Source organism: Streptomyces sp. NPDC021096, from assembly GCF_040641275.1.
GTDB lineage: Bacteria > Actinomycetota > Actinomycetes > Streptomycetales > Streptomycetaceae > Streptomyces.
The window spans coordinates 1-112,051 of record NZ_JBFADG010000013.1 but is presented as its reverse complement, the minus strand read 5'-3'; the positions used below and the strand labels follow the sequence as shown (position 1 = coordinate 112,051).

Here is a 112,051-nt window from a genome sequence, read left to right as displayed (position 1 = left end):
GGAGTTCTCGGGCACCGAGACCACGACGTAGCCGAGGGCCTTCTCGCCCGCCTTGAGCTTGACCGCGGCGGGCATGTTGGGGCCCGAGGTGGTCTCGCCGATGGACGTGGTGAACGCCTGGCCCTGCTCGTCGAGGACCTTCACCCCGTTGCGCGGGCTGTCGTCATAGACGGTCTGGCCCTTGTTGACGATCTCGAACTGGGCGGCGACCCAGCGCTTGCCCGCCTTCGGCATCATGTACTTGTTGTTGCTCTTGGCCGGGTCGACGAAGTCCTTGAGCGTGACCGCGATCTGGGCGCCGTTCTTGGCCTTGAGCTCGGCGGTGCCGCCGACGGCCAGGTCGACGCCCTTGGCGCCGCCCTTGTCGGCGCCGCCCTTGTCGGCACCGCCCTTGTCCGGCGCGGGAGCCGGGTCCTTGGGCGCCTGGCTCTGGGCGGCGCCCGCGCTGTTCTCCGGCTTGGCGTCGACACCATCGCTGTTGCAGGCGGTGGCGGTGGCCGCGATCGCGATGACGATGGCGGCGGTGCTGAGCTGACGACGCATGTGGTGGATCCCCCGTGGTGGTTTCTTGCTTGACGTGCACATTCTTACCTGCACATCTGAGCGGGATCCCGCCGATGAGCGCCCTGTGGGGCTCCTGTGACAGTTGGGTGATCAAACCGTGGCAGCGTCACACAGGACGTATCAGGCCTTACCGGATCGGCATCCCCGACAGGGCCCGTGCGATCACCAGCCGCTGGATCTCGCTGGTGCCCTCGAAAACGGTGTAGATCGCGGCATCCCGGTGCATGCGCTCCACCGGGTACTCCCTGGTGTAGCCGTTGCCACCGAGGATCTGCATGGCCTGGGCCGTGACCTTCTTGGCCGTCTCCCCCGCGAAGAGCTTGGACATCGAACCCTCGGCGGCGGTGAAGGGCCTGCCCGCGGTGGCCATCCAGGAAGCCCGCCAGACCAGCAGGCGGGCGGCGTCGATGCGGGTGCGCATGTCGGCGAGCTGGAAGGCCACGCCCTGGTTGTCGATGATCGGGCGGCCGAACTGGACGCGGGTCTTGGCGTAGTCCAGGGCGACCTCGTACGCCGCGCGCGCGATGCCGACGGCCTGGGCGCCGACGGCCGGGCGGGAGGCCTCGAAGGTGGCCATCGCGGCGTTGCCCGCCCGTTCGCCGCCGGCGGCGCCGGCCCGTTCGCGGGCGCGGGCCAGGCGCTCGTCGAGCTTCTCCTTGCCGCCCAGCAGGCAGTGGCCGGGCACGCGGACGTCCCTGAGGACGACCTCGGCGGTGTGGGAGGCGCGGATGCCGTGCTTCTTGAACTTCTGCCCCTGGGAGAGGCCGGGGGTGCCGGGCGGGACGACGAAGGAGGCGTGGCCGCGGGAGCCGAGCAGGGGGTCGACCACGGCGACGACGACGTGGACGTCGGCGATGCCGCCGTTGGTGGCCCAGGTCTTGGTGCCATTGAGGACCCACTCGTCCTTGGCCCGGTCGTACACGGCACGGGTGCGCATCGCGGAGACGTCCGAGCCCGCGTCGGGCTCGGAGGAGCAGAAGGCCGCGACCTTCACATCGCTCGCGTCGCCGTACATCTGCGGCACCCAGGTGCCTATCTGCTCGTCGGTGCCGTTGGTGAAGACGCTGATCGCGGCGAGCCCGGTGCCGGCGATCGCCAGGCCCAGGCCCGCGTCGCCCCAGAAGAGCTCCTCCAGGGTGAGGGGGACGCCCAGGCCGGTGGGGTCGAAGAACTGCTGGGCGTAGAAGTCCAGCGAGTACAGCCCGATCCTGGCGGCCTCCTGAACGACCGGCCAGGGGAATTCCTCCCGTTCGTCCCACTCGGCCGCGGCGGGGCGCATGACGTCCGCGGCGAAGCCGTGGATCCAGTCCCGGATGGCCCTCTGGTCGTCGTCGAGCTCCAGCGCGAAGTCCCCCATGTCCCCTCCCAGCACGCCTTACTTGCGGTAACGCGAGTCTGTTACCCACCGGTAGAATGTGTCAACGCCCCTGCCCGTCGAATCCGCTCCGTGGAGCGGGTGTTACGTTGCGCAGGCGTTTGTGAATCACTGGGCGGGGAGGCACGTCACATGGAGAGCAGTCAGCGGGACGAACAGCAGAAGGCGGCGGAGCAACGGCGGAGGGAATTGCTGGAGGCGGCCGACCGCGTGGTGCTGCGGGACGGCCCCGGGGCCTCGATGAACGCCATCGCGGCCGAGGCGGGGATCACCAAGCCGATCCTCTACCGCCACTTCGGCGACAAGGGCGGCCTGTACCGGGCGCTGGCCGTGCGCCACACCGACGCGCTGCTGTCGGGGCTGCGCGCGTCGCTCGACGCCCCGGCGGGACGGCGCGAGAGGGTCGAGGCGACCCTCGACAACTACCTCGCGGCGATAGAGGCCCGGCCTCAGGTCTACCGCTTCCTGATGCACCCCTCCGACGAGGGCAAGCCCGCCGAGCAGGGCTTCGACGTGGGCCGGCACTCCGCTCCGCTGCTGCGGCGGATGGGCGAGGAGCTGGCCCAGGTCATAGCCGAGCGGGTGGACCTGGGACCGGAGGGCGAGGAGCTGGCCCGCGCGTGGGGCCACGGGATCGTCGGCATGATGCACGCCGCCGGCGACTGGTGGCTGCGGGAGCGGCCCTGCTCGCGCGGGGCGCTCGTCAGCCACCTCGCGGACCTGCTGTGGGGACGGCTGGCCGTCTCGGGCGAGCGGCCGGACGGGCCGGGCTTCTGAGGAAGAGGGGTCTGGCCCCTCAGGCGCCGGACGGGCCGGCCGTGGCCCACGGCGCCCGCCGCACGGCCCGCAGCGCGCGGCGCCGGCGCAGGCCCGTCACATGGTCGAGGTACAGACCGCCCTCGAGGTGATCGCACTCGTGCTGCAGGCAGCGGGCGAAGAACCCGGTGCCGCGCACGCGTGCGGGAGCGCCGTCCGCGGTGAAGCCCTCGACCACGGCCTCGTCGAAGCGCGGCGTCCCCGCCTCGATGCCCGGCACGGACAGACAGCCCTCGGGGCCGCGGACCGTGATGCCCTCGGCGGCCACGAGCCGCGGATTGACCAGATGGCCCAGGTGCCGGCGGTCCTCGTCGTCCGGGCAGTCGTAGACGAAGACCCTCAGCGGGACGCCTATCTGGTTGGCGGCCAGCCCCACGCCGCTCGCCGCGTACATAGTGGCGAACATGTCCTCGATCAGTGCGGAGAGCTCCGCTCCGAAGTCCGTGACCTCCTCGCAGGGTGCCCCGAGACCCGGGTCTCCGAGCAGCCTCATGGGCCGCACTCGTCCTGAACTGCCGGGAATCGTGCCTCTTCGCATGGGCCCAAGAGTACGTTCCGAGGACGGCGGGTTCGGGCCCGCGCCCGGATCTCGATAGGCTGATCCCCGACCGAAGCCTCCTGGCTGACGATTCGGCGCGGAGGGGGCGTTCCACCGGCGGACCAGGGACAGGCGCGGCGCCGGAACAAGGAGGATCTAGGACGATGGCAGGCAACTCGGGGCCACTGTCGCCGCGGGCCAAGCTGGCCGTGACGGCGGGCAAGGCGGCTGCGGCGGTGTCGCGGGCCGCGGGCCGCGGCAGCGGGTCGGTGATCGGCGGCAAGGTCGCGCTCAAGCTCGACCCCGACCTGCTGGCCCGGCTGGCAACCCACCTGGACGTGGTCCTGGTGTCGGCCACCAACGGCAAGACGACCACGACCCGGCTGATCGCCGAGGCGCTGCGGGCCAGCGGACCGGTGGTGTCCAACGCGCTGGGCGCGAACATGCCCGCGGGCATCACCTCGGCCCTGGCGGGCGGCTCGGACGCGCGCTACGCCGTGATCGAGGTGGACGAGAAGTACCTGGCGGGCGTCGCCCGCGACACTTCGCCGAAGGCCATAGCGCTGCTGAACCTCTCGCGCGACCAGCTCGACCGGGCCGCGGAGACGCGCATGCTCGCCGAGAAGTGGCGTGAGGGTCTGGCCGGCACCAAGGCCGTGGTGATCGCCAACGCGGACGACCCGCTGATCGTGTGGGCCGCTTCCTCGTCGTCGAACGTGGTGTGGGTCGCGGCCGGCCAGGAGTGGAAGGACGACGCCTGGTCGTGCCCCTCCTGCGGTGGCGTGATGCAGCGCCCGGGCGACGACTGGTTCTGCGGCGAGTGCGGCTTCAGGCGGCCCACGCCGAGCTGGGCGCTGTCGGGCGACTACGTCCTCGACCCGCACGGCTCCGCGTGGCCGATCCACCTGCAGCTGCCGGGCCGGGCCAACAAGGCCAACGCCACCAGCTCGGCCGCCGTGGCGGCGACCTTCGGGGTGCCCCCGCAGGTCGCGCTGGAGCGGATGTACCAGGTGCAGGCGGTGGCCGGCCGGTACGACGTGGTGACCTTCCTCAACCGCGAGGTGCGGCTGCTGCTGGCGAAGAACCCGGCCGGCTGGCTGGAGACCTTCTCGCTGATCGACGGGCCGCCGGCACCGGTGATCCTGTCGGTGAACGCCCGCGGCGCGGACGGCACCGACACCTCGTGGCTGTGGGACGTGGACTACACCCGTCTCGCCGGGCACCCGATCATGGTCATCGGCGACCGCAAGCTGGACCTGGCGGTGCGCCTGGAGGTCGCGGGCGTGGACTTCCGGGTCTGCGAGAACGTCGACGAGGCCGTGCAGGCCTGTCCGCCCGGGAAGATCGAGGTCATCGCCAACTACACGGCGTTCCAGGACATCCGTCGCCGCGTCGGCAACTGACGACCCACGGACAGCACTGAAGGATTGTGAGCATGAGCCAGAACAGTCTGCGTGTGGTGTGGGTCTACCCCGACCTGCTCAGCACCTACGGCGACCAGGGCAACGTCCTGGTCCTGGAGCGGCGCGCCCAGCAGCGCCGCCTGGACGTCCAGCGGGTGGACGTCCGCTCCGACCAGCAGATCCCCACCTCCGGGGACATCTACCTCATCGGTGGCGGTGAGGACCGTCCGCAGCGGCTGGCGGCCGAGCGGCTGCGCCGGGACGGCGGCCTGAACCGGGCCGTCGCCAACGGCGCGATCGTCTTCTCGGTCTGCGCCGGCTACCAGATCCTGGGCCACGAGTTCATCAACGACCTGGGCCAGCGCGAGCAGGGCCTGGGGCTGCTGGACGTCGTCAGCACCCGGGGCGAGGCCGAGCGCTGCGTCGGCGATGTGCTGGCCGACATCGACGCTCCGCTGGGCCTGCCCCCGCTGACCGGTTTCGAGAACCACCAGGGCATCACCCACCTGGGCCCGACGGCCCGCCCGTTCGCCCGGGTCCGCTACGGCAAGGGCAACGGCACCGGCGACGGCACCGAGGGCGCGTACAACGAGACCGTGTTCGGTACGTACATGCACGGCCCGGTCATGGCCCGTAACCCGCACATCTCGGACATGCTGATCAAGCTGGCGCTGGACGTCAACGCCCTGCCGCCGGTCGACGACCGCTGGTACGAGGCGCTGCGCGCCGAGCGGATCGCCGCGGCGACACAGCCCGCATAGCGGACGGTTCCGATCCCCGCCGCCCTGCCCGGTTAGGGTGGCGGGGATCGCACCGGACGACGGGGTCCGGTCTCCGGCCCTGATGCGGCCCCGGCGCCGCCCTGTTGCGAGGTTCCCTGTCATGCGCATCGGTGTTCTCACCTCCGGCGGCGACTGCCCCGGACTCAACGCCGTCATCCGTTCCGTCGTGCACCGTGCGGTCGTCGACCACGGCGACGAGGTCATCGGCTTCCACGACGGCTGGCGCGGCCTGCTGGAAGCGGACTACCGCGAGCTGGACCTGGAGGCCGTGGGCGGCATCCTGGCCACCGGCGGCACCATCCTCGGCTCCTCCCGAGTACGGCCCGACCTGCTGCGCGACGGCGTCGAGCGGGCCAGAGGCCACGTCGCCGACCTGGGCCTGGACGCCGTGGTCCCCATCGGCGGCGAGGGCACGCTCAAGGCGGCGCGCCTGCTGTCGGACGCCGGGCTGCCCGTCGTGGGCGTGCCCAAGACCATCGACAACGACATCGCGTCGACCGATGTGACCTTCGGTTTCGACACGGCGGTGGGGGTGGCGACCGACGCCCTGGACCGGCTGAAGACGACGGCCGAGTCGCACCAGCGGGTGCTCATCGTCGAGGTGATGGGCCGCCACACCGGCTGGATCGCCCTGCACTCGGGCATGGCGGCCGGCGCGCACGCGATCGTCGTGCCGGAGCGGCCCTTCGACATCGACGAGCTGACCGCGGTGGTCGGCAAGCGCTTCGAGGCGGGCAAGCGGTTCGCGATCGTGGTGGTGGCCGAGGGCGCCAAGCCGCGCCCGGGCACCATGGATTTCCAGGTCGGCGCCACGGACGTCTACGGGCACGAGCGGTTCGCCGGCGTCGCCGGCCAGCTGGCGGGCGAGCTGGAGCGGCGCCTGGGCAAGGAGGCCCGGCCCGTGATCCTCGGCCATGTGCAGCGCGGCGGCACGCCCACCGCGTACGACCGGGTGCTGGCGACCCGCTTCGGCTGGCACGCGGTGGAGGCGGTGCACCGGGGCGCGTTCGGGATGATGACGGCCCTGCACGGCACGGACATCGCTCTCGTACCGCTGGCGACCGCCGTCGAGCACCTCAAGACCGTGCCGGCGGAGCGGTACACCGAGGTCGAGTGCGTGCTCTGAGCCCACCGCCGTCCACCGTGCGGTCGGCCGCCCCGGCCTCGGGGCCGGCGGGCGGCGGCTCTACTCTGGTCCCGGCGCATTGGTGCGAAATGGGAGAGAGCGGATGGATCACAGCGGGCACGGCATGATGCATATGGACATGCCGCCGTTCACGCTGGAGCGGGGTCTGCAGTTCAGTGGCGAACCGTTCTTCATGATCGGCTGTCTGCTGGGGCTGGGCCTGTACGGCTGGGGCGTGGTGCGGCTGCGGCGACGCGGGGACGCGTGGCCGTGGGGCCGGGTGGTGGCGTTCGTCCTCGGCGTGCTGAGCGTCTGGCTGGTGATGTGCACCAAGCTCAACGACTACGGCATGGTCATGTTCAGCGTGCACATGGTGCAGCACATGGTCATCAGCATGCTCTCCCCCATCCTGCTGCTGCTCGGCGCGCCCGTGACGCTCACGCTGCGGTCCCTGCCGGCGGCCGGGCGCGGGCGCCGGGGGCCGCGCGAGTGGCTGGTGGCCCTGCTGCACAGCCGCTACATGCGCGTCATCACGCACCCGGCGTTCACCATCCCGCTGTTCATCGCGAGCCTGTACGCCCTGTACTTCACCCCGATCTTCGACTTCCTCATGGAGTCCAAGACGGGGCACATCGCGATGATGGTCCACTTCCTCGCCGTCGGCCTGGTCTTCTTCTGGCCGATCATGGGCGTGGACCCCGGCCCGCACCGGCCGGGGTATGTGATGCGGATGCTGGAGCTGTTCGCCGGCATGCCCTTCCACGCGTTCTTCGGCATCGCGCTGATGATGGCCTCGGAGCCGATGATCGGCACCTATATGCACCCGCCGGCCTCGCTGGGCATCGACGCCCTGGAGGACCAGCAGGCGGGCGGCGGCATCGCCTGGGCCTTCAGCGAGATCCCGTCCGTCGTGGTGCTGCTGGCGCTCGTCTACCAGTGGTACCGCTCGGAGCAGCGGCAGGCCAAGCGCAGCGACCGGGCCGCGGACCGCAACGGCGACAAGGAGCTGGCGGCCTACAACGCCTATCTGGCCTCGCTCAACACCCGGGGGCAGTGAACCGGGCAGGTCACAGGTATAGCGGTACGGGCCGCGGCGGGGAGACGATGGTCTCCTGGCCGCGGCCCGCGCGTATATCTACGACAGGGCCGCCGTGAGGAAGGTGCGGGGATGCCCGGATCGGCGAGAACGATGGCGACGCTGACCGTCGGCGCGCTGGTTCTGGTGACCGCCTACACCGTGACGATCGGCAGCAACGGCTGGCTGTGGTTCACGTGGGTGGTCCTGGGGCTGGCGACCATTGGGACGCTGGCGGCCCGCGGGACGTGAGCCGCCGCGCGGCTCAGAAGCGGAAGACCGGGCCGGTGGCCGACTCCAGGGTGCAGACGTTGGGGAAGGTCTTGCGCCAGGCGACCGCGACGCCGCGCCATTCGCCGTCGGCGGTCGCGGTGACGGGGTCGTACTCCCGGCCGCACACCGCCTGGGCGTCCGCGGTCAGGGCGTCCGGCTTGCCGCCGGCCCGGCGCAGGCTCTCGCAGGCCTCGGAGGCACGGGGGTGGTGGCTGCCCGGTCCGGGGCAGACGAGCTGGACGCCGCGGATCCAGGTGCTCTGGGCGCCGGAGACGGTGAGCAGGACCCGGCCGCCGTCCCGCTCGTCGGCCCCCGCCGGGGCGGGGGGCAGGGTGAGCAGGGCGGTGGCGGTCGCCGCTGCGGCCGCGGTGGTGCGTACGGACATGGGTGGTGCCTCCAGGGGCGCGGGGGTACCCGCGCCAGGCCACCGCGCACGCGCCCGTGCGGCAAGCGTCCGCACCGGGGACGTCACCCGTGTGGGGGTGCCGGGCCACTCGGTCGGCCGCCAGGGGTGACCTGCGGAAAAGGCGTCGCGGCCCGGGTGCCGGCGGCCCTACGCTCGGCGCTTGTGACACAGCTTCTGACGAGGGACGACGCATGAGTGCGCGGCTGCGCGAGGTCGCGCGGATCACGGAGGTGATCGTCGGGGCCGGCCGTTACACCACGCCCGGCGGCCGGACGGTGGACATCGCCGACGCGGTCGGGCGGGCGAGAAGGGGGACCCTGCTGTACGGGCCCGGCCCGGTGGACCTGCCGGAGGGCGGCCGGCCCGTGGCGGCGACGGTGTTCGAGGTCACCGGCGAGGGCAGCCTGGACGCGTCGCGCCGGCTGGCGGCGGACGGTCCGGTGGCGGTCCTCAACTTCGCCTCCGCCCGCAACCCCGGGGGCGGCTACCTCAACGGCGCCCAGGCCCAGGAGGAGGCGCTGTGCCGCGGCTCGGCGCTGTACACGTGCCTGCGCCGGGCCCCGGAGTACTACGCGGCGCACCGCGCCGACCCGAGCCCGTTCTACAGCCACCGCGTCATCCACTCCCCCGGCGTCCCGGTCTTCCGCGACGACCGCGGCGAGCTCCTCGAAACCCCCTATACGGCGGGCTTCCTGACCTCGCCGGCGCCCAACGCCGGGGTGATCGCCCGGCGGACCCCGGACGAGACGGACCGCGTCCCGGCGGCGCTGGCGGAGCGTGCCGGCCGCGTCCTGGAGGTCGCGGCCGCGCACGGCTACCGCCGGCTGGTGCTCGGCGCCTGGGGGTGCGGGGTCTTCCGGAACGATCCGCACCAGGTCGCGGCGGCGTTCGCCGGCCACCTCACGGGGGCGGGACGGTTCGCGGACCGCTTCGAGCACGTCGTCTTCGCGGTCCTGGACCGCCGTGCCGACTCCCCGGTCCGGGCGGCGTTCGCCTCGGTGTTCGCCCCGCGCGGGCGCTGAGCGCTCACACCGCGGCGGGGTCCGGCCGGGGCAGCACCTCGCGGGCGCCGTCCGCCCGGATCCGGAAGAGGCCGGGCCCCACCTCGTCCGACCGCTGCCAGATCGCGGCGCACCGGTCGGCCGGCCACACGGTGTGCAGGGACCACCAGACCCCGCCCATGCGGGTGCCGGTCAGGTCGGCGTCGGTCAGGTCCGCGTCCTGCAGCCGGGCCCCGCTGAGGTCGGCGTCGGTGAGGTCGGCGGCCCTGAGCCGGGCCCCGGTCAGGGCGGAGCCGGTCAGGAGGGCGCCGCGCAGCCGCGCACCGCTGAGGTCGGCGGCCGTGAGGTCGGCGGCGTGGAAGCGGGCCCCGTCCAGTGTGGTTCCGGCCAGCAGCGCGAACCGCAGGCCGGCGCCGCGCAGTTCGGCGCCGGTCACATCGGCGCCGGACAGGTCGGCGCCCTCCAGGGCGGCGCCGGTCAGGCTCGCCCGGACCAGGCTCGTACGACGAAGGTCCATGCCCCGCAGGTCGGCGCCCGGCAGATGGGCCCCGGGGCGGATGTCGAGCACGGGCCGGAAGGCGAGCGCGGCACGCAGCCAGGCGAACCGGCCGCGCAGAGCCCCTCCCACAAGCCCCCACAGGTATGCCGCCCACACCCCCACCTGCCGTCCCTCCCCTGGCCCCCGCGCGGACCGCGGCTGACGGGCCGATCCCCGTAGAACCTGCCAGCGGTGGGGGCCGCGTGGCCGGAAACCGCCGAACCGGGGACCCGGGGCGGCCGGGCGTGTCATAGTGCTGCGCCCCGGTCCATGACGGACCGGGGCGCAGTGTCGCCGTGCGGTGGTGCGGCTTCGGCCTTACTTGGCGGAGGCCTTCGGCGGCTCGGGGGTGGCGTGCGGGGTGCACGTCACGTCCTTGCCGTCCACCTTGCCGGTGAGGAGGTACGCGTCGACGCGGTCGTTGACGCAGGGGTTCTTCAGCCCCGTGACACCGTGGGAGCCGGCGCCCTTCTCCACGATCAGCTGGGAGCCGCGGAAGCGCTTGTGCAGCTCGAGCGCGCCCTCGTAGGGAGTGGCGGCGTCACGGTCGGCCTGCACGATGAGGGTCGTGGGCAGACCCTTGTGCGTGGTGACCTCGACGGGGTTGTACTGCGGGCCCTTCCAGGTCGCGCAGGGGAGGTTCATCCACGCGTTGGACCAGGTCATGAACGGGGCCTGGCGGTGGATGCGGGTGTTGTCGCGGTCCCACTTGTTCCAGCTGGTGGGCCACTTGGCGTCCGCGCACTCGACCGCGGTGTAGACGGCGTTGCCGTTCTCCGAGGCGATGTTGCCCGCGGTGTCGGACAGGTTCGGGCCCGCCGCCTCGACGAGCGCCTTCTCGTCACCGGCGCGGTACTTCTTCCAGGTGTCCGCGACCGGGAGCCAGGAGGAGTCGTAGTAGGCGGCGCTCTGGAAGAAGCTGATCAGCTCGGCGGGGCCGACGACGCCGCCGATGGGCTGCTTCTTGGCGGCGGCGCGCAGCTTCTCCCACTCCTGCTGGACCTTGTCGCGGGTGTCGCCGATGTGGAAGACGGAGTCGTACTTGGCGACCCAGCTCTCCCAGTCCTTGAAGCGGCCCTCGAAGGCGATGTCCTGCTCGAGGTTGGCCTTGTACCAGATGTTGTCCCGGTCCGGGTTGACGACGCTGTCGACGACCAGGCGGCGGACGTGGGTCGGGAAGAGCGTGCCGTAGACGGCGCCGAGGTAGGTGCCGTAGGAGACGCCGAGGTAGTTCAGCTTCTTGTCGCCGAGGGCGGCGCGGACGACGTCCACGTCACGGGCGGTGTTCGGCGTGGTGAGGTACGGCAGGAGGTCGCCGCTGCGCTCGGCGCAGCCGTCGGCGTACTCCTTGGCCAGCTTGCGCTGGGCACGCTTGTCGGCCTCGCTGTCGGGCACCGGGTCGGCCTTGGGGGCCTTGACGAACTCCTGGGGGTCGACGCAGGAGATCGGGGCGGAACGGCCCACGCCGCGCGGGTCGAAGCCGACGAAGTCGTAGGCCTTCGAGGTCTTGGCGTACAGCGGGTTCTTGGTCGTCACCTTGCGCGGGAACTTCAGCCCGGAGCCGCCGGGACCGCCCGGGTTGTACACGAGCGAGCCCTGGCGCTCCTCGGCGGTGCCGGTGGAGCGGGCGCGGTCCACGGCGATCTTGATGGTGCGGCCGTTGGGCTTGGCGTAGTCGACGGGGACGGTCACGAAGCCGCACTGGATCGGCTTCTCCAGGCCCCAGTCGGCCGGGCAGTCCTGCCAGTCGATGCCGGCCTTCTCGGCCCGCTCGGCGGCTATCTTCACGCCCTTGGCCTCGGCGGCGCCGCCCGGCACCGCCTGGGCCGCGCCGGCCGCCGGGGCGGTCAGGAACCCGGCGACGAGCGTACCGACCACGACGGTGCCGGCCGCGATGGATATCGCGTTTGGTCTCACGTAGGAATCCCCCTGCTGAGTGCCGCCCGAGGCGGCGATGATCACGCGGTCTGCAAGGGGGAATCCTTTCGCCTCCCATGCCATAAAGGACAGGGCGGAGGGGCGTTCTTTACCAACACGTAAACGCGACGAAACACAGAACGACACATGAGGCGCCGTTCGCCCCAACTCTCTTTAAAACGTCCGAGTTACGGCATTCAGCTCGGATAGCGCCGAATCAAGCATCTTGCGTAGGCCCAGCGCGTCCGGCGCCACCGCGCTCACCACCACGGCCGGGCCGGCGAGCGGACTGAGCGCGGCCGTCGCCCCGAGCTGCCGGGGAGCCACCGGATGCTCCTCGAAGGCCGGGTCGACGACGAGGAGTTGACCCACGGCCCGGTGGCCGCCGAGCACCGCTCCGCCGTCCCAGCCGGGGGCCCCGGGCCCGTAGCCCAGCTCCTGGTCGAACAGCGGACGCCCGGCGCGGCGCACGGTCAGCCGGGCCGCCAGCCGCCCCGGCCGCTCCCCCGCCCGGCCCAGCACCTGCTCCTCGCGCAGCATCAGGCGGGCGCCGGCGGCGAGGTCGACGCGGGTCGTCGTCCGCAAGTCGCTTCCCCGGGCCGAGATCAGCGGCTCGGGCAGCCAGCACAGGCGCGCGCCCTCGCCCACGCCGATGAGCGTGTCGTACGCGGCGGGCGCCCCCGTGCGACCCGGCAGGGCGATCGTGGCGGCCGTGGTGGTGAAGCGCAGCGCCGCCCCCGCCGCGACCTCCACGGTGAGCCCGAGCAGGTCTCCGCCCAGCGGCGCGCTCATGGCCCCGACCAGCGCCACCCGGGCCTCGGGCCCGCACGGGCGCAGCCGGCGCAGCGCGAAGGGGCCGCCGCCCTCGAGCACGGGCAGCGCGGTGCCGCCCCTGCCGTCGGGCGCGGCGACGACGCGGGCGGCGGCCCGCAGTCCGTGGCCGGACGCCGGGAGGGCGGCGGTGCTCACGGCGCGGGCGCGGTCCACGCGGCCAGCTGCCCGCGCACCCAGTCGCGTACGGGCGCCACTCCTCCCTCCGCGGCCAGGGAGGTGAAGGCGACGGGGAGTTCGCCGCGCTGGACCTTGGCGTCGCGGGCCATGCCCTCGAGGTCGGCGCCGACGTAGGGCGCGAGGTCGGTCTTGTTGATCACGAGGAGGTCGGCGGTGGTGACGCCGGGGCCGCCCTTGCGGGGGATGTCGTCGCCGCCGGCGACGTCGATGACGAAGATCTGCGCGTCGACCAGGCCCTTGGAGAAGGTGGCGGTGAGGTTGTCGCCGCCGGACTCGACGAGCACGAGATCGAGCGGGCCGACCCCCGAGGAGGAAAACACAGCCTCGAGGTCCTCGACGGCCTCGAGGTTGGCGGAGATGTCGTCGCGGATGGCGGTGTGCGGGCAGGCCCCGGTCTCCACGGCGGTGATGCGCTCGGGCGGCAGCACGGCGTTGCGCAGCAGGAACTCGGCGTCCTCGCGGGTGTAGATGTCATTGGTGACGACGGCGATGGACAACTCGTCCCGCAGGGCCCGGCACAGCGCGGCGACGGTCGCGGTCTTCCCCGACCCCACGGGCCCCCCGAGCCCGATGCGCAACGCACGCCGGCTCCCGTCGGGACGCAGGGGGGAGGCGGCGCTGTAGGTGTGACGGTGGGGGAAGGCGTCGGGGTGGTCCAAGTGCATGGGTTCCTCCAGGGGTTGAGAATCAAGCCCGTCCGGCGATTGAGGACCGGGGGTCCGGGGGCGGAGCCCCCGCCTTACGAGGCGAACAGCCGCACCGGCCACGCCGCGTGCTGCTCCGCCGTGATGTCGAGCAGCGGCGCGGACGGCGCGGGCAGCGCGTCGAGCCCGTCGTACCGGGCCCGCTGCGCCGCCGCGGCGGCCCGCTCGGCGACCCGGTCGAGCTCCGGCGCCAGCCGGGCCAGCACGGCGGTCGCGGCGAACGGATCGAGGCTCAGCAGCCGGACGACCGCGGTGGCGGGACCGCTCACCGACTCGTACGCGGCGGCGTACGCGGCGTCCAGCGGCCCCAGCCCGGCGGCGCGCGCGGCGAGGCCGAGCACGACGGGCTGGTGGGCGCCGCGCGGCCGTTCGGCGGCGAGGGCGTCGAGGGCGGGTGAGGGCCACGCGGCCCGTGCGGCGCGCATCATCTGGCGGCCGAGCCGCCGTCCGGCGGTGCGCAGGGCCTGCGAGGGGGTGCGGGCGTCGGCGGCCTCGTCGAGCAGCAGCGGGTCGAGCCCGGCCGCCGCCGCCGCGGCGAGCCCGGCCGCGGCCAGCCCGGCGGTGTGCAGCCGCCCCCGGCAGAAGTCCGCCAGGGACGCGGCGTCCGTCACCCTCCCCGCCTTCACGGCGGCCTCGGCGCCTCCGGAGTGCGCGTGGCCGCCGGCGGGAAAGCGCCCGTCCGCGAGCACCAGCAGCGCGCCGCGCGCGCCCGTGGCACCCGTGGCGGCCGTCGGCGCGCCGGTGTCGCCGGTGCCGTCCGGCGGGGTGGTGAGCGGACGTGCCCGGTGAACGGTCATGTCGACCCCCGCATCAGAAGAGGAAGTACCGCTGGGCCATCGGCAGTTCCACCGCCGGCCGCGGCTCGACGGCCTCCCCGTCGATGGTGACGGTGAACGTGTCGGGGTCGACTTCGACGCGGGGCCGGGCGTCGTTGTTGCGCATGTCCGCCTTGGTCACGCCGCGCGTGGAGCGGATCGGGGTGAAGCGCTTGCCGAGGCCGAGCCGCTCGGGGAGCCCGTCGTCCATGGCCCACTGGGTGACGAAGTTCAGGGAGTTGGCGGCGGGGGCGCGGCCCAGCGCGCCGAACATGGGGCGTGCCAGGACGGGCTGGGGGGTGGGGATGGAGGCGTTGGCGTCGCCCATCTGCGCGTAGGCGATCTGGCCGCCCTTGATGACGAGCTGCGGCCGGACCCCGAAGAAGGCCGGGTCCCACAGCACCAGGTCGGCGAGCTTGCCGGCCTCGACGGAGCCGATCTCGTGGTCCAGGCCCTGGGCGACGGCCGGGTTGATGGTGTATTTGGCGACGTAGCGCCGGGCCCGGGCGTTGTCGGCGGGGCCGTCGCCGGGCAGTGCGCCGCGCCGCTTCTTCATCACGTGCGCGGTCTGCCAGGTGCGCAGGACGACCTCGCCGATGCGGCCCATGGCCTGGGAGTCGGAGGAGATGATGGAGATCGCGCCGAGGTCGTGCAGGACGTCCTCGGCGGCGATCGTGCCGGGCCTGATGCGGGACTCGGCGAAGGCGAGGTCCTCGGGGACGGCCGGGTTGAGGTGGTGACAGACCATCAGCATGTCGAGGTGCTCGTCGACGGTGTTGACGGTGTGCGGCCGGGTGGGGTTGGTGGAGCTGGGCAGGACGTTGGGCTCGGAGACCACGGTGATGATGTCGGGCGCGTGCCCGCCGCCCGCGCCCTCGGTGTGGTAGGCGTGCAGGGTGCGGCCGGCGACGGCGGCCAGGGTGTCGCCGACGAATCCGGCCTCGTTGAGCGTGTCGGTGTGGATGGCGAGCTGGGCGCCGCTCTCCTCGCACACGTTCAGGCAGGCGTCGATGACGGCGGGGGTGGCCCCCCAGTCCTCGTGGATCTTGAATCCGACCGCTCCCGCCCGCAGCTGGGCGCGCATCGAGTCGTACGAGACGGTGTTGCCCTTGCCGAGGAGGCCGATGTTGAGCGGGTACCCCTCCAGCGCCTCGAACATCCGGGCGAGGTGCCAGGAGCCGGGGGTGATGGTGGTGGCCTTGCTGCCCTCGGCGGGTCCGGTGCCGCCGCCGACGAGGGTGGTGATGCCGGAGGCGAGGGCCTCGTCCGCCAGTTGGGGGCAGATGAAGTGGACGTGGGCGTCGATGGCGCCGGCGGTGAGGATCTTGCCGTTGCCGGCGATGACCTCGGTCTCGGGGCCGATCACGAGGTCGGGGTGGACGCCGTCCATGGTGTCGGGGTTGCCGGCCTTGCCGACCCCGGTGATCCGGCCGTCGCGCAGGCCGACGTCGGCCTTGACGACGCCCCAGTGGTCGAGCACGACGGCACCGGTGATGACGGTGTCGGGGGCGCCGTCGGCGCGGGTGGCGCGGGACTGGCCCATGGACTCGCGGATGACCTTGCCGCCGCCGAAGACCGCCTCGTCCCCGGCGCGGCCGGGACCGCCGCAGCGGTCCTCCTCGATCTCGATCAGGAGGTCGGTGTCGGCGAGCCGGATGCGGTCGCCCGCGGTCGGCCCGTACAGATCGGCGTAGTCGGCGCGGGCGAGCTCAGGCATCGAGCGGTCCCCCGCACTCGCCGCGCAGGCCCTCGACGACGCGCTTGCCGCCGATGGGGACCAGGTCGACCTCGACGGGGATGCCCGGCTCGAAGCGCACGGCGGTGCCGGCGGCGATGTCCAGCCGCTTGCCGTGCGCGGCCGCGCGGTCGAAGCGCAGGCCGGGGTTGGCCTCGGCGAAGTGGTAGTGGGAGCCGACCTGCACGGGCCGGTCGGCGGCGTTGAGCACGACGAGCCGGGTGCGGTGCCGCCCCTCGTTGAGCCGTACGGGCTCGGTGGCGTGCAGTACCTGTCCGGGAATCATCCGCGTCGCTCCCCCGTCACGCGATCGGCTCATGGACGGTGACGAGCTTCGTCCCGTCCGGGAAGGTGGCCTCGACCTGCACGTCGTGGAGCATCTCGGGGATGCCCTCCATGACCTCGTCGCGGGTGAGGACCTTGCGCCCGGAGGACATCAGCTCCGCCACGCCGCGTCCGTCCCGGGCGCCCTCGAGGATGTGCGCGGTGATCAGGGCCACCGCTTCGGGGTGATTGAGGCGCAGCCCGCGGGCCCTGCGCCGCTCCGCGACGTCGGCGGCCACATGGATGAGCAGTCGTTCCTGCTCGTGCGGGGATAGTTGCATGCGTCCCACCTCAACACAGTGTTGACCTGGGGTTCTTCTGCCCGTGGCCACTCATTGCAGATTAGGGCGCAAGCTTTTCCAACGCGTTAACTGGACTGACCCACTCTTTACATGGCCATGACGTCGCGGCCCCGCCGCCCGCCCCCGGCGCGCTCAGCGCCGCCGGGTGTCGCCGGGGTCGCGGTGCTCGGCGGCGATGCCGAAGCGCCGGCGTTCGCCGGGAGCGGACGTGCCGGAGGGGTGCAGCGTGGTGACCGTGGTGATCACCGGCTCGTCCGCGGCGGCCTCGACCGAGCTGCTTTCCTCCAGTCGCTGCAGGTCAGCGGCGGACACCAGGGCGACCAGCGGCTTCCCGTGGCGCGTCACGACGACCCGCTCGCCGCCGTAGACAACGCGATTGATCAGCTCCGCCAGCTCGGCTCGGGCTTGCGTCACAGGAATTTCGTAGGCCATGCTCCCCATTCTAACGAGGTGTACGTCCTGTACATTTTTTACAGACGACCGACGAGAGGATCGGCCATGGACCGACCAGCAGCCCGCCATGTCCTGCCCGAGTTCACCGAGCGCACCTCACTGGGGACCCACACCCTGGACCCCTACGCGAAGCTGTTCTCCGAGCGCATCGTCATGCTCGGGACCCCCATCGACGACACGGCCGCCAACGATGTGATCGCGCAGCTGATGCACCTCGAGCACGCGGCGCCCGATCAGGCGATCTCCCTCTACATCAATTCCCCCGGCGGCTCCTTCGGGGCCATGTGCGCCGTCTACGACACGATGCGCTACATCCACTGCGACATCGAGACCATCTGCCTGGGCCAGGCGGCCTCGGCCGCCGCCGTCCTGATGGCGGCCGGCACCCCGGGCAAGCGCCTGGTGCTCCCGCACGCCCGGATGCTCATCCACCAGCCGTCCCTCGCCGAACCCGTACAGGGCCAGCCCTCGGACCTGGCGCTGCAGGCCGAGGAGCTGCTGCGGGTCCGCGACGGCCTGGTGGAGATGCTGGCGCTGCACACCGGGCAGGACGCCGGGCGCGTCCGGCGGGACATCGAGCGCGACACCTTCCTCGACGCCCGGGCGGCCGTGGCCTACGGCCTGGCCGACCGGGTCATCACCGACCGCCGGGCGCCCGCCGCGCCGGCCGGGGCGAGGTGAGGGGGATGCCGTCGGAGAAGTGGCCCCCGGAGCTGACCCCGCTGCCCGCCCTGACCCGCGCCGAGGGCGAGGTGATCGACCGCTATCTGGAAGTACTGGATCTCCTCGGACGGATCAACCCGGCTCGCACGCACGGCACGTACAGTGCGCTACGAGCCGCGCAGACGCTCGCGCTCGCGGCCGCCGGGCTGCGCGACGCGCTGACGGTCATGCACGAACGCGGCGAACGCGAGGTGTACGGGGGAACGCTGGCGCGAGCGATGCGGGTCCTGGACGGCGAACGCCGGGCCAGGCGGGTGATGTTGCCGCCGGAGCCGCCGAACTGAGGAGCGGAAACATTCTGCCCCCGATCTCCTTCAGACAGCGGATGCGATCGTAGACGAGCCGCAGTGATCACTTCGAGCGGTGCGCGCACTCGACGCTCGAAGAGATCGCTTCGCCGCAGGTGACGAACTCACCAGGGAAAGGTCACCACCGTCAAATCGCCCCGCGTCCACCCGAATTGACCAGAGGTGACGAGCGTCACATATGGCGGGATCCACTCGGCGTGGGCACCGGGACTGCGCCAAGATCCGTGCCGACGACAAGACCCCGCCACCGCGGCGGGGCGGTCCGGGCGGACGCCGAACCCTGCCGCCGCCGGGGCGACTGGTCGACATAAGTGCACCGGCAGGGATGGAGGACCCGAGCACGACGGGACGGCGGAGGCGCGACAACTGCCGTACGTCCCTTGGGGTGAAGCCGCTCACGCGGCCGGGCATTCTTCGCCTGCCCGAACCCGACAGGTCATCCTTCACAGGCGGCTGACGAAGGGTTTGGCATGGGCGCGCACAAACGTCCCTCAATGCTGTCCAGGACGGGGGCTCTGCCCCTGACCGTGAAATCCGCCCTGACTCTCGCGGCCGTCGGCGCCACGGTGCTGGCACCCGGCGCCACGAACGACGCGGAAGCCGCGACCATCTCCAACACGGCCCTGCAGATCGCGGCCTCGAAGGCGGGATCCCCCTACCAGTGGGGCGCGACGGGGCCCTTCCGCTTCGACTGCTCCGGACTGACCCAGTACTCCTTCAAGCGGGCCGGCAAGCAGCTGCCGCGGACCGCACAGGACCAGTACAACCGCACCCGGCACATCCCCGGATTCTCCCGCACCCAGGGCGACCTGGTGTTCTTCCACGGCCGCGGCGGCGTCTACCACGTGGGGATATACGCCGGGAACAACAGGATCTGGCACGCCCCCAAGACCGGATCGGTCGTCCGACTCGAGCGCATCTGGACGCGCAGCATCTCCTACGGCCGCGTGAACGGCTGACCGCCGCGCGGGGCCCCGGCCGCCCGGTGTCACCCACCCATCGCGCCGGACCCGCCCACGCCGCACCCGAAGCGCCGGGCACACCTTCCGTGGCAGCGGACCCGACTGCCTTCCCGGTGCCCCACCGGCACCCGCGACACCTGTGAACCCACCGGTTCAGGAGCGCGCTCCACGAGAGCGCCGGGCCGGGCGGACCCCCGCCCGGCCCTCCGCGCGCTGCCGGTTCAGCGGACCGGCACCGTCCACGGCATACGGATCCATACGGTCTTGCCGCCGTCCTCGGTCGGCGTGACACAGAGCCTGCCGCCGTGCTCGGCGGTGAGACAGCGAATGATCACCAGGCCGCGCCCGTTGTCCTGCCGGCCGGCGGCCGGCAGCCGCCGCGGACGGCAGGGGTGGCTGTCCGTGACCCCGATCCGCAGCTGCTCGCCCCGTTCGAGGCGCACGTCCACCGTGAAGGTGGGCGACTGGCCGTGGGTGTGCTGCACGGCATTGGTGGCCAGCTCGGAGACGATCAGCCGGATGGCGTCGCCCGCGTCCGTACCGGCCGGCAGGCCCCATTCCGTGAGCACGTCCATGACATAGCGGCGGGCCGCGGAGACCGAGGCGGGGCCGCTCGGCAGAGTGACGGTTGCTTCCTGGTGGTCTGCCATGGCGCTGTCCCTTTCCACCGGTGCCGGACTCCGACGCGCGGCATGCGGTGAAGTCGGGACGGCCCCGGACGGCTCTTCGCGACAGAGTGCCACTGTTCACGGGTGCGATGGGTGCGATCCACCGGATTGTGGATATATCTGTCGCTCAAAGCGGTGAACTCTGCTACGAGAGACCGGATTTGGACGGCAGACTGGTCTATTGACTCTGACGAGTGGATTTGAGCGGCGGGGAGGAGAGCTGATGCGGAACGGACCCGCGGTGCGCCGCCGCAAACTCGGCGCGGAGCTGCGCCGACAGCGCGAACTGACCGGGATGACGAGCCGGGAGGCGGCGGGAGCGGTCGGCTGGCACCAGTCGAAGGTGAGCCGGATCGAGACGGGCATCAGCGGAGTGAAACCCGCGGACGTGGCCCGGCTGCTCGATGTGTACAGCGTCTCGGACCCTGAGCTGAGGGCACTGCTGGGAGCGCTGTGCGGGGCGGGGTCCAGGGATGCGGAGGGGTCCCGGCGCGGCTGGTGGTACGCCTACCGCGATCTGCTGCCTTCGGCGTATCTCGACTTCATCAGCCTGGAGTCGGAGGCGTCCCACGCCCGGACGCTGGAGACCACGGTGGTGCCCGGCCTGCTGCAGACGCGGGAGTACGCCCGGGCCGTGACCCGGGCGGCGCTGGCCGACCCGCCGGAGGAACAGGTCGAGGAGCTCGTACGGGTGCGGATGGCCCGGCAGTCGGTGCTGGACGGGGAGCGGCCGCTGCAGCTCTGCGCGGTGCTCGACGAGGCGGTGCTGCGGCACGAGGTCGGCGGACCGGAGGTGATAGCGGCACAGCTGCGGCATCTGTTGGCCATGGGTTCGCTGCCGCATGTGCGGCTGCATGTGCTGCCGTTCACCAGCGGAAACCATATCGGCATCACCGGCCCTTTCGTTATCTTCTCCTTTCCGCGCATCGCCGATCTGGACGTGGTTGTTCTCGACCATTTGACGAGTAGCCTCTATCTGGAGCGCAAAGAGGACCTCCGGGCGTACGGCTCGGCGTTCACCACGCTCCAGGCGCACGCCCTCTCGCACGAGAACTCGTTGGATTACATCGCCGGGATCGGCGACGGCTCGTAAGGAGGCAACATGTCCGCAATGCCTCGGTACGTTCCCTCTCCATCGGTTCACACCGGCCGCTGCGACGCCGTATGGCACCGCAGCAGCTACAGCACCGGCATGAACAACTGCGTCGAAACGGCAAGCCTGGGACCGCGGCAGCTCGCCGTGCGCGACTCCAAGCGCACGGCCGGGCCGGTTCTGCGGTTCTCGCCCGCCACCTGGTCCGCGTTCGTGACGGACCTGGGCTGCACCTGCCCGGGCGGCCCGGGCGACGGGAGTACCGCCGCACGGAGTTGAGCGTTCAGGCGGCCGGCGCGGTCCCTACGATCGTGTCGGCCGCCGCCGCTACCTGGGCGTCCGACAGATCCGCCCGCGCGGTCAGCCGCAGCCGGGAGACGCCGTCCGGCACGGACGGCGGCCGGAAGCAGCCGACGGCCAGCCCGGCCTCACGGCAGTCGGCCGCCCAGCGCACCGCCGCCCCGGGCGAGGGAGCCCGGACGGAGACCACCGCCGCGTCGGGACGCACCGCCGTCAGCCCCGCCGCCGTCAGCCGCCGGTGGAGTGCACCGGCCACGGCCCGCACCCTGGAGGCCCGGCCCGGCTCGCGGCGCAGCACCCGCAGGCTCGCCAGCGCCGCGCCGGCCGCCGCCGGGGCGAGGCCGGTGTCGAAGATGAAGGTGCGGGCGGTGCTGACGAGGTGCTCGATGACCCGGGCGGGGCCGAGTACGGCGCCGCCCTGGCTGCCGAGGGACTTGGAGAGCGTCACCGTGGCCACGACGTCCGCGTCGCCGGCCAGGCCCGCGGCGTGCACGGCCCCCCGGCCGCCCTCGCCGAGGACCCCCAGGCCGTGCGCGTCGTCCACCAGCAGCGCCGCACCGCCGGACCGGCATGCCTCGGCGAGGGCGCGCAGGGGGGCGGCGTCGCCGTCGACGGAGAAGACCGAGTCGGTGACCGCGATCGCCCGGCCCCGGTGGGCGGCCAGGCTCTTGCGGACGGCCTCCGGGTCGGCGTGCGGCACGACGGCCCGCTCGGCGCGCGCCAGGCGGCAGCCGTCGATGAGCGAGGCGTGGTTGCCCTCGTCGCAGACCAGGAGGGTGCCCGAGCCCACCGACCCGGACAGCGCGGTGACGGCGGCGAGGTTCGCGGCGTAGCCGGAGGAGAAGACCAGGGCGGCCTCGAAGCCGCAGAACGCGGCGAGCTCCGCCTCCAGCCGGGCGTGCAGGGCGGTGCTGCCGGTGACCAGGCGGGAGCCGGTGGCGCCCGCGCCCCAGCGGCGCGCCGCCTCGGCCGCGGCCTCGGTGACCTCCCGGTGGTGGGTCAGGCCCAGGTAGTCGTTGCCGGCCAGATCGAGGAGGGCGGAGTCGGCCGCCCGGGGGCGCAGGGTGCGCACGAGCCCCGCGGCCCGCAGCCGCTCGTGCTCCGCGTCGATCCAGTCGAACGGGTCCTGGGGCATCGGCCGTCCCTCGTCATTTGGTGGGTTTGCATAAAACCTAGCCGCCGCCGGGCCGGGGCAGGGTGTGGCGATACACACACCTCAAACGGACTCTGTTGTGCGATCCCTACCTTGGCCGGGCGTGGTGGCGTAGGCGAGGATCTGCGCCATGGACCTGCTGAACACGCTGGTGGACAAGGGGTTGCGGCGGGAGCTGCCGACCCGCGAAGAGGCGCTCGCCGTGCTGGCGACCTCCGACGACGAGCTGCTCGACGTGGTGGCCGCGGCCGGGAAGGTGCGCCGCGAGTGGTTCGGGCGGCGGGTGAAGCTCAACTACCTGGTCAACCTCAAGTCCGGGCTCTGCCCCGAGGACTGCTCGTACTGCTCGCAGCGGCTGGGCTCGAAGGCCGAGATCCTCAAGTACACCTGGCTCAAGCCGGACGAGGCGTCGAAGGCCGCGGCCGCCGGGGTCGCCGGCGGCGCCAAGCGGGTCTGCCTGGTGGCCAGCGGCCGCGGGCCGACGGACCGCGACGTCGACCGGGTCTCGAAGACCATCGAGGCGATCAAGGAGGAGAACGCGGACGTCGAGGTGTGCGCGTGCCTCGGGCTGCTCTCCGACGGCCAGGCGGAGCGCCTGCGCGCGGCGGGTGCCGACGCCTACAACCACAACCTCAACACGTCCGAGGCGACGTACGCCGGCATCACCACCACCCACACCTACGCCGACCGGGTGCAGACCGTGCAGCAGGCCCAGGCGGCGGGCATGTCCGCCTGCTCGGGGCTGATCGCGGGCATGGGCGAGAGCGACGCGGACCTGGTGGACGTGGTGTTCTCGCTGCGTGCGCTGGACCCGGACTCGGTGCCGGTCAACTTCCTCATCCCCTTCGAGGGGACGCCGCTGGCCAAGGAGTGGAACCTCACCCCGCAGCGCGCGCTGCGCATCCTGGCGATGGTGCGGTTCGTCTGCCCGGACGTGGAGGTGCGGCTGGCGGGCGGCCGTGAGGTGCACCTGCGCTCGATGCAGCCGCTCGCGCTGCACCTGGCCAACTCGATCTTCCTCGGCGACTATCTGACGAGCGAGGGCCAGGAGGGCAAGGCCGACCTGGCGATGATCGCGGACGCGGGCTTCGAGGTGGAGGGCGCGGACACCACGACGCTGCCCGAGCACCGCGCGGACGCCCTCGCGGGCGCGGGCTGCGGCTCGCGCGGCGCGAGCGGCTGCGGCTCGCACGACGCCGGGGACAGCACGGGCGGCGGCTGCGGCTCGCACGGCGCCGGCGGCTGCGGGCCGTGCGGCGACGGCGGCGCGGCGCAGGAGCCCGTGGCCGCGGCGGCCCCGGACGGCGCCGGTGAGGCCCGTACGGACCTGGTGGCCGTGCGCCGCCGGGGTGCGGGAACGGACCTGCCGCCCAATGCCTGAGCCGCTCGCCGCCTCCGCACTGCTCTCCCTCGACCGACGGCACGTCTGGCACCCCTACGGACCGATGCCGGGCCGGCAGGAGCCGCTGGTCGTGGAGTCCGCCTCCGGCGTCCGGCTGCGGCTGGCGGAACCGGCGCACGGCTCGCACGAGTTGGTGGACGGGATGTCGTCGTGGTGGTCGGCCGTGCACGGCTACAACCACCCGGTGCTCAACGAGGCGGCGCAGGCGCAGCTGGGGCGGATGAGCCATGTGATGTTCGGCGGGCTCACTCATGAGCCCGCCGTGCGGCTGGCCGCCCGGCTGGTGGAGATCACCCCGGAGGGGCTGGAGCACGTCTTCCTCTGCGACTCCGGCTCGGTGTCGGTCGAGGTCGCCCTGAAGATGTGCCTGCAGTACTGGCGCTCGCTCGGCCGGCCGGAGAAGCGCCGGATGATGACCTGGCGCGGCGGCTACCACGGGGACACCTGGCAGCCGATGGCCGTGTGCGACCCGGACGGCGGGATGCACCAGCTGTGGTCGGGGGCGCTGGCGCGGCAGGTCTTCGCCGACGCTCCCCCGCACGACTACGAAACCGACGCGGTGCCCGCGTACTCGGCGCACCTGCGGGAGTACATCGCGCGCCACGCCCATGAGCTGGCGGCGGTGATCGTGGAGCCGGTGGTCCAGGGTGCGGGTGGCATGCGCTTCCACGACCCGGTGTACCTGCGGGTGCTTCGGGAGGCGTGCGACGAGCACGACGTCCTGCTGGTGTTCGACGAGATCGCCACCGGCTTCGGCCGTACGGGGCGGCTCTTCGCGGCGGAGCACGCGGGGGTGACCCCCGATGTGATGTGCCTGGGCAAGGCGCTGACCGGCGGTTATGTGACCCTCGCCGCGACCTTGTGCACCTCTCGGGTGGCCGACGGCATCAGCTCGGGCGAGGTGCCGGTGCTCGCGCACGGCCCGACGTTCATGGGCAACCCCCTGGCCTGCGCGATCGCCGACGCCTCGATCGGCCTGCTGCTGTCGCAGGACTGGCGGACGGAGGTCAAGCGGATCGGGGCGGGGCTGCGCGACGGGCTGGCGGAGCTGGCCGGGGAGCCGGGGGTCCGGGACGTCCGGGTGCTCGGTGCCATCGGTGTGGTCGAGCTCGACCACGAGGTCGACATGGCGGCGGCCACGCGCGCCACCGTGCGCGAGGGGGTGTGGCTGCGGCCGTTCCGCAACCTCGTGTACACGATGCCGCCGTACGTCACGGACGACGAGGACCTCGCCCGGATCTGCGCCGGGGTGCGCGCCGCCGCCCGTCAGGGCTGAAGAACAGAACAGTACAGAACAGAACAGATCGGAGTGCGCATCATGTCGGTCTTGGTCGTCACGGGGACGGGCACGGAGGTCGGCAAGACCGTGGTGACGGCCGCCGTCGCGGCGGCGGCCCTGTCGGCCGGCCATTCGGTGGCGATGGTCAAGCCCGCCCAGACCGGGGTCGGGCCCGACGAGCCGGGGGACGTCGCGGAGGTGCTGCGGCTCGCCGGGCCGGTCACCGGTGTCGAACTGGCGCGCTTCCCGGAGCCGTTGGCGCCGGCGACCGCCGCCCGCCGGGCCGGCATGGCGCCGGTGCCGCCGAAGGAGATCGAGCGGGCGACGGCGGAGCTGGCCGCCTCCCACGACCTGGTCCTCGTCGAGGGCGCGGGCGGACTGCTCGTACGGATGGACGAGGCGGGCGCGACGCTCGCGGACGCGGCCCGCCTGCTGGACGCGCCCGTGCTGATCGTCGCGCAGGCAGGGCTGGGCACGCTCAACACCACCGCTCTGACCGCCGAGGCCCTGCGCTCGCGCGGCCTGCGCTGCGCGGGCGTGGTGATCGGCAGCTGGCCGGCCGACCCGGACCTCGCCACGCGCTGCAACCTCGCCGACCTGCCCGAGGCGGCCCAGGCCCCCTTGCTGGGCGCGGTCCCGGAGGGCGCGGGCTCCCTGCCCCCGGGCGACTTCCGCGCGATGGCGACGAGCTGGCTGGCTCCGCGGCTGTCCGGCGTCTGGGACGTCGAACGCTTCGCGCGGGCGCAGGGCTGAGCCGCCGGCGCCGGGTCGCCCGGCGCCCGGGGGCGGGAAACGGCGCAGCGGCGGGGAGAGGATAAATCCACTGGCCGGGGAACAATCGCGGTAGCCGTCATATCCCCGGGAAGGGGTGCCCCATGCCGCTCCGCAGCACCAGAACACCGCACGACGCCGTGCACCACCCGGTCTTCGCCCGGGTCTACGCCAAGTGGAGCCCGGTCCTCGACGAGCGGGCCGGTGTGGGCGCGCACCGCAGGGACCTGCTGGCGGGGCTCTCCGGCCGGGTCATCGAGATCGGCGCCGGGAACGGTCTGAACTTCGCCCACTATCCCGGCACGGTCTCGGAGGTGGTGGCGATCGAGCCGGAGCGGCGGCTGCGCCGGCTGGCGGTGGACGCGGCGGTCCGGGCGGGCGTACCGGTGGACGTGGTGCCGGGCGCGGCGGAGGCGCTGCCGGTCAAGAGCGAGGCGTTCGACGCGGCGGTGGTGTCCTTGGTGCTGTGCTCGGTGCGGGACGTGCGGCGCTCGCTGGCGGAGCTGCGCCGGGTGCTGAAGCCGGGCGGTGAGCTGCGGTTCTTCGAACACGGCGTCGCGCAGGGGCGGGTGCTGGCGGATGTGCAGCGGGGGTTGGACCGCACGGTGTGGCCGCTGCTGTTCGGCGGGTGTCACACCTCCCGTGATCCGCTGGCCTCGATCGAGGCGGCGGGATTCGACATGGGCGACTACCGGCGGCTGCAGGTGCCGCGGAGCAGGGTGCCGATGCCGAGCTCCTCGTGCGTGCTGGGGGTGGCCCGGCGCCCGGCCGAGCCGGGACATTGAGGCCGGACAGGTGAGTTGGCTCACGAAGGAGGGGCCCGCCGAACAAGCGGAGCCACCCTCCGGTACGTTGTCGCCCAACGACATCCAGGGGGTTTCTCATGTCACGTCCGTTCCGTTTCGCCGTCAACATGCTCGACGGCGGCACGTCCGCCGAGTGGCGCGCGAAGTGCCGCAGGGCCGAGGCGATGGGCTATGACGTCATCCTCGTGCCCGACCACCTCGGCATGCCCGCGCCCTTCCCCTCCCTCGTGGCCGCCGCCGAGGCCACGGAGCGACCGCGCGTGGGGACGTTCGTCCTCAACGCCGGCTTCTGGAACCCTTCGCTGCTGGCGCGGGAGGTGGCCTCCACCGATCAGCTGACGGGCGGGCGGCTGGAGTTGGGGCTGGGCACCGGCTACGTCAAGGCCGAGCACGACAGCGCCGGGCTGCCGTTCGGCTCCCCGCGCGAGCGGGTCGACCACCTGGAGCGCACTGTCACAGAGCTCAAGCGGCTGCTCGCCGACCCGGAGCACCGGCCGGCGACCGCGCAGTCGCCGCGGCCCCCGCTGCTGCTCGGCGGCAACGGCAACCGCGTGCTGCGGCTGACGGCGCGGCACGCGGACATCGCGGCCTTCACCGGCGGTGCGACCGGGCCGGACGGGGCTCTGCGGCTGATCACCCCGGCGGAGCTGGAGGACCGCGTCGCGGCCTACCGCGGCTTCGAGGGCGAGCGGGCCGAGCCCGCCGAGCTCAACTACCTGGTGCAGATCGTGGCGGTCGGCGGCGACCCGCGCGCCAAGGTCCGCGACCTGATGGGCTACTCGGAGGACATGTCCGAGGACGAGATCCTGGAGCACCCCGCGATGCTCGCCGGCTCGGTGAAGGAGATCGCCGAGCGCGTCCGGGGCCACCGCGAGCGCTTCGGCTTCACCTACTTCACGGTCCTGGAGCCGTACATGGAGGCGTTCGCCCCGGTGATCGAGGAGCTGCGGAACTGATTCGCCTCCCGCTTTGCCGCTCCTTTACCATTGAGGGTCATCGACCGGTTCTCGTGAAGTGAACCCTCAGCGAAAGGTGTGAGCGTCCGCCCATGGGCGAGCCCCCCAGTAGTCCCCGGAGCCGACACCGCGCGGTCCTTCCGCCCCTGCCCGATCATGGGACGGAGGTGAACCGATGACCGAAGTGCTCCTTCTGGTGCTCGCCCTGCTGCTGACGCTCGCCTGCGCCGTCTTCGTGGCGGCGGAGTTCTCGCTCACCACCGTCGAGCGCGCCGAGCTGGAGCGGGCGGTCGAGCGCGGCGAGCGCGGCGCCGAGGGCACCCTCAAGGCCGTCCGCAGCCTCACCTTCCAGCTCTCCGGCGCCCAGCTCGGCATCACCGTCACGGGCCTGATCATCGGCATGATCTCCAAGCCGTCCATCGCGGCGCTGCTCACGGGCCCGGTCGAGGCGCTCGGCCTGCCCGCCTCCGCGGCCTCCTCGACGGCCCTGATCCTCGGCACCGTGATCTCCACGGTGGTGCTGATGGTCGTCGGGGAGCTCGTCCCCAAGAACTGGGCGATCTCCCGGCCGCTGTGGGTGGCGAAGAAGGTCTCCGGCCCGCAGCGCGCCTTCAGCGCCGCCTTCCGGCCGCTGATCCGGCACCTGAACAACAGCGCCAACCACGTCGTGCGCCGGATGGGCCTGGAGCCCGCCGAGGAGCTGGCCACCGCCCGCGGCCCGCAGGAGCTCGCCGCGCTGGCCCGGCACTCCGCCAAGGAGGGCGCGCTGGAGGCGGACGTCGCCGAGATGTTCGTCCGCACCCTCAACCTCGCCGACCTCACGGCCGAGAACGTCATGACCCCCCGCGTCCAGGTCACCGCGCTCGACGCCCGGGCCACGGCCGAGGACGTCGCCGACGCCACCCGGGCCACCGGCCTGTCCCGCTTCCCCGTCTACCGGGGCACCCTCGACGCGGTCGTCGGCGTCGCCCACATCAAGGACGTCCTGGCCATACCCGCCGAGCAGCGCCACCACCGGCCCGTCACCTCCTTCCTGCGGCAGCCGCTGCTGGTCCCGGAGTCGCTGACCGTGGACCGGCTGCTGGACCGGCTCTCCGCCAAGCGCAGCATGGCCGTGGTCATCGACGAGTACGGCGGCACGGCCGGCGTGGTCACCCTGGAGGACATCATCGAGGAGGTCGTCGGCGAGGTCCGCGACGAGCACGACCCGCACGAGCTGCCCGACCTGGCACCGGCCGGCGAGGACGCCGAGGGCCGCGCGCTCTACGACGCCGACGGCGCCGCCCGCACCGACCAGCTGGAGCACATCGGGCTGCGGGCGCCGGACGGCCCGTACGAGACCCTGGCCGGCCTCGTCGCCACCGTGCTCGGCCGCATCCCGGCCGAGGGCGACACGGCGGAGGTCGCCGGCTGGCGGATCGAGGTGACCGACGCGTCCGGGCGACGCGCCGCCCGCGTGCTGCTCACCGCCCCGCTGCCGCCCGGCGCCGCCTCGGGTGCGGAGGCCGGCCGATGACCGCGATCCAGCTCCTGATCGGCCTGGCCACGCTGGTCGCCAACGCCTTCTTCGTGGGGGCGGAGTTCGGCATGATCTCCGTGCGCCGCGGCCAGATCGAGCCGTACGCCGAGCGCGGCGACCGGCGGGCCCGCAGCGTGCTGTGGGGCCTGCGGCACATCTCGGCGCTGATGGCGGCCGCCCAGCTCGGCATCACGCTGTGCACGCTGGTCCTCGGCGTGGTCGCCGAACCGGCCATCGCCCAGCTTCTGGAGCCCCTCTTCCACGTGGTGGGGCTGCCGCAGGGGCTCGTCCACCCCGTGTCGTTCGTGATCGCGCTGGCCGTGGCGACGTATCTGCACATGCTCTTCGGCGAGATGGTGCCGAAGAACATCGCCCTGGCCGATCCGGTGCGCACCGCGCTGCTGCTCGGCCCGCCGCTGGTGACGCTGGCGCGGACGCTGCGCCCGTTCGTCTTCGCGATCAACCGGCTGGCGAACGCGATCCTGAAACTGCTGCGCGTCGAGCCCAAGGACGAGGTCGCGGCGGTCTTCTCGGACGATCAGCTCGCCCGCATGGTCGCCGACTCCAGCGAGGCAGGGCTGCTGGACCAGCGCGCCACCAAGCGGCTGCGGGACGCCCTGGGCCTGGGCAAGCGCCCCGTGGGGGACGTCATCCTGCCCATCGAGCGCGTGGTCTCCGCCCGCTTCGGGGTCACGCCCGAGGAGCTGGAGCGGCTCGCCGCCTCCTCCGGCTTCTCCCGCTTCCCCGTCGTCGACGACGCCGGGCGCATCCTGGGCTACCTGCACGTCAAGGACGCCCTGGACGCCAAGCCGCGCGACATGCCCTTCCCCCTGCGCCGGATGCGCCCCATCGCCCGGGTACGGGCGGATACGCCGCTGGACGACGTGATCCCGGCGATGAGCCGCACCGGCGCCCACCTCGCGGCGGTCATCGGCGAGGACAACCGGCTGGCCGGCCTGGTCACCCTCGAGGACGTGCTGCGCCAGCTGGTCGCCCCGCGGCAGTGACGACGGCGCGGCGCCCGCCCGGCACTCCCGGGCCGGCCGCCGCGGCCGCCCCGCACAGCGGTAGGATCACGGCGCCATGCCGATGAATGCCACGTACACGCACACCAGTTTCGTCGCCGTGGGCGACTCCTTCACCGAGGGCATGTCCGACGCCCTTCCGGACAGCTCCTACCGCGGCTGGGCCGACCTGCTCGCCGCCCGCCTCGCGGCCCGCACCCCCGGCTTCCGGTACGCCAACCTCGCGGTGCGCGGCAAGCTGATCGGCCAGATCGCCGACGAGCAGGCGCCGGTGGCGGCCGCCATGGGCGCGGACCTGGTGACGCTGGTGGGCGGCCTCAACGACGTGCTGCGCCCGCAGTGCGACGTGGACCTGGTGTGCGCCCGCCTCGCGGAGGCCGCCGGCAAGCTGGCCCCCGGCTGCCGGCAGCTGGTGCTCATGCGCAGCCCCGGCCGGCGCGGGCCGGTCCTGGAGCGCTTCCGGCCCCGCATGGAACAGCTCTTCGCCTTCATCGACACGCTGGCCGAGCGGCACGACGCCCTGGTCGTCGACCTGTTCTCCGCCGAGGTGCTGGGCGATGCGCGGCTGTGGGCCGAGGACCGGCTGCACCTGAACGCCGAGGGCCACCGGCGCGTGGCCGAGGCCGTGTGGCAGGCCCTGGGCCACGCGCCGGAGTCCGACTGGCGCGAGCCGCTGCCGCCGGCCGTCCGCCCCGGCTGGTCCACCCGGCGCGCCTCCGACGTGCGCTTCGCCCGCGAACACCTGGTCCCCTGGATCGGCCGCCGGCTCACCGGACGCTCCTCCGGGGACGGCCTGCCGCCCAAGCGCGGTGAGCTGCTGCCGTACGAGCCGCTGCCCTAGCCGGTGATCCAAGCGCTCTCGTAGCAACCCACAAATCGGACCGGGGCGCTGGCCTGCGTGAATCGCCAGTAGAATTCCGTCACGTGACTGCAAAGCCCCGCATCCCCAATGTCCTGGCCGGCCGCTACGCCTCCGCGGAGCTCGCCGTGCTGTGGTCCCCCGAGTACAAGGTGACGCTGGAGCGGCGGCTGTGGCTCGCCGTCCTCCGTGCGCAGAAGGACCTGGGGATCGAGGTGCCGGACGCTGCCCTCGCCGACTACGAGCGCGTCCTGGACCAGGTCGACCTGGCCTCGATCGCCGAACGCGAGAAGATCACCCGGCATGACGTGAAGGCCCGCATCGAGGAGTTCAACGCCCTCGCCGGCCACGAGCACGTCCACAAGGGCATGACCTCCCGCGACCTGACGGAGAACGTCGAGCAGCTGCAGATCCGGCTCTCCCTCGAGCTGGTGCGCGACCGCGTCGTCGCCGTCCTGACCCGGCTGGGCAAGCTGGCCGCCGACCAGGCCGAGCTGGTCATGGCCGGCCGCTCGCACAACGTCGCCGCCCAGGCCACCACCCTCGGCAAGCGCTTCGCGACCACCGCCGACGAGCTGCTCGTCGCCTTCGGCCGGACCGAGGAGCTGCTGGCCCGCTACCCGCTGCGCGGGATCAAGGGCCCCGTCGGCACCGCCCAGGACATGCTCGACCTGCTCGGCGGCGACGCCTCGAAGCTGGCCGAGCTGGAGCAGCGCATCGCCGCCCACCTGGGCTTCGCGCACGCCTTCACCTCCGTCGGCCAGGTCTACCCGCGCTCCCTGGACTACGACGTCGTCACCGCGCTGGTGCAGCTAGCCGCCGCGCCCTCCTCGCTCGCCAAGACGATCCGGCTGATGGCCGGCCACGAGCTGGTGACCGAGGGCTTCAAGCCGGGCCAGGTCGGCTCGTCCGCGATGCCGCACAAGATGAACACCCGCTCCTGCGAGCGCGTCAACGGCCTCATGGTCATCCTGCGCGGCTACGCCTCGATGACCGGCGAGCTGGCGGGCGACCAGTGGAACGAGGGCGACGTCTCCTGCTCGGTGGTGCGCCGCGTCGCGCTGCCGGACGCGTTCTTCGCGCTCGACGGCCTGCTGGAGACCTTCCTGACGGTCCTCGACGAGTTCGGCGCCTTCCCGGCCGTCGTCGCCCGTGAGCTCGACCGCTACCTCCCCTTCCTCGCCACCACCAAGGTGCTGATGGGCGCGGTGCGGGCCGGGGTCGGGCGCGAGGTCGCGCACGAGGTCATCAAGGAGCACGCGGTGGCCTCGGCGCTGGCGATGCGCGAGCAGGGCGCCGAGCGCAACGAGCTGCTGGGCAAGCTGGCCGCCGACGAGCGCATCCCGCTGGACCGCGCCGCCCTGGACGCGCTGATGGCGGACAAGCTGTCGTTCACCGGTGCCGCGAGCGACCAGGTGGCCTCGGTGGTCGCCCGCATCGAGGAGATCGCCAAGCGCCACCCGGAGGCCGCGGCCTACGCACCGGGCGCCATCCTCTAGGGATGACTCCGGAAGAGCTCGAAGCCGCCCGCGACCGCCTCGTTCCCGATGTGGTCGCGGGCGGCCTCCGTGTGTTGTTCTGTGGAATCAACCCCGGGCTGATGTCCGCGGCCACCGGCCATCACTTCGCCCGGCCCGGCAACCGGTTCTGGCCCGTCCTGCACGCTTCGGGCTTCACACCGCGCCGGCTGCTGCCCGCCGAGGAGCGGGAGCTGCTGGACCACGGGCTGGGCATCACCAACGTCGTCGCCCGGGCCTCCGCGCGCGCCGACGAGATCAGCGACGCCGAATTCCGCGAGGGAGGCCGCATCCTCACCCGGAAGGTGGAGCTGCTGCGGCCCCGCTGGCTGGCGGTCGTCGGGGTCACCGCCTATCGGGTCGCCTTCGGCGACCGCCACGCGAAGATCGGCCCCCAGGAACGGACCATAGGCACCACCCGTATCTGGGCGCTGCCCAATCCCAGCGGCCTCAACGCCCATTGGCCCCTGCCGAAGATGGCGGAGGAGTTCGCCCGGCTGCGCGCCGCCGCCGACGGCACCGGCTGACCGAGGTTTCCGCACGCCGCGTGCGGTCCAAGGCTCGCCGGGTTCCGGTCGACCGGATACGATCCGTGCGGCAAAGGGCGCGCAAAGCGAGGAGGCGGCACGTTGGGGCGGCTCACCGGCGGGGACCCGTCTCTGTTGCGGCGGATCAATTCGGCCGTGGTGCTGCACGCCCTGCGCTCCGCCCAGGCGCCCACGCTCACCGACCTGGTCAACGTCACCGGTCTGTCGCGGCCGACCGTGGAGGGCGTGGTCGAGGGCCTGATCGGTTCCGGCCTCGTGGTGGAGGCGGCCGCCGACGAGAACGCGACACGGCGTCAGGGCCGCCCGGCGCGGCGCTTCCGGTTCCGGGCGGAGGCCGGCCATCTGCTGGGCATCGAGATCGGGCCGCACCGCATCGCCGCGCTGCTGGCCGACCTCGACGGGCGGGTGATGGGCTCGGCGCACGTGGAGGTCGCCGCGACGGCTCCGGCGGACGAGCGCCTGGAGCAGGTCCGGGTGGCCGTCGCCGATCTGCTCCGACGCGCCGGGGTCCCGCGCAGTTCGCTGCGCGCGGTGGGCGTGGCCACCCCCGGCATCGTGGAGGCGGACGGGACCGTACGGCTGGGAACCGCGCTGCCGCAGTGGACCGGGCTGCCGCTCGGGGAGCGGCTGCGTCGCTCGTTCCGCTGTCCGGTGCTCGTGGAGAACGACGCCAACGCCGCCGCCGTCGCCGAGCACTGGAAGGGCGCGGCGACCGCCTCCGACGACGTGGTCTTCGTGCTGGCGGGGCTGAGCCCGGGGGCCGGATCGCTCATCGGCGGGCGGCTGCACCGGGGCTTCGGGGGCGCGGCCGGGGAGATCGGCGCCCTGCACCTGCTGGGCCGGGAGGCCACCCCCGAGGAGGTGCTGTCCACCACCGGGGAGCCGCTGCACCCGCTCGACGAGGCACAGGTGGCCCGGGTGTTCGCGCGCGCGGAGCAGGGCGACGAGCGGGCCCGGGCCGCGGTGGAGAGGTATCTGCGCCGGCTGGTGCACGACGTGGCGGCGCTGGTGCTGGCGCTCGACCCGGAGCTGGTCGTGGTGGGCGGCTGGGCGGCCGGGCTGAACGGGGTCCTGGAGCCGCTGCGCACCGAGCTGGCCCGCTACTGCCTGCGGCCGCCGCAGGTGGCGCAGTCGCTGCTCGGCGAGGCCGCGGTGGCCACGGGTGCGCTGCGGCTGGCCCTCGACCACGTGGAGAAGCAGCTCTTCGCGGTCGAGAGCACGGTCACGGCGCGTCGCTGAGCGGCCGTCAGCCCGCGAGGAGCTGTACGGCCGCGCCGCCGGCGTCCCCGAAGGTCAGCCGGCAGGTGTCGGCGCGGTAGGTGGCGACGGCTACGGCCGCGGTGCGGCCGCCGGAGACGTAGCGGGTGGTGACGACGAGCACGGGCGCCCCGGGGAGCCGGTCGAGCTGCTTGGCGTCGTCGGCGCGTGCGGAGCCCAGCTCCACCGCCTGGTCCTGGCCCTCCAGTTGCAGGCGCTGCAGCTCGCGCAGCACGGCGCGGGCGCGGGCCGTGCCGGCGGGCGCGTCGATGGCGGCGAGGCCGGGGACGCTGCTCGCGGGGACGTACAGCAGCTCGGCGGCGACGGGCTGACTGCGCGTCTTGCGGGTGCGGCGCACGGTGTGCACGCTCTGGCCGGGGCCGGTGGCCAGAAGCCGGGCGACCGGGGCGGGGGGTACGTCCTCGGTGCTGTCGACCGGCTGCCAGGCGTCGCCGGCCGTGCCGGGCCACGCATGGGCGGCGTCGGCGACGGCGACGCCCATGCGGGGCGGGGCGACGGTGGTGCCGACGCCCCTGCGGCGCTGGAGGCGGCCCTCGAGCTCCAGCTGTTCGAGCGCCTGACGGAGCGTGGCCCGGGCCACGCCGAAGCGGGCCGCGAGCTCGCGCTCGTTCGGCAGGATCTCGCCCACGGCGAACTCGGAGTCGAGTGCGTCGCTGAGGACGGTCTTCAGGTGCCAGTACTTCGGTTCCGGCACCGATTCCAACTGCGTGGTCCCCACCCTGATCCTCCGCAAAGGCTTTTCGCGCGCTTCTTTATTAAAGGTTGTTGCAGTATGCCTGCGACCATAGGACGGTGTGCGTACTTGGTCAAGACCAATGGCGTCCCGCACCGGCCGCTGTCAGAGCCCTGAGGTACCGTCGGTAATCATCGGAGGGTGTGACGGGGGGAAGCGCGATGGAGCGGGCATCGGACCAGGTCACGGTGGTCACCGGGGGCGGCAGGGGCATCGGCGCGGCGGTGGCGCTGCGGCTGGGGCGCGCCGGGCACCGCGTGGCCATCGGCTACGAACGGGCGCACGAGGCGGCGCGGAAGACGGCGGACGCCGTGCGCGCCGAGGGCGTCGCCTGTGTGGCGGTCCAGGTCGACACCAGCGACGAGCGGCAGGTCGACGACTTCTTCACGACGGTGAAGGAGGAGCTGGGGCCGGTCACCGGCCTGGTCAACAACGCCGGGATCACGGGCTTGCTGGGCCGGTTCACCGACACTCCGGTGGAGCGGATGCGCCGGGTCGTCGACGTCAATGTGATGGGTGCGCTGATCTGTGCCCGCCGGGCGGCGCTGGAGATGTCCACGCGTCACGGCGGCCGGGGCGGCGCGATCGTGAACATCTCCTCGGGCGCCGCGACGCTGGGCAGCCCGGGCGAGTACGTGCACTACGCGGCGAGCAAGGCCGCCGTGGACGCGATGGCCGTGGGGCTGGCCAAGGAGCTCGCCGCGGAGGGCATCCGGGTCAATTCGGTGCAGCCCGGGGCGGTCGTGACCGACATCCACGCCTCGATGGGCGACCCCGACCGGGCGTGGCGCATAGCCGACCGGATCCCCATGGGGCGCCCCGGCGAGCCGGAGGAGGTCGCGGGGGCGGTGGCCTGGCTGCTGTCGCCGGAGGCGTCGTACACCACCGGCGCGATACTGCGGGTGGCCGGAGGGCTGTGACCGGCCCGCGGCGGGCCCGGTCAGGGCCGCAGCGCCGTGAGCTTGTCGGGGTTGCGGATGAGGTGGATCTCGGCGATCCGGCCGTCGGCGGCCTCGAGGCTGACGAGGGAGTCGAGCCGGCCCCCGAGGAACAGCAGCACGGCCGGCGCGCCGTTGACCTCCGCGAAGCGGACCTCCGGTGCGGCGGTGGCGCCGAACGTCTCGCCGGCGACGGCCAGCAGGAAGCGCCCGACCTTGTCGGCGCTCTCGATGACGCGCAGCGCGGCCTTCACCTTGCCGCCGCCGTCGCTGACGAGCCGGACGTCGGGTGCGAGCAGGGCGAGCATGTCGTCGATGCTGCCGCCGGTGGCCGCTGCGAGGAAGCGCTCGGTGAGGTCGCGCCGACGGACCGGGTCGACGTCGAAGCGCGGCCTGCGTTCCTCCACATGGCGCCGGGCCCGCCCGGCGAGCTGGCGCACGGCCGCCTCCGAGCGGTCGAGCGCCTGGGCGATGTCCTGGTAGGGGAAGCCGAACGCCTCGCGGAGGACGAAGACCGCGCGCTCCAGCGGCGAGAGCGTTTCGAGCACGACGAGCACCGCGAGGGAGACGGAGTCGGCGAGCATCGCGCGCTCGGCCGTGTCGGGCACGCTCGCGCCGAAGTCGGTGACGACGGGCTCCGGCAGCCACGGCCCCACGTAGGCCTCGCGGCGCGCCTGCGCCTGGCGCAGGCGGTCGATGGCGAGCCGGGTGGTGACGCGCACGAGATAGCCGCGCGCGTCCCGCACGGCCGCGCGGTCCGCGCCGGACCAGCGCAGCCAGGCCTCCTGGACGACGTCCTCCGCGTCGGCGAACCGGCCGAGCATGCGGTAGGCCACCGCCGTCAGCGTGGTGCGGTGTTCCTCGAAGGCGTCGAGCCCGGCGTCAGGTGCGGTCACGGAGCCCATCCCACCCGAGGTGCCCGGGGATTGTCCACGTGAACCGGGTCTCACCGGGGCGTACCGGCCGCCGTGGCGTACCGAGGTCTACCCAGCGGTAACCGCTGCTGACATCCTGTCTCGGTACGTCGCCCCACGGATGACGAGGAGCCGAGCCATGACCGAGACGATCTCCTTCCCCATCGACACCCCGGCCGGCCGGCGCACGGTCGCGGTGACATACGAGCGCCTGGGCGGCGGCGAGCCGCTGGTGCTGCTGCACGGCATCGGCCACCATCTGCAGGCCTGGGACCCGGTCGTGGGCATCCTCGCCGCCGAGCGCGACGTCATCGCCGTGGACCTGCCGGGCTTCGGCCGCTCCCCCGCGCTGCCCGACGGGATCTCCTACGACCTGCGCGGCGTGGTCCCCGTGCTGGGCGCCTTCTTCGACGCGCTGGGCCTGGAGCGGCCGCACGTCGCGGGCAACTCCCTGGGCGGTCTGCTCGCCCTGCAGCTCGGTCACGACAAGCTCGTACGGTCCGTCACCGCGCTGTCCCCCGGCGGCTTCTGGAGCGAGGCCGAGCGCCGCTACGCCTTCGGGGTGCTGCTCGCCATGCGCCAGGGCGCGCTGCGGCTGCCGGAGCACACGGTGAGCCGGCTGGCCCGTACGGCCGTGGGCCGGGCGGCGCTGGTCAGCCCCATCTACGCCCGGCCCGGCCGCCGTTCGCCCGACGCCGTGGTGGCCGAGACGCGGGCTTTGCGGGAGGCGTCCGGCTTCGAGGCCGTGCTCACCGCCGGCCGCTCGGTCCGCTTCACCCACGACGTGCCGGAGGTGCCGGTCACCATCGCGTGGGGCACCAACGACCGGGTGCTGCTGCGCGGCCAGGGCGTGCGGGCCAAGAAGGCGATCCCGGGCGCCCGGCTCGTACGGCTGCCGGGCTGCGGTCACGTCCCGATGAACGACGACCCGGCGCTGGTCGCCCGCGTCATCCTCGACGGCTCGCGCGTCGGACAGTGACGCCCTCGCGGGGCGGTGGGAAGGTGGTGGGCACCCGAAGCCGGCGCGAGGAAGGTGCGGTGCTGTGGCCGAACAGGTGGATGTCGTCGTCATCGGCATGGGTCCGGGCGGCGAGCACGTGGCCGGGCGGCTCGCCGAGGCCGGGCTGAGCGTGGTGGGCGTCGAGGCGGAGCTGGTGGGCGGCGAGTGCCCGTACTGGGGATGCGTGCCCAGCAAGATGATGATCCGCGCCGGGAACCTGCTGGCGGAGGCGCGACGGGTGCCCGGCATGGCGGGCACCGCCCACGTCTGCGCCGACTGGGCGCCGGTGGCCGACCGCGTCCGGGACGAGGCCACCGACGACTGGAACGACCAGGCCGCGGCCGACCGCTTCACCGGCAAGGGCGGCCGCCTGGTGCGCGGCCGCGGCAGGCTGGCCGGCCACGGCCGGGTGGAGGCCGGCGGCGAGGTGTTCGAGGCGCGGAGCGGCATCGTCCTCGCCACCGGCAGCCGGCCGCAGATCCCGCCGGTGCCCGGCCTCGACGCGGTGCCGTACTGGACCAACCGCGACGCGATCGCCGCGAAGGAGCCGCCGGGCACGCTGCTGGTGCTCGGCGGAGGCGCGATCGGGCTGGAGCTCTCCCAGGTCTACGCCCGCTTCGGCACCCACGTCACGGTGGTGGAGGCGCTCGACGGGCTGATCCCGGCCGAGGAGCCGGAGGCCGGCGAGCTGCTGACCGGGGTGCTGCGCGGCGAGGGGCTGACCGTGCGGACCGGCGCGCGGGTCACCCGGGTCCGGCACAGCGGCGACGCGTTCACGCTGGTCCTCGAGGACGGCGCGGAGCTGACGGGAGACCAGCTGCTGGTGGCCACCGGCCGCCGGGCGGACCTGAGCGACCTGGGCCTGGACACCGTGGGGCTGGACCCGACGGCGCGGGCGCTGCGCACGGACGGGCAGATGCTGGTCGCACCGGCGCTGTGGGGCGTGGGCGATGTGACCGGGCACGGGATGTTCACCCATGTGGCGATGTACGAGGCGGAGATCGTGGTCCGGTCCGTGCTCGGCGAGCCCGGCCCGGACGCCGACTACCGCGCCCTGCCCCGGGTCACCTTCACCGACCCCGAGGTGGGGGCGGTGGGCCTGACCGAGAAGCAGGCCCACGAGAAGGGGCTGCGGGTGCGCACGGGCACGGCCCGGGTGCCGGACTCGGCCCGCGGCTGGATCCACAAGGCGGGCAACGCGGGGCTGGTCAAGCTCGTCGAGGACGCGGACCGGGGCGTGCTGGTCGGCGCGACCACGGCGGGGCCGATGGGCGGCGAGGTCATGTACGGCCTGGCGGTGGCGGTCCAGGCCGCGGTGCCCGTCGAGGCGCTGCGGCACATGATCTACGCGTACCCGACCTTCCACCGGGGCATCGAGGACGCGCTGCGGGACCTGCGCGGCTGAGCGCCGCCCGGGCGGCCGGCGCGCGCCCGGATCGTCCGGACCCGGACAGATGTGTCCTTTACCCATCGGACACAGCACGTTCGTGATCACGCAACACCGCTCGGTCAGGGTGGGTCCATGACCGACGAGACCTTCGCGAAGAGCTCCCCCCGGCACCACGGTCACCACCACTGGCGCCGGGACCTGGTGGAACTGGCCGCCCTGTTCACGGCGGTCGCCGCTGCCGACTCCGTCGCCAACACGGTCGCGCACGGCCCCGACGGCCCCGCCCTGCTGGTCGGCTCGGCCGCCGCCCTGATGGCCACGACCGGCTTCCACACCTGGTGGTCCCGGCGCCGGGGACACGCCTTCCCGCCGCCCGCCGCGGCGGCCGCCCCGGGCGCCGCGCCGGCCCGCGTCACCGCCGGCGACGGCGCGGACGGCGGCACGACGCTGTGGCGGATGCGCACGACCGTGCGCGACGAGCCGGGCAGCCTGGCCTCGCTGTGCCTGGCCCTGGCCGACCACCGCGTCGACATACTCGCCCTGCAGACCCACCCCCTGGCCGACGGCACCGTCGACGAGCTGCTGCTGCGCGCCCCCGCCGCGCTCGCGCCCGCCGAGCTGACCCGGGCCGCCGCGGGCGGCGGCGGCCGCGAGACCTGGCTGGAGCGGGCCGACGCCCACGACCTCGTGGACGCCCCGACCCGGATCCTGGGCCTCGCCACCCGGACCGCCCTGGACGCCGCCGAACTCCCCCTCGCCCTGCGACAGCTGCTCGGCCGCTGCACCATCCGCTCCATACCGGCCCGCTCCCCCCACACCGGCGCCCGGGCCGAACCCGTGCCGGAGGACGGGGTGTGGGAGGAGACGGTGCTGCGGCTGCGCGACCCCTCCGGCGGGTCGATCACCATCGAACGCCCCTACCTGCCCTTCACCCCCACCGAGTTCGCCCGCGCCCGTGCGCTGGTCGAGCTCGACGCCCGGCTGGGCCCGCGCGTCCCGCCGCGCACCGACGTACTCACCCTCCCCGAGGGCAACGAGATCACCGTCCGCCGGGCCGACGCCGCCGACCTCGCCGCCGCCCACGCCATGCACGAGCGCTGCTCCCCGACGACGCTCACCCGCCGCTACCACGGCCCCGTCGCCGACGCCGACCGCTACCTGCGCCACCTGCTCAGCCCGCGCTTCGGCCGCACCCTGGCCGCGTACACCGCCTCCGGCCGGCTCGTCGCCCTCGGCCACCTGCTGTGGGACGGCAACGAGACCGAGGTCGCGCTGCTCGTCGAGGACGCCTGGCAGCGGCGCGGCGTCGGCGGCGAGCTGCTGCGCCGGCTGATCACCATGGCCGGCGAGGCGGGCTGCGAGAGCGTGTACGCGGTCACCACGGCCTCCAACACCGGCATGGTCGGCGCCATGCGCGCCCTGGACCTGCCGCTGGACTACCAGATAGAGGAGGGCACCCTGGTGATCACCGCCCGGCTCGCCCGCGTCCCCGCCGCTCCCCGCACCACGGCCGGGACGGCGCAGCGGGTTTCGGACAGCTAACGGAAAAATCCCGCTGACGCGGCCGCCCCGGGCATACGAGGATGAGCGCATGCCGAACTCCACGAACACTCCACTGCCCCGTCAGGTCGCCGACTCCTACGTAGAGGCGTTCATCGAACTCGACCCCATCACCGGCACCTATCTGGGCATCGCGGAGTCCGCGCGGCGACTGCCGGACTTCTCCCCGGCGGGTCAGGAGGCACTGGCCGGGCTGGCCCGGACGACCCTGCGGGCGCTCGACGAGGCCGAGGCGCGGCCGGGTGCGGACAGCGACAGCGAACGGCGCTGCGCCCGGCTGCTGCGCGAGCGGCTGACCGCCGAACTCGCCGTGCACGAGGCGCGGGAGGCGCTGCGCACGGTCAGCAACATCCACTCGCCGCTGCACTCGGTGCGCGAGGTCTTCACCTTGATGCCGACGGAGACCGAGGAGGACTGGTCGGCGGTCGCCGCGCGGCTGCGCGCGGTCCCCACGGCGCTCGAGGGCTACCGCGCCTCGCTCGCCGAGGGCATCGAGCGCGGGCTGCCGGGCGGCCCGCGCCAGGTGAGCACCGTCATCGGCCAGCTGGACCAGTGGATCGGCACGGACGGAGGCTGGTTCGGCGAGTTCACGGCCGCAGGACCGAAGGAGCTGCACGAGGAGCTTCAGGAGGCGGCCGGCGCCGCGACGGGCGGCCTGGCCGCGCTGCGCGACTGGCTGCGCGACGTCTACGCCCCGGACGTCGAGGGCGCCCCGGACGTCGTGGGGCGCGAGCGGTACGCCCGCTGGTCGCGCTACTGGAACGGCACCGACCTCGACCTGGACGAGGCGTACGCGTACGGCTGGTCCGAGTTCCACCGCATCCTCGGCGAGATGCGGACGGAGGCCGAGAAGATCCTGCCGGGCGCGAAGACGCCCTGGGAGGCGCTGGCCCACCTGGATGAGCACGGGACCCACATCGAGGGGGTCGAGGAGACCCGCGTCTGGCTGCAGGAGCTGATGGACGAGGCCATCGAGGCGCTGGACGGCACCCACTTCGAGCTGGCCGAGCGCGTCAAGCGCGTCGAGTCCCGCATCGCCCCTCCCGGCGGCGCCGCGGCCCCGTACTACAGCCAGCCGTCCGAGGACTTCTCCCGCCCCGGCCGCACCTGGCTGCCCACGATGGGCGAGACCCGCTTCCCCGTGTACGACCTGGTGTCGACCTGGTACCACGAGGGCGTTCCCGGCCACCACCTCCAGCTCGCGCAGTGGGTGCACGTGGCCGACCGGCTCTCCCGCTACCAGGCGACCGTCGGCCTGGTCAGCGCCAACTGCGAGGGCTGGGCGCTGTACGCGGAGCGGCTCATGGACGAGCTGGGCTTCCTCTCCGACCCCGAGCGCCGCCTGGGCTATCTGGACGCCCAGATGATGCGCGCCGCCCGCGTGATCGTCGACATCGGCATGCACCTGGAGCTGGAGATCCCCGGCCACTCGCCCTTCCACCCGGGCGAGCGCTGGACGCCGGAGCTGGCACGGGAGTTCTTCGGCATGCACAGCGGCCGCCCGGCGGACTTCGTCGACAGCGAGCTGGTGCGCTACCTGGGCATGCCGGCCCAGGCGATCGGCTACAAGCTCGGCGAGCGCGCCTGGCTGACCGGGCGCGAGGCCGCCCGCAAGGCCCACGGCGACGCCTTCGACGCCAAGGCCTGGCACATGGCGGCGCTGTCCCAGGGTTCCCTGGGCCTGGACGACCTGGTCGCGGAGCTGTCGGCACTGTGACGGCCACCCGTTAGGGTGCCGCGATGGCACCTTTGATCATTTTCTGCAGCGATCCGCTCGGGCCCCGACGGGTGGACCCGCACTTCACCGAGGAGGTGCGGGCCGCCCGTGAGCTGGGGCTGCGGACCTCGCTGCTGGACCACGACGCGCTGCTCGCCGGGGACGCGGCAGGAGCGGTGGCCGGTGTGCCGCGCGGGGCGGGGGCCGCGTGGTACCGGGGCTGGATGGTGCCGTCCGGGCGGTACGCGCAGCTGGCGGGCGCGCTCACCGCTCGCGGGGTCACCCTGCTGACCTCGCCGGACGGCTACCGCCGTGCGCATGAACTGCCGGGCTGGTACGGCACGTTCGCCCCGGTGACGCCGCCCAGCGTGTGGCTGGCCGCCGAGCCGGGCCACGCTCCGGGCGCCTGCGAGCTCGCGGCCCGCACGGCGGAGCTCGGGGGCGGGCCGGCCGTCGTCAAGGACTTCGTCAAGTCCCGCAAGCACGAGTGGCACGAGGCGTGTTACGTACCGGACCTCGCCGACACGGACCGGCTGGCGGCGGTGGTCGCCCGCTTCGTCGAGCTCCAGGACACGTTCCTCGCGGGCGGTGTCGTGGTACGGGCCTTCGAGCGCTTCACGGACGTGGGCGAGGCCCGCGTGTGGTGGGTGGACAGCCGCCCCGTACTCGTCACGGCGCACCCGGACCGCCCCGACCTCCGGCCCGAGCCGGCGCTCGCCGCCGTGTCGCCCCTGGTCGCGGCCCTGGGCTGCCGCTTCGTCAGCACCGATCTCGCCTTGCGCGAGGACGGGGTGTGGCGCGTGGTGGAGGTCGGGGACGGACAGGTCAGCGATCTGCCGCGGGGCATGGACCCGCGGCCGCTGCTGCGGGCCCTGGCCGGGGCCCGCTAGCGGTCAGCAGCCGCAGTCGCCGCCGTCGACCGGTGCCGTCAGCGGGTCCGGCGGGAGCTGCCGGGTGCCTTCCCACGTCTCGACCTCGTAGCCCTCGCGGATCCAGTACTCGATGCCGCCGAGCATCTCCTTGACGCGGTAGCCCAGGCGGGCCAGGGCCAGAGCCGCGCGGGTGGCGCCGTCGCAGCCGGGGCCCCAGCAGTAGACGACGACCGGAACGGCCGGGTCCAGGCATTCGGCCGCGAGCTGCGGGATCTGCGCGGTCGGCAGGTGCACGGCGCCCGGCACGTGCCCCTGGTCCCAGGACCCGGTGGACCGGGAGTCGACCACCACGAAGTCCGCGTGCCCGGCGGCCAGGGCGGCGTGCACGTCGGCCACGTCGGTGTGGAAGGCGAGACGGGCGGCGAAGTAGGCCGCGGCGGCGTCGGGAGCGGCCGGCGGAACGGCGAGGACGGAGCTGGGGGCCTGCGGGGCGGCGGTTGCTGTCATGCCCGAAAATCTACGGCCCTTGATCACGTACCGGAACCGATGATCCTCGGGGAAACTCTTGATGAACAGGGGATTTCACTGCTAGACATCGCACATGACCGGCTATTCCCCTGACGCCACCGACTGGCGCATTCTCGACGCCCTGCAGAGCAACGGGCGCGCGGGCTACGCGGAGTTGGCGCGCACCGTGAACATGTCCTCCAGCGCCGTCACCGAGCGCGTGCGCCGCCTGGAGGAGGCCGGCATCATCGGCGGCTACACCGCCGTCGTGGATCCCGAGCGGCTGGGCATGCCGGTGCTGGCGTTCGTACGGCTCAGGTACCCCAACGGCAACTACAAGCCCTTCCACGACCTGCTGGCCGGGACGCCGGAGATCCTGGAGGCCCACCACGTCACCGGCGACGACTGCTTCGTGATCAAGGTCGCGGCCCGGTCCATGCGCCATCTGGAGGAGGTCGCGGGCCGGATCGGCGCGCTCGGCTCGGTGACCACGAGCGTGGTCTACTCCTCGCCGCTCCCCCGTCGCGCCCTCAGCCGGCGCACCCCGCCGTCCGGTGCCGGACAGCCGAACCCGAGCGCTCCTTGACGACCTGCAGCTGAGCCGGGATGCGCTGGCGCAGGTCGGCGACGTGGCTGACGATGCCGACGGTGCGGTCGCGTTCGCGCAGCGAGTCCAGTACGTCCAGGACCTCGTCCAGGGTCTGCTCGTCGAGGCTGCCGAAGCCCTCGTCGATGAAGAGGGTGTCCAGCCGCATGCCGCCCGCCTCCTCCGTGACCACATCGGCCAGGCCCAGGGCCAGGGACAGCGACGCGAAGAAGGTCTCCCCGCCGGAGAGCGTCGCGGTGTCGCGCTCGCTGCCCGTCCACGCGTCGACGACGTGCAGGCCCAGTCCCGAGCGGCCGCGCCCGGCGGTCCTGGCGTCGGAGTGGACGAGGGTGTAGCGCCCGGCCGACATGCGCTGCAGGCGGGCGGTAGCGGCGGCGGCGACCTGTTCGAGCCGTGCGGCCAGGACGTACGACTCCAGGCGCATCTTCCGCTCGTTGCGGGCGGAGGTGCCGGCCGCCAGCGAGGCGAGCTCGGCCACCCGGTGGTACTCCTCGCGCAGGGGGGCGAGGCGGCGGGCGTCGGCGACGGCCTCGGCGGAGAGCCGGTCCAGGTCCTCGCAGCGGGCGCGCGCGGCGGCCTCCTCGGCGGACGCCTGCCGCAGGAGCCGCGTCGCGGCCCCGGCCGTCGCCACGGCGGCCTCCGGATCGGCGGCCGGCCGTCCCGCGGCCCGGGCCACGGCCGCGTCGGCCAGCTCCGCGGCGACGGCGGCCTCCTCCTGCTGCCACCGCTCCAGCCGCTGCCGCAGCTCGCGCTGCTCGGCGGCGCCCAGCAGGGCGCCGGCCGCCAGCTGAGGGGTGTCGAAGCCGGCGCGGTAGGCGGCGTCGGCGAGCCGGGCGTCGGCCTCCTTGAGGCGGGCGGCCGTGCGCCCGGCCTCCCGGACGGCCTCGGCCGCGGTGGCGAGCCGGGTCAGCCGCTCCTCCAGGAGCTCCGCGCGGCGGGCGACGCTCCCGGCTCCCCCGCGTGCCTGCTCCAGCTCCTCCTCCAGCGCACGCAGTTCGCGGTCGAGGCCCTCGGCGCGCGTGGCGTGCGCGGCGAGCCGCAGCCGCGCCCGTTCCCGTTCGGCGCGGCGCCGCTCGCACTCGCGCTCGGCGGCGTCCTGCGCCTCCCGGGCCTTGTGCAGGTCGGCGCCCGCGGCGTGGGCCTCGGCGAAGGAGCGTTCCAGGGTGTCCAGGTGCGCGGCCAGTTCGCCGACGGTGGCCGGGCCCGCGTCGGCCGTGGCGCCGGCGAGGGCCTCGCGCAGCGGCCTGAGCTCCCGGTCGACGTCGTCGCGGGCGGCGTCGGTGCGCTGGTACGCCTCCAGCGCGGCCTCCTCGGCCGCCCGGTCCACCTGGTCGGCGTCCGCGCGGGCCGGGTCGGGGTGTTCGGTGGCGCCGCAGACCGCGCAGGGGGTGCCGGCGGTCAGGGCGGCGGCCAGCTCGGCGGCGATGCCGCGCAGCCGGCGGTCCTTCAGGTCCAGCCAGTGCTCGCGGGCGGCCGCGGTCCGTTCCCTGGCGTGCAGCAGCCGGGCCTCCGCGTCCTCCACCCGGTGGGCGAGCACGTCGCGCAGCCGGGCGGCCTCCAGGCGCCGCCGGGCCGGGTCGGTCTCCTCGCCGAGGCGTGCGGCGCGGTCGGCCGCCCGCCGGGCCTCCTCGACGCGCCGCTGGTGGGTGTCGCGCGTGGTTTCCCAGGTGGACAGCCAGGCGTCCGTCTCGGTGAGGATCTCCTCGTCCGCGCGGGCCGCGCCGTCCAGCGTGGCGCTCTCGGCGGCGATCGCGGCGGCCCGGGCCTCGGCCCGGCGTGCCGCGGAGAGCGATCCCAGGTCCTCGCGGTGGCGCCGTTCCAGGGACTCGAGCTGCTCGGCCCCGGCGTCGTGGTGCTCCCCGGGGAGCGCCGCGCGGGCCCGTTCCTCGGCGGCGGCCGCCGAGCGGTGGGCCCGCCCGGCCTCCTCGCGCAGCTCCAGCGCGGGGGCCACCGACTCCGCGGCCCGGGCCCGCTCCAGCCGCTCGCGCACCTCGTCGTGGGCGCCGCGCCGCTCCTCCAGGGCCTCGGCGCGGCGGGTGGCGTCGGCGTGCCGGCGCTGCAGCCGGTCGGTCTCCCGTGCCTCGTCGGCGCGGGCATGGGCAGCGCTGTGCGCCTGCTCGGCGGCCAGGACGGCGGCCCGGGCGATGTCCCGCCGCTCGCGTGCGCCCGTACGGGCCAGGGCCGCCCACTCCAGTACGGCCTCGGCCAGTCCGGGGTCGCCGGGCGCGAGCACCTGCGCTGCGGTGCGCTGCGCGGGGACGGCGGCCCGGCCGGGCGCGGACGGCGTCGCGGTGGCCGGTGCGGGGGTGCCCACCTCGGGCAGGGACGGGTCGGCGGCGGCCTGCCGCATGCGGTGGCCGAGGGCGAGCAGCCGTTCGTCGCCGGTGCGCACCTGTGCTTCCGCCGCGCGGCGCAGCTCGGCGAGGCGGTCCTCGACGGCGGCGAAGCGGCCGGTGTCGAAGAGCCGGCCCAGCAGCTTGGCGCGGGCGGCGTCCTCGGCGCGCAGGAAGCGGGCGAAGTCGCCCTGGGGCAGGAGGACGACCTGGCAGAACTGCTCGCGGCTCATGCCGAGCAGCTGCTCGATCTCGGTACCGATCTCCTGGTGCGAGCGGCTCAGCGCCTTCCACCCGCCGCCGCCCGCGGGCTTCTCGCGCAGGGCGCTGTAGGCCTTCTCCTTGGTGACGCCGGTGCCCCGCTTCTTGGGCCGGGGCTGCTCGGGGCGCCGGGTGATCTCCAGCCGGCGGCCGCCGACGGTGAGTTCGAGCACCACCTCGGTGGGGACGGCGGGGTCGGCGTGGTCGCTGCGCAGGGTGAGGCCGCTGCCCTGGCGGGAGCCGGGGACGCCGTTGTAGAGGGCGTAGCAGACGGCGTCGAGGACGGAGGTCTTGCCCGCGCCGGTGGGGCCGTGCAGCAGGAAGAGCCCGGCGGCCGACAGCTCGTCGAAGTCGATGTGCTGGGTGGCGCCGAAGGGCCCGAAGGCGGTGATCGTGAGCCGGTGGAGCCTCATCGGGCGACCTCGTCGAGGGTGTCGTCCAGCCGTACGGAGTCCAGGGCGGCGGTCAGCACCGCGCGCTCGGCCTCGTCGGGGCCCTGTCCGCCGCGTACGTGGGCCACGAAGTCCTCGGCGATCTGCGCTTCGGTGCGGCCCCGCAGCCGCTGGGCGTAGGAGGCGAGAGGGTCCTCGGGGGCCCGGTCGGGTTCGAAGACCAGGCTGACCGTGTGCGGGAAGCGGCGGGCGAGCCGGGCCATGGGCTCCTGGGGGCGCACCGCGTCGGTGAGGGTGGCCTCGATCCAGGCCTGCTCGTGGCGCTCGAGGTCCGGGTCGGCCAGGAGGTCCTCGAGGCGGCCGCGGATGCGGGCGAGCGGGCGCGGCACGGGGCAGTCGACCCGCTCGGCGCCGAGGGTGCCGTCGGCGGCGAGGTCGACGAGCCACATGGTCTTGCGGTGGTCGGCCTCGGAGAAGGAGTAGGCGAGGGGGGAGCCGGAGTAGCGGATCCGGTCGGTGATGGCCTGGCTGCCGTGGAGGTGGCCGAGGGCGGTGTAGTCGATGCCGCGGAAGACCTCGGCGGGGACGGCGGCCACGCCGCCGACGGTGATGTCGCGCTCGCTGTCGCTGGTGGTGCCTCCGGCGACGAAGGCGTGGGCGAGGACGACGGACCGGGTCCCGGCGGACCGGGTGGCGAGGTCGGCGCGGACCCGCTCCATGGCGGCGTCCAGCACGGCCGTGTGTCCGGCCCTGGCGGCGCCGAGCTGCTCGCGCACCAGCGCGGGTTCCAGGTAGGGCAGGCCGTAGAAGGCGACGTCGCCGTGGTCGTCGGAGAGGAGGACGGGGGTGGCGCACCCTGCGGGGTCGGTGCGCAGGTGTATCCCGGCCCGGTCGATGAGGCCGGCGCCGACGCCGAGCCGGCGGGGCGAGTCGTGGTTGCCGGAGATCATGATCGTGGGTACGCCGAGGGCGGCGAGGCGGTGCAGTGCCTCGTCGAAGAGCTCGACGGCGGCGAGTGGGGGTACGGCCCGGTCGTAGACGTCGCCGGCGACGAGGACGGCGTCGACGTCGCGTTCGCGCACGGTCCGCACGAGGTGGCCGAGGAAGTCGCGCTGGGCCGCCAGGAGGTTCACGCGGTGGAAGGACCGTCCCAGGTGCCAGTCCGAGGTGTGCAGCAGTCTCACAGGACGGCTCCGACCCGCATGTTCTCGGTCCCCTCCACTGTCGTCTCCCACCTTGGGCGAATGCCGGGCCTCGGTGGTCCCACCGGCCTCGTCCGCTCCGGGCGGCACGCTGTCCATCACTGCTCACAGTCTCGCATCCGGGCCGGGGGCGAAGGACACGGTTCGCCGGATGTCCCGTCGCCGGCCCGGCCGGTCGCTGTGGTCAGGCGCACTTCCTGTGGTCGTCCCGGGGCAGGGCGCGCGGTGGGGCGAAGGTGAGGGCGGGGGGTGAGGCGTAGGCCTCGGCGAGGCGCAGGAGGAAGATCCGCTCGTCGTCCAGGCTGCCGTGGCCGAGGCCGAGGCCGAGGGGTTCGGGCGGGCGGGCGCCGGTCCGCGGGAGGCCGGCGAGTTTGGCGCGGCGGGCCTCGCGCAGGACGCAGGCGAGCACGGTTGCCTCGGCCGGGGCGGCGCCCCGCGGGGGTGCGGCGGCGACGGCGGCGCGGGTGACGGAGGGGTCGGTGTAGTCGCGCAGGACGAGGATGGCGTCGCGGGTCTCGACGACCTTGCGGTAGGCCAGCAGCTTCCAGGAGTCCCGGGGCCAGAGGATCTCGGTGAGCCGGGGCCGGGTGCGGGCCAGGGCGACGTGCGGGACGGCGTCCACCAGCTCGCGCCACAGCGGCCACAGCCGCCAGACGGTCCTGATGTCGCAGGCCGTCTGCCGCAGGGCGAGGGCCGTCGGGACGAGCACGGCCGCGGCCCGGAGGATGCCGTGCAGGGCCATCAGGAGGGGCTGGTAGCGCAGGAGCGCGTCGGAGGCGGTGAACAGGCCGGCGAAGAGGCGGAGCCAGTACAGGCCGGCGAGGGCCGTGCCGATGCCGAAGAGCCGCAGGCCGAGAGCGAGCGCGGAGCCGCTGCGCCGGCCCCTCGCGTACCGCCAGCACACGGCGACGCAGGCCGCGTTGACGGCCAGGTGGGTGCAGGTCAGGAGCAGCCAGTAGGCGGTGGCGGCGGGCGGCATCGCGGCGAGGGTGCCGTAGGAGCGGTGGGCGCCGGTCGTGGTGCCGAGGACGGCCAGGGTCAGGGCCACCGCGGCGACGGCGCCGCAGGCCCAGGCGCGGATGCGTCGCCCTCCCATGATCGTGACGACGAAGCAGAGGACGGCGCCGGCGGACACGACGCCGGTCAGGCTGCGGACGAGCAGCAGGGCGGGGGCCGGCGGGTCGGTGCCGGGGAGACCGGAGAGCAGGGGCAGGCTCATCGCCAGGGCCGCCGTGGCCACCGCCAGCCACAGCCCTCGCTGCGGAGGGTGGCGCACGGCGGAGGGACATCGCACGATCACCGCGATCCACAGGCAGATCGCGCCGGCGCCCTCCAGGGCGTGGAAGGGGGCGTCAGCGGTCATGGGAGCCGACCACGCCCAGCGCCGCCTGCAGCCTGCCCAGCGCGCCCGGCGGCCGTTCCTCGGTGCAGGCGCGTTCGCTGGTGCGCATGAGGCTGGCGAGCATCTCCGCCTCCTGCTCCTGGCGCGTGGAGTAGTTGGTGCGCGCGAGGAGGCGGCGGATGAGCCGGGGGTCGAGGTCGGCCAGGAGGGCTCCGGTGTGGCCGCCGGCCGGGGCGAGGGAGTGGTGGTCGAAGAGCATGTGCCCGATCTCGTGCAGGACGATGTGCTCCTGGTGCGGGCGGACGGTGTGGCACTCGTGGAAGATGTGGTCGTCGGTGGCGGTGGCCAGCCACAGGCCGCAGGCTCCCGCCATGGCGGCCTGCTCCGGCAGCGGGTGCAGATGGATCGGCCTGCCGCGCTGCTCGCCGAGGTGCGTGCACAGGGCCTCGACGGAGAAGGGCTGGGGCAGGCTGATGCGGGCCAGTAGAGCCCGACAGCGTCGGCGGAGGGCGGCGTCGCTCGTGTACGGCATCTCGGGTTCCCGTTGACCCTTTCTCAGGCAGCGGCGGTAGGCGACGTACGTACGGCGTGGCATCGGTCCTCCAGGCCCACGGGACCGGCGTCGGGTCGTTGACTACCCTGAAGAAGTACGGGTGGCGTCGTCGTCATCGTCGATGGACGACAGGTTCTGGGTCTTGCGCGCCTCGTCCACCATGGCGATCAGAGCGTCCAGGCAGGCGGGCGAGAGTCCGTCCGCGCGCAGGGCGAGGTTGCGGACCTTGGCGTCGCGCAGGGCGACGGCGAGTCTGCGCCGGTCGTCGATGCCCCGGACCGCCTCGTCGTCGAGGAAGTACTCCGGCGGCACGCCGAAGAACTCGGCGAGGACGTCGAGCTGTTCGAGGGTGACGTTGCGCTTCTTGCCGGTGGCCAGTTCCCACAGGTAGGTGCCGGAGATGGTCCTGCCGGTGGTGTCGCGGATCTCCTTGGCCAGGCGCGCGTATCCGGGGCGTCTGCACCCGTCGGGGGTGGCGGTGGCGGCGATCAGTTCGCTGAGCCGCTGGTCGAACGTGCGCAGGAGTGGCCGGTCGTTGTGGTCGGGTGCCTGCTGACTGCCGCTCATGCCCCGTCCCTCTCGTAGGAGTTGCCCGGTCGACGTTTTCTGTCCGCTTGAGCGTATGGATAACGCCAGACAAGCCTGGCATTCATACGCCATAGTTGACAAGCAACTCTGTACGCAACGTACGCTGGCCGACCGAGACATCCGCTTGAGTTGACGGCGGGCACGGCACCCCCCAGCCGCCTTCACGGTGCGGCTCGATGAGCGAAGGGGAGAGTTCATGAGCCGGGAAACATCCTTCCGAGTTCTCGGACCGCTGAGCGTCACGGTGGGCCGAAAAAACGTTTCGCTACCCAGTGGCAGGCAACGATCCCTCCTCGCGGCCCTGCTCGTGCACCCGGGCGGGATCGTCCCGGTCGAGAAGCTCGTCGACCTGGTGTGGGGCGACGAGCTGCCGCACAGCCCGCGCCCCGCCCTCCACACCCTCCTCACCCGGTTACGACAGAGCCTGGACGCAGGCGGCGCGGGGCTGTCCGGACTGCTGCGCACCTCGCCCAGCGGGTACCTGATCGAGGTCCCCGCCGGCTGTCTCGATCTCACTCTTTTCCGCGAATCCGCCACCCGCGCCCGGCTCGCCGCCGAACTCGGCGACCGCGCCCAGGAGCACACCGCCCTCACCGAGGCGCTGGCCCTGTGGCGCGGCCAGCCGCTGGGCGGCGTGCGCTCGGACGCGCTCCACCGGGACGTGGTGCCGGGACTGATGGAGGAGTGGATCCGCGCCATGGAGCGGTACCACGACGTGTGCCTCGCCCTGGGGCGCCACGACGAGATCGTCGGCGACCTGCGGACGCTCACCGCCAAATACCCGCTGCGCGAGAGCCTGTGGCAGCGGCTGATGCTCGCCCTCTACCGCTGCGGCCGCAGGGGCGAGGCCCTGGCCGCGTACGCCGAGGTGAGCGGCTTCTTCCGGGACGAGCTCGGCGTCGACCCCGGGCGCGAACTGCGCCACCTGCACGTTGCGATCCTGCGCACCGACGTCAGCCTGTCGCTGGCGCGCTCGGCCTGAGGCCCGTACCGCCCCGCGCGAGCGGCGGCGGTGCACGAGCAGCCCCACGAGCACGGCCAGCAGGCCGGCGCCGGCCGCGCACAGCACCGGCAGGCCACCGCTCACCGCTGTCAGCCGCTCGTAGGACGCGCCCAGCGCGTACCCCGCCCCGGCCTCCGCGCCCGCCCAGACCAGGCCCGCCAGCAGGCTGTACGGCGCCAGGCGCCGGTACGGCATGCCGGCCGCACCCGCCAGGTGCGGCGCGAAGGTCCGTACGACCGGCACGAAGCGGCACACCAGCAGCGCGGGGCCGCCGCGGCGCTGGAGCACCGACCAGGCCCGCTCCCAGGCCGCTTCGGGCAGCCGCCGCCCCAGCCGGCTGCGCCGCAGCCCGGGGCCGAGGCGGCGCCCGGTGCGCTGCGCGAGCAGATCACCGGTCACCACCCCGGCCGTGGCGCACAGCACCACCAGCGGCAGCCGCAGCGTCCCGTCCTGGGCGAGGACCCCGGCGCACAGCATCAGGCTGAGCGTCGGCACGAACGAACCGAGCAGCAGCACCGATTCCAGGAGCACCAGGCCGAACACGACCGCGTACGCGGCCGTCGGCGGCACCCCTTGCAGCAGCTCGTCCGCGGTCGGCATCAGGCCGCGTCCGCCCGGGTGGCGTGCTCGGGGGCGCGCACGTGCCACACCCGGGCGGGCGGGATATTGCGCCACACGACGCTGTGCCGGCTGGCGTACCGGCGCGTGAACTCGTGCAGCAGGTCGTTGACTTCGCGGTGGCGGGCGGACTCCTTGCGGCTGCTCAGCAGGGAGCGGGTGGCGTGGGTGCCGAGGTAGCCGAAGAACGTCAAGTGACCGCCGGGTACGAGCACGGACAGGTAACGGTCCAGGATCGCCTTGACGGTGTCCGGTTCGAAGTTGGTGAAGGGCAGGCAGGAGACGATGACGTCGTAGCTGTGGTCGATGCGCATCTCGGTGATGGACTCGGGGATGATCCGGATGCGGTCGGAAGCGGCCGACATGGCGGGATCGGTGCGCAGCGCGCCGTTGAGAATCTCGACGAAGCGGGGGTTGATCTCGACGACGTCGAGCCGGTCGGCGGGACCGACGGCCCCGGCCAGCACGCGCGTCACCGGTCCCGTGCCGGCCCCGACCTCCAGTACCGCGGTGGGGCGGCGCAGTCTGCTCGCGGGGGCCAGCGGGGCGGCCAGCCGCTCCGCGAGCTGCCTGCTGCTGGGCGCGATGGCGCCGGTGGTACGGAAGGTGCGGGTCGCCTCACGGAGAAAGGCCAGCCCGGCAGCCGAACGCGGCTGTGCGGGCGTGGAGTTGGCTTGCGTCAGATCCATGACCATGAAACTAGGGGCCCGCGCGGGCCGCACCATCGGCCGTTGTGCGACGCTCGATCAGTACGAAAGTAGGGGGTAGCGTAGGCCGACTGGCGGAGGGACCGGAAACGTTGGCTGACTACGATTTACCCGTGCTGAGTGCGGACGACCGAAGGTGGCCGGGATGGGCGGAGGCGCTGCTGATCGCGGCCGTGGGCGTGCTGGCGGTGCAGAACGCCTATGTGGGCGCCGGCGCCACGCTGTTCGGCCCGGACACGGCCGTCGCCGCGGTGGGCAGCCTGTCGCTGGCGGTGCGCTATCGCGTCCCGGTGGTCACGGTCGTGGTGACGGTCGCCGCCGCGATCGCGGTCGGCGCGCTGCTGCCGCTGCTGGTGATGCTCTTCTACCTCGCCTCGCGCGGCTGGCGCGCGCTGGGATGCGCGTGCGCGGCGGTGGCACTGGCGGGCAACTGGTTCGCCCAGCCGGAGCAGTTGCTGTGGACCACCCGGGCCTACGGTCCGGTCCTGCCGTTCGCCCTCGTGATGGTGCTCGGGCTGTGGGTCGACAGCCGTAGACGACTGGTCGCGAGCCTGACGGCGCAGGTCGACCATCTGCGCATCGAGCGCGAACTGCGCGCCAAGCAGGCCCGGTTGAGCGAGCGCGCCCGCATCGCCGCCGAGATGCACGACGTGCTCGCCCACCGGCTGAGCCTGCTCGCCCTGCACGCGGGCGCCCTGCAGCGGCGCGCCGCCTCCCTTCCCGAGCCCGTCGCCGACCGGCTGGCGCTGCTGCGCACGACGTCCACGGAGGCGCTGGGCGATCTGCGCGACGTGCTGGGCGTCCTGCGCGACCCCGACCACCCCGAGCTGCAGGGCCAGCGCGTCCCGGGGCTGCGGGAGCTGCCCGCGCTGTTCGACGAGGCGCGGGCGGCGGGCCAGGAGATCGAGGCGGTCGTGGAGGGCACGGCCGCGCCGCTGCCGGCCAGCCACCGGCTCGCCGTCCACCGCCTGGTGCAGGAGGCGCTGACCAACGCCCGCAAGCACGCCCCGGGCGCCCCGGTCCACGTCACGGTGCGCTACGGCCCGCCGGCCTCCACCGTCGAGGTGCGCAACCGGGCCGGCGCCCCCTCCCCCGAGGGGGCGCCGGTCAGCAGCGGCTACGGCCTGGTCGGGCTGGCCGAACGGGTCACCGCCCTGGGCGGCCGGCTGGACTACGGTCCGGCCGGGGGCGGCGGCTGGAGCATCGCCGCGGACATTCCCCTCGAAGACCACCACCTCGCGCCGGGAGCGGCATGATCCGTACATTGATCGTCGACGACGACAGCCTGGTCCGGCTGGCCCTCGCCGACATCCTCGACGACGTCCCCGGCATAGAGGTGGTGGCCCAGGCGGGCGACGGCCTGGAGGCCGTCGAACGGGCCGGTTCCCTGCGCGTGGACGTGGCCCTGATGGACGTCCGCATGCCCCGCATGGACGGCATAGCGGCCACGGAGCGGCTGCGCGCCCTGCCCTGCCCGCCGGAGGTCGTCATGCTGACGACCTTCGACCTGGACCAGTACGTGTACGACGCGCTGGCCGCCGGCGCCTCGGGGTTCCTGCTCAAGGACACCGACCCGGCCGAGATCATCCGCGCGATACAGGTCGTCGCCGCGGGCCAGGCCATGCTCCACCCGGCCGCCGCCCGCCGCTTGGTGGACCGCTACCACCGCACGGCCTCCCGCGACTCCCAGGCCGCCCAGCTGCGCGTGGGCCGGCTGACCCCGCGCGAGGCCGATGTCCTCGGGCTCCTGGCGGGCGGGGCGTCCAACGCCGAGATAGCCGAGGGCCTGGGCATGCGGGAGAGCACGGTCAAGGCCCACGTCAGCCGCATCCTGGCCGCCCTGGAGGTCGGCAACAGGGTGCAGGCGGCCCTGTGCGCCCGGGATGCGGGGCTGGTGGTGTGAGGTGGGGCGGGCGGGGGCGTGCGGTGCGCGCTCCCGCCCGCGGCGGTCAGCGCAGCCGGGGAATCTCGATCGCCGGGCAGCGATCCATGATCATCAGCAGGCCCGCGGCCCGTGCGCGGTCGTAGGCCCCCTCGTCGATGACGCCGAGCTGGAACCACAGCGCCTTCGCGCCGACGGCGACGGCCTCGTCGGCGACGGCGCCCGCGAGCTCGGATCTGACGAAGACGTCGACCACGTCGACGGGGAAGGGGATGTCGGCGAGGGAGGCGTATCCCCGCTCGCCGTGGACCGTCTCCGCCCTGGGATGGACGGGCACGACGCGCTTGCCGTGGCGCTGGAGCACCTCCGCGACGCGGTAGGCCGCGCGCTGCTCGTTGGCCGACAGACCGACAACCGCCCAGGTGTCGCCGGTCCCCTCGATGATCTTCCGGATGATCCCCGGTTCTGCGTACATGCCGGCTCAACGAGCGAGATCACCGGAGCATTCCCGGGCGCGGGGGGACGTCTCGGCGGGATTAGGCTTACGGGATGCAGGACGAGTACCGGACGGTCGCGCTCGAGGGCGAGCACGAGATCGAGATCAGCAGGTCGCGCTTCATCTGCGCGCTCGCGCCCGCCGCCACCGAGGAGGAGGCGCAGGCGTTCGTCGCGCGTATCCGCAAGGAGCACCCCACCGCCCGGCACCACTGCTGGGCGTACGTCATCGGCGCCGACGGCTCGGTGCAGAAGGCGAGCGACGACGGCGAGCCCGGGGGCACGGCGGGCGTGCCCATGCTGCAGATGCTCGTGCGGCGCGACATGCGCTACGTCGTCGCCGTGGTCACCCGCTACTTCGGCGGCGTCAAGCTCGGCGCCGGCGGCCTGATCCGGGCCTACGGCGGGGTGGTCGGCGAGGCGCTCGACACCCTGGGCACCGTGACCCGGCGGCGCTTCCGGCTGGCGACGGTCACGGTCGACCACCAGCGGGCCGGCAAGCTGGAGAACGAACTGCGGGCCACCGGGCGGGACGTGCGCGAGGTGTCCTACGGGGCGGGCGTGCGGATCGGGATCGGACTGCCCGAGGCGGACGTGGAGGGGTTCAGGGCCTGGCTGGCGGACACCACGGCCGGCTCGGCGGTGCTGGAGCTCGGCGGCGAGGCGTACGGCGACGCCTGAGCGCGGCGGGACGGCCGCGGCGCCCGGTACGCACCTGCCGGCCCGGGGCGGCCGGGCCGGCAGGCGGATCGGGGTGGAGGCAAGGGTCAGCGGCAGTCGCGCACGGGGTTGTCGTGCGTCAGGACGCAGCCGATGCGCGCACCCTTGTCCTGGCCGTAGCGCTCGGTCAGCGAGGCGCGGAAGTCGGCCCACTGACGACGGGTGTCGGCGATCGCGCCCTTGACGGCGCGGTCGAAGTTGCCGGTGATCCGGCCGCGGTTGGTGGTCGGGTCACTGGTGGCGCCGGTGGCCGGATCGATCAGGCCGGTGTCCTTGTTGAGGGTGGAGTGCGTGACCCGGCTCGAGCAGCCGAAGGGGTTGAGCGAGAAGCAGCCGGTGGACAGCTGCGCCGGCACCGAGGAGGCGGCCGGCGGCCGGCCGCTCTTGAGGGCGAGCAGCGGGGACGGGCCGCTCATGTTCAGGCCGGGCGGGTTGGCGACGCCGACGGCCTGGTTGGGGTCCGCCTTGTCGGCCCAGTTGCTGTGCGAGTAGAAGTCCTGCACGCCGTGCAGCGCGCGGCCGAAGCCCTCGATGGCGTTGCACTTGCCGCGCCCGGGGACGCCGCCCGTGAAGGTGCAGTCCGTGGACAGGTCGCTGTTGCCCGGTGAGACGGTGCCGTCGCCGTTCAGGGTGGCGGAACCCGCGGAGACCCCCTGGCCGAAACGTCCCTGCAGCTTGGATATGCAGGCGATGAGCTGGTCGCTGGCCTGCTGCCGGGTGCGGGGGTAGCCGGAGGCCGTGAGGAAGTCGGCGTCGTCGCAGTGCGCCTCGGGGGTGAAGATCTCGTCCGAGTCGGGCGAGCCCACGGCCCCGAACGTGCCGGTGTGGCCCGCCACTTGGTCGATCGAGCGCGGCTCGAAACACGTCCCGTCGGATGCCTGGCCGGGCGCGCAGGCGAGCGCCGCCCGGGTGATGCGCTCGTGCTCGGCACGCTGCCCGAGCGAGTTGATCGTGCCGAACGCCTGCGCCTCGCCGGCCTGGACCGTGAGCAGCATCGGGGCCGCGAGCGAAGCGGTGCCCATGAGCAGAGCGGTACGGCGGCGCAGCGAAAGGCGTCTGGTGGTGCGCATGGTGCGGTCTCCTCTGATCGGTTCGGCGCTACGGTCGTGAGCGATGATCCACGGTTGGGTCGCCCGGGACGACGGCGTTTTCAGTCGCTTCGTGGGACTTCAGTCGGTCCGTGCGAAGCGGCGGGCGGCCACCGCCAGGGCCGCCGCGGAGAACGCGGCCACCAGGGCCACCGACAGCCCCGGCGGGACGTCCCAGCCTCCCCAGGAGACCGGGTCGAAGAACGGCGCCCCCGACGCCCCGGCCGCCGGGGCGGGGTGGAACGCGGTGATCGTCTGCCGCATGGCGTCGACGGCGTACGTCAGGGGGTTGATGAGGGTGAGCGAGGCCATCCAGGCAGGCATGGCGCTGACGGGGAACATCAGCCCCGACAGGAAGACCATGGGGGCCGTCAGGACCGTCAGCGCGGTGTGGAACGTCTGGATCCGCTGGATCCTGACCGCGATCACCGCGCCCATGACCGTCATCGCGAGGGAGGCGAGGAGCAGTTCGGCCAGCAGGGCGGCGAAGAGGTCGATCCGGTACGGCACGCCCACGAGCCCGGCGCTGGCCAGGACGACCGCGCCCTGGCACGCCGCGACGGTGGCGCCGCCGAGGCACTTGCCGATCAGCAGGGTGCTGCGGTGGACGGGCGCCACGAGCATCTCGCGCAGGAACCCGCTCTGCCGGTCCCAGACGATGGACGCGCCCACCGAGATGGCCGGGGCCTGAGCCGCCATCACCAGCACGCCGGGGAAGAGGAAGATCATGTAGTCGTCGGAGGATCCGGCGCCGCTGAACATCCGGGACAGGCCGATGCCCAGCACGTACAGGAACAGCAGCGGTTGCAGCAGGGACACGGCGATCCCGGCGCGCGAGCGCAGGAAGTGGATCATCTCGCGTCGCCACACCATGGTGCCGGCGCGCCATTCGGCGGCGATGCGGCCGGTTTCGCGGGGGGCGGCGGCCGGCAGTGCGGCCGTGGCGTGCGTCATGCGCCGGCTCCTGAGTCGTCGCGGATTCCGCGCCCCGTGTGGTGGAGGAACACGTCGTCGAGGCTGGGGCGGGTGACGGTCACCTCGTAGACGGCCACGTCGAGGGCGGCGCACAGCGCCGGGACGAGCCTGGCGCCCTCCGCGACCTTGACGCTGAGGCCGGCCGGGCCGTGGACGGGGTCGAGGCCGAAGCGTGTCCGCAGCAGCGCGGCCGCGGCGACGTCGTCGCCCGTGCGCAGGTCCACGCGGTCGGCCCCGATGACCGACTTCAGCTCGGCCGGGCTGCCCTGGGCGACGATCCTGCCGTCGTCGATGATGGCGATGCGGTCGCACTGCTCGGCCTCGTCGAGGTAGTGCGTGGTCAGGAAGATCGTGGTGGCCTCGCGTTCGCGGATCTCGGCCAGGTGCGTCCACACCTGGGCCCGGGTCTGCGGGTCGAGGCCGATGGTCGGCTCGTCGAGGAAGAGCAGCCGCGGCCGGTGCAGCAGCCCGCGTGCGATCTCCAGCCGGCGCTGCATGCCGCCGGAGAAGGTGCGCACGAGGCTGCCGCCGCGGGCCGCGAGGCCGACGAGTTCGAGCATGGCGGTGATGCGCTCGCTCAGCCCGGCGCGCGGCAGGGCGTAGAGGTCGGCGTGGAAGCGCAGGTTCTCCACGGCCGTCAGCTCCGGGTCGAGCGTGGTCTCCTGGAAGACCAGCCCGAGGTTGCGGCGCACCTGCTGGGGGGCGGTGCGGGTGTCGTGGCCGGCGATCTCGATCCGGCCCGAGGTGGGCGTGGCCAGGGTGGTCAGCATGGAGATCGTCGTGGTCTTGCCCGCCCCGTTGGGGCCGAGGAAGCCGAAGGTCTCGCCCTGGGCGACGGTCAGGTCGATGCCGCGCACCGCTTCCACGCCCGCGTACGTCTTGCCCAACCCTCTGGCCAGGATGGCCGGCGGGCCGGGCCGCGCGGACCGGGGCCCGGCCGCGGTCCCGTCGGCCGGCGCCGGCCCGTCGGGCTCGCGCGCGGGCCCGCCGTCCGCCACCGGCTTGCGCGCGGTCCGCGGTCCTGCTCCGAACATCGCTCCTCCTTGGTGCCCCGCGGTGCGCGCGGCGACGGGTGCGGGGTCAGCCGTGGTGGCGGAGGGCATCCATCCAGTTCTCCGGCACGACATAGCCGAAGCTCCAGCGGTGCCGGTCCGTGGGGTTGGCGATGCAGTGCCAGAACAGCTTCTCCGGGTCCTGCTCGACCTTGAAGAACCGCACGATGCGCGGGCTCTCGCGCAGTGTGACGATCTCCCGGGTGCGCGGGTGGAGGTAGCGGAAGAACGAGGTCCGGTCGGGGTCGGCGAAGGGCCGGTCGACGTCCACCAGGTACATGCGCCATCCCGGCTGGTCGGCGTTGGTGTGCCACAGCCGGTAGCTGGACGGCGGGTACCACATGGAGCCCGAGCAGCGCACGTCGCCGCCGAAGAGGTTCTCCAGGGCCGCCACGACCCTGGTCTTCGCCGCGAAGTACTCCTCGTAGCCGGGGTAGTCGACGTGTTCGTCGAGGTTGAGGAGGTGGAAGTCCCGCCGGGGTGCGTCCGGTGCGGCAGCTGTGTCCTCGGCGTCCCGCCAGCCCCGCCCGGCGAGCTCCTGGTGCCAGGCCTGGTAGGCGGGGTCGGCGGGGGACATCGAGATCGTCCGCATGTCCTCGTCGCGGTAGCGGGCGGCGAAGCGGTCCGGTCCGACGGAGGGCGGCATGACCTTGAGCTTGGGGAGCTCCGCGACGACGGGTGCGAACTCGGGGAGCTCGTCCAGGCGGTACTCGTAGTGGGCGAAGCTGGTGGCGCCGGCCTCCGGGCCGGCCGTGGCGGCCCTGCCGGCGTTGCCGGGCGAGGAGCCGTTCTGCCCCGGCGCGCTCGCGCTCTCCCCGGGCGCCGCGGCACCGGCCGGCGGGGCGCCGAAGGACATGGCCTTCGTCAGGAACTCCTCGGCGGTGAAGCCGTATCCGTGGCGGTGGCCGAGCTTGACGATCTCCGGTATCTCCGTGACCGCCTTCATCTCCCGGCCGAAGCGGTCGGGGTCGAGGGCGTCGCGCAGGAATTCCTCGCAGGTCTTCAGGGCCATGGTGGAGCGACTCCTTACTGTTCGTGGTGCGACGGCGGGTCGAGGAGCAGCACGGACGGGACGCGGTCCGGGGCCGCCAGCCGCAGGAAGTGCATGCCGAATCCGGAGATGCCGATCATCAGTCCCGGAAAGAAGTCGGCGCTGTTGTCCGCCGTGCTGTCGCCCGCCTCGTCGAAGCTCCGCCACAGCGCCTGGACCTGGACGTTGGCCTCCAGCTGGAAGGCCGGTTCGTCGTTGAGCCGGGCGAAGCGCAGGAAGAGCTCGGCGTTGCCGGACGTGCCGTGGCACAGGGTGTGGTTCTTCAGCCGGGGGAAGTTGCGCATCGTCGCCGACAGCGCCTGCTGGGCCTCGCGCAGCAGTTGTTCGTCGGTCCGGCCGAGCGCGTCCCAGCTGGTGATCCGGGCGAGCCCGATGCCGGCCGCCCCGTTGCACCAGGCGTTGGAGAAGTGCCGGGCGCCCTTGACCGCGGAGCCGTTGTTGATCCGCAGGTCGTACCAGTCCTTCTCCGTCTCGTCGACGTACCGGTCCTCGTAGGCGAACGCCTTGCGCCCGGCCTCGATGTAGTCGCTCCGGCCGGTGTGGTGGCCGAGCTGGATCAGGGCCCAGCCGATGCCGCCGGAGCCGTGGGAGAAGCCGGTGAGGTTGCCGTAGGTCTCCTCAGGCGCGGACGGGGGCCAGCTGAGGGTCTCGCCGTCGTCCTCGGCGTGCCGCAGCAGGTGGCCGGCGCACCGGTGGGCGTGGTCGAGGCCGTGCCCGCCGCTCTCCTCGGCGAGGCCGAGCAGGACGGGGATGAGGCCCGCCGCTCCGTGCAGGATGTCGAAGTGCCGGTCCTCCTCGACGCGCCCGGGGATCTCGTCGCTCAGCCGGACGGCCTTCTCGAGCAGCTCCTCGTCGCCCCACAGCCGGTGCAGGTGGGTGAGGAGGTAGATGACGCCGCCGAGCCCCGCGAACGCGCCCAGCCGGTCGCGGTCCCATTGGGCGAGGACGTGGTCGAGGCCCTGCCGGGCGGCCTGCCGGTACTCCGGCCGGGGCACGAGCTGATCGAGGTAGGCGAGGAAGAGCACGACACCCGCGGAGCCCTGGTAGAGGTCGGCCTCGATGTCCACCTGCTCGAGCCGGCCGCCCGCCAGCTGGTACGAGGTCCAGGGTGCGGGGGCGTCGGGCGCCCTGAGCTCGCCGCACAGCCGGTTGCCGATCTTGACCGCGTAGTCCAGGGACGTGGCGACGAAGGAGGGGCTGCTGATCTCGTCCGTGGAGAGACTGGCGGCGATGTACTGGCTCTGCTGCTCGCGGTTCTCCTCCGACAGCCGCCTGATGCGGGCGGCGGCGTGGTCGATCGGCGAGAGGTCCAGGCGCGAGGGCAGCGGCTCGCCGTGCGCGTGCACCAGCTGCCTGGCATGGGCGCCCGCGGTGAACAGCGGCACGTCCAGCTGCCACATGGCGTTCACTTCGCGCACGGCGAGGATGCCCTCGGCGTCCCAGGTGCGGGGGAAGGTGCGCACGGTGTTGGCGAGCAGGTCCACTTCGAGGGGCTCGGTCAGGCACCTGGGGTGGCGGGCGGCGCTCAGCAGCTGGGCGTAGATCTGGGTGCCCCAGTTGATGAAGCGGGCCGTGACCCAGCTGAACGTCTCCATCACGAAGTCGACGGCGGCGTCGGGGTCCTTGGCGAACCAGGCGTAGACCCGGTTGAAGCCCTCCATGATCGACTCGGCGTGGTCCTCGGGGCGGACGAGCTCCTCGCCGAGGAAGACGCGGTTGGAGGCGCTGGTCTCCACGTGGACGCCGGTGCGGTGCACCACGGACGCCTCGAAGCTGAGCCCCTCGCCGTTCCTGCGGGCCACCGGCATGGGGACCTCGTATCCCTCGCCGCCCGCGTAGCCGCTGATCCGCATCTCGGCGGCGGCCTCCTCGCCCGGCCGGGCGGAGCGCGGCCACTCGAGCAGCCCGGTCTTGAACACGGAGTCGAGGAGGGTGCCTTCGGATTGCGAGCGGCCCTGCGGGTGGACGCCGAGGACCGTCTCCGCGTCGCACACGAAGGCGTGCCCGTCGGCGACGAGGATGTTCTCGAAGTGCAGGTCGCTGCCGCCCAGCACGTAGAAGACCGCCAGATAGCCGCCCAGCTCCTCGTAGATCCGCTCGACTTCCTGCGGCGTTTCCACGCGGTTGCGCCCGGCGGGTATCAGGGCTTCGTAGCCGTAGCCGTCCCTGGGCAGGACGGGCCGGGTCGCGAAGTCGACGACCCCGTCGTCCGCCAGGCGTGCGAGCAGGTCCTGGAGCGCCGCCTCGGAGCGGACGCTGCGCGGCTTGTAGAAGAATTCGGCGGTGCTTCCGTCGGCGAGCACGGCTTCGACGCGGGCGACGGTACGCGCGCCCGCGTGCGGGTCGGAGTCGCCCAGCCGAAGGGAGCGGAATTCGGTGATCCGCTGCCCGAAGAATTCGTTTCCGATGGCCTCCGCGTCGGCCGCCAGGCTTTCGAGGACGTCCCGGCCGAAGGAGGTGAGCAGGGCGGTGGTGTGCGCGAGCCAGCGGCCGAGCACGGGGAAATTCAGATAGAAGCGGTGATAGGCCGCACTGTCGGCGAACGTGGCGTCGAGATAGGCGAGATAGTCCTCGCGGCCTGCGGTGGACTTGTCGATTCCGGTCTGCGCGCAGTGCACGTTGGCGGCGGCTTCCACGGCCCAGGCCATGCTCAACTCGAAGCGGTCGAGCAGGTGGCGCTGCATGTCCTCGACCAGCTCGGGGCTCAGCAGGGTGCCTTCGTCGTCCGCCGCCGTCCGTACGGCGCCCAGGGCGCGCCCCAATTCGCGCAGGAACGGCTCGCAGGCCTTGGCCAGCCGCCCGTAATACACGTCGAACGCGCGCCAGGAGGGTTTCCCGGCGGCCGCCGGGTCCGACCGCTCGCGGTCGAAGGCGTCCAGGGCGGTGCGGTAGGTGGGCAGCCAGGCGCTGTGCAGCCCGTTCACGAGCTCGCGCGTCTCCTCGTCCGCCCCGTCCAGGCCCAGTTCGATCCGGCGGTACGCGGACAGCACGCCGACGAGCTCTTCCTTGGTGTGCTGGGGCGGCCTGTTGCGGTGGAGGGACTCCTGGTGGAACTTGTCGGCCAGCTTCCCGGCCAGTGTGTCGATCTTCCAGCGGTCGAACGCGTCGAGCTCGACCGCCGTGCCCTGACCGGTCTCCGCGGCGCCGCCCGCCGCGGCGACGACGCGCAGTCGCTCGGTCAGATTGGCCGCCCGCGCCGCGATGTCCAGCGGATAAGCGTTACCCATGTGCGAAACTCTCCTGCGGTCGAAGTCGAGGGAGCGCTCGTGGCCGGGGGTCCGCCGCGCGGCGCAACGCGGTGGGCCGGCGAGGGCCGACCCACCGCGTCATCGCACCGGGCGGGCGTTACCGCCCGAGGGCAACGGCCGCTTACTTGGTGTTGCCGTCACACACGAAGGTGAACGGGCCGAAGCTGCAGCTCTGCTTGCAGGCGAAGGCTTCCGTAGCGGCGATGTCCTTGGTCCAGAAGTCGAGGGACGCCTGGTCCTGCTGCTCCACGGGCGTGGGCAGGACCGCGGTCGAGGCACCGAACGCGGCCGGGTTCTCGATCAGCGCGGCGCGGAAGTCGGCGTCCACGACGGACTGAAGAATCGAAGCGGTCATGACTTACCTCCGATGTTGAGGTGAATCCCGACACCTGGCGATGTCAGGACGTCAGCCGGGCGACCAACGTGATGCCGGATTGCTGTTCGGCGTTCTTGAGTTCACGAATGGCCGGGCCCATGTTCTCGCTCTTGTTCTGCCAGGCGACCAGTTCCTTCTCCTCGCCGGAAACGCCGTCCCCGAGCCACAGGGTCTCGAGCCAGGCCTTCGTCGCGAAGGGATGGAGATTGGTGAGGGGAGTGATCCGGGCCAGTGCCGGCTCCTCGTGGAGCGCGAGAGCGAGCTCCAGCGCTTCACGCAGCTTGCCGTCGGGCGGCAGCAGGGAGCACAGAACCATGAGCTCCTGGATGCGGCGGATGATATCCACGTCCTGGTAGATCGTCGGTTCCTTGGCGCTTTTCATGGCCCGTCCCCATCCAGTCGGCTCCCGGTGAGAAAGACACTAGGGGCGCCCACTTTCACTACGGTTTCAGTCCGCTTTCAGGGACACCGGGCGTCCTTGGCGGTGCCGTGCCGGGATAACGTCGGTTCATGATCACCACACGCCGTGCCCGGCCCGAGGACGCAGCCGAGATCGTCCGGCTGCGCCGTCTGATGTTCGCCGCCATGGAGGGCCACGACTCCCCCGGTACGTGGGAGCGCGACGCCGAGAAGGTGGCCCGCAGGCAACTGGCCGCGCGGGGGCCGGGGCTGGGCGCGTTCGTCGTGGACGGCGATCCGGGGTGGGGCGGGCCGCACCTGGCGGCGTGCGCGGTCGGGCGGGTGGAGGAGCGGCTGCCGGCGCCCGGCCATCCCACGGGACGGTTCGGGTTCGTCTTCACGGTGTGCACCGATGTGCGCTACCGGGGGCGGGGGTTGGCGCGTGCGACGACCGAGGCCCTGCTCGACTGGTTCGCCGGCGAGGGCGTCACACGCGTCGATCTGCATGCGACGCCCGAGGCCGAACCGCTCTACCGGAGCCTGGGGTTCGCCGAGCACTCCCTGGCCCTGTCGCTCGACGTGTCACGGCAGAGCCGGGCGGTCTGAGCCCGGGCCCGGCCGGTCCGCCCGGGCCCGTAGCCGGGTCAGCTCCCCAGACCCGCGATCACCACGGCGCCCGGCAGTTCGGCGAGGGCCTTGCCGGGGACGATGAGCTTGCCGCGCCGGCTGCCGCTGCCGATGAGCACGTACGGGCTGTCGGCGACGGCGGCGTCCACCAGCACCGGCCAGCCGGCGGGCAGCCCGATCGGGTTGATGCCGCCGTACTCCATGCCCGTCTCGCCGAGCGCGGTGTCCATCGCCGCGAACGAGACCTTGCGCGCGCCGAGATGGCGGCGTACGACGCCGTTGACGTCGGCGCGGGTATGGCCCGGGACGACGCAGGCGGCGAGGGAGCTCTCCCCGCCGCGCTTCGCCGCGACGATCACACAGTTCGCCGACTTCTCGAGGAGCCACTGCCCGTAGTGCGCCACGAGGACGGCGGTGTCCGCCTTCTCCGCCGCGGTGTCGACGTGGAGCAGCTCCTCCACGGGCACCGGGCCGCCCCAGCCCCGGATCGCCTCGGCCACGGGCGGGACCAGCAGGTCCAGTCGCTCGATGGCGGGCCGGACGTCGTCGAATGCCTCCATGGGCGTCGGGTGCACGGGGTTATCGGTCATGATCGTCACCGTAACAGCCCGGCCCCCGGCGGCGCCGGGCCGTCTCAGCGGGCGGGCGGTACGGCCACCACCATGGTCATCTCCACGGGCTCGGTGCCGTCGTTGCGGTAGGTGTGCGGCACGTTCGCCTCGAAGGTCGCCGAGGTGCCGGCGGGGACGGTGTGCTCCTCGCCGTCGACGACGAGCGTGAGCTCGCCGGCCGTCACCCGCAGCAGCTCGATCGTGCCGGGCGGGTGCGCGTCGGAGACGCTGCTGTCGCCGGGCACGATCCGCCACTCCCACAGCTCCAGCGGCCCGCGCGCCTCGGTCCCGACGAGCAGCGAGGTGTGGCTGCCCGCCTCGGTAGACCACATCCGCACCACCTGTTCAGGGGCTACGAGCCGGACGCGGTCGCCCTGCTCGTAGTCGAGGAGGGTGGTGATGCTGACGCCGAGCGCGTCGGCGAGCTTGACCGTGGTGCCGACGCTGGGGTTCGTACGGGCCTGCTCGATCTGGATGATCATGCCCCGGCTGACGCCCGAGCGTGCCGCCAGGGCGTCGAGGGTGAAGTTGCGCTCGCCGCGCCAGCGCTTGAGGTTGCGGGCGAGTGACTGCGTGAGCTGCTCGAGGTCCGTCACAGTCCATCCAGTCCAATGTATTAATTAATGAAGTTCAGCAGCATGCACTACGGTGTCATGGACGCCACCATTCACCACACTGTACTGCGAGGTCTCTCCCATGACACCGGTCTTCGCCCTGGCCACCAGCCTCATGTGGGGGCTGGCCGACTTCGGCGGCGGGCTGCTCACCCGGCGCATGCCCGCCCTGACCGTGGTCCTGCTCTCCCAGCTGCTGGCCGTGGGCGCGCTGGGCGCCATCGTCGTCGCCACCGGCGGCTGGTCCGAGGCCGGGCCCGAGCTGTGGTTCGCGGTGGCCGCCGGCGTCGTGGGCCCCGCGGCCATGCTCGCCTTCTACAAGGCCCTGGCCCTCGGGCCCATGGGAGTCGTCTCCCCCCTCGGCGCGCTCGGCGGCGTCGCGGTGCCGCTCGGCGTCGGCCTCGTCCTCGGCGAGCGCCCCGGCATCCTGCAGTTCGCGGGCATAGCCGTGGCCGTCGCCGGCGTCGTCCTCGCCAGCGGCCCGGGCCTGGGCGGGGCGCCCGTGCAGCGCCAGACCCTGATCCTCACCCTGATCGCCGCCTTCGGCTTCGGCTCCGTGATGGCCCTGATCGCCGAGGCCTCGCACACCCTGACCGGGCTCTTCCTCGCCCTGTTCGTCCAGCGCCTGTGCAACGTCGTGGTCGGCGCGGGCGCGCTCTACGCCTCCGTACGGCGCGGCGCCCCGTGGCTGCCCGAGGAGGGCTGGAGCGGCATCCGCTCGGCCCTGCCCGCGCTCGCCTTCGTCGGCCTGGCGGACGTGGCCGCCAACGGCACGTACTCCATCGCCGCGAACAACGGCCCGGTGACCGTCGCGGCGGTGCTGGCCTCGCTCTACCCGGTGGTCACCGCGCTCGCCGCCCGCGGCGTCCTGCGCGAGAAGCTGCAGACGGTCCAGGCCGCGGGCGCGGGCCTCGCGCTCGTCGGCACGGTCCTGCTGGCGACGGGCTGACGCACACCCCGCACCGCGCGGCGCTCAGTCCTCGGCCAGCGCCTCGCGGTGCGCCTTCACCAGCTCCAGGTACATCACGGCGTTGAGCCGGATGTGCTCGAGCTCCTCGGCGGTCAGCTCGCGGCGCACCTTGGCGGGCACCCCCGCGACCAGGGAGCCGGGCGGCACCTGCATGCCCTGCGGGACGAGCGCCTGGGCGGCGACCAGCGAACCGGCGCCGATCCTGGCACCGTTGAGGACGGTGGCGCCCATGCCGATCAGCACGTCGTCCTCGACGGTGCAGCCGTGCAGCACCGCGTTGTGCCCCACGGTCACCCGCTCCCCGACGGTCACCGGGAATCCGGGGTCGACGTGCACGGTGCAGTTGTCCTGGATGTTGCTGCCCGCGCCGAGCGTGATCGGCCCGCAGTCGGCGCGCAGCACGGCGCCGTACCAGACGCTCGTGTCCGCGGCGAGGGTGACGTCACCGGCCACGACGGAGGTCGGGGCGACGAATGCCGCCGGGTCGATCTCGGGCCGCTTGCCGCCCACCGCGAAAGTCAGCGCCTTCTCCGTCACCGCACACTCCTCGTCCGTCGCCCTCGTCTCCACAGCACCGTAAGCGAGGGGCCGTCAGTCAGCGGCCGGCTGGGGCCAAGATCACAGGACCGCGCGCCACGGCGGCAGCGGCGGCGTACGACGAAGGCCCCCGGCCGGAGCCGGGGGCCTTGTCCTGTTCTCTGCGGTCCGCGAGGGGCGGAGCGCGGGTGCCTCACTCCGCGGTGGCGACGGCCTCGGTCTCGCGCTGCTCGCCCGTCGGCGCGGCGGCCTGGGCGGCACCGGCCTTCTTGGCCTTGATCCGCATGACGATGAAGGAGCCCAGGCCGAACAGCAGGGCGGCGACCAGGCCGAGCCAGGAGAACTTCTTCAGCCACTCCTCGGCGACCTTGCCCACGGAGTAGATGACCGCGACCGTACCGCCGGCCCAGACGATGCCGCCGAGGACGTTGGCGATCAGGAACTTCCAGTACGGCATCTTCAGCACGCCCGCCAGCGGACCGGCGAAGATGCGCAGCAGGGCGATGAAGCGGCCGACGAACACGGCCCACATGCCCCACTTCTGGAACGACCGCTCGGCGGTGGCGACGTGGTGGGGGCCGAAGTGCTTGGGGAACTTGCGGCCGAGCCACTCCAGCAGCGGCTTGCCGCCCTTGCGTCCGATCAGGTACCCGATCGAGTCACCGACGATCGCACCCGCGATGGCACAGGCGCCCAGGATGTACGGGTTGATGTGGTCCTGGGTGGCGGCCAGCAGCGTGGCGCTGACGAGGACGATCTCACCGGGAAGCGGGATGCCCAGGCTCTCCAGCCCGATGACTCCGCCCACCAGAAGGTAGACGGCTATCGCCGGTACTGTCTCGAGCCACTCCTGGATGTGCAACGCCGGTTCCTCCCGTTGAACGACCTGCTTCGCGCCGCACGTCATACGACGCACGGCGCGAAGCCTACTGGAGGTAAAGACTCGCTCAGCGGTCCGACGGTTGACCCGGAGCGGCCACTTGTTCGGCGGCGGGGGCCGCACAAGGGTCATACGACCCCTTTACCCCGTCGCCCCCTCGAACCCCGGACGCCCCAGGCGTCCCCTCCCCCAGAGCCGACCCCCTTTCCGGACACCGCTCCGGGAAACCGGACCACGCATGGCGGGCGCCTAAACAGCCACTGAACACGCGCCCGGTCGTCAGAAATCGGCTCGCCGGTCGGTACATCACCGCCGGGGAGGCGCGCCACACCACGCCACCTGCGACGTTCCCGGCCGGCATGCCCCCGAAGTGATGCAGCGCACATTATGGAGGGCGTTCATGGAAACGCGTCGTTCGAGGGGCGCATACCTCTCCACGATCCCCCGATAAACGACCGAGAGGCCTTCCGGTTGGCATTCCGGTTGAGGGGTCGGCATCCGCACGAGATGGGCATTACCGAAAACCGATGGAACGGCATGAAGTTCCATCAGCTTTCAACATTCCAGCTTTCTCCCTCTTCCGCGCCGCACTCCGGGCAGACGGCTGCTGACAAGGCCGAACGATCGCCCTGACCGAGCCCGCACGCCGGAACCGCACAGTGGGGATTCGGCCCCAGCAGCCGAAATGACGCCCATGGTTCCGGCCGGCGCGGGACGGTCACTCCGGGTGAGAATTCCGACGAGATTCGGCCCACGTGCGACGGAAACACGTAAACGACCGGAAACACGCCCCTGACCAGGAACTTCTCATGCGGATCCAGCAAACGGAAGAGAATATACCGTTTAATGTCAACGCGTGTTGCGTAATGCGTCCATCCCGATAAACGCTCCCATCGTCGCAGCTCAGCGGCGGTTTTCACGCCCCGCACAGGCCGGGCGGGCAGCACACGACAGGGCGCGGAAAAGGCCTGGCGCGTTGATCCGCCCTTGCCGAATCTCTGCTTTGACCCCCGCGTTCCGGGGCCCGTACGTTTCTCTCCGTGTTCGGCGGTCGCCTCGACCACGATCTCGAATGGCCGAGCCCATCCCGCCCGGAATACCGCCGAACACGCTCCATTGAATTCCCCCGCATCACTCATTCAAGTGTCCCGAGTGAAAGGAAAATCGCGATGACCGCTGTCGAGGCCCTGAGTTTCGACGCACAGTCGTCTCCCGACGGCCGGCCCGCCGCGCTGTTCACGGTGGTTCCCGGGGGCCCGCCGGACGTGGCCCTCGCCCCCGCCGGCGAGACCGGCTACCCGGGAGTGCGTCTGCAGCAGGCGGGCGAGACCGGAACGGTGCCGCCGCAGGACGTCTACGTGGCCCTGCCCCGGGGCAAGGGTCTGCAGTTCGTCCCCGAAGGCGGGGGCGACTACCTGCTGACCGTGCTGGACGCCCGGGGGCACACGAACACCTACCGCGGGATCCTGTCGTCGGACGGCCAGGCCGTCACCTTCGAGGGCGTCGACCCGGCCCTGTCGGACAAGGGGTCGAAGTCCACGGCGTGGCTGGCGGTGAAGGCCTCCGACAACGCCCGGCGGGGAGAGACGTACCTGACCTTCTGCGTGGGTGACCAGACGTCGGGCTCCACGCTGATCCGCGTCGTGGACCGCATCCCGTTCTCGGTGACTCCCGGTGGCCCGCCGGACGTGACGCTGAATTCCGCCAACCCGGTTGGCTACCCGGGTGTGGGGCTGCAGGCCCGGGACAGCGGCACGGTCTCTCCGCAGGACGTCTATGTGGCCCTCCCCCGCGGCAAGGGGCTGCGGTTCGTCGCCCAGGGCGGAACGGGCTACCTGCTGACCGTCGAGGACGCCCAGAAGAACAAGAAGACCTACCGCGGGACCCTGTCGTCGAACGGGCAGGCCCTCACCTTCCAGGGCGTCAATCCGGCCCTGTCGGGGAAGGGGGCGACGTCTGTGGCCTGGGTCGCCGTGAAGGCCGCCGACGGCGCCCCGGCGTCGAAGGACGCGATGAGCCTGACCTTCTGCGTGGGCGACCAGACCTCGGGCTCCACGCCCGTCCATGTGGACAAGCCGGCCTGATGACCGCCGCATCGCCCTCATCAACCGGAAGGAGCGCATTCAGGTGAACACGGTGACGGCCCGCCCACCCCGACTGTCCGCGGCCACCAGGTCGCGCAGCATGTCCATCGTGGCCCGGGTGTACGGATATCCCCCGGCCCACAACGCGGGATCCGAGTGGATGCTCCACTCGATGCTGCGCCCCCTGAGCGAGCGCGGCCACCGCGTGTCGGTCTGGTTGTCGCACCCCGGGACCATCGAGAAGACGTACGACATCGACGGAGTGCGGGTCGTCCCGTATCAGGAGGGCGCCGAATTCGCCGCCGAGGCGCAGAAAGCCGACGTACTCCTGTCCCAGTACGAGAACGTTCCCATCGTGTCGGGGCTCGCCAGGGCCCGGCAGATCCCCGTGGTCGTGATCTGCCACGACAACTTCGCCGCCAGCTTCCACGACGCGGCGGGAGCCGATCTCGTCGTCTACAACAGCGAGTGGATCCGGCGCGACGGCGAGATCCACTACGGGCGGTACCCCCGCGAGTTCCTGCCCCGCCGCACGATCGTCGTCCGCCCACCCGTCATAGCGGAGCACTACCGCACCACCCCGGGCGACCGCGCGACCCTGGTGAACCTCAACCCCGACAAGGGCGGCGAGATCTTCTGGCAGATCGCCGCCTGGACCCCGGAATGGAAGTTCCTGGGCGTCCGCGGCGCCTACGGACAACAGACCAAACCGCCGACGCGCCTGCCCAACTGCGAAATCGTCGACGGCGTGCCCGGGAACGAGATGCGTGAGCACGTCTACAGCCGATCGCGCGTGATGCTCATGCCGAGCCTGTACGAGTCCTGGGGGCGCGTGGCAGTGGAGGCCTTCGCGTCCGGCATCCCGGTGATCGCCCACCCCACCCCGGGGCTGGTCGAGTCCCTCGGCGACGCGGGCATCTTCGCCTACCGCGACGACCTGAACGCCTGGATGCACGCCCTGCAGTCGCTGCGGGACCCGAAGAACTGGGAGCGGGCGTCCCGCCGGGCGAAAGCGCGCTCCGCGCAGCTGAGCGCGACCCCCGATCTCGACCTCTGGTGCGAAGCCGTCGAGTCGCTGCACGAAGCGAAGCGACGGACGACGTTCCGCGTGGCGGGCGCACCCCACTCGGCGACGCCCCTCTCGGCGAAATAAGAGACAAGGAGAATCTCCGTGCCCTCGCACTTACCCGAACAGATGGAATCGGCTGCCGCCGGCAGCGATGACGGGAACCCAAACCTGGTGAAGGACGGAAACTTCAAGCACCGTCCGGTCTTCACGGACAGCAAGTGCGGTTACAGCCAAGCGCTCGCCAAGGGCGCGAACGTATCGCTCCGCTACTGGGACTACGGCGGCAGCGGCAACCCCAACGGGCAGCCCGATCCCGGCGTGAACGCGGGAGAATACGTCGACGTCTCCACCCACATGTACGCCTTCGCCAAGAGCGACATGGAGGACCGGGTCGACGGCAGCAACGCGATCGACCTCGTCGGCCGGGGCGACAACCGTCACGGGTACATCGGGCAGCTCCTCCCCGACCTGATACCCGGAGCGCAGTACGACGTCACGTTCTGGGCCGGGGCACCCTGGTACGGGGAAGAGCCCCCGCACGCCACGAGGATGCGCTACAAGGTCAACGACGGAATGTCGCGCGATGACGGGAAGGCGCTGGACCAGGAGTACGTCAGCGTCCCCGAGCCGCCGAGGGTGGCGATTTCCGGCGGCAGCTGGGTGCGGCAGTGGAAGCAGTACCAGCGGTCCTTCATCGCTCTGTCGTCGAACGCGTACCTCTCCTTCGCGGACGACACCACCAACCGGTACACGACCGGCACCCAACTGGCCTGTGTCTCGGTGCGGCTCTCCGTTCCGGCGCACGACTACCGGATCGCCAGGACGGCCCCGGAGACCTCCCCGGACAACCCCCTCACCGCTCCGACGGACACCCCGTTCGACGGCTTCCGCGTGCAGTTCTCGGACGAGGCCAACCAGCCGCTCTCCTCGCAGCAGGTATCGCTGATCCTGGATCCGAGCGCGACCGGCTCCCACTTCGTGCACGACGGCCGGGCAACACTGACGTACCCCGGGAAGACGGGCGTCGACGGATGGCTTTCCGTTCCCGCAGGAGCGGTGCAGGCAGGATCCCAGCAGGGCCCCATGCGGATCCACGCGCAGCTGAACACCACACGGCTGGGCGGTCAGGTGGACCTGAGGGTCGGGGCGCCCGTGGCCCGGTTCTCGGTGTACAGGGGCGGGTCGATGCCGCTGGCACGCGCCGGCGGGACCGGTTACCCGGGTGTGAACCTGCGGGCCAACCAGGATGACCCCGTCCCTCCGCAGAACGTCCGGGTGACCCTCCCCCCGGGCAGGCGACTGCAGTTCGTCGCCCAGGGCGATCCCGGGTACCAGCTGACCGTACAGAACGGCGGTCAGTACAACGGGGCCTTGTCGCCGGACGGCCAGACCCTCACCTTCGAGAACGTCGACCTGGCCCTGTCCGGCAAGGACTCCACGGCCCTGATCTGGGTCGCGGTGAAAGCCCCCGGAAACGCCACGCTCGGCGGGACGGAGCTGAGCTTCCGGGTGGGCGACGTCACTTCGCCTTCCTCGTCCATCACCGTCGTGGACAAGTAGCACGACCGAGGACCGGCGCGAACTTCCGCGGGAATTCCCCCGCAGGAATCAACGGCACCATCACATCGTTCAGGAGGAAGCACCATGGCGCTTTACATGACCGAGGTCCCCATCTACGTGGACAACGGAAGCTGCATCGACGGCGAGATAGGGAGTGGGACTTTCACCCTCCCCGGGAAGGTCCGTCTGGACGACGACAACCAGCCCGTCATCAATGTGTCGCTGAAGTCCTTCGTGCTCGAGTACGAGCGGCCCCTCGAATACGGCGTCGGCCACGAGCACATCAAGCTGGACCTGCCGACGGGCGGCAAGAAGAACGGCATGGTGTCGGCGAAGCTGCAGCTGCGGCCCGCCTCCCCGGGCCGGGACTGGCTGTTCAAGGGCAGCGTCACCGCCCTGGTCATCGCCGATCTGGTGGACGGCAGCTGATCGCTCGCCGACAACCGGAGGACCTCCACAGAGAAGCCCCGAAGCGCTGCTGCGCTTCGGGGCTTCCCGTGTACCAGGGCCGATGGGCCGATGTCAGCGGCTACGCATTGGGCCGCAGCGTCCACACCACGGTCATCTCGCCGGTCTCCGCGCCGTCCTCGCGCGTGATCGAGACGCGCACGGGGAACTCGGGGCGCTGCCCCGCGTCCAGCTCGGCGACCACGTCGGCGGCCGGGCGGCCGAGCTCGGCGGTGGCGGTGACGGGGCCCATGGCGAGCTTCTTGTAGCCGATCTCGGCGCGGACGGCCAGCGGCACGGCGCGCGCGAGCTGGTCGCCGAAGGCGGCCAGGACGATGGCGCCGCTCGCGGACTCGGCGAGGGTGAACATCGCGCCGGCGTGCGGGCCCCCGACGTGGTTGTGGTAGTCGGGCTGGTCGGGCAGGCGGACCACGGCGCGCTCCGCGGTGGTCTCCTCGAAGACGAGGTTGAGGGTACGGGCCATGGGCACGGTGGCCACGAGGGCTTCGCCGATCGAGGGCTGGGTCTGTGACATGGCCCGAAAGTTACCAGCCAGTAGCACAACCGGGAAGGGGCGGGGACCACAAGTGTCACCATCGCCCTCTATGGTTATCGGCCATGTGGCCAGGACAGCAGGCGCCCGGGGGCGAGCAGAACCCGCAGGACCCTCACCAGAACCCGTACCAGCAGCCGGGATACCCGCAGCACAACCCGTACCAGCAGCCGGGCTATCAGCAGCCCAACCCCTACGCGACGCAGCCGGGCGCCCAGCAGCCGGGCCCCGCGCAGTGGACCGCTCCGGCCACACCCGGTGGCCCGCAGCCGGGCGGTGGCGGCGGTAACAAGCGCACCACGATCATCGCCATCACCGCGGCGATCGCCGTGGTCGCCGCCGCCGTGATCACCGGTGTGATGGTGCTCGGTGGCGACGGCGACGACAAGGAGCCCACGGCGAAGGGCGGCGCCCAGCCGTCCGCCTCGGCGCCGGCGTCCCCGAGCGCGACCGCGGAGGCCCCCGAGGACAACCCGCGCGCGGGCGGCGAGATCAAGCCGGTGATCGACGGCTGGAAGACCGTCATCAGCTCCAAGCGGCACAACGCGTTCGACGTGCCGTCGGACTGGGAGGTCGAGTCGCCGACCATGTCCCACGGCTTCGAGGACGACAAGGGCAAGGGCCTCGTCGCGATGTCCGCCACCGCCTCGTACAAAAAGGGCGAGTGCGAAAAGAACGACAAGCGGGGGTCCGCCGGGACCAAGGGCGCCCAGGGCGCCAAGAGCGAGGCGAGCGCCGCCGAGATCGAGGCCCTCAACTGGGTCTACGCGGCCTTCGACCAGAAGCAGACCGGCAAGTTCAACCAGACGAAGGCCCAGCCCTTCAAGAGCGACCACGGCATCACCGGCTACACGGCCTCCGCGACGGTCACCGGGGTGAAGAAGACCGGCAAGTGCGTGACCGACGGCAAGGCCTTCACGGTGACGTACAAGGACACCAACGGCGATCTGGCGACGTGGGTGCTCTACGCCGCCACGGGCTTCGACGGGGAGCTCCCGGACGAGACCATCAAGAAGATCATGAGCTCGCTCCGCCCGCTGAAGTCCTCCTGACCTCCTGATCCTCCTGCCCCGAGCCGCCCGGGCCCGGCGGCGGTACCGGCCGTCGCCTCAGCCGACGCTGAACGCGCCGCCGGGCGGCTCGGGCGAGGCCACCGCCTCCGCGTCGCCCACCGGAACCGCCCCGGCGGCGAACCGTGCGAGCGCGGCCCCGTGCTCGACCCGGGCCGGGAAGGCGTCGGCGGCGGCGCGGCGCGCGAGCGCGGCCACGGGCAGTTCCGTGTGCGCGGCCACCAGTACAGCGTTGCCGAAGCGGCGGCCCCGCAGCATGGGGCCCTCCGCGATCAGGCACAGGTGCGCGAAGACGGCGGCGAACGTGGCCACCTGGGCGCGGAGGAAGTCGAAGGGCGCACCGTCCGCGAGGTTCGCGGTGTAGTGCCCGTCGGGGCGCAGCACCCGTGCCGCGGTGCGGGCGTATTCGAGGGACGTGAGGTGTGCGGGCACCCGGGAGCCGCCGAAGACGTCCGCGACGATGATGTCGGCGGAGGCATCGGGGGCGGCCTCCAGGGCCGCCCGCGCGTCGCCCGCGCGCACCTCGATGCCCGATCCCTCCGGCAGCGGGAGGTGCTCGCCGATCAGGGCGATCAGGCCCCGGTCCGCCTCGACGACCAGCTGGCGCGAACCGGGCCGGGTGGCAGCCGCGTAGCGGGGCAGGGTCAGGGCGCCGCCGCCCAGGTGGAGCAGGTCCAGGGGCCGGCCGGGCTCGGCGACCGTGTCCAGGACGTGGGCGAGGCGGCGGGCGTACTCGAACTCCAGGTAGGTGGGGTCGTCCAGGTCGACGTACGACTGAGGTGCGCCGTCGACGGTCAGCAGCCAGGCCCGTGCCCGGTCCACGTCGGGCATGAGCTTGGCGGTGCCCCAGTCGACGTCACGGGTCACGGGTATCGGTTCGTCCACCTCTCTATTGTGCCGACCCCCTCGTCCCGGTGCGTCCAGGCGCCGCCACGCGGCGCTCATCCCAGGACGGCGGTGACCGTCCCCGTCGCGAGGGTGCGGCCGCCTTCCCGGAGCGCGAAGCCGAGGCCGGCCTCGAGCGCGAGCGCGCGATCCAGCGCGACCGTCATGGTCACGGTCTCGCCGGGGTGGGCGGTGCCGCGCAGGCCGAGGTCGATCTCGCCGGTCACGTCGGCGGTCCGCAGGTGGAACTGGGCCCGGAAGCCGGTGCGCAGGGGCGTGCGGCGGCCGCCCGCGTCCGTCGTCAGCAGGCGTGCCCGCGCGGTGAAGCGCCGGCGCGGTGTGACGCTGCCGGGGGCGGTGACCACGTCGCCGCGCAGCACGTGCTGGTGCATCACTCCGCGCAGCAGCAGTGCCACCCTGTCGCCGGCCTCGGCGGCCTCCATGGGGCGGCGGAAGGTCTGCAGTCCGGTGACGTGCGTCCCCCCGAACTCCGCGGGGAGTTCGACGCGGTCCCCCAGGCGGACCGTGCCGCTCTCGACGACGCCGGTGACGGCCGTGCCGTGCCGGCGGATGGTCAGGACGCGCTCGACCGGCATCAGGAAGGGGGCGTCGGTGTAGCGCACCGGCGTGGGGACGTAGGTGTCGACGGCGTCCAGCAGCGCCTCGACGGTCCCGGTCCACCGCGGGTCGCCCAGCAGGGCGCGCAGGGCGGAGACCCGTACGACGGGGATGCGGTGCCCGGCGAGGCCGTGGGCGGTGAGCAGGCGGCGGACGTCCAGCTCGACGAGCTCGGTGAGCTCGGGTCCGGCGACGTCGGCCTTGTTGAGGGCGACCACGAGGTGCTCGATGCCGGCCCGGCGGGCGAGCAGCACGTGCTCGGCGGTCTGCGGCATGACGCCGTCGAGTGCGCTGACGACGAGGATCGCGCCATCGAGCCGGGCCGCTCCCGCGATCATGTTCTTGACGAATCGGGCGCCGCCGGGCAGGTCGGCGTGGGCGTAGTGGCGGGTGTCCGTCTCGTACTCGACGTGTGCGGTGTGCACCGAGCCGCCGTGTGCCGCTTCCTCGGGCGCCCGGTCGAGGCGGTCGACGGGGGCGAAGGCGGCGGTGCCGTGGGTGCCGAGGATGCGGGTGATGGCGGCGGTCAGGGTGGTCTTGCCGTGGTGGGCGTGGCCCAGGGTGCCGATGTTGAGATGGGGTTTGGTGCGCGCGTACGCCTGCTGGGGCATGACTCCTTCTTCGAGCTCTTCGGGATGGATGCCCCGCCGGCACATGCTCCGATGCTCGCGCACGCCCGGGGGCGCGTCGAGCGATTTTCGCGTGCGGCCGTTCGTGCTCACCGGGCCGTCCGGAGGGCGGCCGGAGGGACGGGAAGTGACCGTTCGCTTGTGGTTCCGTACCGGCTCGGTGACATCACATCGCCCTTACAGCGGTGTCGGTTACGCTCCTTCGATGCTCGATACCGCCGCCGTGTCCCCCGGCCCCGCCGAGCGCTGCGTGCGTGCGCTGCTGTCGCCGTGGGCCCGGCTGGGGCTGCTCGTGGCGCTGCTCGGCGGCGCGGTCACGGCCGTGCTGCTCTGCCGTCCGGAGCGGTTGCTCGCCGGTGGCTGGCCGCCGCAGCTCTCCGGCGGCACGGCCGTGGTGCTGTTCGCGGTGGCGTACGGGCTGTGCACGGCGGCCTTCGTGCCGCGGCCGGTGCTGAATCTGGCCGCGGGTGCGCTGTTCGGCGCGCCGCTCGGTACGGCGGGAGCCGTCGCGGGCACGGTGCTGGGCTCGGGCATAGCCTTCGGCCTGGGCCGGCTGCTGGGGCAGGACGCGCTGCGGCCGCTGCTGCGCGGGCGGTGGCTGAAGGCCGCCGACCGGCAGCTGAGCCGGCACGGCTTCCGTTCGATGCTGGCCCTGCGGCTCTTCCCCGGCGTGCCGTTCGCCGCGGCGAACTACTGTGCGGCGGTCTCCCGGATGGGATGGGCCCCGTTCCTTCTGGCGACGGGCCTGGGGACCGTGCCCAACACCGCGGCCTACGTGGTCGCGGGCAGCCACGCGGCGTCGCCCACCTCGCCCACGTTCCTCGCCGCGACGGCTTTCATCGCGGTCACCGGGCTGGCGGCCGTGCTGGTGGCGTGGCGTCGCAAGTCCCTGGTGCGCAGGCCGGACGACCGCTCCGGGTCGTGAGATGAATTCGCCCTGACACAGGCGCGTACAGTGCGTGAATTATTGGCCCAGGGATCAGTGCTACGCGCATATATCTACAAAAAGATGAGAGCCTGCAAACCAAAACCGAACACACGGGATCCGGACGTCCGGCCGTGACCATTAATCGGATGGCGCAGATTTCATGAGCTGGTTCGAATCCTTCGTCCTCGGGCTCGTCCAGGGACTGACCGAGTTCCTGCCGATCTCCTCCAGCGCCCACTTGCGGCTGACCGCCGCGTTCGCCGACTGGCAGGACCCGGGCGCGGCGTTCACCGCGATCACCCAGATCGGCACCGAGGCCGCCGTCCTCATCTACTTCCGCAAGGACATCGCACGCATCGTCTCCGCGTGGTTCAGGTCGCTGTGGGACCGGCGGATGCGCGGGGATCACGACGCGACGATGGGCTGGCTCGTGATCGTCGGCTCGATCCCGATCGGCGTGCTGGGCCTGGCACTGAAGGACGCGATCGAGGGCCCGTTCCGGGATCTGCGGCTGATCGCGACCATGTTGGTGGTCATGGGCGTCGTGCTGGGCGTCGCCGACCGCCTGGCGGCGCGCGACGAGAAGGGCGGACGGCACCGTGCCGTCCGGCGGCGCAAGGACCTCACGCTCCTGAACACCAAGGACGGCCTCGTCTTCGGCATGTGCCAGGCCATGGCCCTGGTTCCCGGCGTCTCCCGGTCGGGTGCGACGATCAGCGGCGGTCTGTTCCTCGGCTACACCCGTGAGGCCGCGGCCCGTTACTCCTTCCTCCTGGCCGTCCCCGCCGTCCTCGCGTCCGGCCTCTTCGAGCTCAAGGACGCGGGCGACGGGCACACGGCGTGGCCGCAGACGGTCTTCGCTACGCTCGTGGCCTTCGTCGTCGGCTACGCCGTGATCGCATGGTTCATGCGCTTCATCTCCAGCAGGAGCTTCATGCCGTTCGTCGTCTACCGCATTCTGCTCGGACTGCTCCTCTTCGCCCTGGTCGGCGCGGGCGTCCTCTCCCCGCACGCGGGCGAGCTCGCCGACTGAGGGGAAAACGGGCGGAAAAGGCCAAGGACAAGGGGCGGAAAGAGAAAGGCCGTTGGATCGGACGATCCCCCGCGTCGCCCGATCCAACGGCCGTACCGAATACGCCCTGCTCAGTGCCAGGACAACCGGCAGCCCCCTGAGTATATTGGCTCGGAGCCAGTCAACGCAGGAGATTAAACGCATGTCACCGCGCAGCGCCGCGGCCAACGAGGAGTTGCGCCGCCGCTCCCGCGAACGCCTGCTGAGGGCGACCGTGGAGCTGGTGGAGGAGCGCGGCTTCGAGGCGACGACGCTGGCGGACATCGCGGACCGGGCCGGTACGGCGCGGGGGCTGGTGTCGTACTACTTCCCCGGCAAGCGGCAGTTGCTGCAGTCCGCCGTGCACCGGCTGATGCACCTGGAGCTGGCGTCCTGTCTGGAGCGCGAACCGCGCACGGAGGACGGGCGCGCGCTGCTGGCGCGGGCGATCGACGCGGTTCTCGGGCTCGCGTGGGAGCGGCCGCGGCTGATGCGCACGCACATGGCGGGGATCCTGACGGCGGAGGGCTTCATCCAGTGCCCGGAGCAGCAGCGGCTGGCGTCGTTGTTGCGCGACACGGTGGCGCGCTACGGCTCGGCCGACCCGGAGAACGACTACCGGCTGCTGCGGGCGCAGTTGATGGGCGCGGTGATGGCGGTCCTGGTGCCGGGGGCGCCGATGCCGGCCGGGCTGCTGCGGGCGGAGCTGTTCCAGCGGTACGGGCTCGCCTGGGAGCTCGGTTTCCCGCCCGGCGCGCAGCCGCCGCCCCCGGGCGTCTGAGGGGCGGGCGGCACCGGCAACGGGCGGGGGGCCGGTTCCGGGCGTCGCACCTCCCGTAACCCGGCTCCCGGTGGGATCCTGGACGCACTCGCGGGAAGGAGCCCTCCGTGCTTCGCGTCGCAGTCGTCGGATCGGGACCCAGTGGGGTCTACACCGCCCAGGCCCTGGTGCAGCAGCGGGACGTCCCCGGGGTGACCGTGGACGTGCTCGACCGGCTGCCCTGCCCGTACGGGCTGGTGCGCTACGGGGTCGCCCCGGACCACGAGAAGATCAAGTCGCTGCAGAACAACCTGCGGGAGGCCCTTGAGCACCCGGCGGTGACCTTCCTCGGCAACGTCCGGGTGGGCGACGGGCTCGCGCCGCGGCGGCTGCTGGACCTCTACCACGCCGTCGTCTACTGCGTGGGCGCGGCGGCCGACCGGAGGCTGGGGATCCCCGGCGAGGACCTGCCGGGGAGCTTCTCGGCCACGGAGTTCGTCTCCTGGTACAGCGCTCACCCGGATGCCGCACCCGGCGGATTCGTTCTCGGGGCGCGCTCGGCCGTCGTCATCGGCGTCGGCAACGTGGCGGTCGACGTGGCCCGGGTGCTGGCCCGGGGCGCGGACGAGCTGCGGGCCACGGACGTGCCCGACGCGGCCCTGGCGGCGCTGGCGGACAGCCGGGTGGCGGACATCCACATGGTGGGCAGGCGCGGCCCGGCGCAGGCGAAGTTCACCACGAAGGAGCTGCGCGAGCTGGGGGCGCTGCCGGGCGCGGAGGCGCTCGTGGAGGGCGGGGAGGCGGCTCTGGACCCGGCGTGGGCGGACGCGTCGGGGCTGCCGGCGGCCGCCCGGCGCAACGTGGAGGTGCTGCACGGCTGGGCCCGGGAGGGCGGCCGGGGGCGCGGGCGGCGGATCCGGCTGCGGTTCTTCCTGCGGCCCGTCGCCCTGCTCGGCGACGACGCGGTGCGGGCGGTGCGGTTCGAGCGCACGGAGCCGGACGGGCGCGGGGGCGTGGTGGGGACGGGGCGGTTCGAGGAGATCGAGGCACAGCTGGTGCTGCGATCGGTGGGCTACCGGGGCGTACCGATCCCCGGGCTGCCGTTCGACCCGGAGAACGGGACGGTCCCGCACGACCGGGGGCGGGTACTGCGCGACGGCGTCCCCTCGCCCGGTGAGTACGTGGCGGGCTGGATCAAGCGCGGGCCGACCGGGGTGATCGGCACCAACCGCTCGTGCGCCAAGGAGACGGTGGCCTCGCTGCTGGCCGACGCCGACGCCTTCGGCAAGCGGCCGCTGCCGGAGGACTCCCTCGACGCGCTGCGGCTGGCGGGGCAGGAGCCGGTGCGGTGGCCGGGCTGGCTGGGGATCGAGGCGGCCGAGGCCGCGCTCGGGCAGCGGCTGGGCCGCGGCACGGTGAAGATCCCGGACTGGGACGGGCTACTCGCGGCGGCCCGCGGGCAGGGCTGAGCCCCACCACCGCGCCGCCCCGCCGTCAGTCCTCGCAGGCCGCTCCGGCGGCGTGGGCCTCGCCGCCGAGCCGGGCGCACTGGCCGGCGTAGGCCGCGAGGACGCTGTCGAGCAGTCCGGGGAAGAGCGCGTCGAGGTCGTCGCGGCGCAGGGAGTTCATCTTCGCCGTCCCCCGGTAGATCTGGTGGATGACGCCGCTCTCGCGCAGCACCCGGAAGTGGTGCGTGGTGGTGGACTTGCTGACGGGCAGGTCGAAGACCGAACACGACTGCTCGGCCTCCGCCTCGGCCGCCAGTGCCCGCAGGATCCGCAGCCGCATCGGGTCGGAGAAGGCGTGCAGGACGCCCTCGAGGCGGATCTCCTCGCGGGCGGGGTGCTCGAGGGAGCGGCTGGTCCGCGTCGTCATGGCTGCTCCTTCTCCGGGCGGCTGGGGCGGCTCCATTGTACGAGGACCTTCGTAGTTTGACATTCATCGTAGTACGAGGGTTATCGTACGAGCAGAGTGAAGCCGAGCCCGCCTCGAACTCGAACGGAGCCTGTCGTGAGCAACCTGTTCCAGCCCTTGACCCTGCGGTCGCTGACCATCCCCCACCGCGTCTGGATGGCACCGATGTGCCAGTACTCGGCCGAGGTGTTCGGGCCCGGCGCGGGTGTCGCGAACGACTGGCACTTCTCGCACTACGCCTCCCGCGCCGCCGGCGGCACCGGCCTGATCCTGGTGGAGGCGACCGCCGTCAGTCCGGAGGGCCGGATCAGCCCCGCCGACCTGGGCCTGTGGAACGACACCCAGGTGGAGGCGCTGCGCAGGATCACGGCGTTCCTCAAGGACCAGGGCACCGTGCCCGGCATCCAGATCGCCCACGCCGGCCGCAAGGCCGCCACCGACCGCCCCTGGCGCGGCGGCGAGCCCGTCGGCCCGGAGGAGGGCTGGCAGCCGGTCGGGCCGAGCCCCGTCCCGTTCAAGGACGGCCACCCGGTGCCCGAGGAGCTGACCGTCGCACAGATCAAGGAGATAGTGGGGCAGTTCGGTGCCGCCGCACGGCGGGCCCGGGAGGCTGGCTTCGAGGTCGTCGAGGTGCACGGCGCCCACGGCTACCTCATCCACGAATTCCTCTCCCCGCACAGCAACCACCGCACCGACGAGTACGGCGGCTCGTTCGAGAACCGCATCCGCCTCGCGCTGGAGGTCGTGGACGCCGTCCGCGCGGAGTGGCCCGAGGAGCTGCCGGTGTTCTTCCGCGTCTCGGCCACCGACTGGCTGACGGAGAACGCCGAGGACCCCCGCGAGGGGTGGACGGCCGACGACACCGTCCGCCTCTCGCGTGAACTGCGGGCCCACGGCGTCGACCTGCTCGACGTCTCCTCCGGCGGCCTCGCCCCCGGCGCCCGCATCCCCGTGGGCCCGGGCTACCAGGCGCCGTTCGCCCAGCGGGTCAAGGAGGAGACCGGGCTGCCCGTGGCCGCGGTGGGCCTGATCACGGACCCTCAGCAGGCCGAGGAGATCGTCGCCGGGGAGCGGGCCGACGCGGTCCTGCTGGGCCGCGAACTCCTGCGCGACCCCGCCTGGGCCCGCCGCGCCGCGAGCGCGCTGGGCGGCGAGACGCGCGTTCCCGACCAGTACGCCTGGGCCATCTGACGGCCGGCGCCCGCACTCGGGCGCCGGCCCCCGCCGGCGTCCGACGGGCGCGTTCGTCCGAGCACCGGCTGAGCCAGTAGAGTGACGCTCCGTGGCTAGACCCTTGAACGAGATCGTCGAACCGGGCTGGGCCAAGGCACTCGAGCCGGTGGCCGGGCGGATCGCCGCGATGGGCGACTTCCTGCGCGCCGAGATCGCGGCGGGCCGGACCTATCTGCCCTCGGGCGCCAACGTGCTGCGCGCCTTCCAGCAACCGTTCGACGACGTACGAGTACTGATCGTGGGTCAGGATCCCTACCCCACGCCCGGGCACGCCGTCGGCCTGAGCTTCTCCGTCGCACCCGAGGTGCGGCCGCTGCCGGGCAGCCTGGAGAACATATTCCGCGAGCTGCACACCGACCTGGGCCTGGCCCGGCCGTCCAACGGGGACCTGACCCCGTGGACCCGGCAGGGCGTCCTGCTCCTCAACAGGGCCCTGACCACCGCCCCGCGCAAGCCCGCCGCACACCGCGGCAAGGGCTGGGAAGAGGTCACCGAGCAGGCGATCCGTGCCCTGGTCGACCGCGGCAAGCCGATGGTCGCCGTGCTGTGGGGGCGCGACGCGCGCAATCTGCGCCCGCTGCTGGGCGGGATCCCCTGCGTGGAGTCCGCGCACCCCTCCCCCATGTCCGCGGACCGCGGCTTCTTCGGCTCGCGGCCGTTCAGCCGGGCCAACGACCTGCTCGCACGGCAGGGTTCGGCCCCGGTGGACTGGCAGCTCCCCTGACGCCGGGGCACGGCCGGCGGTAAGGTGCCCGCCATGTCGCTTCGTACGAGCACGGGTGCCGCCGTGGCCGTCCGGCCCGCGGCCGCATCCGGTGCCCACGGGTCCGGGTGACGGGACGCATGGGGTCCCTGTCCGGCCGGATACTGGGGGTCGACTCGGGCGGCTCGGGCATCCGGGTCGCCCTCGCCCGGGCCGACGGCGCGGGCGAGGCCCTCGCCTGGTCCTCGCCGGTGCCGGTCGGCACCGGCGGCAGGGGGATCGACGCGCGGGGCCTCCTCGACCGTGTGCTGCCCGCCGCCCGTGAGTTGCTCCGCAAGGCCGGCTCCACCCGCTGCGAGGCCGTCTGCGTGGGCGCCGCCGGCATGTCCACCCTCGGGGACGACCTGCGCGCCGTCCTGCCCGACGCGCTCCGCGAGGAGCTCGGGGCGGGCCGGCTCGCCCTGGCCTCCGACGCCGTGACCGCCTATGCGGGCGCCCTCGGCCAGCGGGCGGGCGTGGTCGTGGCCGCCGGTACGGGGCTGGTCGCGCTCGGCACCGACCTGACGCCGCAGGGCGGCTGGCGGCGCGTGGACGGCTGGGGTCATCTGCTGGGCGACTGCGGCAGCGGCGCCTGGATCGGGCGGGCGGGGCTCGAGGCGGCGATGCGCGCCTACGACGGCCGCACAGGCGGCTCGCCCGCGCTACTGGCGCGCCTGGAGGCCGTGTTCGGCCCGGCGCGGACGCTGCCCGGCACGCTCTATCCGCGGTCCGACCGGCCGGCCGTCCTGGCCTCCTTCGCCCCGGAGGTGGGCCGGTGCGCACCGGAGGACCCGGTCGCGGCCGGCATCCTGCGTACCGCCGCCCGGCACATCGCCGAGGCCGCCGCGGCCGCCTGCCCGCCGCCGCTCGCGCACGGCCGCCGCGAAGTGGCGCTCACCGGAGGAGTGTTCCGGATGGGGGAACCGCTCCTCGGGCCGTTGCACAAGGAGTTGCAGAAGCAACTTCCCCAAGTGCGCCGCACCGCCGCCGCGGGCGATCCGCTGACGGGCGCACTGCATGTGGCCCGGGCTTTGGCGACGGACAGCCTGACGTTCCCCATCGACGATATGCTGCTCAGCGTCGTTTGCTGATCACATCCGTCTTTATCGCTCGAACCGATGAACAAATCCGGACAGACGTTGTTCAGATACCCCCACTCGAACGTCCGAGTCCTATGAACGGCTAACATGCGGCGCCATGAGCTCCCCCACAGGGCCCGCGAATGGCCTGCCTGTACGAATGCCGCGTCCCCGCCAGCCCGGACGGCACCGGCGGCCGGAGCCGGCGGCCGCTCCGGCGGGTGCACCCCCGCTGGTGCTCGCCGTGCCCGGGACGCCCAGTGTCACCACCCGACGCCTCGCCGAGGAGTCCCTGAGCATCGCCCGCTCCGAGCTCCCGGGCCTGGACGCCCGGATCGGCTACATCGACGTCGACGGGGACACCGAGGGCTTCCCCGCGCTGGAGACCGTCCTCGCCTACGCGGCCGCCCAGCGCTCCGCTCGCACCAGCGAAGCCGCTGAGGCGCAGAACGCCGACGAGACCCCCGACGCCTGGGCCCAGGCGCCCGACGCCGTCGTGGTGCCGCTCCTGGCCGGTCCGGACAGCGCGGTGCTGCGGCGGATACGCCAGTCCGTCATGAACAGCGGTTCGGCCAGCGAGCTCACCGACACGCTCGGCCCGCACCCGCTGCTCGCCGAGGCGCTGCACGTCCGGCTCTCCGAGGCCGGCCTGGCCCGCGCCGACCGCGCACGACTGTTCACAGTTGCAACGGCTGCCGATGGCATCGTCCTGGCGACGGTCGGTGGCGAGGAGGCCGTGCAGGCCGCCGGTATCACCGGCATGCTGCTGTCCGCCCGCCTGGCGGTGCCGGTGCTGGCCGCCGCGCTGGACGAGGAGGGCGCCGTCGCCCGCGCCGCCGACCAGCTGCGGGGCTCCGGCTCCCGGAACCTGGCGCTCGCCCCCTGCCTCATCGGCCCCGAGGTCGACGAGACGCTGACGGCCATGGCCGCGAAGGAGGCCGGCTGCTCGGCCGCCGAGCCGCTGGGCGCGTACCCCGCGGTCGGCAAGCTCGCGCTGGCCAAGTACGCGGCCGCGCTGGGCATCGCCACCCAGCCGTCGCTGCAGGGCGCGCCGGTGCGCTGACGCGCCTGCGCAGACCCGTACGAGAGGGGCTTCCGTCGTCCGGAGGCCCCTCCGGGCATGTCGGGGGCAGGTGCCGGCCCGCTCCGGCACGATGCACGGCCGCCGCCCGGGCGGCGGCCTCAGGAGAAGAGCACGCAGGACGCCGCCGGTATCCCGACGGAGCCGGCGCGTGCCGGTATTCCGGTGTCCGGGTCGACGGTGAACCAGGTGACGTCCCCGGAGCGCTCGTTCGCCGCGTACAGCAGACGGCCGTCCGGGTGCGCCGTCAGATCGCGGGGCCAGTGGCCGCCGCAGCCGACCGTGCCGAGGAGCTCGGGGGCGTCGCCCGGTGCGTCGAGGGCGAGGGTGGCGATGCTGTCGTGGCCGCGGTTGGCCGCCCACAGGAAGCGCCCGTCCGCGGAGACGACCGGCGCCGAGGGATAGGTGCGCTGCCCGGCGTCGGCGGGCACCACCCGCGTCTCACCGATGGGCTCCAGCGTGCCCGTCGCCGCGTCCCACGCGCACGCCGTGACGGTGGGGTCGAGCTCGTTGAGGACGTAGGCCCGGTCGCCCCGCGGGTGGAAGACCAGGTGCCGGGGCCCGCTGCCGGGCCGCATCCGCTCCTCGCGGTGCGGGCTCGGGGCGCCGCTGAGCGGGTCGAGCGCGTAGCTCCACACCGAGTCGGTGCCCAGGTCCACGGAGAGCAGCCACCGCCCGGAGGGATCGGGCACGACGGCGTGGGGGTGCGGCCCCGCCTGCCGGTCCGCCACCGGCCCGCGGCCGCGGTGCGGGAGCACCGCCGACGGCGCGCCGAGCCCTCCCCCGGTACGGACCGGGAGCGCGCTGACGCTGCCGGAGCCGTAGTTGGCGGTGAGCAGCCAGGGGCCGGCGAGCGCGAGGTGTGTGGGGCCCTCGCCGCGCACGGGCACCGGCAGCCCGAGCGGCTCGGGCCGTGCGGGGTCCGCCAGGGAGAAGGCGGCGGCCGCGCCCTCGTCGGTCTCGCTCACCGCGTAGAGCACGTCGCCGCCGGGAGAGAGGGCGAGGTAGGAGGGGTTCACGACGGCGTCGGTGGAGTGCACGGGCGTCAGGGCGCCCGTGGCGGCGTCGACCCGTGCGACGGTGAGGCCGGGGCCGCCCGCATCGGTGAACGACCCGATGTAGGCCCACCGGCCCCGCCGGCCGTCGGCCCCGTTCCAGCTGCTCCGGCCGTCCTGGCTGCTGTCCGTCATCACTGCCGCCCTCCCCGTCGAGCTCGCCGAGGCCCGTCGCAGGCCGTCGAACCTCTGTGTGCACACGACGCTACACGCAGCCACTGACAGTGCCCTGTCGCACCCCGCGAGTACTGCTGCGCCACGCCCGTCGGCGCCCACGACCGGGCGGCTGGCCGCGTGGTCGGCAGGGGCCCTCCGCGGCCGCGTGTCCCGGTCCGCAGGGCCGTTGGCCCTCCATGGCGCACCGCACAGCCCTTCTGCTGCACCAATGGCACAGTCGTTTCGTCTTCCCTTGAGCCAGTGGGCGCGCGGATGGTTTGATGATCCCAGTCGATGGCGCTGCGGATCCCGCGGCGCCTCTTTCTTTTGAGGCGCAGGGAGCCGGAAGAGATTGCTGAAGAGGATGTTCGTGGCCCCGGACCCGGGCCGGCTGCGGCTGCGCAGCTCGGCCCGGGCCGTTCTCGGCGTCGGGCTGGCCGTGGCCGTCTGCGACCTGACCACCCACTCGCTCGCCGCGACGATCGCCGGCGGTCTCGCCGCGCTGCTCGCGCTCTTCACGGTCACTGACGCCAAGGTCGCCGCCCAGGTCGTGACGACCGCGTGGCTGCCCGTCGTGGGCTTCCCGGTGCTCGCCCTCGCGGCGGCGCTGCACGACCACCCCCCGGTGCGCGACGCCGCGTTCCTCGCCGTCGTCTTCGCCGGCGTGTACGCGCGCCGCTGGGGCCCGCGCGGCCACGCCCTGGGGATCTTCGGGTTCATGACCTTCTTCATGGCGCAGTTCCTGCACGCCGTGCCGGGTCAGCTGCCCGAGCTGTACGCGGCCATGGCCATGGCGCTCGCCGCGTCCTGCCTCGTCCGCTTCTGCCTGTGGTGCTTCGAGCGCCGCATGCCGCCGCCGGTGGCGCCCGCGCCCCTGACGGCACGCGGGCTCGACCGCCCCACCACCCGGCAGGCGTTCCAGAACACCTTCGCCTGCGCCATCGCGCTCGGCGTGGGTCAGGCGATCTCCGACGAGCGCTGGTACTGGGCCGTCGGTACGGCCTGGTGGATCTTCGTCAACACCTCCTCGCGCGGCGAGACCCTGGTGCGCGGCTTCCGCCGCGTCGTCGGCACGCTGGCCGGCATCGCCGTCGGGCTGGTCGTCGCCGTGCCGCTGCACGGCGCGCCCGTTCCCACCGCCGTCCTCGTGGGCGCCTGTGTCTTCGGCATCTTCTACACCGCGGCGCTCTCCTACAGCTGGATGATGTTCTTCGTGACCGTCATGGCCGGCCTGCTGTACGGGCTCCTCGGCGTGCTGCACCCCGGTCTGCTGGCGCTGCGCTTCGAGCAGACCCTCGTGGGCGCCCTCGGTGCGGCGGTGGCCGTCGCCGTGGTGCTGCCCGTGACCACCCACGCCGCCACCGACGCCTGGATCCGGCGCGCCCTGGTGGCCGTGCGGCACTGCACGGCGACGTCCGCGCGGCGGCTCGCGGGCGACGCGGCGGCCGACCCCGCCCCGTACGTCGCCGAGCTCGAGCTCCTCCTCGGCCGGGTACGGATCTCCCTGGCCCCGCTGCTGCACCCGCTCAGCCCCCTGCGGGAGCGCCGGGAACGCGCGCGGCAGGTCATGGTGCACCTCGACGACTGCGTGCACCAGGCGCGCGGTCTCGCGGCGGTCGCCGCGGACCCCGACGCCTCGCACGACGCCCGGCTCACGGCCGCCTGCCAGCGGGTCGAGGAGGCGCTGCACGCCCTGGTGCCGGCCGGAGCGCCCGGCGCCCCGGCCGCGGACCCCGCCGCGGCCGCCCCGCACCACCACCCGGGCGCCGAGCGGGCCCTGGCCCATCTGCACGACCTGGAGAGGGCGCTCGCCGAGCTGGCCGCGCCCCTGCTGAGCAGCCGGCGCCCTCCGCTGGCCGGCGCCTGATACGGCCGCGCTCCCCGCGGCGCCTTCCCGTTGACGGCTGGGCCATTGGTACAGTTCGGGCCCGGAATCTCGATCATGAGGGAGCCGATGGCCCATGGCCGTGGACGCGCTGGACGCCAGGATCCTGCGGCTGCTGCTGGAGCAGCCGCGCACGAGCGTGCGGGAGTACGCGCGGGTGCTCGGCATCGCGCGCGGCACGCTCCAGGCCCGGCTCGACCGGCTGGAGCGGGACGGCGTGATCACCGGCACGGGGCCCCGGCTGTCCCCCGCCGCCCTGGGCCACCCCGTGCTGGCGTTCGTCCACATAGAGGTCACCCAGGGCCACCTGGACACGGTGGCGAACGCGCTCGCCGACGTACCGGAGATCATCGAGGCGTTCTCGATCACCGGGGGCGGTGATCTGATGGCGCGGGTCGTCGCGCGGGACGCGGCGCACCTGGAGGACGTCATCCAGCTGCTGGTCCAGCTGCCCGGCGTGGTGCGCACCCGCACCGAGATGGTGCTGCGCGAGCGCGTGCCCTACCGCATGGTGCCGCTGGTGGACGCGGTGGGACGCGCGGCGCAGCGGCCCTCCTGACGGGCCCTCGGACCCGGCCCCCGCCGCTCAGCCCAGGAACGACAGCCGCACCCGCCGTTGCGGGTTGTCCACGTTCGTATCGACCAGGACCACGGACTGCCAGGTCCCGAGCTCCAGCCTGCCGCCGATCACCGGCAGTGTGGCGTGCGGCGGGACGATGGCGGGGAGGACGTGGTCGCGGCCGTGGCCGGGGGTGCCGTGGCGGTGTCGCCAGCGGTCGTCGGCCGGGAGCAGGTCGTGCAGGGCGGCGAGGAGGTCGTCGTCGCTGCCCGCGCCGGTCTCGAGAATGGCCAGGCCGGTAGTGGCGTGGGGCGCAAAGACATTGAGCAGGCCGTCGCGCCCGGGGGCGACCTCGCGGAGGAATTCCGCACAGGCCTCGGTGAGGTCGTGCACGGTCTCGCGGGATCCGGTCGTGATGTCGAGGGTGCGCGTGGTGAAGGTATGGGTCATGGTCCACCGCTTACCCGTCGTGCCGCCGCGACGGCAAGTCGACGGGCCGCCGGGACCTTGTGTCCCTTCGCGGGAGAAGGTCTAAGGATTTCCCGGCAGCGGGCGTGAGATCAAGTTGGGGTGCGGCCACACGCGCCCGGGGCACATGGCTCGTCGAGCCCCGGAAGCCACCTTGAAAGGGACATCCATGGACCCCGTCCGACGGCCGATCCTGTTCGTCAGTCTTCCGGAAAGCGGGCTGCTCAATCCGCTGCTCGTGCTGGCGGCCGAGCTGTCACGCCGGGGTGTGGAGGACCTCTGGTTCGCCACCGACGACAATCGGCGAGCCGAGGTGGAGAACCTGGCGGTGAAGGCGCCGGTGGAATTCGCCTCGCTCGGTGAGGTGATCCCCGAGCTGTCGGCGGTGAGCTGGCCCGACGACGTCTACCGCGAGGTCACTCAGGCATCGCGTTTCAAGGCGCACCGCGCGGTCATCAAGCAGTCCTACAAGCCCGCTCTGCAGGCGAAGAAGTACCGGCGGCTCGAGGCGGTCGTCGACGAGGTCCGGCCGGCGCTGATGGTCATCGACTGCGTGAGCGCCTTCGCGGTCGACCTGGCCCTCACGCGCAAGATCCCGTTCGTGCTGAGCGTGCCGTTCGTGGCCAGCAATGTGCTGACGTCGCTGAATCCGTTCGCGAAGGGCTACACCCCCCGGGACTTCCCGGTCCCGCACTCCGGTCTGCCGGGGCGGATGAACGTGGTGCAGCGGTTGCAGAACGAGCTGTTCAAGCTGCGGACCATGGGTCTGTTCTTCAATCCCGCCATGGGAAAGGTGCTCCAGGAGGACGGCCGTATCCGCAAGGAACTCGGTCTTCCGGCGCCCAGCCCGATGACGCGGATCGACAAGGCCGAGATGGTCCTGTGCAATTCGATCGCCGAGCTGGACTACCCGTTCGAGATGCCCGAGAAGGTGCGTCTGGTCGGCGCGATGATGCCGCCCCTGCCGGAGGCCGGTGAGGACGACGGGGAGCTCTCCCGCTGGCTGGACGCCCAGTCGTCCGTGGTCTACATGGGCTTCGGCACGATCACCCGGCTGACGCGGGACCAGGTCGGCGCGCTGGTGGAGGTCGCCCGGCGGCTGGACGGCGAGCACCAGATCCTGTGGAAACTGCCGAAGGAACAGCAGCACCTGCTGCCGCCGGCGGAATCGCTGCCGGGCAATCTGCGCATCGAGAGCTGGGTGCCCTCGCAGCTCGACGTCCTGGCCCACCCCAACGTCAAGGTGTTCTTCACGCACGGCGGTGGCAACGGCTTCCACGAGGGCGTGTACTTCGGCAAGCCCCTGGTGGTGCGGCCCCTGTGGGTCGACTGCTTCGACCAGGCCGTCCGCGGCCGAGACTTCGGCATCAGTCTGACGCTCGACCGGCCCCAGACCATCGCCCCCGACGACGTCGTCGACAAGCTCACCCGGGTCCTCGGCGAGCCCTCGTTCCGCGAGAACGCGGAACGGCTCGGGGCGCTGCAGCGGGCCGCGGGCGGTCGGCAGACCGCGGCGGACCTGATCCTCGGCCTTCCCGCTCTGGCATGACAAGGGAGATATCCATGTCGTTCAAGTATCCCGTTTCCCGGCCCCATCTCGACGGGCGAGAACTCGAATACGTCACCGGCACGATCGGGGACGGGTGGATCTCTTCCCAGGGTCCCTATGTGCAGCGGTTCGAGAAGGCGTTCGCGGAGTACAACGGAATCGCGCACGGCGTCGCCTGTTCCTCGGGGACGGCCGCCCTCACCCTGGCCCTGCGGGCGCTGGGCATCGGTCCGGGCGACGAGGTGATCGTGCCGGAATTCACCATGGTGGCCACCGCGTGGGCCGTCACCTACACGGGGGCGACGCCCGTCTTCGTGGACTGCGCGGACGATCTCAATATCGATGTCACCCGCATCGAGGAGAAGATCACGCCGCGGACGAAGGCCATCATGCCCGTCCACATCTACGGCCGGCGTTGCGACATGGACGCCATCATGGACATCGCGTTCCAGTACAACCTCCGGGTGGTCGAGGACTCCGCCGAAGCCCACGGCGTGCGTCCCGTGGGCGACATCGCCTGCTTCTCGCTGTTCGCCAACAAGATCATCACCTCCGGCGAGGGCGGCATCTGCCTGACCGACGACCCCCGGCTGGCCGGCCAGCTCGCCCACCTGCGCGGCATGGCCTTCAGCAAGGAACACAACTTCCTGCACAAGAAGGTCGCCTACAACTTCCGGATGACGGCCATGCAGGCCGCCGTCGCCCTGGCGCAGACCGAGCGGCTCGACGACATCCTGGCCACCCGCGCGGAAATAGAGAAGCGCTACGACGAGGGCCTGGCCGGCATCCCCGGCATCACCCTGATGCCGCCCCGGGACGTGCTGTGGATGTACGACATCCGATCGGAACGCCGCGAGGAACTGCGTGCGTTCCTCGCGGACGCGGGAATCGAGACCCGGGTGTTCTTCAAGCCGATGAGCCGGCAGCCGGAATACCTCGCCCCGCACTGGCCGACGCTGAACGCGAACCGCTTCGCGGAGGACGGACTGTACCTGCCCACCCATACCGGTCTGACCGCCAGCGACCAGGATTACGTGATCGGGAAGATCCGTGAATTCCACGGCGCGAGCTGACCGCATCCTCCGGCTGCCGAGACGGGACGAATGGACATGACGAGCACCGAGCCGACCGTGGTCGACTTTCCCCTGCGCAAACCCGGTGTGGCGTTTCCGCCCCCGCACTACACCGACTACCGCGAGAAGGAGGGGCTCGTCCTCTCCTATCTGCCGAACGGAAACCGGGTCTGGCTGGTCACCCGGCACGAGGACGTACGGGCCGTCCTGACCAACCCGAAGATCAGCTCCAACCCGGAGCACGAGGGATTCCCCAACATCAGCCAGACCATGGGCGTCCCCAAGCAGGACCAGATTCCCGGCTGGTTCGTGGGACTGGACTCGCCGGAGCACGACCGCTTCCGCAAGGCGCTCATCCCCGAGTTCACCGTGCGGCGCATCCGCGCGATGCGCCCGGCGATCGAGCGCACCGTGGAAGAGCGCATCGACGCGATGCTGGCCGCCGGCAATTCCGCCGATCTGGTCGCCGACTTCGCGCTGCCGGTGCCGTCGCTGGTCATTTCGACATTGCTCGGCGTGCCGCCCGTCGACCGTGACTTCTTCGAGTCGCGCACCCGCACCCTGGTCGCCATCCGGGCCTCGACCGACCAGCAGCGCGACACCGCCACCAAGGAACTCCTGCGGTACATCCACCGGCTCGTCGCCATCAAGGAGAAGTGGCCCGGGGACGACCTGATCAGCAGGCTCCTGGCCACCGGGGCGCTCGACTCCCAGGAGCTGTCGGGCGTCCTGCTGCTCCTGCTCATCGCCGGCCACGAGACGACGGCCAACAACATCGCCCTCGGCGTGGTGACGCTGCTGACGAACCCCGAATGGATCGGCGACGACCGGGCCGTCGAGGAGACGCTGCGCTTCCACTCCGTCGCCGACCTGGTGTCGCTGCGCGTGGCCGTCGAGGACGTCGAGATCTCCGGCCAGCTCGTCAAGGCCGGCGAGGGCATCGTGCCCCTGGTGGCCGCGGCCAACCACGACACGGCCGTCTTCGAGTGCCCCCACATGTTCGACCCGTCCCGCAGCGCCCGGCAGCACGTCGCCTTCGGCTACGGCGTGCACCAGTGCCTGGGGCAGAACCTCGTCCGGGTCGAGATGGAGATCGCCTACCGGAAGCTGTTCGAGCGCATCCCCACGCTCAAGCTCGATGTTCCGGTGGAGGAACTGCCGTTCAAACACGACGGCGTGCTGTACGGGCTGCACGAACTGCCCGTCAGCTGGTAGCCACAAGGCCGCCTCCCGGGCCGACCGCTCACGGCCCGGGAGGCCTTCATTCGCCGCAGGAGAACCCCTTGATACGTATCACCGTCGACACCGACCGCTGCGTCGGGGCGGGCCAGTGCGTCCTGACCGCACCGGCGGTCTTCGACCAGGACGACGACGGCCTGGTCATCGTCCTGACCACCGAGCCCGACGCCTCCGAGACGGACGCCGTCTGGCAGGCGGGCGACCTCTGCCCGGCCCGTACGATCATGGTCCACGAGGACTGACTTTCCGACGGTCGACCACCGGCCGACTCTAGTGATTTGCGCGTTCCCTGTGCGATGCACTGTGGCCCGGAAAGTGCTTCCCCCGCACAGAAAGGACCCAAGCTCTTGAACAGCACGGCCCATTCCATGGACAATTCCGCGGCCCTTTGGCTCCGGCGCTACCACCCGGCCGGGAACAGCGGCGTCCGGCTGGTCTGTTTCCCCCACGCCGGCGGGTCGGCCAGCTTCTACCACCCCGTCTCGGCGGTGCACTCCGCCGTCGCCGACGTGATCGCCCTGCAGTACCCCGGGCGGCAGGACCGGCGGCACGAGCCGTGCATCACCGACATCGGTGTGCTGGCCGACCGGATCACCGAACTGCTCCTGACCCAGAGCGAGAAGCCCACCCTCTTCTTCGGGCACAGCATGGGTGCCGTGCTCGCCTTCGAAACGGCGTGGCGGCTGGAGCAGAAGGGCGCGGGCGCGCCACGGGCCATCATCGCCTCCGGCCGCAGGGCCCCGGCCACGACCCGCCCCGAGACGGTGCACGAGCGCGACGACGACGGCATCATCGCCGAGCTCAAGCTCCTCAACGGCACCGCCCCGGGGCTGCTCGGCGACGACGAGATCCTCAAGATGGCCATGCCGGCCATCCGCGGTGACTACCAGGCCATCGAGACCTACCGCTGCGACCCCGAGGACCGCGCGGTCCGCTGCCCCATCACCGTACTGACCGGTGATGCCGACCCCAGGACGACGCTCGAGGAAGCGGCGGCCTGGGAGCGGCACACCGAAGGGGCCTTCCGGCTCGAGGTGTTCCCCGGCGGACACTTCTTCCTCGCCTCCCAGCAGGCGGCGGTGAACGGCCAGATATCGCGCGAACTCGAGAAAATCGGGAAAAGTTGATGCGTACGCTGCTGGTCGACAACTACGACTCCTTCACCTACAACCTCTTCCACTACCTCGCCGAGGTGAACGGGGAAGAGCCCGAGGTCATCCGCAACGACGACCCGGCGTGGAAGCCGGAGCTCCTGGACACGTTCGACAACGTGGTGCTCTCCCCCGGGCCCGGTACGCCCCACCGCCCGGCGGACTTCGGCTTCTGCGCCCAGATAGCCGCCGAGGGCAGACTGCCCGTCCTCGGCGTCTGCCTGGGCCACCAGGGGCTGGCGCTCGCCCACGGCGCCCCCGTCGGACGGGCCCCCGAGCCCCGCCACGGCCGCACGTCGGTGGTCCGGCACGACGGCACCGGCCTCTTCGAGGGGCTGCCTTCCCCGCTGGAGGTGGTCCGCTACCACTCGCTCGCCGTGACCGGCGACTCCCCCGACCTCGAGCCCACGGCCTGGGCCGAGGACGGGGTGGTCATGGCGCTGCGCCACCGCGAACTGCCTCTGTGGGGCGTGCAGTTCCACCCCGAGTCCATAGGCACCGAGGGCGGCCACCGGCTGCTGGCGAACTTCCGCCGGCTGACCGAACAGCACCGCTCCCGCAGGGGACCGGCCGCCGCCCGGACGCCGCGGCCGGCCGTGGCCGCCACCGCGCCGGCGGTGCTCGCCCCGGCGGACCTCGACACCAACGCGGACGTCCGCCAGCTGCGGGTCGTCGTGGAGCAGCTGCCCACCCGCTGGGACCCCGAAGTGGCCTTCGACCGGCTGTTCCGGACGGGCGACCACCCGTTCTGGCTGGACAGCAGCCGGACGGGCGGCGCCCTCGGAGAGCTCTCGATCATGGGTGACGCCTCCGGGCCGCTCGCCCGGGTCGCCAAGGCCGACGTGTTCGACGGCACGGTGACCGTGACGTCCGCCGGCTCCACGCGCGTCGTCGCGGACACGTTCCTGGAGTGGCTGGACCGGGACCTGCGGTCCATGCGGGTCGACGCGCCGGAGCTGCCCTTCGACTTCGCGCTCGGCTGGGCCGGCTACCTCGGCTACGAACTGAAGGCGGAGTGCGACGGCGACGGGGCGCACCGCGCGGCCGAGCCCGACGCGGCGATGGTCTTCGCCGACCGCGCGCTCGTCCTCGACCACCGCTCGGACACCACCTATCTGCTGGCCCTGGCCGAGCACGGCGAGGAGGAGCCGGCCCGGGAGTGGCTGCGGAGCGCGGCGACGGCCCTCGGGGACATCGCGGGCCGGGCGCCCGCCCCCTGCGAGGCCCCCGAGCCCCGGCAGGCCGCCGACGTACGGCTGCGGCACGACCGCGAGGCGTACCTCGAGCTGATCGACGCGTGCCAGGAGGAGATCAAGGCCGGTGAGACGTACGAGGTGTGCCTCACCAACATGATCGAGGCCGAGGCCGCCGGTCTCGACCCGTGGCAGGCCTACCGTTTCCTGCGCCGCACCAGCCCGGCGCCGTTCGGCGCCTACCTGCACTTCGCCGACCTGTCCGTGCTCAGCACGTCACCGGAGCGCTTCCTGCGCATCGACCGCGCCGGGGTGATGGAGTCCAAGCCCATCAAGGGGACCCGTCCCCGGGGCGCCACCCCGCAGGAGGACGCGGCGCTGGTCTCCGAGCTGGCGAACTGCGAGAAGGACCGGGCCGAGAACCTGATGATCGTCGACCTGGTCCGGCACGACCTCGGCCGGTGCGCCGAGGTCGGCTCGGTCAGCGCGGCCCCGGTCTTCCAGGTCGAGAGCTACGCCACCGTGCACCAGCTGGTGAGCACGGTACGGGCGAAGCTGCGCGCGGACAGCAGCACCGTGGCGGGGGTCCGGGCCGCGTTCCCCGGCGGCTCGATGACCGGGGCGCCGAAGATCCGGACCATGCAGATCATCGACCGGCTCGAAGGCGGGCCGCGGGGCGTGTACTCCGGGGCCATCGGCTACTTCTCCCTGACGGGGGCGGCCGATCTGAGCATCGTCATCCGCACGGTGGTGCTGCACGGGGACCGCCTCCGCTACGGGGTGGGCGGCGCGATCATCGCGCTGTCGGACCCGGAGGCGGAGTTCGAGGAGACGGCGGTCAAGGCGACGCCCCTCCTGCGGCTGCTGGGCGCCGGGTTCCCGGGCCGTAGAACCGCCGTGGCCGGGGAACCGGCGCGGTCGTAGCGGAAACGGCCGTGGCGGACAGCGGCGGCCGGCGAAGCCAACGCAAACGCTTGATACGGGAGTGACAGTGTCCGTCCACACAGATGACTACGCGATCGATCCGTCCGCCGACCCCGGAGGCGGCGGCAGCGCGCTGGGCGGCTTCACGCTTCCGGAGGTGTTCCGGGCCGCCGTGGCCACCGACCCCGAGGCGGTGGCCCTCTCGGACGGCGAACGGTCGCTGACCTGGCGCCAGTGGGACGCGGAGGTCGCCGCCATGGCCCGGGCCCTGCAGGAACTGGGGGTCGGGGCGGGCGACGTGGTGGCGGTCCACCTGCCGAACTCCGCGGAGTTCCAGACGCTGCACATCGCCGTCGCGACCGTGGGCGCCGTCATGATGCCCGTCCACCTGGGCAACGGCAGCAAGGACGTCCACGCGCTCCTGACCCGCGTCGAACCGGTCGCCGTGGTCCTGCCGCACAGCACGCAGGACGCCGCAGGCCCGGGCGGGCAGGGGCCGCTGGGCGCGGACGCGCTGCTGCGGACCGTGCCCTCGCTGCGGGCCGTGGTGATCGCCGGGGCGGCCGGTGAGCCGGCGGCCCCGGGCGTGTTCTCGCTGGAGGCGCTGCGCGACACCTGGCAGGGCGCCTCCCCGCGTCCGGTGGACGTACGGCCGGAGATGCCCTTCGTCCTCGTGCCGTCCTCGGGCACGACGTCCGCGCGGCCGAAGATCTGTGTGCACAGCCACGACGGCCTGTTGTCGAACACGGCGTCCGTGACGGCGGATGCCGCCGAGGCGTTCGCCACGGCGGTCATCACGGCCTGCCCCCTCACCCATCTGTTCGGTCTGCAGTCGATGCATTCGGCGCTCTTCGCCGCGTGCCGGCAGGTTCTGCTGGGCGGCTGGGACCCGGACCGCTTCCTGGAGCTGGCCCGGCAGGCCGGACCGAGCGTCGTCTTCGCCGTGCCCACGCAGCTGCACGACGTCGTCGCGCGGCTCTCGGAGACCGGGGAGAGCGCCGGGTTCCGCCCCAGGGAGGTACGGACGGCGGGTGCGGCCATCCCGGGTGCGCTCGTCGAGGACGTCAGGGCGGCGCTCGACTGCGCCCTCGTCGTGGTGTGGGGCATGTCCGAGCTGGGCACCGGCACCTGCACCCTGGCCGACGACCCCGCCGAGGTCGCCGTGCGCAGCGTGGGACGGCCGACGGCCGGTGCCCGCGTCCGCGTCGTCGACCAGGACGGCAGGGAGTGTCCGCCGGGCGAGGTCGGCGAACTGCAGTACCGAAGCCCCGGAATGTTCCGGGGCTATTTCGGCGATCCGGAGCTCACCGGGTCCGCGGTGACGGACGAGGGCTGGCTGCGGACCGGCGACCTCGCCGGCGTCGACGCGGACGGCCTGGTGGCCTTCCACGGCCGGGCGGCCGAACTCATCAACGTGGGCGGCAGGAAGTTCAACGCCACCGAGATCCAGGGCCTGCTCGCCGCGCTTCCCGGGATCGGCCCGCTCGCCGTCCTCGGCAAGCCCGACCCCCGGCTCGGGGAGTACCCGTGCCTGGTCCTGACCGACCGGGCCGATCCCGCGATCGGCCTCACGGAGGTGACCGACTTCCTGCAGGACCGGGGCGTGGCCGACTACAAGATCCCCCTCGAACTGGTCACGGTCGGCGAACTCCCCCTCACCCCCGCCGGAAAGCTCCACCGGCGGGCCCTGCAGCAGATGCTCGGCACGGACGCCGTCACCTCGCCGGCACGCCGCGAGGGGGCCGGTGCCCCGCAGGGCGCGCCGCGCACCGTCGACGAAGCCCTCGACCTGGTGGGCGCCTGCGTGGCCAAGGTGCTGGGGAAGGACGCCGAAGGCGTGGCGGGCGGCATCGCCCCTGAGGCCACCTTCCGCAGCCTGGGCCTCGACTCGATCCTCACCATCCGGCTGCGCAACGCGCTGCAGGAGGCGACCGGAGCCCCCCTTCCCGCCACTCTCGCCTTCGACTTCCCGACGCCCGTCACGGTCGCACGATTCCTGGCGGGCCGGTCGCAGGAAGAGCCGGAGGGAACGCGGGATCGCCTTCCGGCATCTGACGGCGGCGCCACCGATCCCGCGGATCCGGTGGTCATCGTCGGCATGGCCTGCCGCCTGCCGGGAGGAGCGCTCTCCCCGGAAGACCTGTGGGACCTGGTCGTCGGGGAGACCGACGCCGTCTCGGCCTTCCCGGCCGACCGCGGCTGGGACCTCGAGGCGCTGTACGACGCGGACCCCGACCACCGGGGCACGTCCTACGCCCGCGAAGGCGGCTTCCTGTACGACGCGGGCCACTTCGACGCCGGCTTCTTCGACATGTCCGAGCGCGAGGCCCTGGCGACCGACCCCCAGCAGCGGCTCCTCCTCGAAACGGCCTGGGAGGCCTTCGAACGGGCGCAGATCGACCCGAGGACGCTCAAGGGCACCCGCACCGGCGTCTTCACCGGCGCGATGTACCACGACTACGCGACCGCCCACGGCGCCGCCGGCTCCGGGGAACTGGAGGGGCTGCTCGGCATCGGCACGGCGGCCAGCGCGCTGTCCGGGCGCATCGCCTACGCCTACGGGTTCGAGGGCCCGGCGCTCACCGTGGACACGGCGTGCTCGTCCTCGCTCGTCGCCCTGCACCTGGCGTGCCAGTCCCTGCGGTCGGGCGAGTCGTCCCTCGCGCTGGCCGGTGGTGTCGCCGTCATGGCGACGCCGTCGTCGTTCGTGGAGTTCTCCAGGCTGCGCGGGCTGTCCCCGGACGGCCGCTGCAAGTCGTACGCGGACGCCGCCGACGGTGCCGCGTGGTCCGAGGGCGTCGGGCTGCTCCTGCTGGAGCGGCTGAGCGACGCACGGCGCAACGGGCACCGGGTGCTGGCCGTGGTGCGCGGCTCCGCGGTCAACCAGGACGGGGCGTCGAACGGCCTCACCGCGCCGAACGGGCCCGCGCAGCAGCGCGTGATCCACCAGGCGCTGGACCGTGCCGGGCTCGCGCCGCAGGACGTGGACGCGGTGGAGGGCCACGGCACCGGAACGACGCTCGGCGACCCCATCGAGGCCCAGGCGCTGCTCGCGACCTACGGCCGGGCGCGCCCCGAGGACGGACAGCCGCTGTGGCTGGGCTCGGTCAAGTCGAACATCGGGCACACGCAGGCCGCCGCCGGGGTCGCCGGAGTGATCAAGACGGTGCTGGCCCTGGAACACGGCGTCCTGCCGAAGACTTTGCACGCCGAGCGGCCGACGTCCCACGTCGACTGGTCCACCGGCGCGGTGAGCCTGCTGACCGAGGCTCGGCCCTGGCCCAGGCGGAGCGGACGCGTACGCCGGGCCGGTGTGTCCTCGTTCGGGATCAGCGGCACCAACGCCCACGTGATCCTGGAGGAACCGCCGGAGCCGGGAGCGGTGGCGGAGGTGGCGGAGCCGGGAGAGGTGGCCAAGTCGGCGGAGACGGGAGAGGTGGCCGAGTCGGCAGAGCCGACAGAGGCAGCGGCGTCGGCGGAGCTACAGGAGCCCGGGTCGCGGCCGGCCGTACCGGATGCCGGCCCGGCCGTGCCATGGCTGCTGTCCGCCCGGAGCGAGCCCGCGCTGCGGGCGCAGGCGCGGCGGCTGGCCGAACACCTCGCCGCGCATCCCCGTTCGTCCGCCCGGGACATCGCCTATTCGCTGGCCACGACCCGTGCCCTGCACCCCTTCCGGGCCGTCGTGACCGGCTCCGACGGTGCCGGGCTGGCCGCGGCCGCGGCGGCGTTCGGGCGCGGTGAGTCCCCCGGCATGGTCGTCCGGGAGCAGGGCGACGCATCGGACGGCCGTGGCAAGTGCGCCTTCGTCTTCACCGGCCAGGGCAGCCAACGGCTCGGCATGGGGCGTGAGCTCGCCGAGGCGTTCCCCGTGTTCGACGACGCCCTGCGCGAGGTCTGCGCGGCGCTCGACCCGCTGCTGGACCGGCCCCTGACCTCGGTGATGTGGGCCGACCCCGGCTCAGAGGCCGCGGCTCTCCTCGACGACACCGGGTACACGCAGCCGGCACTGTTCGCCGTCGAAGTGGCGTCGTACCGGCTCTTCGCCTCATGGGGAGCGGTCCCGGACCTCCTGGCCGGGCACTCGGTCGGCGAGATAGCCGCCGCGCACGTGGCGGGAGTGCTCTCGCTGCCGGACGCGTGCGTCCTGGTCGCGGCCAGGAGCCGGCTGATGCGGGCGCTGCCCGCGGGCGGGGCCATGGTGGCCGTGCGCATCGCGGAGCACGAGGTGGCCCCGTGGCTGGAGGGGCTGACGGACCGCGTGTCGATCGCCGCGGTGAACGGACCGCGTTCGGTCGTGCTCTCCGGGGCCGCGGCACCGCTCGCCGAGCTCACCGACAGGCTCGTCGCAGCCGGGCACAAGGCCAAGCAGCTCGTGGTCAGCCACGCCTTCCACTCGCCGTTGATGGACCCCATGCTCGCGGACTTCCGTGCCGCCGTCGGCGCCCTCTCCTTCTCCGAGCCGTCGATGACGCTCGTCTCCTGCCTCACCGGCCGCCCGCTGACCGCGGAAGAGGCCAAGGACCCGGAGTACTGGGTCCGGCACGTACGGGACGCGGTGCGCTTCAAGGACGCCGTGGAACACCTGCGGTCCGAGCGGACCGCGGTCTTCGTGGAGCTGGGACCGGCTCCCGCGCTCACTCCGATGATCGACGAGTGCCTCGGTTCCGCCGGGCGCGGGCCGACGGCCGCGGTGGTGCCCACGGTGCGCGGGGAGCACGGGGATCGCGGGGAGCACGGGGTTCGCGGAGAAGTACGCGATGTGCTCACGGCGATCGCCCGGCTCCACGGCCACGGAATGCCGGTCGCGTGGCGGGCCGTCCTGCCGGAAGCCGCGGCCGTGCCGCTGCCGACGTACGCCTTCCAGCACCGCAGGTACTGGCCGACACCGGGTACGGAGCTCGGCGGTACGGCCGACGGCGATGGGTGGCACTCCGCCGACAGCGCGGAAGGCGGCGAAGGGCCTTCGCTGTCCTTGCGGCTGTCCGGCCTCGGCGATCCCGAACGGGAAGAGGCCCTGCTGGCCATGGTGCTGGCCGAGGTCACGGCCGTACTCGGCGGACAAATGCCGCAGGGCGACGAAGCGGCCGACCAGTCCTTCTCCGACATGGGCATCAACTCGGTGAACGCGATAGAGCTGCGCAACCGGCTGATCTCGGTCACCGGCATGCAGCTGCCGACCACGCTCGTCTTCGACCACCCGACCCCCACCGCCATCGCCCGCCTCGTAGGGGAGAGCCTCGTACGGGAGGGCCTCGGCCGCTCCGCCGGGGGCACGCAGCGGGATGCGGCCGCTCTCGTGGACGAACTGGAGAGCATGCTCGCGGCCGGCGCCGGCATGGACGCGGAGACGGCGGCCCGGCTGAAGGCCGTGGCGGCGCAGTGGGCGCCCTCCCCGGCGGTGGCGAAGGGCGGCATCGACATCGAGGCGGCCACGGACGAGGAGCTCTTCCGGCTCATGGACGGCGACAGCGCCGGTTAGTCCGCTCACCTGACCACGAAAAGCGGCGGACGGCAGAGGCCGTCCGCCGCTTTTCGCATGCCTTCTGCTTCGTTTGCTTCGTTTGCTTCGTTCTCCGGCACGGCACAAGCCCGAGGGCCCGGTCTTCGAGAAGACCGGGCCCTCGGGCTTTCCTCAGATCGTTCGGTTCATTCGGTCAGGAGAGGCCGAGCTCGTTGTCGAGGAGGTCGAAGACCTCTTCATCGGAAGCGGAGTCGAAGTCGAAGTCGTCCTCGGCCCGTGCGTCCTTGCGCAGGGCGCTCCACTTCGCCTTGAGCACCTCGAGGCGGCCCGCTATCTGCTCGTGGGCCTCCTCGTCGACCTCCAGCTCGCCGAACGCCTTCTCCAGCCGGTCGAGGTCGCTCAGCAGCGACTCCGGCCCCGAGGGCTCCTCCGGCACGACCAGCCCGTAGAGGTGGTCGACCAGCTCCGCGGGGGTCGGGTAGTCGAACAGCAGGGTGGCCGGCAACCGGACCCCGGTGAGCGCGCTCAGGCGGTTCCGCAGCTCCACCGAGGTCAGGGAGTCGAACCCGAGGTCCTGGAACGCCCGCTCCGGATCCACCGTCTCCGCACCCGCGTGTCCGAGGACGACCGCGATCTGACCGCGCACCACGTCCAGCAGCACATCGTGCCGCTCGGCCATGGACAGCGCGGACAGGCGCTGGGCGAGTTCGGCGGCCGCCGCGGCCCCGGCGCCGGATCCGGCCGTGGCCGACCGGCGGGCGGACGTCCGGATCAGTCCGCGCAGCAGCGGGTGGATCTCGCCCTGCGCCCGCAGCGCCGCCAGGTCCAGGCGCACCGGGAGCACCACGGCCTCGGCCGTGGTCAGCGCGGCGTCGAACAGCGCCACGCCTTCCTCGGGAGAGAGCTCCGGCATGCCCGAGCGGGCGATCCGCTGTGCGGCCGCGTCCTGCAGTGCCCCGGTCATGCCGCTGTCCTTGGTCCAGGGCCCCCACGCCAGCGAGGCGGCCGGCAGTCCCGCGGCCCGGCGGTACTGCGCCAGGGCGTCCAGGAAGGCGTTGCCCGCGGCGTAGTTCGCCTGGCCCGGGTTGCCGAACGTACCGGCGGCCGAGGAGAAGGTGACGAAGGTGTGGAGCCCGAGGTGCTCGGTGGCCCGGTGCAGGTTCCACGCCGCGTCCACCTTCGGACGCAGGACGGCCGACAGACGCTCCGGGGTGAGGGAGCCGATCACGCCGTCGTCCAGTACGCCGGCGGTGTGCACCACGGCCGAGACCGGATGCCGCCCCACCAGCTCGGCCACGGCCGCCTGGTCCGTCACGTCACAGGACTCCACGGCCACAGCCGCGCCCTGCTCCTTCAGCTCGGCAATGAGCTCCTCGACGCCCTCGGCGGCCGGACCACTGCGGCTGACCAGCAACAGGCTCCGCACACCGTGCTCGGCCACCAAGTGCCGTGCCACGACGCGACCGAGACCGCCCGTGCCACCGGTGATCAGCACCGTGCCGTCCGAGCCCCACACCGCAGGACCGGACTCGACCAGGGCCTCCGGCGCCGGCACCCGGGCCAGCCGAGGTGCCAGCACCTCGCCGCCCCGGATCGCCAGCTGCGGCTCGTCCAGGGCGAGCGCCTTCGGCAGAACTGCCGAAGTTCCGTCTGCACCGTCGAGGTCCACCAGGCCGAAGCGCCCGGGGTTCTCCGCCTGCGCCGAGCGCACCAGGCCCCACGCCGCGGCTCCCGGGAGGTCCTCTCCGGTCGTCGCGCCCCGGGTGACGAACACCAGGCGCGACGCGGCGAACCGCTCGTCGGCCAGCCAGGACTTCACCTGGTCCAGCACCCGCGATGTCAGCGCGTGAACCGACCCGGCCGTGTCGTCGGAGCCGGATCCGGCGACGTCGCCTGCCGACGACACGAGCACGACGTCCGGAACGTCCGCTGCCGCGACCGCGCTCAGGGATGCGAAGTCCGCGAAGACGGCGGTCCCGTCGGCAGTCCCGTCGCCAGCCAGAACACCGGCGAGGCCGAGCGGGTCCGGGCCGACGACGGCCAGGGACTCGGTCGCGGCTGCCATGGCGTTGAGCTGGACCGTGGTCCAGTCGACCTTGAACAGCGCGTCGTGATCAGCGGCATTGAGCTGCTCGGCCGAGATCGGACGGACCATCAGCGACTCGACGGAGGCGACCGGCGCGCCCGCGGTGTCCGCGAGCGCGATCGACACCGCGCCGTCGCCTCCGCGCGACAGGCGAACCCGTACGGCGGAAGCGCCGGCCGCATGCAGGCTGACCCCGCTCCACGAGAACGGCACGCCGCCGCTCTCCTGGTCGTCGTCCCCGCCGAAGGCGGAGGCGTGCAGGCTCGCGTCGAAGAGCGCCGGGTGGAGCCCGAAGGCTCCGCCGTCCACGCCGTCGGGCAGGCCGACTTCGGCGAACACGTCCTCGCCCAGGCGCCAGGCTGCCCGCAGGCCCTGGAACACCGGGCCGTACTCGAACCCGGCATCCGCGAACCGCTCGTAGCAGTCGGACACGTCGACCGGCTCGGCACCTTCCGGCGGCCACACGGCCGCGTCGAACGCCACCGCTGCCGCTTCGGCTGCCAGGGTTCCCTGAGCGTGCAGGGTCCAGGGCTGCTGTGCCTGCGCATTGTCGGGGCGGGAGTGGATGGTGAGAGCGCGGCGACCTGCGTCGTCCGGCTCACCGACCCACACCTGCACCTGAACGCCACCCTGCTCGGGCAGCACCAGCGGCGCGGCAAGCGTCAACTCCTCCACCGCACCGCAACCAGTCTCGTCACCCGCACGAATCGCCAGCTCCAGCAGGGCCGTACCGGGCACGAGAACCGAACCCATGACGACGTGGTCGGCGAGCCAGGGATGCGACTGCACCGACAGACGCCCGGTGAAGAGGTAGCCATCGGTATTGACCAGTTCCACGGCCGCGCCCAGCATCGGGTGCTCCGCCGAACCCAGACCAGCGAACCGGATATCCCCGGCACGCATCGCCGAGCCGGCGGGCCAGAAGCGCTGGTGCTGGAAGGCGTACGTAGGCAGATCGACGCTCCGGGCGCCCGTGCCGGCATAGGCAGCCGACCAGCGGACCTTCGCGCCGTGGACGTAGAGCTGCGCCAGGGCGGTCAGCAGGGCGGGCGACTCGTCCCGGTTCCTGCGGAGTACGGGGACGAGCACGGCGGCCTCGTCGGTCACCGATTCCTGGGCCATGGCGGACAGAACGCCGTCCGGGCCGAGCTCCAGGAAGCGGGTGACGCCTTCGGCCTGCAGGGTACGGATGCCGTCGGCGAAGCGGACCGCCTCACGGACGTGACGCACCCAGTACTCCGCCGAGCGCAGCTGCTCGTCGGTGGCCTGCGCGCCGGTGAGGTTGGAGACCACCGGGATGGTCGGAGAGGCGTACGACAGGCCATCCAGAACCGCGCGGAAGTCGTCCAGCATCGGGTCCATCAACGGCGAGTGGAACGCGTGCGAGACGCGCAGTCGCGTCGTCTTACGGCCCTGTGCCTCGAAGTGCGCCCGGATCGCCTCGACGGCGCTCTCCGCGCCCGAGACGACTACGGACGACGGTCCGTTGACGGCAGCGATCGAAACATCGTCGTTCAGGTGCGGCAGGACCTCGTCCTCGGTCGCCTGCACGGCCACCATCGCACCGCCCGCAGGCAGCGCCTGCATCAGACGCCCCCGGGCACTGACCAACGCACACGCATCCGCCAGCGAGAACACACCCGCCACATGGGCAGCCGCGACCTCACCGATGGAGTGGCCGGCCACGAAGTCCGGACGGACACCCCACGACTCCACCAGCCTGAACAGCGCCACCTCGACGGCGAACAGCCCGGCCTGGGCGTACACCGTCTGATTCAGCAGCTCCTCGTCCTCGCCCCAGACGACAGCAGAAACCGGCTGCTCCAGGTGCTCATCAAGCCCCGCACACACCGCATCGAACGCCTCGGCAAAGACCGGGAACCGGCCGTACAACTCACGGCCCATCCCCACCCGCTGCGAACCCTGACCCGAGAACAAGAACGCCGACCGACCCGACCCTGCCGGGCCCTCGACCACACCCGCGTCCGGCTCGCCGGCCGCCAATGCGGACAAGGCGCGCAGCGCGGCATCCCGGTCCGTGGCAAGCACCACGGCGCGGTGCGTGAAGCCCGACCGTTCCGTCGCCAGCGAGAGACCGATGTCGACGAGGTCCTCCTCGCCGCGCGCGGTCAGGTGCGTGAGCAGGCGCGCGGCCTGGTCGCGCAGTGCCGGCACCGCCTTGCCCGAGAGCACCCACGGCACCACACCGGGCTCGACCGCGGGCTCGGTCTGTCCATTCGTTGCCTCGACAGGCTCGGGCTGCTCCAGCACCACGTGCGCGTTCGTGCCGCTGATGCCGAAGGAGGAGACGGCCGCGCGACGCGGGCGGTCGCTCTCGGGCCAGGCGGTCTGCTGTGTCAGCAGTTCGACGGCGCCGGCGCTCCAGTCCACGTGCGAGGACGGGGCGTCCACGTGCAGTGTCCTCGGCAGCACCCCGTGCTGCATCGCCATGACCATCTTGATGACGCCCGCGACGCCGGCCGCGGCCTGCGTGTGACCGAGATTCGACTTCACCGAACCCAGCCACAGCGGGCGGTCGCGGTCCTGACCGTAGGTGGCCAGGAGCGCCTGGGCCTCGATCGGGTCACCCAGCGTCGTACCCGTGCCGTGTGCCTCGACCGCATCGACGTCTGCGGCGGACAGTCCGCCGCTGGCCAGGGCCTGGCGGATCACTCGCTGCTGCGACGGACCGTTCGGAGCCGTCAAACCGTTCGACGCACCGTCCTGGTTGACCGCAGAGCCACGCACCACGGCCAGCACACGGTGGCCGTTGCGGCGCGCGTCCGACAGCCGCTCGAGTACGACCATGCCGACGCCCTCGGACCAGCCCACACCGTCCGCCGCATCGGAGAACGCCTTGCAGCGTCCGTCGGGCGAGAGGCCCCGCTGGCGGGAGAACTCGATGAAGGTCGTCGGCGTCGACATCACCGTCACGCCACCGGCCACCGCCAGCGAGCACTCACCCGACCGCAGTGCCTGCGCGGCCAAGTGCATGCCCACGAGAGAGGACGAGCAGGCCGTGTCGACCGTGACCGCCGGACCTTCGAAACCGAAGGTGTACGACACGCGGCCCGAGGCCACGCTGCCCGCGCTACCGCTGCCCTGGTACCCCTCGAACTCGGGACCGGAGAGCAGATTCGCGTAGTCGTTGTACATCACACCCGCGAAGACACCCGTCTGGCTTCCCCGCAACGACACCGGATCAATACCGGCCCGCTCCAACGCCTCCCAGGTCGTCTCCAGCAACAGACGCTGCTGCGAATCCGTCGCCAACGCCTCCCGGGGACTCATCCCGAAGAAGTCCGGGTCGAACTCCCCCGCGTCCTTCAGGAACCCGCCCGAGCGGGTGTAGACGGTGCCGCTGTGGTCGGGGTCCGGGTTGTAGAGCGAGTCGACGTCCCAGCCGCGGTCGGCAGGGAAGCCGCCCACCGCGTCCACGCCCTCGGACACCAGGCGCCACAGGTCCTCGGGAGAGGACACCCCACCCGGGTAGCGGCAGCTCATGCCCACGATCACCACCGGATCGTCGGCAACCGGCGGCAACACCCGCACCGGCACCAGCGCCTCCGCGGGATCGGTGCCGAGCAGTTCGTCCAGGAGGAAGCTCACCAGGGCGTTCGCGTTGGGGTAGTCGAACACGGCGGTCGCGGGGAGCCGCAGGCCGGTGACCGTGCCCAGGCGGTTGCGCAGTTCCACTGCCGTCAGGGAGTCGAAGCCGAGGTCCTGGAAGGCCTTGGCCGGGTCGACTTCCGCGACTCCGGCGTGGCCCAGCACCACCGCGATCTGTCCCCGCACGACGTCCAGCAGCAGCTCGTGCCGCTCCTCGGTGGTCAGCCCCGTCAGGCGCTGCACCAGCCCGGAGGCTGCTCCGGTGCCGGCCGTGACCGCCTTGCGACCGCGGCTGCGGACCAGACCGCGCAGCAGGGCAGGTACGTCGCCCAGTGCCCGCAAGGCCGCCAGGTCGAGACGCACCGGCAGTACGGCCGGCTCCGCCCCGGACAGCGCGGCGTCGAACAGCGCCAGACCCTGCTCCACCGACAACGGCGGCATACCCGCCCGGGTCATCCGCTCGACGTCGGCGTCGCTGAGCGCCCCGGTCATTCCGCCGTCCTGCGTCCAGGGACCCCAGGCCAGCGACACGCCCGGCAGGCCCTCGGCCTGACGGAACCGTGCGAGAGCGTCCAGGAAGGCATTGCCCGCGGCGTAGTTCGCCTGGCCGGGGCTCCCGAAGGTGCCTGCCACGGACGAGAAGACGACGAACGCGGAGAGGTTCTTGTGCTCGGTGGCCCGGTGCAGGTTCCACGCCGCGTCCACCTTCGGGCGCAGCACGGCCGACAGACGCTCCGGGGTCAGCGACCCGATCACACCGTCGTCCAGCACACCTGCCGTGTGCACCACGGCCGAGACCGGATGCCGCGCCACCAGCTCGGCCACCGCGACCTGGTCCGTCACGTCACAGGACTCCACGGCCACCGCCGCGCCCTGCTCCTCCAGCTCCGCGACAAGATCCTCGACGCCCTCGGCGGCCGGACCACTGCGGCTGACCAGCAACAGGCTCCGCACACCGTGCTCGGCCACCAGGTGGCGCGCCACCGCACGGCCCAGACCACCCGTACCACCGGTGATCAGTACGGCCCCCTCGGAACTCCACACCGCAGGACCGGACTCGACCGGCGCCGGCACCCGGGCCAGCCGGGCCGCCAGTACCTCGCCGCCCCGGACGGCCAGCTGAGGCTCGTCCAGAGCGAGCGACCGACGCAGCAGGACCGACGAGGAGTCCTCGTCGACGTCGGCGTCGACCAGGCCGAAGCGTCCGGGGTTCTCGGACTGTGCCGAGCGGATCAGGCCCCACACGGCGGCACCGACGAGGTCGTCACCGGTCGTCGCGCCCCGCGTCACGAACATCAGACGCGAACCGGCGAACCGCTCCTCGGCCAACCACGACTGCACCAGACCCAGCACCCGCGACACGGCCGCATGCACCGACTCCACCACGGAATCGGAACCGCAGGTCGCAGCCACCGGCACCAGCACCACACTCGGAACATCTGCTTCCGATTCTGCGAGCGGCAGCAGATCCGTGCTCGTCTCCACCGAAGGCCCGGTGAACACCTCGGCGTCCGCCTCACCGCCCGGCACCTGGACCGCGGCCCAGACGAGTTCGAACAGCGAGTCGTGGCCGACAGCGTTCAGCTGATCCGCCGCGATCGGTCGGACCGCCAGCGACTCGACCGAGGCGACCGGGGCACCCATGGTGTCCGCCATCGCGATCGAGAGGTCGCCTTCACCCGTCCGGGAAAGACGCACCCGCACCGCGGACGCTCCCGCCGCGTGCAGCGATACACCGCTCCAGGAGAACGGCACACCGGCCCGGTTGCCCTCGCGCAGACCGATCAGCGCGACCGCGTGCAGGCTCGCGTCGAACAACACGGGGTGCAGGCCGAATGCCTCGCTGTCGATGCCGTCAGGCAGAGCGACCTCGGCGAACACGTCCTCGCCGACCCGCCATGCCGCCCGCAGCCCCTGGAACGCGGGGCCGTACTCGAGGCCGGCGTCGGCGAACCGCTCGTAGCAGCCGTTCACGTCGACCGGCTCGGCGCCCTGCGGCGGCCAGACCGTGGCGTCGAACGCCGCGGAGGACGAAGCGGAGGACGGAGCGGAGGACGAAGCCGTCACGAGGGTGCCGCTGACGTGCAGCGTCCACAGCTGGTCATCGGCGTCGTCCGGGCGGGAGTGCACGGTCACCGCGCGGCGTCCGGTCCCGTCCGGTTCACCGGCCCACACCTGCAGCTGGACGCCGCCCCGCTCGGGCAGGACCAGCGGCGCGGCCAGGGTCAGCTCCTCCACCGCATCGCAACCGACCTCCGCACCGGCGTGCAGCACAAGCTCCAGCAGCGCCGTGCCGGGCACGAGCACCGAGCCCATCACCACATGGTCGGCGAGCCAGGAGTGCGACTGCACGCCCAGCCGGCCGGTGAACAGGAACCCGTCGGAGCCCGCCAGTTCCACGGCCCCGCTGAGCAGCGGGTGTTCCGCGGACTTCAGCCCGACGGCCTCCGCGCTGCCGCCCATCGTCATCACGGCGGGCCAGAACCTCTGGTGCTGGAAGGCATAGGTCGGCAGGTCGACACGGCGGGCTCCGGTACCGGCGAAGAACGCCGGCCAGTCGACACCCGCACCGCAGAGATGCAGTCGCGCCACCGCGTCGACGACCGAGGACTCCTCGGCCCGGCCCTTGCGCAGGACGGGCAGGATCACGGCGGCCTCATCGGCCACCGATTCGCGGGCCATGGCGGACAGAACGCCGTCCGGGCCGAGCTCCAGGAAACGCGTCACACCCTCGGCCTGCAGGGTACGGACGCCGTCCGCGAAGCGGACCGCCTCACGGACGTGACGCACCCAGTACTCCGCCGAGCGCAGCTGCTCGTCGGTGGCCTGCGCGCCGGTGAGGTTGGAGACCAC

The 112,051-nt window shown here is 72.7% G+C and carries 101 protein-coding genes, 1 pseudogene and 1 riboswitch (1 of these 103 cut by a window edge); of the genes and pseudogenes, 58 read left to right on the top strand and 44 right to left on the bottom strand.

What is annotated here, in order from left to right; genetic code table 11:
• Positions 1-543: the 5' portion of a DUF4352 domain-containing protein gene (locus tag AB0G59_RS18820; protein ID WP_360912902.1), read on the bottom strand. 75 nt of this gene lie to the left of the window's left edge; 543 of the gene's 618 nt are visible here — the first part of the coding sequence; it begins with the start codon at positions 541-543; the stop codon falls past the left edge of the window.
• Positions 544-691: 148 nt separating this feature from the next.
• The gene (locus AB0G59_RS18815) at positions 692-1,921 is read right to left on the bottom strand and encodes an acyl-CoA dehydrogenase family protein (protein ID WP_360912900.1); all 1,230 of its coding nucleotides are present in this window, start codon (positions 1,919-1,921) and stop codon (positions 692-694) included.
• Between the two features lie 150 nt (positions 1,922-2,071).
• Here AB0G59_RS18815 and AB0G59_RS18810 point away from each other — a divergent pair, with 150 nt between their 5' ends.
• The gene (locus AB0G59_RS18810; RefSeq protein WP_360912898.1) at positions 2,072-2,716 is read left to right on the top strand and encodes a TetR family transcriptional regulator; all 645 of its coding nucleotides are present in this window, start codon (positions 2,072-2,074) and stop codon (positions 2,714-2,716) included.
• Between the two features lie 19 nt (positions 2,717-2,735).
• Here the strand turns inward: AB0G59_RS18810 and def are convergent, their stop codons facing one another.
• Positions 2,736-3,293: a peptide deformylase gene (gene def, locus AB0G59_RS18805; RefSeq protein ID WP_071963797.1), complete on the bottom strand. Its 558-nt coding sequence runs from the start codon at positions 3,291-3,293 to the stop codon at positions 2,736-2,738.
• A gap of 164 nt (positions 3,294-3,457) precedes the next feature.
• Between def and AB0G59_RS18800 the strand changes: the two genes are divergently transcribed.
• The 5 genes from AB0G59_RS18800 to AB0G59_RS18780 all read left to right on the top strand — a co-directional run bounded on the left by AB0G59_RS18800 (position 3,458) and on the right by AB0G59_RS18780 (position 7,931).
• Complete coding sequence (locus AB0G59_RS18800) at positions 3,458-4,696, top strand: MurT ligase domain-containing protein (RefSeq protein WP_071963798.1); 1,239 nt, start codon at positions 3,458-3,460, stop codon at positions 4,694-4,696.
• A 32-nt stretch (positions 4,697-4,728) separates the two neighbouring features.
• Positions 4,729-5,457 carry a glutamine amidotransferase gene (locus tag AB0G59_RS18795; protein WP_071963799.1) on the top strand — a complete coding sequence of 243 codons (729 nt, stop codon included), beginning with the start codon at positions 4,729-4,731 and terminating at the stop codon, positions 5,455-5,457.
• A 121-nt stretch (positions 5,458-5,578) separates the two neighbouring features.
• Complete coding sequence (locus AB0G59_RS18790) at positions 5,579-6,604, top strand: 6-phosphofructokinase (RefSeq protein ID WP_071963800.1); 1,026 nt, start codon at positions 5,579-5,581, stop codon at positions 6,602-6,604.
• A gap of 103 nt (positions 6,605-6,707) precedes the next feature.
• Positions 6,708-7,661, top strand: a complete 954-nt coding sequence (locus tag AB0G59_RS18785; protein WP_071963801.1) for a cytochrome c oxidase assembly protein — start codon at positions 6,708-6,710, stop codon at positions 7,659-7,661.
• A 111-nt stretch (positions 7,662-7,772) separates the two neighbouring features.
• Positions 7,773-7,931 (top strand): hypothetical protein, encoded by a 159-nt coding sequence (locus AB0G59_RS18780; RefSeq protein ID WP_177338011.1) that lies wholly within the window; start codon positions 7,773-7,775, stop codon positions 7,929-7,931.
• 13 nt (positions 7,932-7,944) lie between these two features.
• Here AB0G59_RS18780 and AB0G59_RS18775 read toward each other — a convergent pair whose 3' ends face one another.
• Positions 7,945-8,337, bottom strand: coding sequence for an SSI family serine proteinase inhibitor (locus AB0G59_RS18775; RefSeq protein WP_360912895.1), 393 nt, complete (start codon positions 8,335-8,337; stop codon positions 7,945-7,947).
• A gap of 212 nt (positions 8,338-8,549) precedes the next feature.
• On the opposite strand from AB0G59_RS18775, the gene AB0G59_RS18770 reads away from it, so the two are divergent.
• Positions 8,550-9,380: a TIGR02452 family protein gene (locus tag AB0G59_RS18770; RefSeq protein WP_360912893.1), complete on the top strand. Its 831-nt coding sequence runs from the start codon at positions 8,550-8,552 to the stop codon at positions 9,378-9,380.
• Positions 9,381-9,384: 4 nt separating this feature from the next.
• On the opposite strand, the gene AB0G59_RS18765 is transcribed toward AB0G59_RS18770, so the two are convergent.
• The 9 genes from AB0G59_RS18765 to AB0G59_RS18725 all read right to left on the bottom strand — a co-directional run bounded on the left by AB0G59_RS18765 (position 9,385) and on the right by AB0G59_RS18725 (position 17,137).
• The gene (locus AB0G59_RS18765) at positions 9,385-9,987 is read right to left on the bottom strand and encodes a pentapeptide repeat-containing protein (protein ID WP_360912891.1); all 603 of its coding nucleotides are present in this window, start codon (positions 9,985-9,987) and stop codon (positions 9,385-9,387) included.
• Between the two features lie 228 nt (positions 9,988-10,215).
• Complete coding sequence (locus AB0G59_RS18760; protein ID WP_360912967.1) at positions 10,216-11,799, bottom strand: alpha/beta hydrolase; 1,584 nt, start codon at positions 11,797-11,799, stop codon at positions 10,216-10,218.
• Positions 11,800-11,988: 189 nt separating this feature from the next.
• The gene (locus AB0G59_RS18755) at positions 11,989-12,801 is read right to left on the bottom strand and encodes an urease accessory protein UreD (protein WP_360912889.1); all 813 of its coding nucleotides are present in this window, start codon (positions 12,799-12,801) and stop codon (positions 11,989-11,991) included.
• Positions 12,780-13,490 carry an urease accessory protein UreG gene (gene ureG / locus AB0G59_RS18750; RefSeq protein ID WP_360912887.1) on the bottom strand — a complete coding sequence of 237 codons (711 nt, stop codon included), beginning with the start codon at positions 13,488-13,490 and terminating at the stop codon, positions 12,780-12,782. Before ureG ends, AB0G59_RS18755 begins: the two co-directional genes overlap by 22 nt.
• Positions 13,491-13,564: 74 nt before the next feature.
• Positions 13,565-14,326: an urease accessory UreF family protein gene (locus AB0G59_RS18745; RefSeq protein ID WP_360912885.1), complete on the bottom strand. Its 762-nt coding sequence runs from the start codon at positions 14,324-14,326 to the stop codon at positions 13,565-13,567.
• A 13-nt stretch (positions 14,327-14,339) separates the two neighbouring features.
• The gene (locus AB0G59_RS18740; RefSeq protein WP_360912883.1) at positions 14,340-16,061 is read right to left on the bottom strand and encodes an urease subunit alpha; all 1,722 of its coding nucleotides are present in this window, start codon (positions 16,059-16,061) and stop codon (positions 14,340-14,342) included.
• A complete protein-coding gene (locus AB0G59_RS18735; protein WP_360912881.1) occupies positions 16,054-16,365 on the bottom strand; it encodes an urease subunit beta in 312 nt (103 codons plus the stop codon). The genes AB0G59_RS18740 and AB0G59_RS18735 overlap by 8 nt, the downstream gene beginning before the upstream one ends.
• 16 nt (positions 16,366-16,381) lie before the next feature.
• Complete coding sequence (locus AB0G59_RS18730) at positions 16,382-16,684, bottom strand: urease subunit gamma (protein ID WP_071964556.1); 303 nt, start codon at positions 16,682-16,684, stop codon at positions 16,382-16,384.
• A gap of 153 nt (positions 16,685-16,837) precedes the next feature.
• A complete protein-coding gene (locus AB0G59_RS18725) occupies positions 16,838-17,137 on the bottom strand; it encodes a type II toxin-antitoxin system Phd/YefM family antitoxin (protein WP_360912878.1) in 300 nt (99 codons plus the stop codon).
• 66 nt (positions 17,138-17,203) lie between these two features.
• Here AB0G59_RS18725 and AB0G59_RS18720 point away from each other — a divergent pair, with 66 nt between their 5' ends.
• The 3 genes from AB0G59_RS18720 (at position 17,204) to AB0G59_RS18710 (ending at position 19,148) form a co-directional block, all read left to right on the top strand.
• Positions 17,204-17,839 carry an ATP-dependent Clp protease proteolytic subunit gene (locus AB0G59_RS18720; protein ID WP_360912876.1) on the top strand — a complete coding sequence of 212 codons (636 nt, stop codon included), beginning with the start codon at positions 17,204-17,206 and terminating at the stop codon, positions 17,837-17,839.
• Positions 17,840-17,844: 5 nt separating this feature from the next.
• Positions 17,845-18,165 carry a hypothetical protein gene (locus tag AB0G59_RS18715; RefSeq protein WP_071964559.1) on the top strand — a complete coding sequence of 107 codons (321 nt, stop codon included), beginning with the start codon at positions 17,845-17,847 and terminating at the stop codon, positions 18,163-18,165.
• Positions 18,166-18,450: 285 nt separating this feature from the next.
• Positions 18,451-18,656, top strand: a riboswitch (cyclic di-AMP (ydaO/yuaA leader).
• A gap of 3 nt (positions 18,657-18,659) precedes the next feature.
• Positions 18,660-19,148 carry a C40 family peptidase gene (locus AB0G59_RS18710; RefSeq protein WP_360912874.1) on the top strand — a complete coding sequence of 163 codons (489 nt, stop codon included), beginning with the start codon at positions 18,660-18,662 and terminating at the stop codon, positions 19,146-19,148.
• Positions 19,149-19,372: 224 nt separating this feature from the next.
• On the opposite strand, the gene AB0G59_RS18705 is transcribed toward AB0G59_RS18710, so the two are convergent.
• Positions 19,373-19,801, bottom strand: a complete 429-nt coding sequence (locus tag AB0G59_RS18705; protein ID WP_360912872.1) for an ATP-binding protein — start codon at positions 19,799-19,801, stop codon at positions 19,373-19,375.
• A 241-nt stretch (positions 19,802-20,042) separates the two neighbouring features.
• On the opposite strand from AB0G59_RS18705, the gene AB0G59_RS18700 reads away from it, so the two are divergent.
• Both AB0G59_RS18700 and AB0G59_RS18695 read left to right on the top strand, forming a co-directional pair.
• Positions 20,043-20,912, top strand: coding sequence for a Scr1 family TA system antitoxin-like transcriptional regulator (locus tag AB0G59_RS18700; protein ID WP_071964562.1), 870 nt, complete (start codon positions 20,043-20,045; stop codon positions 20,910-20,912).
• Between the two features lie 9 nt (positions 20,913-20,921).
• Positions 20,922-21,191: a DUF397 domain-containing protein gene (locus AB0G59_RS18695; RefSeq protein WP_360912870.1), complete on the top strand. Its 270-nt coding sequence runs from the start codon at positions 20,922-20,924 to the stop codon at positions 21,189-21,191.
• 4 nt (positions 21,192-21,195) lie between these two features.
• Here AB0G59_RS18695 and AB0G59_RS18690 read toward each other — a convergent pair whose 3' ends face one another.
• Complete coding sequence (locus AB0G59_RS18690; protein WP_360912868.1) at positions 21,196-22,347, bottom strand: 8-amino-7-oxononanoate synthase; 1,152 nt, start codon at positions 22,345-22,347, stop codon at positions 21,196-21,198.
• A gap of 148 nt (positions 22,348-22,495) precedes the next feature.
• On the opposite strand from AB0G59_RS18690, the gene bioB reads away from it, so the two are divergent.
• The 11 genes from bioB to AB0G59_RS18635 all read left to right on the top strand — a co-directional run bounded on the left by bioB (position 22,496) and on the right by AB0G59_RS18635 (position 34,286).
• The gene (gene bioB / locus AB0G59_RS18685) at positions 22,496-23,746 is read left to right on the top strand and encodes a biotin synthase BioB (RefSeq protein WP_360912866.1); all 1,251 of its coding nucleotides are present in this window, start codon (positions 22,496-22,498) and stop codon (positions 23,744-23,746) included.
• Positions 23,739-25,043, top strand: a complete 1,305-nt coding sequence (locus AB0G59_RS18680; protein ID WP_360912864.1) for an adenosylmethionine--8-amino-7-oxononanoate transaminase — start codon at positions 23,739-23,741, stop codon at positions 25,041-25,043. The genes bioB and AB0G59_RS18680 overlap by 8 nt, the downstream gene beginning before the upstream one ends.
• A 42-nt stretch (positions 25,044-25,085) precedes the next feature.
• A complete protein-coding gene (gene bioD, locus AB0G59_RS18675) occupies positions 25,086-25,799 on the top strand; it encodes a dethiobiotin synthase (protein ID WP_360912862.1) in 714 nt (237 codons plus the stop codon).
• 122 nt (positions 25,800-25,921) lie between these two features.
• Complete coding sequence (locus tag AB0G59_RS18670) at positions 25,922-26,602, top strand: class I SAM-dependent methyltransferase (protein ID WP_360912860.1); 681 nt, start codon at positions 25,922-25,924, stop codon at positions 26,600-26,602.
• Positions 26,603-26,700: 98 nt separating this feature from the next.
• Positions 26,701-27,579 carry an LLM class F420-dependent oxidoreductase gene (locus AB0G59_RS18665; protein WP_360912858.1) on the top strand — a complete coding sequence of 293 codons (879 nt, stop codon included), beginning with the start codon at positions 26,701-26,703 and terminating at the stop codon, positions 27,577-27,579.
• Positions 27,580-27,754: 175 nt separating this feature from the next.
• Positions 27,755-29,095, top strand: a complete 1,341-nt coding sequence (locus AB0G59_RS18660) for a hemolysin family protein (RefSeq protein WP_360912856.1) — start codon at positions 27,755-27,757, stop codon at positions 29,093-29,095.
• A complete protein-coding gene (locus tag AB0G59_RS18655) occupies positions 29,092-30,105 on the top strand; it encodes a hemolysin family protein (RefSeq protein ID WP_360912854.1) in 1,014 nt (337 codons plus the stop codon). Before AB0G59_RS18660 ends, AB0G59_RS18655 begins: the two co-directional genes overlap by 4 nt.
• A 76-nt stretch (positions 30,106-30,181) precedes the next feature.
• Positions 30,182-30,964, top strand: coding sequence for an SGNH/GDSL hydrolase family protein (locus tag AB0G59_RS18650; RefSeq protein ID WP_360912852.1), 783 nt, complete (start codon positions 30,182-30,184; stop codon positions 30,962-30,964).
• Between the two features lie 83 nt (positions 30,965-31,047).
• Complete coding sequence (purB, locus tag AB0G59_RS18645) at positions 31,048-32,481, top strand: adenylosuccinate lyase (RefSeq protein ID WP_071964572.1); 1,434 nt, start codon at positions 31,048-31,050, stop codon at positions 32,479-32,481.
• A 2-nt stretch (positions 32,482-32,483) separates the two neighbouring features.
• Complete coding sequence (gene mug / locus AB0G59_RS18640; RefSeq protein WP_360912849.1) at positions 32,484-33,026, top strand: G/U mismatch-specific DNA glycosylase; 543 nt, start codon at positions 32,484-32,486, stop codon at positions 33,024-33,026.
• A 102-nt stretch (positions 33,027-33,128) separates the two neighbouring features.
• Positions 33,129-34,286, top strand: a complete 1,158-nt coding sequence (locus tag AB0G59_RS18635; protein WP_071964574.1) for an ROK family protein — start codon at positions 33,129-33,131, stop codon at positions 34,284-34,286.
• Positions 34,287-34,293: 7 nt separating this feature from the next.
• Here AB0G59_RS18635 and AB0G59_RS18630 read toward each other — a convergent pair whose 3' ends face one another.
• Complete coding sequence (locus AB0G59_RS18630; protein ID WP_360912847.1) at positions 34,294-35,043, bottom strand: GntR family transcriptional regulator; 750 nt, start codon at positions 35,041-35,043, stop codon at positions 34,294-34,296.
• 176 nt (positions 35,044-35,219) lie between these two features.
• Here AB0G59_RS18630 and AB0G59_RS18625 point away from each other — a divergent pair, with 176 nt between their 5' ends.
• A complete protein-coding gene (locus AB0G59_RS18625) occupies positions 35,220-35,978 on the top strand; it encodes an SDR family oxidoreductase (RefSeq protein WP_360912845.1) in 759 nt (252 codons plus the stop codon).
• A 20-nt stretch (positions 35,979-35,998) separates the two neighbouring features.
• Here AB0G59_RS18625 and AB0G59_RS18620 read toward each other — a convergent pair whose 3' ends face one another.
• Entirely contained in the window at positions 35,999-36,901 is a 903-nt protein-coding gene (locus AB0G59_RS18620) for an RNA polymerase sigma-70 factor (protein WP_360912843.1), read from the bottom strand.
• Positions 36,902-37,049: 148 nt separating this feature from the next.
• On the opposite strand from AB0G59_RS18620, the gene AB0G59_RS18615 reads away from it, so the two are divergent.
• The 5 genes from AB0G59_RS18615 (at position 37,050) to AB0G59_RS18595 (ending at position 43,467) form a co-directional block, all read left to right on the top strand.
• Positions 37,050-37,889: an alpha/beta hydrolase gene (locus AB0G59_RS18615; RefSeq protein WP_360912841.1), complete on the top strand. Its 840-nt coding sequence runs from the start codon at positions 37,050-37,052 to the stop codon at positions 37,887-37,889.
• Between the two features lie 64 nt (positions 37,890-37,953).
• On the top strand, positions 37,954-39,315 hold the full coding sequence (locus AB0G59_RS18610; RefSeq protein WP_360912839.1) for an NAD(P)/FAD-dependent oxidoreductase: 1,362 nt from the start codon (positions 37,954-37,956) through the stop codon (positions 39,313-39,315).
• A 117-nt stretch (positions 39,316-39,432) separates the two neighbouring features.
• Positions 39,433-40,842: a GNAT family N-acetyltransferase gene (locus AB0G59_RS18605; RefSeq protein ID WP_360912837.1), complete on the top strand. Its 1,410-nt coding sequence runs from the start codon at positions 39,433-39,435 to the stop codon at positions 40,840-40,842.
• Positions 40,843-40,891: 49 nt separating this feature from the next.
• Positions 40,892-42,577, top strand: a complete 1,686-nt coding sequence (locus AB0G59_RS18600) for a DUF885 domain-containing protein (RefSeq protein ID WP_360912835.1) — start codon at positions 40,892-40,894, stop codon at positions 42,575-42,577.
• Positions 42,578-42,600: 23 nt separating this feature from the next.
• Complete coding sequence (locus tag AB0G59_RS18595) at positions 42,601-43,467, top strand: ATP-grasp domain-containing protein (protein WP_360912833.1); 867 nt, start codon at positions 42,601-42,603, stop codon at positions 43,465-43,467.
• A 3-nt stretch (positions 43,468-43,470) separates the two neighbouring features.
• Here the strand turns inward: AB0G59_RS18595 and AB0G59_RS18590 are convergent, their stop codons facing one another.
• Positions 43,471-43,956: a rhodanese-like domain-containing protein gene (locus tag AB0G59_RS18590; RefSeq protein ID WP_360912831.1), complete on the bottom strand. Its 486-nt coding sequence runs from the start codon at positions 43,954-43,956 to the stop codon at positions 43,471-43,473.
• A 94-nt stretch (positions 43,957-44,050) separates the two neighbouring features.
• Here AB0G59_RS18590 and AB0G59_RS18585 point away from each other — a divergent pair, with 94 nt between their 5' ends.
• Positions 44,051-44,542, top strand: coding sequence for an Lrp/AsnC family transcriptional regulator (locus AB0G59_RS18585; RefSeq protein ID WP_360912829.1), 492 nt, complete (start codon positions 44,051-44,053; stop codon positions 44,540-44,542).
• Here the strand turns inward: AB0G59_RS18585 and AB0G59_RS18580 are convergent.
• From AB0G59_RS18580 to AB0G59_RS18560, 5 genes are all read right to left on the bottom strand, one after another.
• Entirely contained in the window at positions 44,487-47,570 is a 3,084-nt protein-coding gene (locus AB0G59_RS18580; RefSeq protein WP_360912827.1) for an SMC family ATPase, read from the bottom strand. The two genes, AB0G59_RS18585 and AB0G59_RS18580, sit on opposite strands and share 56 nt — an antisense overlap.
• A complete protein-coding gene (locus AB0G59_RS18575) occupies positions 47,567-48,733 on the bottom strand; it encodes an exonuclease SbcCD subunit D (RefSeq protein ID WP_360912825.1) in 1,167 nt (388 codons plus the stop codon). The genes AB0G59_RS18580 and AB0G59_RS18575 overlap by 4 nt, the downstream gene beginning before the upstream one ends.
• A gap of 202 nt (positions 48,734-48,935) precedes the next feature.
• On the bottom strand, positions 48,936-50,114 hold the full coding sequence (locus AB0G59_RS18570) for an MAB_1171c family putative transporter (RefSeq protein ID WP_360912823.1): 1,179 nt from the start codon (positions 50,112-50,114) through the stop codon (positions 48,936-48,938).
• A complete protein-coding gene (locus AB0G59_RS18565) occupies positions 50,104-50,625 on the bottom strand; it encodes a hypothetical protein (RefSeq protein WP_360912821.1) in 522 nt (173 codons plus the stop codon). The genes AB0G59_RS18570 and AB0G59_RS18565 overlap by 11 nt, the downstream gene beginning before the upstream one ends.
• Before the next feature lie 102 nt (positions 50,626-50,727).
• A complete protein-coding gene (locus tag AB0G59_RS18560; RefSeq protein WP_177338172.1) occupies positions 50,728-51,213 on the bottom strand; it encodes a hypothetical protein in 486 nt (161 codons plus the stop codon).
• 217 nt (positions 51,214-51,430) lie between these two features.
• Here AB0G59_RS18560 and AB0G59_RS18555 point away from each other — a divergent pair, with 217 nt between their 5' ends.
• Positions 51,431-52,216 carry an AfsR/SARP family transcriptional regulator gene (locus tag AB0G59_RS18555; protein ID WP_360912965.1) on the top strand — a complete coding sequence of 262 codons (786 nt, stop codon included), beginning with the start codon at positions 51,431-51,433 and terminating at the stop codon, positions 52,214-52,216.
• A gap of 150 nt (positions 52,217-52,366) precedes the next feature.
• Here the strand turns inward: AB0G59_RS18555 and AB0G59_RS18550 are convergent.
• Together AB0G59_RS18550 and AB0G59_RS18545 are read right to left on the bottom strand one after the other, a co-directional pair.
• A pseudogene (locus AB0G59_RS18550) lies at positions 52,367-52,837 on the bottom strand (DedA family protein); the annotation flags it as partial.
• On the bottom strand, positions 52,837-53,544 hold the full coding sequence (locus tag AB0G59_RS18545; protein ID WP_071964624.1) for a methyltransferase domain-containing protein: 708 nt from the start codon (positions 53,542-53,544) through the stop codon (positions 52,837-52,839). The gene AB0G59_RS18545 and the pseudogene AB0G59_RS18550, both read right to left, overlap by 1 nt.
• Before the next feature lie 131 nt (positions 53,545-53,675).
• Here AB0G59_RS18545 and AB0G59_RS18540 point away from each other — a divergent pair, with 131 nt between their 5' ends.
• Together AB0G59_RS18540 and AB0G59_RS18535 are read left to right on the top strand one after the other, a co-directional pair.
• On the top strand, positions 53,676-54,818 hold the full coding sequence (locus tag AB0G59_RS18540; RefSeq protein ID WP_360912819.1) for a histidine kinase: 1,143 nt from the start codon (positions 53,676-53,678) through the stop codon (positions 54,816-54,818).
• Complete coding sequence (locus AB0G59_RS18535; RefSeq protein ID WP_071964589.1) at positions 54,815-55,465, top strand: response regulator transcription factor; 651 nt, start codon at positions 54,815-54,817, stop codon at positions 55,463-55,465. Before AB0G59_RS18540 ends, AB0G59_RS18535 begins: the two co-directional genes overlap by 4 nt.
• Before the next feature lie 46 nt (positions 55,466-55,511).
• Here AB0G59_RS18535 and AB0G59_RS18530 read toward each other — a convergent pair whose 3' ends face one another.
• A complete protein-coding gene (locus tag AB0G59_RS18530) occupies positions 55,512-55,919 on the bottom strand; it encodes a CoA-binding protein (RefSeq protein ID WP_360912816.1) in 408 nt (135 codons plus the stop codon).
• A gap of 74 nt (positions 55,920-55,993) precedes the next feature.
• Between AB0G59_RS18530 and AB0G59_RS18525 the strand changes: the two genes are divergently transcribed.
• Entirely contained in the window at positions 55,994-56,620 is a 627-nt protein-coding gene (locus AB0G59_RS18525) for a YigZ family protein (RefSeq protein WP_071962211.1), read from the top strand.
• A gap of 86 nt (positions 56,621-56,706) precedes the next feature.
• On the opposite strand, the gene AB0G59_RS18520 is transcribed toward AB0G59_RS18525, so the two are convergent.
• From AB0G59_RS18520 to AB0G59_RS18490, 7 genes are all read right to left on the bottom strand, one after another.
• Positions 56,707-57,729: a CinY protein gene (locus AB0G59_RS18520; RefSeq protein ID WP_360912814.1), complete on the bottom strand. Its 1,023-nt coding sequence runs from the start codon at positions 57,727-57,729 to the stop codon at positions 56,707-56,709.
• Between the two features lie 99 nt (positions 57,730-57,828).
• Positions 57,829-58,701, bottom strand: coding sequence for an ABC transporter permease (locus tag AB0G59_RS18515; protein ID WP_360912812.1), 873 nt, complete (start codon positions 58,699-58,701; stop codon positions 57,829-57,831).
• The gene (locus tag AB0G59_RS18510; protein ID WP_360912810.1) at positions 58,698-59,756 is read right to left on the bottom strand and encodes an ATP-binding cassette domain-containing protein; all 1,059 of its coding nucleotides are present in this window, start codon (positions 59,754-59,756) and stop codon (positions 58,698-58,700) included. The genes AB0G59_RS18515 and AB0G59_RS18510 overlap by 4 nt, the downstream gene beginning before the upstream one ends.
• Before the next feature lie 46 nt (positions 59,757-59,802).
• Positions 59,803-60,786 carry a Nif11-like leader peptide family natural product precursor gene (locus tag AB0G59_RS18505; RefSeq protein ID WP_360912808.1) on the bottom strand — a complete coding sequence of 328 codons (984 nt, stop codon included), beginning with the start codon at positions 60,784-60,786 and terminating at the stop codon, positions 59,803-59,805.
• A 14-nt stretch (positions 60,787-60,800) separates the two neighbouring features.
• On the bottom strand, positions 60,801-64,052 hold the full coding sequence (locus AB0G59_RS18500; protein WP_360912806.1) for a type 2 lanthipeptide synthetase LanM family protein: 3,252 nt from the start codon (positions 64,050-64,052) through the stop codon (positions 60,801-60,803).
• 142 nt (positions 64,053-64,194) lie between these two features.
• Positions 64,195-64,428: a cinnamycin family lantibiotic gene (locus AB0G59_RS18495; RefSeq protein WP_071962206.1), complete on the bottom strand. Its 234-nt coding sequence runs from the start codon at positions 64,426-64,428 to the stop codon at positions 64,195-64,197.
• A gap of 43 nt (positions 64,429-64,471) precedes the next feature.
• Positions 64,472-64,831 (bottom strand): DurN family substrate-assisted peptide maturase, encoded by a 360-nt coding sequence (locus tag AB0G59_RS18490; RefSeq protein WP_360912804.1) that lies wholly within the window; start codon positions 64,829-64,831, stop codon positions 64,472-64,474.
• Positions 64,832-64,959: 128 nt separating this feature from the next.
• Here AB0G59_RS18490 and AB0G59_RS18485 point away from each other — a divergent pair, with 128 nt between their 5' ends.
• Positions 64,960-65,454, top strand: a complete 495-nt coding sequence (locus AB0G59_RS18485) for a GNAT family N-acetyltransferase (RefSeq protein WP_360912802.1) — start codon at positions 64,960-64,962, stop codon at positions 65,452-65,454.
• 38 nt (positions 65,455-65,492) lie between these two features.
• Here AB0G59_RS18485 and AB0G59_RS18480 read toward each other — a convergent pair whose 3' ends face one another.
• Both AB0G59_RS18480 and AB0G59_RS18475 read right to left on the bottom strand, forming a co-directional pair.
• On the bottom strand, positions 65,493-66,035 hold the full coding sequence (locus AB0G59_RS18480; RefSeq protein ID WP_360912963.1) for a YbaK/EbsC family protein: 543 nt from the start codon (positions 66,033-66,035) through the stop codon (positions 65,493-65,495).
• A 74-nt stretch (positions 66,036-66,109) separates the two neighbouring features.
• Positions 66,110-66,682 (bottom strand): XRE family transcriptional regulator, encoded by a 573-nt coding sequence (locus AB0G59_RS18475; RefSeq protein ID WP_360912800.1) that lies wholly within the window; start codon positions 66,680-66,682, stop codon positions 66,110-66,112.
• 100 nt (positions 66,683-66,782) lie between these two features.
• Here AB0G59_RS18475 and AB0G59_RS18470 point away from each other — a divergent pair, with 100 nt between their 5' ends.
• A complete protein-coding gene (locus tag AB0G59_RS18470) occupies positions 66,783-67,649 on the top strand; it encodes a DMT family transporter (RefSeq protein WP_360912798.1) in 867 nt (288 codons plus the stop codon).
• Positions 67,650-67,673: 24 nt separating this feature from the next.
• On the opposite strand, the gene AB0G59_RS18465 is transcribed toward AB0G59_RS18470, so the two are convergent.
• Both AB0G59_RS18465 and AB0G59_RS18460 read right to left on the bottom strand, forming a co-directional pair.
• On the bottom strand, positions 67,674-68,207 hold the full coding sequence (locus AB0G59_RS18465; RefSeq protein WP_071962200.1) for a gamma carbonic anhydrase family protein: 534 nt from the start codon (positions 68,205-68,207) through the stop codon (positions 67,674-67,676).
• A gap of 193 nt (positions 68,208-68,400) precedes the next feature.
• On the bottom strand, positions 68,401-69,069 hold the full coding sequence (locus AB0G59_RS18460; RefSeq protein WP_360912961.1) for a DedA family protein: 669 nt from the start codon (positions 69,067-69,069) through the stop codon (positions 68,401-68,403).
• Positions 69,070-70,256: 1,187 nt separating this feature from the next.
• Between AB0G59_RS18460 and AB0G59_RS18455 the strand changes: the two genes are divergently transcribed.
• From AB0G59_RS18455 to AB0G59_RS18440, 4 genes are all read left to right on the top strand, one after another.
• A complete protein-coding gene (locus tag AB0G59_RS18455; RefSeq protein WP_360912796.1) occupies positions 70,257-71,171 on the top strand; it encodes a hypothetical protein in 915 nt (304 codons plus the stop codon).
• Between the two features lie 43 nt (positions 71,172-71,214).
• Entirely contained in the window at positions 71,215-72,324 is a 1,110-nt protein-coding gene (locus AB0G59_RS18450; protein WP_360912794.1) for a glycosyltransferase family 4 protein, read from the top strand.
• Positions 72,325-72,342: 18 nt separating this feature from the next.
• Positions 72,343-73,800, top strand: coding sequence for a hypothetical protein (locus AB0G59_RS18445; protein ID WP_360912793.1), 1,458 nt, complete (start codon positions 72,343-72,345; stop codon positions 73,798-73,800).
• An 84-nt stretch (positions 73,801-73,884) separates the two neighbouring features.
• Positions 73,885-74,229: a hypothetical protein gene (locus AB0G59_RS18440; RefSeq protein ID WP_360912791.1), complete on the top strand. Its 345-nt coding sequence runs from the start codon at positions 73,885-73,887 to the stop codon at positions 74,227-74,229.
• A 100-nt stretch (positions 74,230-74,329) separates the two neighbouring features.
• Here AB0G59_RS18440 and AB0G59_RS18435 read toward each other — a convergent pair whose 3' ends face one another.
• Entirely contained in the window at positions 74,330-74,782 is a 453-nt protein-coding gene (locus tag AB0G59_RS18435; RefSeq protein WP_360912789.1) for a DUF4442 domain-containing protein, read from the bottom strand.
• An 83-nt stretch (positions 74,783-74,865) separates the two neighbouring features.
• Between AB0G59_RS18435 and AB0G59_RS18430 the strand changes: the two genes are divergently transcribed.
• The gene (locus AB0G59_RS18430; protein WP_360912787.1) at positions 74,866-75,852 is read left to right on the top strand and encodes a proline-rich domain-containing protein; all 987 of its coding nucleotides are present in this window, start codon (positions 74,866-74,868) and stop codon (positions 75,850-75,852) included.
• A 57-nt stretch (positions 75,853-75,909) separates the two neighbouring features.
• Here the strand turns inward: AB0G59_RS18430 and AB0G59_RS18425 are convergent, their stop codons facing one another.
• Together AB0G59_RS18425 and AB0G59_RS18420 are read right to left on the bottom strand one after the other, a co-directional pair.
• A complete protein-coding gene (locus AB0G59_RS18425; RefSeq protein ID WP_360912785.1) occupies positions 75,910-76,755 on the bottom strand; it encodes a fused MFS/spermidine synthase in 846 nt (281 codons plus the stop codon).
• Positions 76,756-76,811: 56 nt separating this feature from the next.
• Positions 76,812-77,984 carry an elongation factor Tu gene (locus AB0G59_RS18420; RefSeq protein ID WP_360912783.1) on the bottom strand — a complete coding sequence of 391 codons (1,173 nt, stop codon included), beginning with the start codon at positions 77,982-77,984 and terminating at the stop codon, positions 76,812-76,814.
• A gap of 223 nt (positions 77,985-78,207) precedes the next feature.
• Between AB0G59_RS18420 and AB0G59_RS18415 the strand changes: the two genes are divergently transcribed.
• From AB0G59_RS18415 to AB0G59_RS18400, 4 genes are all read left to right on the top strand, one after another.
• Entirely contained in the window at positions 78,208-78,927 is a 720-nt protein-coding gene (locus AB0G59_RS18415; protein WP_360912782.1) for a TVP38/TMEM64 family protein, read from the top strand.
• Positions 78,928-79,090: 163 nt separating this feature from the next.
• Positions 79,091-79,963, top strand: coding sequence for an undecaprenyl-diphosphate phosphatase (locus tag AB0G59_RS18410; RefSeq protein WP_360912780.1), 873 nt, complete (start codon positions 79,091-79,093; stop codon positions 79,961-79,963).
• Positions 79,964-80,144: 181 nt separating this feature from the next.
• Positions 80,145-80,762: a helix-turn-helix domain-containing protein gene (locus AB0G59_RS18405; protein ID WP_360912778.1), complete on the top strand. Its 618-nt coding sequence runs from the start codon at positions 80,145-80,147 to the stop codon at positions 80,760-80,762.
• A 107-nt stretch (positions 80,763-80,869) separates the two neighbouring features.
• Positions 80,870-82,210: an FAD-dependent oxidoreductase gene (locus tag AB0G59_RS18400; protein WP_360912776.1), complete on the top strand. Its 1,341-nt coding sequence runs from the start codon at positions 80,870-80,872 to the stop codon at positions 82,208-82,210.
• A 25-nt stretch (positions 82,211-82,235) separates the two neighbouring features.
• Here the strand turns inward: AB0G59_RS18400 and AB0G59_RS18395 are convergent, their stop codons facing one another.
• Entirely contained in the window at positions 82,236-82,616 is a 381-nt protein-coding gene (locus AB0G59_RS18395) for a helix-turn-helix transcriptional regulator (protein WP_360912774.1), read from the bottom strand.
• 135 nt (positions 82,617-82,751) lie between these two features.
• Between AB0G59_RS18395 and AB0G59_RS18390 the strand changes: the two genes are divergently transcribed.
• The 4 genes from AB0G59_RS18390 (at position 82,752) to AB0G59_RS18375 (ending at position 86,772) form a co-directional block, all read left to right on the top strand.
• Positions 82,752-83,846: an NADH:flavin oxidoreductase/NADH oxidase gene (locus AB0G59_RS18390; RefSeq protein ID WP_360912772.1), complete on the top strand. Its 1,095-nt coding sequence runs from the start codon at positions 82,752-82,754 to the stop codon at positions 83,844-83,846.
• A 91-nt stretch (positions 83,847-83,937) separates the two neighbouring features.
• Entirely contained in the window at positions 83,938-84,612 is a 675-nt protein-coding gene (locus AB0G59_RS18385; RefSeq protein ID WP_360912770.1) for a uracil-DNA glycosylase, read from the top strand.
• Between the two features lie 119 nt (positions 84,613-84,731).
• A complete protein-coding gene (locus AB0G59_RS18380; RefSeq protein WP_360912768.1) occupies positions 84,732-85,721 on the top strand; it encodes a BadF/BadG/BcrA/BcrD ATPase family protein in 990 nt (329 codons plus the stop codon).
• Positions 85,722-85,827: 106 nt separating this feature from the next.
• Positions 85,828-86,772 (top strand): hypothetical protein, encoded by a 945-nt coding sequence (locus AB0G59_RS18375; protein WP_360912766.1) that lies wholly within the window; start codon positions 85,828-85,830, stop codon positions 86,770-86,772.
• A gap of 119 nt (positions 86,773-86,891) precedes the next feature.
• On the opposite strand, the gene AB0G59_RS18370 is transcribed toward AB0G59_RS18375, so the two are convergent.
• The gene (locus AB0G59_RS18370; RefSeq protein ID WP_360912764.1) at positions 86,892-87,980 is read right to left on the bottom strand and encodes a lactonase family protein; all 1,089 of its coding nucleotides are present in this window, start codon (positions 87,978-87,980) and stop codon (positions 86,892-86,894) included.
• 385 nt (positions 87,981-88,365) lie between these two features.
• Between AB0G59_RS18370 and AB0G59_RS18365 the strand changes: the two genes are divergently transcribed.
• Both AB0G59_RS18365 and AB0G59_RS18360 read left to right on the top strand, forming a co-directional pair.
• Positions 88,366-89,868 carry an FUSC family protein gene (locus AB0G59_RS18365; RefSeq protein WP_360912959.1) on the top strand — a complete coding sequence of 501 codons (1,503 nt, stop codon included), beginning with the start codon at positions 88,366-88,368 and terminating at the stop codon, positions 89,866-89,868.
• Positions 89,869-89,962: 94 nt separating this feature from the next.
• Positions 89,963-90,445 (top strand): Lrp/AsnC family transcriptional regulator, encoded by a 483-nt coding sequence (locus AB0G59_RS18360; protein ID WP_071962182.1) that lies wholly within the window; start codon positions 89,963-89,965, stop codon positions 90,443-90,445.
• A gap of 27 nt (positions 90,446-90,472) precedes the next feature.
• Here AB0G59_RS18360 and AB0G59_RS18355 read toward each other — a convergent pair whose 3' ends face one another.
• On the bottom strand, positions 90,473-90,895 hold the full coding sequence (locus AB0G59_RS18355) for a secondary thiamine-phosphate synthase enzyme YjbQ (protein WP_360912762.1): 423 nt from the start codon (positions 90,893-90,895) through the stop codon (positions 90,473-90,475).
• 187 nt (positions 90,896-91,082) lie between these two features.
• On the opposite strand from AB0G59_RS18355, the gene AB0G59_RS18350 reads away from it, so the two are divergent.
• From AB0G59_RS18350 to AB0G59_RS18320, 7 genes are all read left to right on the top strand, one after another.
• Complete coding sequence (locus AB0G59_RS18350) at positions 91,083-92,462, top strand: glycosyltransferase (protein ID WP_360912760.1); 1,380 nt, start codon at positions 91,083-91,085, stop codon at positions 92,460-92,462.
• A 14-nt stretch (positions 92,463-92,476) separates the two neighbouring features.
• On the top strand, positions 92,477-93,535 hold the full coding sequence (locus tag AB0G59_RS18345; protein ID WP_360912758.1) for a DegT/DnrJ/EryC1/StrS family aminotransferase: 1,059 nt from the start codon (positions 92,477-92,479) through the stop codon (positions 93,533-93,535).
• Between the two features lie 36 nt (positions 93,536-93,571).
• The gene (locus AB0G59_RS18340; RefSeq protein ID WP_360912756.1) at positions 93,572-94,750 is read left to right on the top strand and encodes a cytochrome P450; all 1,179 of its coding nucleotides are present in this window, start codon (positions 93,572-93,574) and stop codon (positions 94,748-94,750) included.
• Between the two features lie 71 nt (positions 94,751-94,821).
• Positions 94,822-95,016 (top strand): ferredoxin, encoded by a 195-nt coding sequence (locus AB0G59_RS18335; RefSeq protein WP_071962260.1) that lies wholly within the window; start codon positions 94,822-94,824, stop codon positions 95,014-95,016.
• A gap of 126 nt (positions 95,017-95,142) precedes the next feature.
• Entirely contained in the window at positions 95,143-95,901 is a 759-nt protein-coding gene (locus AB0G59_RS18330) for an alpha/beta fold hydrolase (protein ID WP_360912754.1), read from the top strand.
• The gene (gene pabB, locus AB0G59_RS18325; protein ID WP_360912752.1) at positions 95,901-98,042 is read left to right on the top strand and encodes an aminodeoxychorismate synthase component I; all 2,142 of its coding nucleotides are present in this window, start codon (positions 95,901-95,903) and stop codon (positions 98,040-98,042) included. The genes AB0G59_RS18330 and pabB overlap by 1 nt, the downstream gene beginning before the upstream one ends.
• 94 nt (positions 98,043-98,136) lie before the next feature.
• Positions 98,137-103,521 (top strand): beta-ketoacyl synthase N-terminal-like domain-containing protein, encoded by a 5,385-nt coding sequence (locus tag AB0G59_RS18320; protein WP_360912957.1) that lies wholly within the window; start codon positions 98,137-98,139, stop codon positions 103,519-103,521.
• Positions 103,522-103,696: 175 nt separating this feature from the next.
• Here the strand turns inward: AB0G59_RS18320 and AB0G59_RS18315 are convergent, their stop codons facing one another.
• Positions 103,697-111,988: an SDR family NAD(P)-dependent oxidoreductase gene (locus AB0G59_RS18315; protein WP_360912750.1), complete on the bottom strand. Its 8,292-nt coding sequence runs from the start codon at positions 111,986-111,988 to the stop codon at positions 103,697-103,699.
• Positions 111,989-112,051 lie beyond the last annotated feature (63 nt).

Bases quoted from the DNA above. Each gene is read 5' to 3' on its own strand.
- AB0G59_RS18740 (WP_360912883.1), bottom strand. From the start codon at position 16,061: ATGCCTGAGCTCGCCCGCGCCGACTACGCCGATCTGTACGGGCCGACC.
- AB0G59_RS18580 (WP_360912827.1), bottom strand. From the start codon at position 47,570: ATGAGGCTCCACCGGCTCACGATCACCGCCTTCGGGCCCTTCGGCGCC.
- AB0G59_RS18455 (WP_360912796.1), top strand. From the start codon at position 70,257: ATGACCGCTGTCGAGGCCCTGAGTTTCGACGCACAGTCGTCTCCCGAC.
- AB0G59_RS18365 (WP_360912959.1), top strand. From the start codon at position 88,366: ATGTTCGTGGCCCCGGACCCGGGCCGGCTGCGGCTGCGCAGCTCGGCC.
- AB0G59_RS18545 (WP_071964624.1), bottom strand. From the start codon at position 53,544: ATGGATCTGACGCAAGCCAACTCCACGCCCGCACAGCCGCGTTCGGCT.
- AB0G59_RS18525 (WP_071962211.1), top strand. From the start codon at position 55,994: ATGCAGGACGAGTACCGGACGGTCGCGCTCGAGGGCGAGCACGAGATC.
- AB0G59_RS18780 (WP_177338011.1), top strand. From the start codon at position 7,773: ATGCCCGGATCGGCGAGAACGATGGCGACGCTGACCGTCGGCGCGCTG.
- AB0G59_RS18720 (WP_360912876.1), top strand. From the start codon at position 17,204: ATGGACCGACCAGCAGCCCGCCATGTCCTGCCCGAGTTCACCGAGCGC.
- AB0G59_RS18680 (WP_360912864.1), top strand. From the start codon at position 23,739: ATGCCTGAGCCGCTCGCCGCCTCCGCACTGCTCTCCCTCGACCGACGG.
- AB0G59_RS18485 (WP_360912802.1), top strand. From the start codon at position 64,960: ATGATCACCACACGCCGTGCCCGGCCCGAGGACGCAGCCGAGATCGTC.
- AB0G59_RS18655 (WP_360912854.1), top strand. From the start codon at position 29,092: ATGACCGCGATCCAGCTCCTGATCGGCCTGGCCACGCTGGTCGCCAAC.
- AB0G59_RS18670 (WP_360912860.1), top strand. From the start codon at position 25,922: ATGCCGCTCCGCAGCACCAGAACACCGCACGACGCCGTGCACCACCCG.
- ureG (WP_360912887.1), bottom strand. From the start codon at position 13,490: ATGCACTTGGACCACCCCGACGCCTTCCCCCACCGTCACACCTACAGC.
- AB0G59_RS18815 (WP_360912900.1), bottom strand. From the start codon at position 1,921: ATGGGGGACTTCGCGCTGGAGCTCGACGACGACCAGAGGGCCATCCGG.
- AB0G59_RS18715 (WP_071964559.1), top strand. From the start codon at position 17,845: ATGCCGTCGGAGAAGTGGCCCCCGGAGCTGACCCCGCTGCCCGCCCTG.
- AB0G59_RS18710 (WP_360912874.1), top strand. From the start codon at position 18,660: ATGGGCGCGCACAAACGTCCCTCAATGCTGTCCAGGACGGGGGCTCTG.
- AB0G59_RS18340 (WP_360912756.1), top strand. From the start codon at position 93,572: ATGACGAGCACCGAGCCGACCGTGGTCGACTTTCCCCTGCGCAAACCC.
- AB0G59_RS18395 (WP_360912774.1), bottom strand. From the start codon at position 82,616: ATGACGACGCGGACCAGCCGCTCCCTCGAGCACCCCGCCCGCGAGGAG.
- AB0G59_RS18730 (WP_071964556.1), bottom strand. From the start codon at position 16,684: ATGCAACTATCCCCGCACGAGCAGGAACGACTGCTCATCCATGTGGCC.
- AB0G59_RS18515 (WP_360912812.1), bottom strand. From the start codon at position 58,701: ATGACGCACGCCACGGCCGCACTGCCGGCCGCCGCCCCCCGCGAAACC.
- AB0G59_RS18355 (WP_360912762.1), bottom strand. From the start codon at position 90,895: ATGACCCATACCTTCACCACGCGCACCCTCGACATCACGACCGGATCC.
- pabB (WP_360912752.1), top strand. From the start codon at position 95,901: ATGCGTACGCTGCTGGTCGACAACTACGACTCCTTCACCTACAACCTC.
- AB0G59_RS18620 (WP_360912843.1), bottom strand. From the start codon at position 36,901: ATGGGCTCCGTGACCGCACCTGACGCCGGGCTCGACGCCTTCGAGGAA.
- AB0G59_RS18775 (WP_360912895.1), bottom strand. From the start codon at position 8,337: ATGTCCGTACGCACCACCGCGGCCGCAGCGGCGACCGCCACCGCCCTG.
- AB0G59_RS18565 (WP_360912821.1), bottom strand. From the start codon at position 50,625: ATGCCGTACACGAGCGACGCCGCCCTCCGCCGACGCTGTCGGGCTCTA.
- AB0G59_RS18570 (WP_360912823.1), bottom strand. From the start codon at position 50,114: ATGACCGCTGACGCCCCCTTCCACGCCCTGGAGGGCGCCGGCGCGATC.
- AB0G59_RS18650 (WP_360912852.1), top strand. From the start codon at position 30,182: ATGCCGATGAATGCCACGTACACGCACACCAGTTTCGTCGCCGTGGGC.
- AB0G59_RS18660 (WP_360912856.1), top strand. From the start codon at position 27,755: ATGACCGAAGTGCTCCTTCTGGTGCTCGCCCTGCTGCTGACGCTCGCC.
- AB0G59_RS18410 (WP_360912780.1), top strand. From the start codon at position 79,091: ATGAGCTGGTTCGAATCCTTCGTCCTCGGGCTCGTCCAGGGACTGACC.
- AB0G59_RS18495 (WP_071962206.1), bottom strand. From the start codon at position 64,428: ATGACCGCTTCGATTCTTCAGTCCGTCGTGGACGCCGACTTCCGCGCC.
- AB0G59_RS18735 (WP_360912881.1), bottom strand. From the start codon at position 16,365: ATGATTCCCGGACAGGTACTGCACGCCACCGAGCCCGTACGGCTCAAC.
- AB0G59_RS18600 (WP_360912835.1), top strand. From the start codon at position 40,892: ATGCCGAACTCCACGAACACTCCACTGCCCCGTCAGGTCGCCGACTCC.
- AB0G59_RS18405 (WP_360912778.1), top strand. From the start codon at position 80,145: ATGTCACCGCGCAGCGCCGCGGCCAACGAGGAGTTGCGCCGCCGCTCC.
- AB0G59_RS18725 (WP_360912878.1), bottom strand. From the start codon at position 17,137: ATGGCCTACGAAATTCCTGTGACGCAAGCCCGAGCCGAGCTGGCGGAG.
- AB0G59_RS18500 (WP_360912806.1), bottom strand. From the start codon at position 64,052: ATGGGTAACGCTTATCCGCTGGACATCGCGGCGCGGGCGGCCAATCTG.
- AB0G59_RS18415 (WP_360912782.1), top strand. From the start codon at position 78,208: ATGCTCGATACCGCCGCCGTGTCCCCCGGCCCCGCCGAGCGCTGCGTG.
- AB0G59_RS18800 (WP_071963798.1), top strand. From the start codon at position 3,458: ATGGCAGGCAACTCGGGGCCACTGTCGCCGCGGGCCAAGCTGGCCGTG.
- AB0G59_RS18585 (WP_360912829.1), top strand. From the start codon at position 44,051: ATGACCGGCTATTCCCCTGACGCCACCGACTGGCGCATTCTCGACGCC.
- AB0G59_RS18560 (WP_177338172.1), bottom strand. From the start codon at position 51,213: ATGAGCGGCAGTCAGCAGGCACCCGACCACAACGACCGGCCACTCCTG.
- AB0G59_RS18370 (WP_360912764.1), bottom strand. From the start codon at position 87,980: ATGACGGACAGCAGCCAGGACGGCCGGAGCAGCTGGAACGGGGCCGAC.
- AB0G59_RS18480 (WP_360912963.1), bottom strand. From the start codon at position 66,035: ATGGAGGCATTCGACGACGTCCGGCCCGCCATCGAGCGACTGGACCTG.
- AB0G59_RS18690 (WP_360912868.1), bottom strand. From the start codon at position 22,347: ATGCCCCAGGACCCGTTCGACTGGATCGACGCGGAGCACGAGCGGCTG.
- AB0G59_RS18745 (WP_360912885.1), bottom strand. From the start codon at position 14,326: ATGACCGTTCACCGGGCACGTCCGCTCACCACCCCGCCGGACGGCACC.
- AB0G59_RS18440 (WP_360912791.1), top strand. From the start codon at position 73,885: ATGGCGCTTTACATGACCGAGGTCCCCATCTACGTGGACAACGGAAGC.
- AB0G59_RS18615 (WP_360912841.1), top strand. From the start codon at position 37,050: ATGACCGAGACGATCTCCTTCCCCATCGACACCCCGGCCGGCCGGCGC.
- AB0G59_RS18595 (WP_360912833.1), top strand. From the start codon at position 42,601: ATGGCACCTTTGATCATTTTCTGCAGCGATCCGCTCGGGCCCCGACGG.
- AB0G59_RS18530 (WP_360912816.1), bottom strand. From the start codon at position 55,919: ATGTACGCAGAACCGGGGATCATCCGGAAGATCATCGAGGGGACCGGC.
- mug (WP_360912849.1), top strand. From the start codon at position 32,484: ATGACTCCGGAAGAGCTCGAAGCCGCCCGCGACCGCCTCGTTCCCGAT.
- AB0G59_RS18510 (WP_360912810.1), bottom strand. From the start codon at position 59,756: ATGTTCGGAGCAGGACCGCGGACCGCGCGCAAGCCGGTGGCGGACGGC.
- AB0G59_RS18350 (WP_360912760.1), top strand. From the start codon at position 91,083: ATGGACCCCGTCCGACGGCCGATCCTGTTCGTCAGTCTTCCGGAAAGC.
- AB0G59_RS18700 (WP_071964562.1), top strand. From the start codon at position 20,043: ATGCGGAACGGACCCGCGGTGCGCCGCCGCAAACTCGGCGCGGAGCTG.
- AB0G59_RS18490 (WP_360912804.1), bottom strand. From the start codon at position 64,831: ATGAAAAGCGCCAAGGAACCGACGATCTACCAGGACGTGGATATCATC.
- AB0G59_RS18330 (WP_360912754.1), top strand. From the start codon at position 95,143: ATGGACAATTCCGCGGCCCTTTGGCTCCGGCGCTACCACCCGGCCGGG.
- AB0G59_RS18345 (WP_360912758.1), top strand. From the start codon at position 92,477: ATGTCGTTCAAGTATCCCGTTTCCCGGCCCCATCTCGACGGGCGAGAA.
- bioB (WP_360912866.1), top strand. From the start codon at position 22,496: ATGGACCTGCTGAACACGCTGGTGGACAAGGGGTTGCGGCGGGAGCTG.
- AB0G59_RS18430 (WP_360912787.1), top strand. From the start codon at position 74,866: ATGTGGCCAGGACAGCAGGCGCCCGGGGGCGAGCAGAACCCGCAGGAC.
- AB0G59_RS18520 (WP_360912814.1), bottom strand. From the start codon at position 57,729: ATGCGCACCACCAGACGCCTTTCGCTGCGCCGCCGTACCGCTCTGCTC.
- AB0G59_RS18695 (WP_360912870.1), top strand. From the start codon at position 20,922: ATGTCCGCAATGCCTCGGTACGTTCCCTCTCCATCGGTTCACACCGGC.
- AB0G59_RS18605 (WP_360912837.1), top strand. From the start codon at position 39,433: ATGACCGACGAGACCTTCGCGAAGAGCTCCCCCCGGCACCACGGTCAC.
- AB0G59_RS18770 (WP_360912893.1), top strand. From the start codon at position 8,550: ATGAGTGCGCGGCTGCGCGAGGTCGCGCGGATCACGGAGGTGATCGTC.
- AB0G59_RS18360 (WP_071962182.1), top strand. From the start codon at position 89,963: ATGGCCGTGGACGCGCTGGACGCCAGGATCCTGCGGCTGCTGCTGGAG.
- AB0G59_RS18435 (WP_360912789.1), bottom strand. From the start codon at position 74,782: ATGTCACAGACCCAGCCCTCGATCGGCGAAGCCCTCGTGGCCACCGTG.
- AB0G59_RS18420 (WP_360912783.1), bottom strand. From the start codon at position 77,984: ATGCCCCAGCAGGCGTACGCGCGCACCAAACCCCATCTCAACATCGGC.
- AB0G59_RS18470 (WP_360912798.1), top strand. From the start codon at position 66,783: ATGACACCGGTCTTCGCCCTGGCCACCAGCCTCATGTGGGGGCTGGCC.
- AB0G59_RS18790 (WP_071963800.1), top strand. From the start codon at position 5,579: ATGCGCATCGGTGTTCTCACCTCCGGCGGCGACTGCCCCGGACTCAAC.
- AB0G59_RS18555 (WP_360912965.1), top strand. From the start codon at position 51,431: ATGAGCCGGGAAACATCCTTCCGAGTTCTCGGACCGCTGAGCGTCACG.
- AB0G59_RS18535 (WP_071964589.1), top strand. From the start codon at position 54,815: ATGATCCGTACATTGATCGTCGACGACGACAGCCTGGTCCGGCTGGCC.
- AB0G59_RS18795 (WP_071963799.1), top strand. From the start codon at position 4,729: ATGAGCCAGAACAGTCTGCGTGTGGTGTGGGTCTACCCCGACCTGCTC.
- AB0G59_RS18380 (WP_360912768.1), top strand. From the start codon at position 84,732: ATGGGGTCCCTGTCCGGCCGGATACTGGGGGTCGACTCGGGCGGCTCG.
- AB0G59_RS18665 (WP_360912858.1), top strand. From the start codon at position 26,701: ATGTCACGTCCGTTCCGTTTCGCCGTCAACATGCTCGACGGCGGCACG.
- AB0G59_RS18810 (WP_360912898.1), top strand. From the start codon at position 2,072: ATGGAGAGCAGTCAGCGGGACGAACAGCAGAAGGCGGCGGAGCAACGG.
- AB0G59_RS18625 (WP_360912845.1), top strand. From the start codon at position 35,220: ATGGAGCGGGCATCGGACCAGGTCACGGTGGTCACCGGGGGCGGCAGG.
- AB0G59_RS18705 (WP_360912872.1), bottom strand. From the start codon at position 19,801: ATGGCAGACCACCAGGAAGCAACCGTCACTCTGCCGAGCGGCCCCGCC.
- AB0G59_RS18590 (WP_360912831.1), bottom strand. From the start codon at position 43,956: ATGACAGCAACCGCCGCCCCGCAGGCCCCCAGCTCCGTCCTCGCCGTT.
- bioD (WP_360912862.1), top strand. From the start codon at position 25,086: ATGTCGGTCTTGGTCGTCACGGGGACGGGCACGGAGGTCGGCAAGACC.
- AB0G59_RS18375 (WP_360912766.1), top strand. From the start codon at position 85,828: ATGAGCTCCCCCACAGGGCCCGCGAATGGCCTGCCTGTACGAATGCCG.
- def (WP_071963797.1), bottom strand. From the start codon at position 3,293: ATGCGAAGAGGCACGATTCCCGGCAGTTCAGGACGAGTGCGGCCCATG.
- AB0G59_RS18785 (WP_071963801.1), top strand. From the start codon at position 6,708: ATGGATCACAGCGGGCACGGCATGATGCATATGGACATGCCGCCGTTC.
- AB0G59_RS18505 (WP_360912808.1), bottom strand. From the start codon at position 60,786: ATGGCCCTGAAGACCTGCGAGGAATTCCTGCGCGACGCCCTCGACCCC.